We start from the raw sequence: 113,348 nt of genomic DNA on the forward strand, positions 1-113,348 counted from the left end.
CAGTTGCAGCCCGTAGCCGCCGCCGGCGTCGTCGAGGGGGCCCGGTGTGCGCAGCATCGGGATGCCGAGCCGGTCGAGGGCCAGTGCGGCGTCGTCGATCTCACGCGGGGTGGCGACGGCGAGGCTGATGCGCCCGAGGGCGTTGGTCTCCCCCCGTTCGACCGTCAGCACGTGGTGCTCGGGGCCGGTGGCGCGCAACCAGAATCGATCCCCGTCGGCCTCGACGGTCGTCAGCCCCCAGGCCTCGTGGTAGAAGTCCCGCGAGGCGGCCGGATCCGGCACCGACAGGGTGACCGAGCGCAGGGCGCGCAGCCGGCAGACGGGCGAGTCGCTGTAGCGCGGAAGTTGGTGGTGATACATGCGTTCCGGTTCCCTTCTCACAGATCCAGCACGAGTTCGGCAGAGCGGCACCGGGACACGCACGGAAACATCGTCGATCCGGCGGCGTGCTCGGACTCGGTGAGCAGGAAGTCGCGGTGGTCCACGTCGCCTTTGATCACCCCGACTTCGCACGTCCCGCAGATACCTTCGGTGCACGAGTTCGGCACGGGCACACCGGCGGCGGTGAGGGCGTCGAGCACCGACACGGTCGGCGGCACCGGGATGCGCCGGCCGGTGCTCTCGACGATCACGTCGAAGGCGGTGTCCTCCCCCGAGCGCGGCGCCGGTTCCGGGGCCGCGAACCGCTCGGTGCGGACCTGACCGGGGTCCGGGACCGCGGCGGTGACCGCATCGATGAGCGGTGCCGGTCCGCAGCAGTAGACGACGGCGGTCGGGGCGAGACCCGACAGCGTCCCCGCGAGGTCCGGCAGACCACCGGCCTCGTCGTCGGCGTGGACGGTCACCTGCCCGGTGGGTCCGGCGGCGATCTCGTCGACGAACGCCATCGCCGCCCGGGAGCGTCCGGCGTAGAGCAGGCGCCACGGCCGTCCCTCGGCCCGCAGTTGCCGCATCATCGCGACGATCGGGGTGATGCCGATACCGCCGGCCACGAGGACGTGTTCGGTCGCGGCGTCGTCGAGGGCGAAGGCGCTGCGCGGTCCGTCGACGTCGATCTCCGCGCCGATCTGCAACGATTCGTGCACGTAGGCGCTGCCGCCGCGGGAACGCTCGGCGCGCAGCACCGCGACCGACCAGCGCGTGGTGTCCTGCGGATCCGAGCACAGCGAGTACTCGCGCACCACCCCGTTCGGCAGGTGCAGGGCGAGATGCGCACCCGGCTGCCACTGCGGCAACGCGGCGCCGGTCGGATCGACGAACGTCACGCTGGTGACTCCGTCTGCCTCCCAGGTTTTCTGGTGGACGCGGAGGCGACGTCGGACGGACTGCTCCATCGGGGATCTCCCTGTCGGCGGGTCTTCTCGGTGGCGTCAGCGGGTGACGCCGTACATCTCCGAGCTCGGCGGGTAGGTGGGCAGCTGCGGCTTGGCGGCGCCGATGATCACGCAGAACAGCGCGTCGGTGTCGCCGACGTTCGCGAGGCTGCGCGGCACTCCGGCGGGCACGCGGATCATGTCGCGGTAACCGAGCCGGCGGACGGCCTTGCGGGTGCCGTCCTCGACGTCGTGGACCGCGACCTCGAGCTCGCCCTCGAGCACGAAGAACACCTCTTCGACGTCGTGGTGGGTGTGCTCGGGCCCCACCGCGCCGGCGGGCAGCCGCATGTTGGACAGGGTGAAGTGCTCGGCGGGCAGCGTGCGGGCGTCGCCCTCGTGGTTGCCGGTGGCACCGGACCCGATGTAGCGGATCTGGGCGCGCTTGAAGCGGTCTCCGCCCTTGGCGGCCTGGAAGCCGAGGGTGTCCCAGTCCTCGTAGCGGCTGTCACGGCTGGCGATGCAGGAGTCGATGAGGGTTTCGAGATCGGTCTTCTCGGGTGCGGCCATGTCGGTGGTCCTTTCGTGCGGTGGGTGGTTCAGGCGCGGTACGCGACGGCTTCGATCTCGACGGTGGCGCCGTAGGGCAGGGCGGCGACCTCGACGAACGAGCGGGCTGGGCGGGGAGCGGCGAAGATCTTCTCGTAGTGGCGGTTCGCCTGGTCGCGGAGCGTCACGTCGGTCACGAAGTACGTCGTCTTGACGACGTCGGACAGGGTCATGCCGATGGTCGCCAGGCGCTCGCCGAGGCGGGCGATCGCGGCGTCGAGGGCGGCGGTCGTGCCGTCGACGGCGATGCCGTGTTCGTCGACCGACAGGGCGCCGGAGACGAACCCGAAGCCGGCGGCGGCGTAGGCGGGACTGTACGGGTGAGCGGTGCGGTCGTGGGTCGCGGTCGTCGAATCGGTCACCGGGAGGGGTCCTTTCGGGTTTCTGTCGGGTCGGGGGTGGCCCAGGCGATCGGTTCGCCGGACAGGTCGAGGTAGATGCTCTTCTGGTCGCAGTACTGACGGATGCCCTCGCGTCCCTTCTCGGTGCCGAGACCGCTGTCGCCGAGACCGGTGAAGGGAGTCGAGATGCTGAACTGCTTGTAGGTGTTGATCCAGACGGTGCCCGCCTTCACCGCGCCGGCCACGCGCCACGCCCGTCGGTAGTCCGCGGTCCAGATGCCGCAGGCCAGCCCGTACACCGAGTCGTTCGCCTGCGCGATCAGGTCCTCCTCGTCGTCGAAGGGCAGCACGACGGCCACCGGGCCGAAGACCTCCTCGCGGCAGATCGTCGCGGCGTTGTCGACCCCGGTGAGCACCGTGGGCGGGTAGTACGCACCGCAGGTGAGCCGTTCGTCGGTCGGGATCGCGCCCCCGCACAGCACCCGGGCCCCGTCGGCGACGGCGTCGTCGACCATGGCGGCCACCCGGTCCCGGTGGGCGAAGGTGACCAGCGGGGCCACCCGGGTGCGCGGGTCGGTGCCGGGTCCGAGGCGCAGCGCCGCTGCGCGCCGGACGAGTTCGGCGGTGAAGGTCTCGGCGATGCTGCGGTGCACGAAGATCCGCGATCCGGCGATGCAGCTCTGCCCGGTCGAGGAGAAGATGCCGTAGAGCACGCCGGCGACGGCCTGTTCGGGGTCGGCGTCCTCGAACACGATCGTCGGGGACTTGCCGCCGAGTTCGAGCGTGATCGGCATGAGCTTGTCGGCGGCCAGGTGCGCGAGGTGGCGACCGGTGTCGGTGCCGCCGGTGAAACTGACCTTGGCGACATCGGGATGCCGGACCAGCGCCTCACCGACCGTGCGCCCCGAACCCGGCAGGACCGAGAGGACGCCGGCGGGCAGACCGGCCGACTCGCAGATGCGGGCGAGGAGCAGGGTCACCCACGGGGCCCACACCGGCGGCTTGCTCACGACGGCGTTGCCGGCGGCGAGCGCGGGGGCGATCTTCTGTGCGTCGGACGCGATCGGGGAGTTCCACGGCGTGATCGCGGCGACGACACCCATCGGCTGGTACGTCGACATGGTCAGCCACGGCCCCCGGGGCGTGGTCACGGCCGAGTCCATCGTCTCGAGAGCGGCCGCCGTGTAGCGAAAGGTGTTGGCGGCGCTGGCAACCAGAGCCCGGGTCTCGGCCAGGGTCTTGCCCGTGTCGAGGGTCTGCAACCGGGCGACGCGTTCGGCCTCGCCGTCGAGGGCGTTGCCGATGCGGTGCAGCACCCGGGCCCGTTCGTGCGGGAGCAGCGACGACCATCCGCCGTGCGCGGCCCGAAGTCCCTCGGTGACAGCTTGGTCGACGTCGTCGACGGTCGCCGTGTGCAAGCCGGCGAAGACCCGGCCCGTCGCGGGGTCGATGGAGTCGAGGCGCTCCCCGAGGCCGCGCCGCCAGCGGCCGGCGACGAGGATCTCGTCGACCGTGTCGACGGACTCGGCGTGCTCGGCGGTTCCCGCCTGGAGGGGGGACGCGTATGCAATGGGCATGAGGGAGGTCCGTTCGGTGGGGAGGGACGCGGACCACGGTGTTCGCGGTGGGTGGTGCGCGCCGAATCGATATCTTTGCACTAAGAGATTTGTAGCGTCTTAGCGCAAAGAGGTCAAGGCTCGAACGCCCAGATCAGCCGGTTGTTACGCCGCATTCACGGCCGCGAAACGGAGGAGACGCAGGTCACAGCGGCGTGGCGGGCGTCATAGCCCTTCTCGAAATTTTTTGTCGGCCGGACCGTCAGACCCGACGATCGGCACCCGAATCGGCAGCAGCATCGAACTCGGCCGCGCGGGCAGAGCGCTCCAGACGGGCGAGCAGACGCGCCAGCGTCTCGCGCTCGCCCGCGTCGAGGTCGCCGAGCATCGCGCGCAGTTTGGCGAAGTGCGCGTCGGCCACCGAGTCGACGAGCGCGGCGCCGGCAGAGGTGAGCTCGACGTACACGACGCGGGCGTCCTGGCTGTCCTTCGATCGGGTCACCAGGCCCGCCTCCTCGAGCCGGTTCACCCGCAGCGACAGCCCTCCGGTGGTGACCAGCGTCTGCTCGGCGAGCTCCCCCGCGGTGAGCCGATGATGGGGCACTGCGCGGCGCAGGCAGGCGAGGACGTCGAATCCCGAATCGTTGATCCCGTGCTCCTCGAAGGTGGGCGCGATCCGGGCCTTGTAGACGAGGAAACTCCGATGCAGACGCCCGAAGACCTTCAGCCCCGAGACGTCGAGTTCGGGACGGGCCACCGCCCAGTGCGCGACGATGGCGTCCACGGCGTCGCGTTCTCCAGGCTCTCCCACAATGCCGGGAGTCTACCCGCGGCGCGGTCGGTGAACGCGCGCTGCGGAACCGGTCAGCGCCACCGCCCCAGCAGCTCGCCCGTCCGCTCGGCCAAAGTGGCCTGCAGCAACGGCCCGAAGCTGATCCGGCCAACGCCGAGAGCAGCGAACGACGCGAGATCGTTCTTCGCCGGGTGGGCGATCGCATTGACCGGCAACGGCAGTTCCGACGTCAGGCGCCGCTGTATCTCGTCGCTGTGGAAGCCGACCGGATAGAGCACATCGGCGCCTGCGTCGGCGGCCAGCTTCAGACGGTCGATCGCCCGGTCCACCCGGTCCGACTCGGCCCCGACCTTCTTGACGAACAGATCGGTGCGGGCATTGACCACCAGGTGCACCCCCGCGGCGTCGGCGGCGGCACGCAACCCAGCCACGTACTCGGCGTGCTCGGCCGGCTCGCGCAGCCGGCCGCCCTCACTGTGCACGGTGTCCTCGATGTTCAACCCGACAGCACCCGCACCCAGCAGCCCCTCGACGATGCGAGCAGGGACCTCACCGTAGCCGGCCTCCACGTCCACCGAGATCGGGACGTCGACCGCCGCAGTGACCTGCCGGACCCGGGTCAGCAGCTCCTCGAACGTCATCCCCTCGTTGTCCGGCTTGCCGACCGAGTCGGCGACCGGATGACTGCCCATCGTCAACGCGGAAAAACCGGCCTGCACGGCCAGATTCGCCGACCAGGCGTCCCACACGGTCGGCAGCACCACCGGGTCACCCGGGACGTGCAGGGACTTCAGCGCTACGGCCTTCTCGGCGAGAGTCGTCATGCCGCATCCAACCACATCCACCCGCCGCCTTTCCGGCGAACGGACCACTCCCGGGCGCGAGAAGACCGGGCCCCGTGCCGTTCGTGGTGAACGGCACGGGGCCCGGTGTCTCGTCGAGTCGTCCTACCGGACGCTGACCTTCTCGGGTTCCGGCTTCTTCTCGGGAGCGCGGTCCACCCGGGTCGGTACAGCGGAGACGGTCATGTCGTCGGGGACGTCCGCGTCGAGCCTCACCGCTTCCTGCGCGTAGTGGAAGTGGGGGCGACGGTGACCGAGGAAGGATCCGAACCACGACATCACTGCGACGTAGCGGTTGCGGAAGCCCACCATGTAGACCAGGTGCACGGCCAGCCACAGCACCCAGGCGACGAAGCCGCTCAGCTCGATCTTTCCGACGCGGGTGATCGCGCGGAAGCGGTTGATGATGGCCATGCTGCCCTTGTCCCGGTACTTGAACGGGGTGCCCTTGCCCTGCTTGCCGAGGATGGTCCGGGCGACGTGGCGGCCGCCCTGCATCGCGACGGGCGACTGCCCCGGCAGGTTGTTCAGCGACGTCATGTCGCCGATGGCGTACACGTCGGCGTAGCCGCCCACGGTGAGATCCGGGTTGACCAGCAGCCGGCCCGCGCGGTCGGTGGCGCAGCCGGTGCGCTCGGCGAGGACGCCGGCGAAGTCGTTGGCACGCACCCCGGCCGACCAGATGATGGTCTCGGCGGTGATCCGGCGCTCCTCGTCGTTCTTCGCCTTCAGGGTGGCACCGTGCTCGTCGATGTCGGTGACGAACGTGTCGAGCACGACGTCGACGCCCGACTTCTGCAGCGACTGCTTGGTGTACTCGCTGAGCTTGCCACCGAAGGCCGGGAGGGCCTCGCCCGCGCCCTCGACGAGGGTGACGGACACGTCGTCGGCGCTGATGTCGTGGAACGACTGCTCGAAGTAGCGGCCCGCGAGTTCCTTGATCTGGCCGGCGAGCTCGACGCCCGTCGCGCCGGCACCGATGACCACGAAGCTCAGCAGGTTGCGGCGGCGCTCCGGGTCGGTGGTGGTGTGCGCCTCCTCGAAGCACCGCAGGATCTGCCGGCGGAGCCGCTCGGCGTCCTCCACGGTCTTGAGGGCGTAGGTGACCTTCTCGAACTCGTCGCGGCCGAAGTACGCCTGCCGGGCGCCCGTCGCTGCGACGAGCGACCGGTAGCCGACCGTGTGCACGGTGCCACCGGCGACGTAGTCGACCTCGTGCTCGTCGGGCCGTACGTCGACGACGCGGCCGAGCCGCACGTCCGCGTTCGGGTACTTCGCGAGAATGGAGCGGATCGACGGAGCGATCTCCCCGGCCGAGAGGACACCGGTGGCGACCTGGTACAGCAGGGGCTGGAAGAGATGTTCGGTGGTCTCGGAGATCAGGACGAACGGCGTCCCGGCCTTGGCGAGCTTCTTCGCCGTCGCCAGCGCGCCGAAGCCCGAACCGACGACGACGACCTCGGTCCGGTCGGTCACTGCTGTGCTACTCACGATTACCTCTACCTCCACACTGAAGTCGATGTATGACACCCACCGTATGGACGGGGGGCCGTCGAGGCCACCAACCTGCCGAATTCGGGGAGCTCTTATCTCGATCGCTCATAAGTAGGATGGGGGTATGGATTTCCGGCAGCTGCGGTACTTCCTCGCCGTCAGCGAGGAGCTGAGCTTCAGCAAGGCCGCCCAGAAGTGCTTCATCTCCCAGTCCGCGATCAGCCATCAGATCACTCGGCTCGAGAAGGAACTCGGTGCGTCGCTGTTCGAGCGGTCGACGCGGATGGTGCGGCTGACCCCGGCCGGCTCGCGCCTGGTCCCCATCGCCCAGCAGGTGCTGAGCCTCGAAGCGCAGGCGTTCTCGGTGGCGCGCGAGCCGCGCAACCGCATCCGGATCGCCGCGAACATGACCTTCGCGTCCCAGAGCCTCGACGCCATCGCGCATGTCCGGGAGCAGTACCCGGCGGTCGACATCGAGTTCGTCATCAAGAGCTTCGCCGACCGGATCGACGCCGTCGCCGGCGGCGACGCCGACATCGCCCTGATCAGGGGCGGCGTCGACCGCCCCGGACTCGAGACCGTGGACCTGGGCATCGAGGATCTGGTCATCGTCACGTCGAGCCGGCACCCGCTCTCCGCGTTCTCCACCGTCGACCTCGGCGATCTCGCGCCCTACCCGCTGCTCCTGCCGCCCCGGCACAGCCAGGTGCTCATCCACACGGTGATCGAGGACGCCTTCCGGGCGGTGGGACGCCGGGTGCAGCTCGGGCCGTCGATCGCGAGCGACCACACCGCCACCCTCGACGTCATCACCAATCCGCGGGCGTGGACGGTTCTGTACCCGAGCACCGCCGCGGAGACCCCCCGGACCGGCCTGGCCTACATGCGCGAGGCGCGCAACCGGCTCAGCATCCCCGTGTGCGGGGTACTCCGCAACGACGCGCCCCGATCGTCAGCCATGTCGAGCCTGATCCACGCGCTGCACCAGTCGATGACCAGCCGGACACCACCGGGACCGGAGAGCTGAACACCGCCGCGCGGTCGTCGCAATGCGTACCGATCCGGTGCCGTTTCGTGGAAGGATGGCCCGAGCCGGCGGCGGACCCACGCGGTGAGGAGCGATCATGCAGCGAACCGAGACCTCGTTCACCAGTGCCGACGGCACCCGCGTCGTGTACGACGTGTGGTCGCCCGACGGCGACCCCGCAGGCGTGCTGGTGCTCTGCCACGGCTTCGGTGAGCACGCCCGCCGGTACGACCACGTGGTCGAGCGCCTCGGCGAGCTGGGTCTCGTCGTCTACGCCCTCGACCACCGCGGGCACGGCCGCTCGGGCGGCCGACGGGTGTTCGTGCGGGACATGGACCAGTTCACCGGCGACGTGCATCGCCTGGTCGGCATCGCCGCGTTCGATCAGCCCGGCCTGCCGCGGGTCCTGCTGGGCCATTCGATGGGCGGAGCCATCGCCCTGGCCTATGCGCTCGAGCACCCCGACGAGCTCACGGCCCTCGCACTGTCCGGTCCCGCCGTCGACGTCACCTCCGGCACGCCGCGGCCCGTCGTCGCACTCGGCAAGGTGATCGGGCGCGTCCTACCGCAGCTGCCGGTGCAGAAGCTCGACTCGGCGGGCATCTCGCGCGACCCCGACGTCGTCGCCGCGTACGAAGCCGATCCGCTCGTGCACCACGGTCTCGTACCCGCCGGCATCGCCCGCGCACTGGTCACCACGGGAGAGAGCCTGCCGGCCCGGCTCCCCGCGCTGGATCTGCCGATCCTGCTGCAGCACGGCACCGAGGACCGGCTCACCGCGCCGTCCGGCAGCCGGCTCGTCGCCGACCTGGTCGGGTCGCAGGACGTGACGCTCAAGTTGTACGAGGGCCTCTACCACGAGGTGTTCAACGAGCCGGAGAAGAAGCAGGTACTCGACGACCTGGTGGAATGGCTCCGACCGAGGCTCGGCTGAGGTGACAGCCGCTCCGTCCGCGCGCATGCCGGCCGCGTTCGTCGGCCACGGCAGCCCGATGAACGCGCTCGAGTCGAATCGCTACACCAGGGCGTGGCGGGCGTTCGGTTCCGCGGTGCCGACGCCCCGGGCGATACTCGCGATCTCGGCGCACTGGTACATCAACGCCACCGCGGTGACCGCGATGCCGAACCCGCGCACCATCCACGACTTCTACGGATTCCCGCAGGAGCTGTTCGACGTCGACTACCCCGCGGCCGGGCTGCCGGAGCTGGCCGAGGAGATCGCCGACGTCGTCCATCCGACGTGGGTGGGTGCGGACGTCGACTCGTGGGGTGTCGACCACGGTACCTGGTCGGTGCTCACCCACGCCTTCCCCGAGGCGGACGTGCCGGTGGTGCAGTTGAGCCTGAACGCCTACCGCGACTTCGACTACCACCTCGAGCTCGGCGCGAAGCTCGCCCCACTGCGCGACCGCGGCGTGCTGATCGTCGGCAGCGGGAACATCGTGCACAACCTGGCCGGCATGGATCGTCGCCGCCCGGACGAGGGGTTCGACTGGGCGCACCGGTTCGACGCCGCCGCGCGGGTCATGGTCATGGACCGCCCCGAGGGAGTCGCAGCCCTCGACGGGCACGCGGACTTCGACCACGCGGTTCCCACCCCGGACCACTTCCTGCCGCTGCTGTACTTCGCGGGCCTGGCGGGCGTGGGCGAGGACCTCGTCGAACCGCTGATCGACGGCTTCGCGTACGGGTCGCTGTCGATGAGCGCCTACACCCTCGGTCTCACGTGCGCGGCCGGTGACGACGGTCCCCCGTCCGCTGGGTTCCCCACAACCCCGGACCCGGTGAACACCAATGCGTGATTGTGGTTGTGGTTGTGGATGTGGCCGAATGTCACATCGCGTCGATGCAGTCGACCGAATGTGACATTCGGCCACCCAGGGGGTCGGCCACCCAGGGGGTCGGCCACCCAGGGGGTCGGCCACCCAGGGGGTCGGCCACCCAGGATCACGCCGTGTGGCGACGCTCCTCCGCAACGACGGTGCGCCGCGCGAAGTCGATGCTGTGCTGCAGCAGTGTCCGCGCCTCGGGCAGCACCTGCCCGATGACGGGGAAGGCGTGCACCTGACCGGCCCACAGGTGCGTCTCGACCGTCGTGCCCACCTCGTCGAACGCCTCGGTCATGATCTCGACGTCGGGGCGGGTGATCTCGTATTCGGCGACGGAGAAGAACGTGGGCGGGAACAGTGCCGGATCGGCGCGGACCGGGGACTGGGCGCCTTCGATGTGATCGGGGCCGGCGAGCCAGCGGTCGCGCAGCTTCTCCACCTGCCGCATCGGCAGGTACGCGTCGCGCTTCATGAAGTCGGGATCGTGCTCCTCGAGATCGAGGTTGAGCAGCGGCGAGTAGCCGATCACCGCGGCCGGGCGGATCATGCCGCGCAGCGCGGCGATCTCGGCGACCTTCATCGCCAGGTAACCTCCGGCCGAGTCGCCGGCGACGACGATGCGCGTGGGGTCCTCGGCCGTCTCGAGCAGCCCGGTGTACGCGGCCATCGCGTCGATGACGGACGTCCCGATCGAACCGACAGGTAGCTGCCGGTAGGCGACGGAGTACACCGGCACCCCCGATTCGGTGGCGAGCAGCGAACACACCGTGCGGTGCGTGGCGAGCCCGCAGAAGACGAAAGCGCCACCGTGGAAGTAGAGGATCGTCGCACCGGCGAGGGAGTCCGCGGCGGGACGCGGCGGTTCGATGCGTTCACTGGGAACCCCGCCGAGGGTGAGGGGATCGATGTCGACGTTGCGCGGGCGGGGCAGCATCTTGTCCACGCGACGGTCGAGCCGGCTGAGGGCCTCGATCCCGCGGTCGGTGGCCGGCCAGTAGGCGAACAGCGGCTTGACGAAGATCCGCACGAACCAGAAGACGAGGATGGCCCGCAGGCTCACCGTCCAGTGCCAGATCGTCGATCCGTGGGTGCGCATGTACGCCACGATAGGACGGGTCCGGCACCCGGTCGAGGTACTCTCCGTCACACGTATCCGCCGCCTCAGACCTGCAGCAACGGCACCAGGAGCTCCTCGTCGGTCAGCGCACCGTGCTGTCCGGGCAGCTGCGACATGACCAGCTCGCCGTCGGTACGGATCACCGTGGACTCGCCGAGCCCGATCGCGACGACGTCACCGATGCGCCGGCACGCGGCGGGCGAGGGGTCCGGGCCGAACAGTCCGCCGGCGATCACGTCGTCGCGGGTGCCGACCCACAGGTCGTCCCCGAGTTCGTTGCGCCACCGCTCGAGCACCGCGCCGGGTCGCCGGGTGTGCACGTGCCGGCAGCGGGGTTCGCCCGCGATCACGTCGACGTCCTCCGCGAGAGCGGGGAGATGGTCGAAGTCGACGCGCCGGCCCCGGGAGGCGTCGATCATGCCGTGATCGGCGGTGATCAGCAGCCGCGTCCCGGCGGGCAGGGCAGCGACGAGCTGCTCGACGAACCGGTCGACGACGGTCAGCTGCGCGGTCCAGGAGGGGGACTCGGGTCCGTACAGGTGCCCGACCGTGTCGACCTCGCCGAGGTAGCAGTAGACGAGGGTGCGGTCGTCGGCGGTGACGGCGGCGACGACGTGGGCGAGCAGGTCACCGTAGGCGGAGACACCGACGAAGTTGCCGCCGCGCAGCACGGCCCGGGTGAGGCCGCTGCCGTCGAAACTGCGGGGCACGACGGTGGTCACCGTCAGCCCGGCCGCGTCGGCGCGTTCGAACACCGTCGGGTGGGGCTGTATCCATTCGGGGACGAATCGCTCGCGCTGATCGACGGCGGTCCCCGCGAGGGTCCAGCGCAGCCAGTTGAACGGGGCGTCGATCTCCTCGACGTAGGACTGGTAGCCGGTCACGGCGTGGGCGCCGGAGGTCAGGCCGGTGCCGAGCGAGGCGATGCTCACCGCGGTGGTGGTGGGAAATCCGGCGCGGATCGGCCGGCCGTCGAGGCCGGTGAGAAAGGGGGCGGCGGCCGCATTTCGTCGCAGGAGGTTCCACCCCATGCCGTCGACGAGCAGCACGACGGTGCGGGACTGCTCGGGGAGGGCGAGACGGTTGGCCTCACCGGGCACCCCCGCGGACGCGAGGACGGACGGCATCAGATCCGCGAGGGTGGGTTCGGCGTAGACGTCGTGCAGCGGCAGGTCCATTACCCGAGTATGGCCTGCCGGGCGTCACTGGTCCTTGATGTCGGACCCGTGCTTGGTCAGCGGCATGATCTCGATGTTCATGTACGGGAACAGCGGCAGGTTCCACAGGATCTCGTGGAGTTCGTCGGCGGAGTCGACGTCGAAGATGCTGATGTTGCTGTACTTGCCGACGATGCGCCAGATCTCCCGCCACTTGCCCTCGCGCTGCAGTTCCTGGCTGTATGCCTTCTCCCGCGCGACGGTCTCGGCGCGCACCTCGGGGTCGAGGTCGCGGGGGATGTCGACGTCCATGCGAACGTGGAACAGTGCCATGGTCGGTACTCCTTTCGGGCCGTGCGCGGTTCCGGTAGCGGGTGCTACCGGAACCGCGCACGGGGGGTGGTCAGTCGCGGGCGAGGTGCTTGACGACGTCCATGTCGAGTTCGACGCCGAGGCCGGGTCCCTGGGGCAGGTGCACCTGACCCTCGGAGTAGTCCAGCGGGGTCTGCAGGAGTTCGACGGCGAACAGCTGCGGCCCGAACAGTTCGGTGCCGTAGTTGATTCCCGGCTCGGCGCAGGCGAAGTGGACGGATGCCGCGGTGCCGATGGGTCCTTCGATCGAAGTGGCGCCGTGGCAGCGGATTCCGGCAGCCTTCGCGACCGCCACGACCTCCTTGCTGCGCTGCAGACCACCGCACTTGGTGGTCTTGAGGGCGATGACGTCGGCGGCCCCGAGCTTGGCGATCTCGAGGGCGTCGTGCGGGGTCTGCACGGACTCGTCGGCCATCACCGGGGCGGACACGAGCCGGTTGATCTCGGCGAGCACTTCACGCTGCTCGCCGGGGGTGGGCTGCTCGATGAGCTCGACACCGCCGTCGACGAGTTGCGGAACGTATCGCAGCGCGGTGAACCGGTCCCAGCGGGCGTTGACGTCGATGCTCACGCCGGCCTTGCCCTCGAGGGCCTGAGCGATCGTGACGACGCGTTCGGTGTCGACCTTCGGGTCGAGCGCGCCCATCTTGAGCTTGAACGCGAAGTTCAGCCGTGCCGCCATCTTCTCCTCGACCTCCTCGAGGATTTCTTCGACCGGTGCCGCACCGAGCGCCCACCGCACGTCGACGCCGGTGCGGAAGGCGCCACCGAGCAGGGTGTGCACCCCGACGCCGAGGGCGCGGGCCCACGCGTCGTGCAGGGCGACGTCGACGGCCGCCTTGGCGAAACGGGCGCCGGAGACGACGCGTTCGATGTCGACCATGATGCCGCTGATCTCGTCGACGCCGCGGCCGGTGATGTAGGGGGCGATGTAGCGGTCGACGATCGCCTTCATGGTCTCGACGGATTCGCCGCCCCACCACGGACCGCCGGGGACGACGCCCTCTCCGTGGCCGGTGACCCCGCCCGCGGTGGTGATCGCCACGAGCAGGATGGGTTGCTTCTCGGCGGTGGTGGTGGCGAACTTGTGGGGACGCACGAGCGGTACGTCGACGATCGTCGTATCGATCGAGACGATCTTCAGGTCGGGGTCGGACATCGAACAGCTCACAATCGGATTTCGGCGGTGATGCGGGCAACAGCCGGGCCTCCGCGACGACGAATGCCGGTGCCCTTGGCGGACACCGGCATTCGTCACCACTCGTGGACCCGGTTCACAGGAGTGCTCAGGCCTCGGGGTCGAGCGCGAAGTTGTAGGTCACCTCGTCGACGCCGTCGGCGTTCGGCTGCGGGTCCAGGATCAGCTCGGGCTTGGTCGCGGTCGCGACGTCGTCCTCGACCCACTCGCCGCCCTGGAAGTAGAGCTGGGTGGTGATGGCGCGCTTGCCCGGCGCCTTCACCATGAGGTGCAGGTGGGCGGGACGCCACGGGTGGCCGCCGTAGGAGTCGATGAACCAGCCGGTCGGGCCGTCGGCCGGGATCTTGTAGGGCGCGGGCTTGAGCGTGGTGATCTCGAAGTTGCCCTCGTCGTCGCACTCGATGGTGCCGCGCAGGTTCCACTCGGGGATGCCGGGGGCGAACTGCGAGTAGTAGCCCTCCTCGTCGGCGTGCCACAGCTCGACGGTGGCGCCCTGCAGGCCCTTGCCCTCGAGGTCGGTGACCTGGCCCTTGAAGATCAGCGCCTCGGCGGCCTTGTCCTGCTCGCGCATCGGCATGGTGCACTTGGCCGGCAGCTTCGGCGAGTCCGGCACGTAGTAGGGGCCCTCGATGCTGCCCTTGGTGCCGGAGAAGTGCTTGCGGTTGTAGTGCACTTCCTCGATCTCGTGCTCGACGAAGACGTCCAGCCACAGCGGCCACTCGCCGTACTCGCCGACGTCGATCATCCACTGCTTGAGCACCCGGTACTCGTCGTAGGTGACCTGGTGCTTGTGGATGATCTCGGCGAACGCACCGAGCACGTCCTTGTAGATGGCAGCGGCGCGCTCGACCGACGTGTCCGACGAGACCCGCTCGCTCTTGAACTTGTCGGTGGCGGCGTTGCCCGAGGCGTGGGCGGTGGGGTTTTCGGTGGTGGTCATGTGTCCTCCTCGGCGAGGCTCGAACGGTGGTCGCGAAAGCTGTGGGTGGTGATCGCGGGGCTGGCGCTCTCGCCACTCGGGTTGTACGCTGTGCGTACTTCCGTATCGCAGTGCGTACACACACTGTGCGTCCAGTCACAGGTGATTGTCAACACCCGGGCGCCCGGATTGCCCGAAACCGCAGGTAGGAGACCACAATGCCTAGTCAGGACCGGGATTTCGTCCAGAGCATCGAACGGGGCTTCGCGGTGCTGCTCGCGTTCGACGAGCGGCATCCCACCCCGTCCCTCGCCGAACTGGCAGCGAAGACCGACCTGTCCCGCCCTGCGGTGCGCCGCATCCTGCTCACCCTGCAGAAGCTCGGCTACGTGACCAGCACCGGCAGCCGCTGGTCGCTGACCCCGCGCGTGCTCAGCATCGGCCAGCACTACTCCGCCTCCCACGCCCTGGTCGAGGCGGCCATGCCGCGACTGGTGGAGATCGCCGAGTACACCGGCGAATCCGCCTCCCTCGGGGTGCTCGACGGCGCGGAGGTCGTCTACGCCGCCCGCGTCCCCGTGCGCCGCATCATGAGCATCAACGTCTCGGTCGGCACCCGGGTCCCGGCGTACGCCACGTCGATGGGCCGGGCGCTGCTGGCGTGGGCACCCGAGGAACTCGTCGAGCAGGTCGTCGCCGCGACCCGCTTCGAGAAGCTCGCCACCGCCACCGTGCGCAACGCCGACGAATTGCGCGCCGAGCTCGCGCGCGTGCGTGCCCAGGGCTACGCGCTCACCTCCGCCGAGCTCGAGGAGGGGCTGATCTCGGCCGCGGCGCCGGTCCGGGACGCGACCGGCACCGTGGTCGGCGTGCTCGCCTGCTCGACATCGACGGCCCGGCACACACCCGGGGAGTTCCGCGAGCTCGCCGCGGAATGCCTGATGAAGTCCGCGCACGCCCTCGGCGCCGACCTCGGATACCGCGGATAGGGCGCGTCAACCCCGCAGGGTCGCCGACGGCGCCACCCCGTACTTGCGGCGGTAGGCGGCCGCGAATCGGCCGGTGTGGGTCATCCCCCAGCGCAGGGCCACGTCCGTGACCGACGTCGTCGCCGGGTCGCCGGCCGCGAGTTCCTCGTGGATCCGCTCGAGCCGCAGATCGAGCAGGTAGTCGCGGGGACAGACACCGAGGTACTCGCGGAAGCCCTCCTGCAGCCGGCGCACACTCACACCCGCCAGCTCGGCCATGTCCGCGGTGGTCCACGGCTGCGCCGGGTCCTCGTGGATGCGGTCGAGAACGCGCTTGACGATCCGTGGCCGCGCCGCCGTGCCGGCACCCGCGTTCGGCATCACGGCGAGCACGAATGCCGAGGTCAGCGCCCCGGAAAGCTGGTCGGCGACGAGGGGGTTGCGCCACAGCCCCTCGTCCGCCCGCAGCTGCTCGACCACCGACTGCAGCAGGGCCATCCAGCTCCGCCCCGCCTCGCTCGTCAGGTCCACCTGGTCGGGCAGCCCGAGGTCGGGACGACCGAGGATCCGGTGCATCTCGCGGTCGAGGTAGTCACGGTCGAGCTTGACTCCGACGATCTCGCAGTCCTCGGTCCACCGGGTGATCCGCGCCGCCGTGTCGGGCCGGAACACCGAGGCCTGCCCCTGGGCGGAACTCACTTCCTGTCCCGCCGCCACCGACTCGATGTGGCCGGACAGCGGGATGTTGACCGCGTACGCACCCGGATGATCCGAATCCACCGCGACCTCGGCCCCCCAGCCGATACGCGCGAGCCGCAGCGGACCGAGCTGCAGCGACCGCACGTTGACATGGGGTTCCGAACCTCGTGCGAGCGGGGTCAGGGTGTGCGGGAAATACGCGTCGGACACCACATGCTCGGCCTCGTCCCAGTCGACCGGCTCCGGCGTCGACACCACGTGTGCACCTCCCGTGTGCATTCTCGGGACCTTCGGCCCTGCATCCTCGGGGCATTTCAGCCCGTGTCGTCCGAGGGCTTTCAGCCCGTGTCGTCCGAGGGCTTTCAGCCCGTGTCGTCCGAGGGCTTTCAGCCCGTGTCCGCGAACACTACTACCCAGTGTGATGAGCAACACGTCCCCGGGCAAACAGCGTCGTTCGTCATGACGACCGCGTCGAACGGATAGCGACCGCGCTCAGCGGATCGCGAAGGCCGTCCGACCGCTCCTATGGTCTACATCACATCATGACGGAACGACCGGCAAGGAGCGCCGAAATGGATCAGCGTCGGCTCCGAAACATCTTCGGACAGTTCGCAAGTGGCGTCACCGTGATCACCTGCGCCAACCACGAGGGCACCCCGCACGGCGCAACGGTCACCGCGTTCACCGCGGTCTCCCTCGAGCCCCGCCTGTGCCAGGTCACCCTGACCCGGACGTCCAAGGCGTGCGCCTTCCTCTCCGGCGCGCCGTTCGCGGTGAACATCCTCGCCGCCGACCAGGTCGACACCGCCCTGCACTTCGCCGGCCGGCCGCAGACCCCCGGCCCGGTGTTCGAGGACGGCCCCACCGCACCGGTGCTCACCGGAGCAGCGGCAACCCTGTCCTGCGTTCCGTGGCGCGAGTACGACGGCGGCGACCACGTCATCTACATCGGCGAGATCGTCGACGCGCAGTGCCGCGACACCGAGCCGCTGCTGTTCTACCGCAGCACCTTCCACGAACTCGGCGCACCGAGCGCCTCCGCGGCGTGGAACGGGTCGATGGACGACCCGCACAGCGGCTGGTTCGACGCCCGGACCCGGTTCACCCCGCTGCACGTCGACACCGCCGTCCGCTGACCCCGCATCTTCCATCCCAGTCACGTCCCATTCGCAAGGAGACAGCCATGACCACCCTCGAGTCCCGTCCCGACGAGAACGCGATCGACCGTTCCGAGGTCAACGTCGCCGCCGACGCCCCGGCGAACCGGCAGCAGAACTTCGCCACGCGACCGATGACCGGCGACGAGTACATCGAGTCGATCAAGGACGGCCGCGAGATCTGGCTGCACGGCGAGCGCGTCAAGGACTTCACCAACCACCCGGCGTTCCGCAACTCCATCCGCATGACCGCCCGGCTGTACGACGCGCTGCACACCGGTGAGCACGTCGGCACCCTCACCTGCCCCACCGACACCGGCAACGGCGGGGTGACCATGCCGTTCTTCCGCACCCCGAAGACCTCCGACGACCTGCTGAAAGAGCGCGACGCCATCGCCACCTGGGCGCGGATGACCTACGGCTGGATGGGCCGGTCCCCCGACTACAAGGCCTCCTTCCTCGGCACGCTCAACGCCAACAGCGAGCTCTACGCCCCGTTCCAGGACAACGCCGAGCGCTGGTACCGCGAATCGCAGGAGAAGGTCCTGTACTGGAACCACGCCATCATCAACCCCCCGGTGGACCGTCAGCTCCCGCCCGACCAGGTCGGGGACGTGTTCATGAAGGTCGAGAAGGAGACCGACGCGGGCCTGATCGTCTCCGGCGCCAAGGTCGTCGCCACCGGCTCGGCGATCACCAACTACAACTTCATCGCCCACTACGGCCTGCCGATCAAGAAGAAGGAATTCGCCCTGATCTGCACGGTGCCGATGGACGCTCCCGGCATCAAGCTCATCTCGCGGGCCTCCTACAGCCAGAACGCCAATGTCGTCGGCTCGCCGTTCGACTACCCGCTCTCGTCGCGCATGGACGAGAACGACGCCATCTTCATCTTCGACAAGGTGCTGGTGCCGTGGGAGAACGTGTTCATGTACGGCGACGTGGAGAAGATCAACGCGTTCTTCCCGCAGTCCGGCTTCCTGCCCCGGTTCACCTTCCAGGGCTGCACCCGTCTGGCGGTCAAGCTCGACTTCATCGCCGGCCTGCTGATGAAGGCCCTCGACGCGACCGGCGCCGGCGGGTTCCGCGGCGTGCAGACCCGCGTCGGCGAGGTCATCGGCTGGCGCAACCTGTTCTGGTCGCTGACCGAGTCGATGGCCCGCGACCCCGAGCCCTGGATCGGGGACACCGTCATCCCGAAGCTCGAATACGGCCTGACCTATCGGATGTTCATGATCCAGGGCTACCCGCGCATCAAGGAGATCATCGAGCAGGACGTCGCGTCGGGCCTGATCTACCTGCCCTCGTCGGCCGCGGACTTCAAGAGCCCCGAGGTGCGCCCGTACCTGGACAAGTACGTCCGCGGCTCGGACGGCATCACCGCGGTGGACCGGGTCAAGGTGATGAAGGCGCTGTGGGACTCGATCGGCTCCGAATTCGGCGGCCGCCACGAACTCTACGAGCGCAACTACTCCGGCAACCACGAGAACGTCAAGGCCGAGCTGCTGTTCGCCGCCGAGAACCGCGGCATCGTCTCCGGCATGAAGGGCCTGGCCGAGCAGTTCATGAGCGAGTACGACCTCGACGGCTGGACCGTGCCCGACCTGATCGGCAACGACGACGTCAGCGCCTACTACCGCAAGTAACCCCAGCTGCCGCGCGCGGGCGATCCCCTGCCGCCCGCGCGCGGCGTTCCACCCGCGAAGGAGTGCCGCGATGACCACCGCATCGACGTTCGTCGTCCCCGCCCCGGTCCCGGAGTTCGACGCCGTGGTCCTCGGGCACTCCTTCGCCTCCCGGCGGGCGGCCACCCGCCTGCGCGACGAGGTGCGCTTGGCCGTGCTGGAGGCGGACGAGGCCACCGCCGCCCGCTACGACGAGGTCGACCACCGCTGGGAGATCGTCGACGGAGCGACCGTCGTCGCGCGCGCCAAGTTCGTCGTCGACGGGGACGGCACCCTCCCACTGCACGGCCGCGACGGTGCGCGGTGCACGGCAATCACGTTGACGGAGAACGGTTTTCCCAATCTCTTCCGGCCGGCCACCACCGCCCACCCCGATCCCGTGGGATACACCGTCGCGTGCCTCGGTCACATGCGCGACTACGGCCACGACTACGTCGAGCGCCGCGCCCGGGTACCGATCTGCGACGACGACTTCCCGGAGTTGTCGTTCGACCGGCCCACCCCGCAGTTCTGGGTCGGGTAGGCCCACAGCGACACCGGTCCCGGACATCGACAGCCTTCGCGACGGTTGTCGACATCCGGGACTGCTGTGTCACCGGCCGCGCAGCACCTGCGCCGGCGTCGTCCCGTAGCGCCGCTTGAACGCCGTGGCGAACCGTCCGGGGTGACCGAAACCCCACCGGTAGGCCACGTCGGCGACCGTGACCGCCCCGGCGCCGGCAACCAGGTCGTGGTGCGCGCGGCTGAGCCGGATGTCGAGCAGGCACGCCGACGGGCTGGCCCCGACGTAGTCGGCGAACGCCTCCTGCAGGCGCCGGACGCTGGTCCCGGCCAGCTCGGCCATGTCGGCCGCGGTCCACGCCCGGGCGGGATCGTCGTTCAGGGCGTCGAGGACGCGGCGGACCATGCCCGGCCGCGGCGGAGCGGCCGGCCCGTCCTGCGGGGAGACGGCGAGGACGAACGCCGCGGTGACCGCCCCGGCGAGCTGGGCACCGACGATCGGGTTGCTCACCATCTCCAGGCCGCCGTCGAGCTGTTCGGACAGCGCCCGTACCAGCCCGTGCCATTCGCTCGCCGGGCCGGTCAGGTCCAGCTGGTCGGGCAGCACCAGCTTCGTGCGCACCGGCGAACCGAGGATCCGGTCGGCCTCCCGCTCCAGGTGGTCCCGGTCGAACTTGACACCGAGAACGGAACACGTTGCGCCCCATCGGGTGATCATGCTCGGCGTGTCGGCCCGGAACACGGTGGCCTGACCGGGCGCCGACACGACCTCGCCGTGGCTGCCGCGCGACTCGAGCCGGCCGGTGAGCGGGATGTTCACCTCGTACGCGCCGGGATAGTCGCACGCGATCGCGACGTCGGCACCCCAGTGCAGGCGTCCGAGGGTCACCCCACCCAGGTCGACGGTCCGCAACGACAGCGCGGGCCGGTCCGTACCCGACAGATCGGTCAGCTCGTGCGGGAAGTACGCGTCCGCCACCGCCCGGGACGCGGCGTCCCAGTCTCCGATCTCGGCCGTGCTCACACCCCGAGGGTACGGATCGGAGACCCCGATCACACAAAGTCGCGCGATGTGTCCAGCCGCCGCGCACATCGTCTCGGCGCCGGCGTGACCCCCGTCATATGTTCCCGGTCACACGACGACGACCCACCCGGGCGTGCGTCGCGGCCGACGACACATCCAGGAGCAGAACCCATGACGAGCACCCTTTCGTGGATCGACGAGATCACCATGACCCAGCTCGAACGCAACCCGTACCCCGTGTACGAGCGGCTGCGCGCCGAGGCACCCGTCGCCTACGTGCCGGTGCTCGGCGCCTACGTCGCCTCGACCACCGAGGCCTGCCACGCCATTGCGACCAGCGGCGACTTCGAGGCCGTCATCACGCCCGCCGGTGGCCGCACCTTCGGGCATCCCGCGATCATCGGCGTCAACGGCGACATCCACGAGGATCTGCGCTCGATGGTCGAGCCGGCGCTGCAGCCGGCCGAGGTGGACCGGTGGATCGACGACCTGGTCCGGCCGATCGCCCGCCGGTACGTCGAGGCCTTCGAGTCCGACGGCAGGGCCGACCTCATGGCCCAGTTCTGCGAGCCGGTCAGCGTCCGCGCGCTCGGCGACCTGCTCGGCCTGAAGGACGTCTCCTCCGACACGCTGCGCGACTGGTTCCACCGGCTGTCGCTGTCGTTCACCAATGCCGCGGTCGACGAGAACGGCGAGTTCACCAACCAGGAGCGGTTCGCGGACGGCGACCGTGCGAAGGCCGAGATCCAGGCCGTCGTGGACCCGCTGATCGACCATTGGATCGAGCACCCGGACGACAGTGCGATCTCGCACTGGCTGCACGACGGCATGCCGGAAGGACAGACCCGCGGCCGGGACTACATCTACCCGACGCTGTACGTGTTCCTGCTCGGCGCCATGCAGGAGCCGGGCCACGCGATGGGCTCGACCCTCGCCGGCCTGTTCACCCGGCCCGAGCAGTTCGAGGCCGTCGTCGACGACCCGGATCTGATTCCCCGCGCGATCGCCGAGGGCATGCGCTGGACGTCGCCGATCTGGTCCGCGACCGCGCGCATCGCGACCCGCGACACGACGGTGGCCGGAATCGACATCGCCGAGGGCACCGTGGTGATCCTGTCGTACGGCTCGGCCAACCACGACACCGGCAAGTACGACGCCCCCACCGCGTACGACCTGACCCGTCCCCCGCTGCCGCACCTGGCGTTCGGCGCCGGCAAGCACGCGTGCGCAGGCATCTACTTCGCCAACCACGTGTGCCGCATCGGGCTCGAGGAGCTGCTCGAGACCATCCCCAACCTGGAGCGGGACACCGACGCCGACGTCGAGTTCTGGGGCTGGGGTTTCCGCGGCCCCACCGCGCTGCACGTCACGTGGGAAATCTGACCTCGTCGAGCGATCAGGAAACTGCCATGACCCAGCACACCGTCACCGTCGGCACCACCACCGTGCCGTGCGGACCCGATCAGACCGTCCTCGACGCCCTCCTCCGCGGCGGCGTGTGGATGCCCAACTCCTGCAACCAGGGCACGTGCGGCACGTGCAAGATCCGCGTCCGTTCCGGCTCGGTCGAGCACAACGCCTCGCCCGAGGACACCCTGCCGCCGACCGAGCGGGCCGACGGATTCGCCCTGGCCTGCCAGGCGACCGTCGGTGCGGACACCGTCGTCGAACCTCCCGCGGGCGAGCAGACCGCGGCCACGCACGTGCTGCGGGATCTCGTCGCCACGGTGACCGAGGTCCGCGACATCGCACGCGACACCCGGCGCGTCCTGCTCACCCTGGACACACCGCTCGAGTTCTCGGCGGGGCAGTACGTCGAGGTGACGGTGCCCGGCACGGATGTCCGGCGGCAGTACTCCCTCGCGAACCCGCCGAGCGAGCCGAAGCTGCTCGAACTGCACATCCGGCGCCGGCCGGGCGGGGTGGCCAGCGACGGATGGATCTTCGGGACCGTCTCGGTCGGGGACCGGGTCGACGTCACGGGACCGTTCGGCGACTTCACCTTCGACGCCGAGTCGACGGGACCGATGGTTCTGCTCGCGGGCGGGACTGGACTCGCACCGATGAAGAGCATCGTGCGGCACGCACTGGCGCTCGAACCGCACCGGGAGATCACCGTCTACCACGGGGTGCGTACGGCCGAGGACCTGTACGACGTCGCACTGCTGCGGGAATGGGAAGGCCAGTACCCGGGCTTCCGGCTGGTCACGTGCCTGAGTCGCGAGACCGGCGGCGACCGCGAGGGCTACGCGACCGACGCGTTCGTCGAGGATGTGGCGTCGGCGAAGGAGTACACCGGCTACATCTGCGGCTCCGAGGCGTTCGTCGACAGCGCCGTCAAGGCGTTCAAGCGGCGACGGATGTCGCCGCGGCGGATCCACCGGGAGAAGTTCGTCTCGGCGGCGTAGTCGACCGGTGCGTCCTTTGGGCTGCCCCGGCAGCCCAAAGGACGCACCGGGCGATTGAGGACCTCTTACCCTCCTGCCGAGGGTCATAGGTAGGCCTAGGTATTTGCCTGGTGTGACTACGGCCACATGCTGGCAGTCTGAATGGCAACGCGGAGACAGCCCCGCTCGCCATCCGGGGCCGACCGACACCCTTTCTGGAGGATCCCCATGACCGAGACCCTGGACCACGTGCGCGCCGAACTCGACGGCGCCCTCGTCGAAGACGCGGAGACCGGCCGATACCAGGTGCGCCGCAACATCTTCACCGACGAAGAGATCTTCGAGCTGGAGATGAAGCACATCTTCGAAGGCAACTGGGTCTACCTCGCGCACGAGAGCCAGATCCCGAACAACGGGGACTACTTCACCACCTACATCGGCCGCCAGCCCATCGTGATCAGCCGCGACAAGGAGGGCGAGCTGCACTGCCTGATCAACGCGTGCAGCCACCGCGGCGCCATGCTGTGCCGCCGCAAGACCGACAACCGCACGACGTTCACGTGCCCCTTCCACGGCTGGACCTTCCGCAACAACGGCAAGCTGCTCAAGGTCAAGGACCCGCGCGACGCCGGCTACCCGGAACAGTTCAACAAGGACGGCAGCCACGACCTGACCAAGGTCGCCCGCTTCGAAAGCTACCGCGGGTTCCTCTTCGGCAGCCTGAACGCCGACGTCAAGTCGCTCGAGGAACACCTCGGCGACACCACCAAGATCATCGACATGATCGTCGACCAGTCTCCCGAGGGCCTCGAGGTGCTGCGCGGCTCCTCGACCTACACCTACGACGGGAACTGGAAGCTGCAGGCCGAGAACGGCGCCGACGGCTACCACGTGTCGGCCACGCACTGGAACTACGCGGCCACCACCGCGCGCCGCACCGCCGGCGAGTCGGCCAACGAGACCAAGGCGATGGACGCCGGCACCTGGGGCAAGCAGGGCGGCGGCTACCACTCGTTCGACAACGGCCACCTGCTGCTGTGGATGTGGTGGGGCAACCCGCAGGACCGTCCGCTCTACCCGCGCCGGGCGGAACTCGCCGCCGAGTTCGGCGAGAAGAAGGCCGAGTTCATGGTCGGGGCGTCGCGCAACCTGTGCCTGTACCCGAACGTGTACCTGATGGACCAGTTCTCGTCGCAGATCCGGCATTTCCGGCCGATCTCGGTGGACAAGACCGAGGTCACCATCTACTGCATCGCCCCGAAGGGGGAGAGCGCCGAGTCCCGCGCCAACCGCATCCGGCAGTACGAGGACTTCTTCAACGCCACCGGTATGGCCACCCCTGACGATCTCGAGGAGTTCCGGTCCTGCCAGAAGACCTACCTGGCCACCGCCGCACCGTGGAACGACCTGAGCCGCGGCGCGACCCACCAGCTGAACGGACCGGACCAGGTCGCGCTCGACCTCGGCATGAAGAACGTGCTGTCGAGCGGGGTGAAGACCGAGGACGAGGGCCTGTACCCGATCCAGCACGGCTTCTGGCTCGACAGTATGCGCAAGGCCGTCGCGGCCGAGGCCGCCGCCGAGTCCACCGCCGCGAACGAGCGCTGAGGAAGACGAGAACATGACCACCGCAATGGAATTGACCCAGAACGACATCGAGCAGTTCCTCTACCGCGAGGCCCGTCTCCTCGACGACCGCGAGTTCGAGAAGTGGCTCGAGTGCTACCACCCGCAGGCCGAGTACTGGATGCCGGCGTGGGACGACAACGGTGAGCTCACCACGGACCCGCAGCGCGAGATCTCGCTCATCTACTACCCCAACCGGGGCGGCCTCGAGGACCGGGTGTTCCGCATCCGCACCGACCGCTCGTCCGCGACGTCGCTGCCCGAACCGCGCACCGGCCACAACATCACCAACGTCGAGATCCTCGAGCGCCGCGGCACGGAGATCGACCTGCGCCACAACTGGTTCTCGCTGTACTACCGGTACAACACCACCGACACCTATTTCGGCACGACGTTCGTCACGCTCGACGTCTCGGGCGCCCAGCCGGTGATCAAGAAGAAGAAGATCGTGCTCAAGAACGACTACATCCACCACATCGTGGACGTCTACGTCGTCTGATCCACCCCCGATTCACGAAAGGAGGCCCGTGCCGTGAGTTTCCAGGTGGCATTGAGCTTCGAGGACGGGGTGACCCGCTTCGTCAAGTGCGGACCGAACGAGACGGTCGCCGACGCGTCGTACAAGGCGCGCATCAACATTCCTCTCGACTGCCGTGACGGCGCGTGCGGTACCTGCAAGGCGCTGTGCGAGTCCGGCACCTACGACGGCGGCGACTACATCGAGGAGGCGCTGACCGACGACGAGGCCGAGCAGGGTTATTGCCTGCCGTGCCAGATGACGCCCGAGTCGGACCTCGTGCTGCAGATCGCCACGACTTCCGACGTCGCGAAGACCGCGGCGGCGACCTACACGGCGACGATCACCGACATCCGCCGCTTCTCCGACAGCACCGTCGGGTTCACCGTCGAGATCCCGAACCGCGACGAGCTGGTGTTCCTGCCGGGCCAGTACGTCAACATCACGGTGCCCGGCACCGGGCAGACCCGGTCGTACTCGTTCAGCACCGGCCCCAACGATCCGCACCTGTCGTTCCTGGTGAAGATCACCGAGGGTGGCCTGATGTCGGAGTACCTGCGCGACCGCGCCCAGGTCGGCGACACGCTGGAGTTCACCGGTCCGTTCGGCAGCTTCTTCCTGCGCGAGCGCACGCGGCCCGCGCTGCTGCTCGCCGGCGGCACCGGGCTCGCCCCGATCCTGGCCATCCTCGCCAGGATGCAGGAGCAGGACAGCGGCCTGCCGGTGCATCTGATCTACGGCGCCTCGTTCGATCAGGACGTCGTCGAACTCGACAAGCTCGAGGAGTACACGCGGTCGCTGCCGAACTTCACGTTCGAGTACTGCGTCTCCGACCCGGCCACTTCGGCCGCGAACAAGGGTTACGTCACGTCGCTGTTCGAGCCGAAGCACCTGAACGACGGCGATGTCGACGTGTACCTGTGCGGGCCGCCGCCGATGGTCGAGGCGGTGCGCACGCACTTCGACAGCGAGGGTCTCACGCCCGCCAACTTCTTCTTCGAGAAGTTCAACAACTCCGCGACGGGCGCCGCCGGGCAGGCACCCGAGCCCACCGAGGCGGAGCGCATCGCGGCCGAGAAGGCCGCCGCCGAAACCGGACTGCCGGTCTCGCTCGGGCCCGCGAACCCCGTGGCACAGGACAACTACGAGATCGGCGAGGAGCACCCGCCCGTCACCGAGTCCGACGCCCAGTTCGACGCGCGCATGGCGCTCGAGCTCGGCGCGCTGGAGCTGACCATCGGCCGGCTCACCGACGCGCAGCTCGTGGAGTTCCGGATTCTCGCCGAGGCGTCGACCGCGTCGATCGACCACGACCGCTTCACCGATGCGGGCGCGTTCACCGACACCAACGCCGCCTTCCACGAGTTCCTGTTCCGCTGCTGCGGCAACCCGGTGCTGCTCGAGGCGTACAACCGGCTCGAGGTGACGCAGCTGATGCGCAAGGTGCTGCGCACCGCGCAGTGGGTGGACGAGCAGGTTCCGCACGACCACCTGCAGATCGTGCGGGCGTTCGAACGCAAGGACCGCGCGGCGGCCCGCGATCTCATCGTCAGCCATGCCGAGCACGCCAAGGCGACGATGCGCCGCGCCATCGAGGACTCCGCGAAGGCGGAGATCGCGTGAGCGTCCTCCTGCCCGTGGGCACCGTGTATCCGGGCCGCTTCGACGGCCGGGTCGTCACCGTCACCGGCGCCGCGCAGGGCATCGGCCTCGTGGTCGCGACCCGCATCGCGGCCGAAGGGGGATCCGTGATCCTCGTCGACCGCTCCGAGCTGGTGCACGACGTGGCGAAGGAACTGCGCGAGAAGGGTTTCCAGGCGCACTCCGTCACCGCCGACCTCGAGGTGTTCGAGGGAGCGCAGTCCGCGATCGACGAGGCCCGGCAGCAGCACGGCCGCATCGACGTGCTCGTCAACAACGTCGGCGGGACGATCTGGGCGAAGCCGTACGAGCAGTACACGCCGGAGCAGATCCAGGCGGAGGTGCAGCGGTCGCTGTTCCCGACGCTGTGGACGTGCCGCGCGGTGCTGCCGCATCTGATCGAGCAACGGTCGGGCACGATCGTCAACGTGTCCTCCGTCGCGACCCGCGGCGTCAACCGTGTCCCGTACGCCGCGGCCAAGGGCGGGGTCAACGCGATCACCTCCGCGCTCGCCCTCGAGGCCGCCCCGCACGGGATCCGGGTCGTCGCCACCGCCCCCGGCGGCACCGACGCCCCCGCCCGCCGGGTGGCGCGCGGCCCCGCCGCGCAGAGCGAGCAGGAGAAGGTCTGGTACCAGCAGATCGTGGACCAGACCGTCGACTCGTCACTGCTCAAGCGGTACGGCACGCTCGACGAGCAGGCCGCCGCGATCACCTTCCTGGCCTCGGACGAGGCCTCCTACATCACCGGCACGGTCCTTCCCGTCGCCGGCGGCGATCCGGGGTAGCCACCCCAGCTCCGCCACAGGCCTCACCGGCAGGCCAGGGATCCCCTGCTGGTGAGGCCCTCTTTCTGCCCCGTTTTCCTTGTGACCGCACTCACAGACCGGAGCCGACATGGCCGACAACACAACCGCCTGGGCGAGTCCCCGGCACCGCAACAGCGTCATCTGGGTCGTCGCCCTCGCCACGCTGGCGATCATCTTCGACGGCTACGACCTCGTCGTCTACGGGACGATCCTGCCCACACTGATGGCCGACCCCACCCAGATCGGCGCGATCTCCGCGCAGCAGGGCGGCGCGCTCGGCTCGTACGCCCTCATCGGCGTCATGGTCGGCGCCCTGCTCAGCGGCGCGTTCGGCGACCGGATCGGGCGGCGGAAGATGATGCTGATCAACATCGTCTGGTTCTCCGTCGGCATGGGCGCCACCGCGATGGCCACCAGCATCACCTCCTTCGGCATCCTGCGCTTCTTCACCGGCATCGGCGTCGGCGGTCTCGTCGCCACCGCGGGCGCCGTGGTGGCCGAGTTCGCCCCGCCCGGAAAGCGGAACCTGTTCAACGCGATCGTCTACAGCGGCGTCCCCGCCGGTGGCGTCCTCGCCTCCCTGCTCGCCATCGTGCTGCGCGACGCCATCGGCTGGCGGGGCCTGTTCTGGATCGGCGCACTGCCCCTGGTGATCCTGCTGCCCCTGGCCCTGGTCAAGCTCCCCGAATCCCCGATGTGGCTGCAGGCGCGCGGACGGACGGACGAGGCCGCCGCGGTCTGCGACAAGTTCGGCCTCCCGCGGCCCACGGCCGCTCCGGCCCCGGCCGAGAAGGTCGGCTTCGCCGCCCTGGCCACCCGCCGCTACGCGTGGGGCACGACCCTGCTCGGACTGATGAGCTTCGCCGGGCTGCTGCTGACCTACGGGCTGAACACGTGGCTGCCGAAGATCATGGCCGACGCCGGCTACGACGCGAAGGGTTCGCTCGCATTCCTGCTGGTCCTCAACGGCGGCGCGATCATCGGTGGCCTCCTGGCCTCCCGGATCGCCGACGGCCGCGGCCCCCAGCCGGTCATCGCCACCACGTTCGGTCTCGCCGGACTGGCACTGATCCTGCTCACCTTCGGGTTCCCGCTGCCGGTCCTGCTGACCGCGGTGGCGATCGCCGGGGTCGGCACGATCGGCACCCAGGTGCTCATCTACGGGTTCGTCTCCAACTACTACGAGACGGCCGCGCGCGGTGCCGGCGTCGCCTGGTGCGCCGGATTCGGCCGGCTCGGCGGCATCTTCGGTCCCATCATCGGCGGCCTGCTCATCGGCGCCGGGCTGAGCAACGACGTGAGCTTCTACATCTTCGCCGGCATCGCCGTGGCCGGCGCCCTGGTGACGGTGTTCGTCCCCGTCCGGCAGGGTGCGCAGTACGTTGCCAGAACCCCGGAGGCCGCGGCGGCGAGCCCCACTACCGTGGAAGTGTGACTCAACCCACCATGTTGGTCGGACGTACCCGGGAGCTCTCCGAGCTCGACCGTCACCTCGGCGAGGCGCGAGCCGGTTCACCCGTGCTCGCCCTCGTCGAGGGTCCGCCGGGTATCGGCAAGTCCGCTCTGGTGCAACGATTCACCGAGCTGCTCGACGACTGGCAGGTGCGCACGTCCGCGGGTGTCCCGTGGGAGGCGCGGCGCGCGTGGAGCACCGTCGAGCAACTGCTGCAGGCCCCCGCCACCGGACGTGATCCGGTGGAGGTGGCGCACGAGTTGTTGTCCCTGGTGGACGATCCCACCGTCCTCGTCGTCGACGACGCCCACTGGTCCGATTCCGAGTCCCTGCAAGCCCTGTCGTCGGCCGTCCGCCGGGCGCACGGCAGGCAGTTGCTCGTCCTGCTGGTGATCGTGGACCCGCTGCCGGACACGATCCCGGACGGCACCCGGCAGGTGCTCGACCATCACCGTGCCGTCTCCGTGCACGTGGGACCGCTCGGGCCGCAGGACATCGCCCAGCTCGCCCTCACCCGCATCGGGGTGGACCTGTCGCCGTGGACCGCGCGGCGGCTGTTCGAGCACACCCACGGCACCCCCCGTCCGGTTCTGCAGTTGCTCGACGAGATCCCCCGCGACCAGTGGCAGCACTGGCAGGCCCGGTTCCCGGCCCCGCAGGAACGAGCGGGTGCCGTGCGCCGCACGCTGGACCGCTGCCCCGCCGAGACCCGGGCCCTCGTGGAGGCGGCGGCCGTCCTCGGCCCGGAATGCACCCTGACCCAGGCGGCGGCACTGGCCGGGCTGGCGGACCCGACCGCGGCGCTCGACGCCGCACACACCGCCGGAGTGCTGCGCCGGCGCGAACAGCGCGGCACGGTCACCCTCGTCTTCCCGGATCCGATGACCCGCGCCGCCGTCGCCGACGACATCGGCCCCGCCCGCTGGCGCGACCTCAACGCCCGCGCCGCCGAACTGGTCGACGACGAGGGGGCCGCGCTCACCCACCTGGTGTCCGCCACCGCCACCGCCGACGCGGACCTGGCAGACCGCCTCGACCGGTACGGCCGGCGCCGCGCCGCCGTCGGCGCCTGGTCGGATGCCGCCGAGGCGCTGATCGTCGCGAGCGGCATCAGCCCCGACCGCGACCAGCGCGCGCAGCGGCTGATCCGCGGTGTCGACGCGCTCACCGGCGCGGCGGACCTGCCCCAGGCGCTGACGTTCGTTCCGGCCGTCGAGACCGCGCCCGACGGTTCCATGCGCGACGTGGTGCTCGGCTATCTCGCCATTCAGCGTGGGCGGCAGGACGAGGCCGCCCAACTCCTCGGCCGCGCATGGCAACTGCTCCCGGACCCGGCCCGGGACCCGGACCTGGGGGCGATGATCTGCCAGCGCATGGTGCTGCACTCGCTGGCCCGGCTCGACGGGGCAGGCCTCGTCGAATGGGCCGACCGTGCGTCGTCCCTCGTCGCCGCGGACACGCCCGCCGCCGTCGAGTCGGCCGCGATCCGGGGGCTCGGCCTGGCCATGACCGGCCACGTCGACGAGGCCCGCGCCTCGTACGCCGCGCTGCCGGAGAGCGTGCGGCTGGGCGCCCAGGGCCAGCGCATCCGCATGGCGGAGGGCTGGCTGGCGCTCGCGCTCGACGAGCCGGAGCGGGCCCGAGCGGAACTGGAGAGTGCGGAACCGACGGTCTTCCGCGGGGGATCGATCCGGATCTCGCTGTGGGCGCAGGCGTGGCTGGCCCGCACCGAGTTCGCGCTCGGCGCCTGGGACGACGCCGTCCGCACGGTCGACCGCGCCGCCGCACAGCTCGACACCGCGGGCCTGGATCTGCTTCGGCCACTGGTGCATTGGACGGGTGCCCAGGTGCATGCCCTGCGGGGCGACTGGACTCTGGCCCGCGAGCACCTGCGACGTGGCCGCGCGGGCGCCACCGACTACGCCGTCATGGTAGTCCCGGCCTGCCTCGCGGCCGCCCAGTGCGCCGAGGTCGCCGCCGACTACGACGGCGTCCTGCGGCACCTCGCGCCGCTCACCGCGCATCGACGACAGGCGTTGGTGGAGCCGGGTTTCTGGCCGTGGCCGGACCTGTATGCGAATGCCCTCGTGATGACCGGACGCGTCGACGAGGCCGACGAATTCCTCCGTCCGTTCGAGGACCTGGCCGGCTCGCGGGGGCACCTGTCCGCCCGGGCGCGGCTCGGATACGTGCGCGGACGGATCCACGGGGCGCGCGGGGACATCGACGCCGCACGCGAGACCTTCGAAGCGGCGCTCGAGAACCTGGCGACGTTGTCGTTGCCGTACGACCGGGCACGGGTGAACTTCGCGTACGGCCAGACGCTGCGGCGGGCCGGGCGGCGACGGGAGGCGGACGCGGTGATGCGCACCGCCCGGGAACTGTATGCGACGCTCGGCGCGACGTCGTACGTGCAGCGCTGCGACCGCGAGCTCAAGGCCGGTGGGTTGAAGGCGAGCGGCGACGGTACGCGCCGGTCGCACATGGATCTGGCGGCGTTGACGCCGCAGGAGAAGGCGGTCGCCGCGCTGGTGGCCGCGGGCAACACCAACAAAGACGTGGCGGGTGAGCTGTTCCTGTCGGTGAAGACGGTGCAGTACCACCTGACCCGGGTCTACGCGAAGCTCGGCATCCGTTCGCGCAGCGAGCTCGCCGCCCGGTTCCGTGAGGAGGAGTGAGGAAGCGAATGACAGCAGTCGACGAGAAGACCACTGCCCCCGGCGATACCGATCTGCTCGAGCGGCCTGCCCGGCCCCTCACCCGGCCGCGCCGGGTGCTGCGGGATCTCGGCGTCGAGTACGCGGCGAACGGCGTGATCGGCCTGGTGTTCTCGTCGACGGGCCCGGTCGCGGTCGTCCTCGCGGCGGGAGCGGCCGGTGGGCTCGGCGCGGCCGAACTCGCGTCGTGGATCTTCGGGATCTTCGTTCTCAACGGGGTGCTGACGATCGCAATGAGCGTCGCCTACCGGCAGCCTCTCGGCTTCGCCTGGACGATTCCGGGCACGATCCTCGTCGGCGGATCGCTGGGGCACCTGTCCTGGCCGGAGGTGATCGGCGCGTTCCTGGTCACCGGCCTGCTGGTGCTGGTGCTGGGGGCGTCCGGACTGGTGCGACGGGTGATGGAGGCGCTGCCGATGCCGATCGTCATGGCGATGGTGGCGGGCGTCTTCCTGAAGTTCGGCGTGGACCTGGTGGCCGCGCTCGGCGCGGACGTCGCGATCGCGGCGCCCATGGTGCTGACGTTCCTGGCGTTGAGCGCGTTCGGGCGGATCGGCCGGTGGTTGCCACCGATCCTGGGGGCGCTGATCGCCGGGGCGGTGGCGGTGTCCGCGTCGGGGCGCTTCTCGCCCGCCCCGGGCGGATCGGGCATCTTCGCGTCGCCAGTCTTCACCGCACCGGTGTTCACCTGGACGGCGTTGCTGGAGTTGGTGATTCCCCTGGCGATCACCGTGCTGGTGGTGCAGAACGGGCAGGGCATCGCCGTGCTCACGGCGGCCGGGCACCGGCCTCCGATCAACGTCACCACGATCGCGTGCGGGGTGTGGTCGCTGGGCGCGGCCTGCGTGGGTGCGGTGTCGACGTGCCTGACCGGTCCGACGAACGCGCTGCTCACCGCGTCCGGGGAGCGGAGCCGCCAGTACACGGCGGCCGTGTGCTTCGGGCTGTACTCGATCGTGTTCGGGTTGTTCGCGCCGCTGTTCGTGCGGTGGATGACGGCCGCGCCGGCAGCGTTCGTCGCGACCCTCGGGGGTCTGGCGATGCTGCGGGCGTTGCAGGGCGCGTTCGTGACGGCGTTCGCCTCGAAGTACACGATGGGGGCGCTGGTGGCGTTCGTCGTCACGGCCGCGAACGTGACGTTCTGGAACATCGGTGCGGCGTTCTGGGGGCTGGTGGCCGGGGTGCTCGTGTCGCGGCTGCTCGAGCGGGACGACTGGACCCGGTGACACCGGCGGGTGCGCGAACGCACCCGCCGGCCCTCAGCGACCGAACAGCGAGGAGAGGAAGCCGGACTTCGCCTCGGGAGCGGAGTCCTGGTCGCAGGTGCACCGCTCGGTGACCGCTACGGACTTCATCACGCTGTCGACGTGCTGGCCGCAGCCGCCCCAGCCGGTCTTTCCGCACTTGGAGCAGGTGACGGGGTAACACATGGGCGTCCTCCTCGGGGGATGATCGGAATCTGCCGTCAATATACCCCCTGGGGTATGAATCATGCCAGTGTGCGCATGCGCACATGCGGGACGACGGCGACAGAGGACGGGCAAACCGCGAAAATCCGGCGCCGGGACGGGCGAACTGACACCCTGAGGCCGTACCGTCCCTCCGCGCAGACAGGATCCACAACCCATGGCACGTCCGGTTCGCGTCGTCGTCCTCGGTTCCGGTTCGTGGGGTACCACCGTCGCAGGACTGTCGGCTCGCAACACCCCGACCCTGCTCTGGTCCCGCAACCCGGACACCGCCCGGGAGATCGACGAGGAGCACCGCAACACCCGGTACCTCGGCGAGCGAACCCTGCCGGCCAACCTTCGCGCCACCTCGGACCTCCTCGAGGCCGCGCACGAGGCCGACGTGCTGGTGGTCGGGGTGCCGTCCCACGCCGTCCGCACCACCCTCGCCGAGATCTCGAACGAGGTGCGGGCCTGGGTGCCGATCCTCTCGCTGGCGAAGGGACTCGAACCGGGCACCCGCCTGCGACCGACCGAGGTGATCGGCGAATGCCTGCCCGGTCACCCGGTGGGACTGCTGGCCGGGCCGAACATCGCCGGAGAGGTTGCCGACGGGATGGCGGCGGCCGCCGTGGTGGCCACCGCGGACGAACGCGTCGCGGCGGCCCTGCAACCGCTGTTCGCCTCGAAGGTCTTCCGCGTGTACCGCAACACCGACGTCCTCGGCTGCGAACTGGGCGGGGTCCTCAAGAACATCGTCGCGATCGCGGCAGGCATGGCCGAGGGGCTGCGGGTCGGCGACAACACCCGGGCGATGGTGCTCACCCGGGGGCTCGCCGAGATGACCCGGCTCGGCGAGGTGATGGGAGCCAACCCGCGGACGTTCGCAGGCCTGACCGGGATGGGCGACCTGATCGCGACGTGCACGAGCCCCGCGTCGCGCAACCGCCGGATCGGCGAGGCCCTCGCGAGCGGACTCACCCTCGACGAGGCGGTGGCCCGGCTGGGCCAGGTCGCGGAGGGCGTGAAGACCGCCCCGACGGTGATGGAACTCGCGCGCGAGTACGACGTGGAGATGCCCATCGCCGCCGAGGTCGAGGCCGTCGTGGCCGGCCGCCGCTCCCCCGCCGACGCGTACCGGGGACTGCGCCGCGTCACCCCGGGCAACGAGGAGGACGTGGTCTGATCGGGAAATATCCGGCACTCTCGGACACGAGCAAGAAGGCGAAATACTTCCCGATTTGCCTGGTGAACCCGCAACTTGCACACTGTTCAAGTGATCGAAGCCGAAGCACTCGTGGTCGGAGCCGGCTTCGCCGGGCTCGGTGCCGCCGCACACCTGCGGCAACGCGGACGCGACGTCCTCGTCCTCGAACGCGACGGCGCCCTCGGCGGGACTTGGCGCGACAACACCTACCCGGGGTGCGAGTGCGACATCCATCCCGCCCTGTACTCGTACTCGTCCGCACCCCAGGCCGCCTGGGCCCGCGGCCGCGCGACCCAGCCCGAGATCCTCGCGCACCTGCACGCGTTCGCCGCAGAGAACGGACTCGCCGACCGGATCGTGTACCGCACGGCCGCCGTCGGATGCCGGTGGGACGAGACGACGGGCCGCTGGCACGTGCGCACCGACCGCGGCCCGGACTACGCGGCCCGATTCCTCGTCCTGGCCACCGGCGCCCTGAACGTCCCGCAGGTCCCCCGCCTCGACGGCTCCTTCGGCGGCCCCGCCTTCCACACCGCCCGGTGGGACCACGACGCCCACCTCCCCGGGCGGCGCGTGGGCGTGATCGGGACCGGCGCGAGCGCCGCCCAGGTGATTCCGCATCTCGCGGACGTCGCCGACCACCTCACCCTGTTCCAGCGCACGCCCGCCTGGGTGCTGCCGCGCCGCGAACAGCGCCTGCCGCTGCCGCACCGGGCGCGCCGGACGGTCGAGTACTGGCGCGGCGAAGCGCTCGTCCCCGCGCTCACCGGGTCCGGCCGTCGGCTCACCCGCCTCGAGTCCCGGGCGCTGCGGCACCTGCACCGGCAGGTGCCCGACCCGGACCTGCGTCGCGTCCTGACCCCGCGGCACCGGATCGGCTGCAAGCGAATCCTGTTCTCCGACAGCTACTATCCCGCACTCGCCCGGGACTCCAGCACGGTGGTCACCAGCCCGATCGCGGAACTGCGCCCGCACGGCGTGCGCACCGCCGACGGCCGGGACCACGCGGTCGACGTCCTGGTGTACGCGACCGGATTCCGGGTCTCCGCCGCCCTCGCGGGCCTGCCGGTGGTCGGTCGCGACGGCCGCACCCTGCTCGAGCGGTGGGGCCGCGACGGCGCGTCGGCGCACCTGGGCACGACCGTGGCCGGGTTCCCCAACGCGTTCCTGCTCGGCGGTCCCAACACCGGTATCGGCCACACCTCGCTGCTGTTCATGATCGAGAGCCAGCTCCGCTACGTCGCCGCCGCGATGGACGCCGCCGACCGGGAGGGCGCCGCTCTCGAGGTGCGGGCCGCCGCGCAGCGGGAGTTCGCCGACGAGATGCGCCGACGCTCGTCGGGCACCGTGTGGACCAGCGGGTGCCGGAGCTGGTACCTGGACCGCGGCGAGGTCAACCGGTCGCTGTGGCCGGCCTCGTCCTGGGGATACCGGCTCCGGACCCGGCGGTTCGACCGGGAGAACTACCTCACCGCCGGTCCCGCACGACGGGCCTGAACGAGCGCTATACAGGTGCCTGTGCGACCCTGGTCACATGACGATCGACCACGGCGCCTCGCTCTCGGCACTGCTCGACACCCGCTATTCCTGCCGGGCGTTCCTGTCCAAACCGGTACCCCGCGAGGACATCGAGACGATGCTGCGCATGGCGCAGCGCACCCCGTCCTGGTGCAACTCCCAGCCGTGGGAGGTCGTCCTGGTCGGCGGGGACGCCGTCGAGCGGCTACGGAGCGCGGTGTACGAGCAGGCGGCCTCCGGTCGGCTCGACCCGGACATCCCCGGCCCCGCCGAGTACCGCGGGGTGTACGCCGAGCGTCGCCGCGGCGCCGGTTACGCCCTCTACAACAGCCTCGGCATCGCCCGCGACGACTACGCCCGCCGCACCGAGCAGATGCTCGAGAACTACCGCTTCTTCGGAGCCCCGCACGTCGCGATCGTCACGACCGACAAGGCCCTCGGCACCTACGGCGCGGTCGACTGCGGTGGGTACGTCGCCACCCTGCTCCTCGCCGCGCAGGCCCTCGGCATCGCCGCCGTCCCGCAGGCCGCCGTCGCGATGACCGCCGGCGCCGTCCGCCGCGAACTCGGCATTTCCACCGAGCGCGACATCGTGTGCGCGATCTCCTTCGGATACGCCGACGAGAGCCACCCCGCCAACACCTGCCGCACCGACCGGGCGAGCCTGGACGACACCGTGCGGTGGGTGGAGGAGTAACCACCCCAGGGGTCCTGGCCCGGGGCGCCCGGGCGACGGATGGTGGAACTCCCCACCTTCCACCGCCCGAGAGGACACCCCGTGCACCGCATCGAAACCGAGGAACTGCTCCGCCGATGGGTACCGCGCGCCGTCGCCGGTGAACCGCACGCCGTCGGCGTGGTGGTGAGTTCCGTTCGCCCCCATGTGCTGAACTTCTGCGCCGCACGCATGGACGAGGGGACCCGCGCGCACACCCCCGCCGAGGACGTCGCCCAGGAGGTGTGCCTCGCCCTGACCCGGGCGCTCCCGCGCTACCAGGATCGCGGTGCGTCGCTGCTGCGCTTCGCCTTCGGCATCGCCACGCACAAGGTCGCGGACGTCCGGCGCAAGGCCGCGCGCACCGTGACACCGCTGCACGACGTCGCCGGCCCCGGACCGGAGGAGGGCGTCCTCGACGAGGAGCTGCGGTCCGCGGTCCGCCGGCAACTCACACTACTGCCGGAGCAGCAGCGCCGCGTGGTGCAGCTGCGGATCCTGCAGGGCTACAGCGCCGAACGCACCGCCGCGCTGCTCGGCACGTCGGTCGGCGCGGTCCGCATCGCCCAGCACCGGGCCCTGCAGCGAATCCGACTGCAACTCAGTCGTGCTGAGCGCGCAGATACCGTCCGAAGTGCGGCACGGTGAATCCGATGAAGCCCCGCTCGGCGGAATAGATGAGCCCCTTCTTGATGAGTCCGTCGCGCGCGGGCGACAGCGACGCCGGCTTGCGACCGAGTTCGGCTGCGATCTTGGACGTCGCGACGGGACCGTCGTCGCCGGAGAGGTCGGCCATCGCGCGCATGTACTCGCGCTCGGCGGGCGTGGCGCGTTCGTACCGGGAGCCGAAGAACCCGACGGCCAGTTCCTCTTCGGCGGCGGGCGCGCCGACCCGCACGTCGTCGGCGGTGATGGGGCTCGTCGCCGCGACGTCCCACGTCGCCTTGCCGTAGGCCTGGACGAAGTAGGGGTATCCGTCGGCGGTCTCGTAGAGCGCGTCGAGCGCTTCGGCCGTGAAGGTCACGCCCTCGCGCTCGGCCGGCGCGAGGAGCGCGACGTCGGCGGAGCCGCGGTCGAGCCGGTCGATCCGGTGGTAGCTGAACAGCCGCTCCGAGTAGCTCTTCGACGCGGACAGCACCGCCGGGAGGTGGGGCAGGCCGGCGCCGACCACGATGAGGGGCGCGGCGTCCTGGCTCAGTTCGTGACACGCCCCGCAGATCGCGGAGATGTCCCCCGCGCCGAGGTCCTGCATCTCGTCGACGAACAGCGCGATGCCCACCCCCACGTCGCGGGCGAGCCCGGAGGCGTCGATCAGCAGCTCGACGAGATCGATCTCGAGGTCCCCGGTGTCGGCGCGCCCCTTGACGGCGGGGGCGTCGATGCCGGGCTGCCACCGTTCGCGCATGCCCTTGTCCGCGGTCGCCCGCAACGCGAACGACTTCAGCACGCCGAGGAAGTACTCGACCGATTCGGGGTGCGGGTGGGCCGGAGCGATCTCACGCACGGCCATGTGCAGCGCCGACGACAGCGGCCTGCGCAGGTCCTGATCGGGCCGGGCCTCGATCTTGCCGGTGCCCCAGCTCCGCGAGATCGCCGCGGAGCGAAGCTGATTGAGCAGGACCGTCTTGCCGACGCCGCGCAGCCCGGTGAGCACGACGCTGCGTTCGGGTCGGCCGCGGGCGATCCGTTCGAGCACCACGTCGAAGGCGTCGAGCTGCTTCGCCCGGCCGGCGAGCTCGGGCGGACGCTGCCCCGCGCCGGGAGCGTACGGGTTGCGGACCGGGTCCATCGGTCGATGGTAACGGCGTCGCGTACGGACGCCTCCCTCCTGCCGCCGCGTGTCGCGGATGCAGGCATTCGCATAATAGACTTTGACATTCGTTTGCAATAAGGCGTAGATGTTCCGGCATGACGTCCTCCCGAAGCCTCGCGCTCACCGCAGGGCTGGCCACCGTGCTCCTGGCCGGCTGCGCCACCGCGCTCCTGGCCGGCTGCGCCACCTCCACCGCCGACGACACCGCCGCGCCCGCCACCACCTCGGCCGCGCCCGCCGAAGTCGCCGCCGCCGAGCCCCGGCTCGCCCTCACCTACGACGGGGGCGTCCTCGTCCTCGACGCGAACGACCTCGACGTCGTCGCCGATCTGCCGCTCGACGGATTCAACCGACTCAATCCCGCCGGCGACGGCCGGCACGTGTTCGTCTCCACCGCCGGCGGCTTCCGCGTCCTCGACACCGGCAGCTGGTCCGAACCCCACGGCGACCACGCGCACCACTACGCGGGCACTCCGGCACTCACCGACGTCGAGTTCGCCGCCACCAAGCCCGGGCACGTCGTCCGGCACGCGGGCCGGACCGTGCTCTTCGACGACGGCACCGGCCGCATCGACATCCTCGACCCCGCGGGGCTCGCCGACGGCAAGCCCCGGACCGACACGTACACCACTCCGGAAGCGCACCACGGCGTGGCGGTCGCGCTGGCCGACGGCAGCCTGATCGTCACCCTCGGCGACAGCGAGTCCCGCACCGGCATCGCCGTGCTCGACGCCGAACGCCGGGAGGTCACCCGCAACGAGCAGTGCCCCGGCGTGCACGGCGAGGCCGTCGCCGCCGACGAGACCGTCGTGCTGGGCTGCGAGGACGGCCTGCTCGTCTACCGTGACGGCACGATCACCAAGGTCACCTCGCCGGACCCGTACGGCCGGATCGGCAACCAGGCCGGATCCGAGGAATCCCCCGTCGTTCTCGGCGACTACAAGAGCGATCCGGACGCAGAACTCGAACGACCCCAGCGTATTTCGCTCACCGATACCCGCACCGGCGAGCTGCGGCTCGTCGATCTCGGCACCAGCTACACGTTCCGCTCGCTCGGGCGCGGCCCCCACGGTGAGGCACTCGTCCTGGGCACCGACGGCGCGCTGCACGTGATCGACCAGAACAGCGGCGCGGCGGTCCGGCGCATCGACGTCCTCGCCCCGTGGACCGAACCCGACGAGTGGCAGTCGCCGCGCCCGGCCCTGTACGTGCAGGGTCACACCGCCTACGTCACGGACCCGGCGAGCAACGCGCTGCACGCGGTCGATCTCGACTCCGCCCAGGTGCGGACCGCGTCCCTGCCGCAGACCCCCGACGAGATCACCGGCACCTAGCCTCGCGGCTCTGGCCGAATGTCACACCGGTTCGATGACATCGAACCGGTGTGACATTCGGTCCGGGAATCAGGAGGGTTCAGGGTGACCGGGCGCGGCTCGGCGGGTCACCCGGATCCCGCCGTCGCCGGCGGTGACCGACAAGGTCAGTCGGGTGGAACCGTGCGGCCGATGCTCGAGCACCGCCGCTGCTATCGGTTCGGTCACCAGGTTTCGGATGGTGCGCCGAAGTCCTCGTGCTCCGTAGACCGGGTCGAATCCACGGGCGCAGACGAGGGCGACGACGTCGGATCCGATGTCGACCGCGATCGCTCGGCGGGCGAGCCGGCGTGTGACGATCTCGATCTCCCGGCGCGTCAGTTCCTCAGCCGTCCGGTCGTCGAACTCGTTCAGCACCACCGTGTCGTCGAGGCGGTTGAAGAACTCGGGATCGAAGAACCGTTCCACCGCGTTCCGAACGACGACGCGGCTGCCCTCCGACCGTGGCCCCCATCCGGCGCGGCGAGCCAACCGCGCCCACGGGGCGCGTCGTCTTCGTGCCACCTCGCGGGATCCGAGGTTCGACGTGAGGAACACGTAGCTGTTGCGGAACGAGATCGTCTGCTGGCCGTTGGCGAGCCGCAGTTCCCCGTGGTCGAGGATCTGCAGGAGCGCCCTCAGAACGGTGGTATCCGCCTTCTCCACCTCGTCGAAGAGCACGATTCCCGGGGTGTACGGGTCGCCTTCGATCCTGCTCCTGTCGAACAGCGTGAACGACTCCTTGCTGCCTGCGTACCCGGGTGGCGCTCCGGAGAAGGAGGCGGCGTAGTGCTCTTGGGCGAGCGTGTTCATGTCGATCCGGCACATGTCGTCGGGTCCGGACCGCAGCTCCGCCGCGACTCGACGGACGAGTTCGGTCTTGCCGACGCCGGTGGGTCCGACGAGGAGGATGTTGGCGAGGGGACGGGTCGGGTCGTGCGCGCCGACCCGTGCCAGCGACACGGCGCGGACGACCGCGTCGATCGCGGGCCGTTGCCCGACGATGCAGGCGTTGAGCCGGTGCGACAGCATCGTCGGATCCCCCTCGTCCGCTGGGGCGTCGGCCGGTTCCGCGACCTTCACCCGGGTGCGATTCTGGTCGTGGAACATGTCGGTGAGATAGGGCATCTGGGCTCCCGGCATCCGCGGCTACGCCTCGGCGGTCTCTTCGACGGGCAGCGAACCGACTCGGCAGTCGGCCACTCCCACCGTATCTCTCGTGATGGCCTCGACACGTTCCTGCGCCTTCCGAGCATCGGTCACCCACAGCTTGTAGAACTCGAACGGGCAGTCCGCGACCCCCTTGTCTCCGTCGCCGGCCGCGTGGACACCGGAGTAGCCGCGGTGCAGCAGCTTGAAGAGGTGGTTCTGCGACTGGTCGTTCTCGCGAGCGTCGCGGATGGCCGAGACCGACAGCTGGGCATACTGGATGCCGTACTCCTCTTCCCCGGTCTCCCCGAGGGTGCGTCCGTCGAATCCGATGATCGCCGAGTGCCCGAAATAGGAGTAGACACCGTCGAACCCGGCGGCGTTCGCGACGGCGACGTAGCAGTTGTTCGCCCACGCCATCGCCTTCGACATCAGCACCTGCTGGTCTTTCGCGGGGTACATGTAGCCCTGGCAACGCACGATCAGTTCGGCGCCCTTCATCGCGCAGTCACGCCAGATCTCGGGGTAGTTGCCGTCGTCGCAGATGATCAGGGAGATCTTCAGTCCCTTGGGACCGTCGGTGACGTGCGTGGTGTCACCCGGGTACCAGCCCTCGATCGGGCACCAGGGCAGGATCTTGCGGTACTTCTGGACGATGTCGCCCCGATTGTTCACCAGGATCAGGGTGTTGTACGGCGGCTTGGCCGGGTGGTCTTCGTGCTGCTCACCGGTGATCGAGAAGACGCCCCACGTGTCGGCCTCCCGGCACGCCGCCGAGAAGATCGCCGTTTCGTCGCCGGGGATGGTCGCTGCAGTCGCGTACATCTCCTGCTCGTCGTACATGATTCCTTGCGTCGAGTACTCGGGGAACACCACCAGGTCGAGTCCGGGCAGACCCGACTTCATCCCGATCATCATGTCGGCGATGCGTCGTGCGTTGTCGAGCACCCCGGCCTTGTCGTGCAGGCGCGGCATCTTGTAGTTGACCACCGCCACGCCGACGGTGTCGCTGCTGGAGGAGATGTCTCCGTGTCGCATATCGTGCTCCTTCTTCGAGTTCGCCCGGCGCGGTCGCCGGGCTCAGTTGTGGACGGGACCGTATTGGGGGGAAGGCTTTTCGTCGGGACGAGCGGATGCAGGGAAGCCGAGCGCAGCGGCGATCCCCACGAGGACGGCGAGGACCGACGCCCACCCGGCCGCGGTGAACGCGGTGGCGTGGAGGCTGCCGGTCAAGGCGAGGAACGCCGGGACGGTACATGTCGGCTGGCTGAGGAGGATCGCGACCCATCCCGTGAATCGGGTGAGTCCGTCGAACCCGAGAGCGAGGACCAGGAAGAACAACGCCCACAGGAACGCCCACGAGAGCCAGATGACCCCGAAGACGGGGTCGCCGACGACGGTGAACGACAACGCCGAGTAGACGAGGGCGGCGACCGCGACGAAGCCGGAGAACCATCCGATGCCCTGCGGCTCGAGTCCGGCCAGGTTCACGATTCCCACGTACAGATAGGTGAACCCGAACAGGTACAGGCCGGATGCGGCCAGAACGTCCGCCGTGTCCCCCTGGGCCTGGATCAGCAGGGCGGTAGGTATGACGCACTGCAGTGCGCCGACGAACAGGTTCAACACTGCGGCCGACCTGACAGGTACGACGGAGAGGAGCATCAACCCGTTGACGAGGAGGACCGCTCCCACGTACAGCAAACCGACATTGCCCACCGGACACCTCGCCTTACTTCCAAATGAAACTGTTTCGAATGAAAGTAGTGGCCCGCGCCACACATGTCAACGAGTGTTCGTCAGAACGACGTGAGGATCTCGAAGTCGACGCCGTCAGCGATGGACAGGTGAATCCTCTGTCGAGCCACTCCGTTTCGGAACTCGACCGGGCCTCGCGGTCCGTCGAACGCAGTCCCGTCCACCACGTCGTCGAGATCGGCCGTATCCGCCGTTCCGGCGCGGGCCACGAGACTGGCCAAGGTGTTCATGCCTTCGTAGCAGGACTCGGCGGCATTGTTCAGCGCGGGCGCGTGCGGCCCGTGCATCGCTACGTACCCGGTGAGCAGATCCATCGAGTCGGCGCCGACCAGGGAACGGAAGTAGGCGGCGGCGACGTAGAGGTTCTTCGTCGCCGCCGGCCCACTCGCAAGCAGCATGTTCTCTTCCATGAGAGGGCTGAATCGGACGACCCGGTCGGCGAGTCCTCGCCGCGCGAAGGCCCGGTTGAACTCGACGGCATCCTGGCCGACGAGGAGCATCACCACCCCGTCGCACCGGGAAGCCGCGACCGCGTCCACGACATGTCTCATGTCGGCGCGCCCGAGGTCGACGAACGACTCGCCGACGATCTGCAGGTCGAACTCGTGCGCGTACATGCGTATCGCGCCGAGGGAACCGCGGGGCCATACGTAGTCGTCCCCGACGACGAACCAGCGCCGCGTCCCTACGTTCTCCCGCAGCCATTTCAGCGCAGGCGCGATCTGCTGCGCGGGGGTTTCGCCGCAGCAGTAGACGCCGCCTCGGCTCTCACCTCCCTCGTAGAGGGAGGTGTAGGCGTACGGAACGCGGCCGGTCACCACCGGGGCGATGGCATGACGCACGGACGAGATGTGCCAGCCGCTGACCGCATCGATCGCACGAGTGGACACGAGACGACGAATCTCGGTGGCGATCCGCCGGGGGTCGCCGCCTCCGTCCACGATCTGGACACAGACCTCGCGACCGAGGACGCCGCCCGACGAATTCAGGTCGCGCGCCGCCAACTCGCTCACCGCTTCGCAGGACGGGCCGAACAGACCGGCCGGCCCCTGCAGCGGCACGACCATGGCCACGCGCCACTGTGACGCGCGTGCACGATCGAGCACCGCGCTCACGTCGATGCCCTCACGGCACCGCGGGCCACGACCCGCACGTAGGCTATCATTTCACTTGGAAGTATTATTGGCGAGGCGCGAACTATGCAATAGCTCGGGGGCTGTCATGTCGGACAAGGGTGTTGCCACCTCGATGGAAGCATCTGCGACGACCGCGCTCGTCCTCGCCGCACGCCTCGCCGCACAGTCGATCGAGACCGTCCTCTCGTCCGACGAGCTCAACATGGACCACTTCCTCGTACTCGAGGCACTCGCGGTCCGGCCGGGACTGACGATGGCCGAACTGCGCGATCGGACCCGGACCCCGGCGCCGACACTCACTCGGGTCGTCGACCGCCTGGTCTCCGTTGCGGCGGTATACCGCGAGGTCGATGCCCACGATCGCCGGAAGACCCGGGTCTATCTGAGCGTGCGGGGCAAGAAGCTCTTCGACCGCCTCTCCGCGTCCGTTCGCGACGTCGAGCAGGCATGGCCGGGACCGCTCCCCGACGGCCTGCCCGATCACGTGCACCCGGTCCTCGCCGCGTTGGAGGAGGCCGCCGGCCGCTAACCTCGTGGCCGAATGTCACATGGGTTCGATGTCATCGAACCGGTGTGACATTCGGTCCGGGCGCATGTGCGCGTGGTTCAACGGTCGAGTCTCGCCCGCAGCAGGAAGGTGTTGTAGTCCGACCACGTCGAGAGCATGAAGTACAGGTCCTCGTCCGTCGACCACGGATGCATGAACCCGCCGTACAGCTCGGGGTGCTGCTCCACCCCGACCAGCCGCGCGCTCTCCGACCACGCCCCCTGGGGCGACTCCGCCTCCCGCACGACGATCGCGGCCTCGGCGGTGTCGAGGTACGTCATCTGCCAGCGGTCCGCGACGGCGTCGTAGCGCACGGACAACTCCCCGGCGGGGCCGTGCACGACGGGCGTCGCCGCGGTGTATCCGCCGACGGGGGTCCAGTTCCCGTCGCGCCAGTACTGGTAGGCGCGCGGCTCGAGCACCCGGTCCTCGGGCACCCGGGCCAGCGCCACCGCGCCGAGCCGGGTGTTGGGGGTGCCGAACAGGTACACGTAGCCGTGCGCCGGCACCGCCGCGGCCACCTGAAAGTTGGTGACGCCGAAGATGTTGTCCCACTTCGCATGCGGATCCTCGACCCAGGTGGAACCACCGTCGTCCGAGTACGCGATGCCCCCGTGGTTGGTCCACCACGTGCCGGGGATGCTGTTCCACGTCCGGATGGACATGTACGTCAGGTACTGGCGGCCGCCGATCGCGAATCCCGACGTCGGGATCGTGGTGATCTCGACGTTGTCGAGCTTGCGGCTGCCGAGGATCTCCGCGGCGTGGCATCGCGAGTCCTGGATCATCGAGTCGAAGTTCATCCCGTCCGTCAGGTCCCGGTCGGTGGAGAAGGCCAGCACGTTGCTGCGCCAGTCGCCGCCCTGCCCGCCCGGCGGATGGAAGCCCCGGCCGACGGTGTCGCCGAACGCGACGGCGATCCGGCCTGGCTCCGACTCCCACATGAGGCCGAGATCGGTGCCGTACACCTGCCAGCGCTTGTCCGTCCGGTTGACGGACCCGGCACCGGTCTGCTTCGCCACGGTGGCGACCTCGACGACGCGCGGAGCCGGAGGGGCGGGGACCCGCGGGGCGGGCTCGATCGGCGGGGTCTCGGGCGCCGGCGGTGGCGGCGGCGCGGCACCCTCCCCGGGCACCGGAATGCCGAGGTGGAAGGGGCTGGGCTTCAGGGCGATCCGGGGGAAGACCGGATCCGGATGGGCCGGCTCGTCGGTCAGGTCCGGGCACGGATCGGTGCACGGATCGACCGGCAACGGCGGTGGATCGATCCGTACCGGGTCCGGTTCCGGCGCCGGATACGGCACGGTGGTGATCACCGGATACGGCACCGGAATGTCGAGATCCTTCGGGACCAGCGACTCGTGCCGCCACGTGTCGCCGGCACACGGTCCGCTCCCCGGTACCCCGTCCGTCGCGGGCTCGTCGGCGCGGGCCGGCGTCGCCGCCAGCACCGCCACGAGCAGGGCGATCGCCGACGCCTGCCACCTCATGGGTTCCCCTCCCGTGCGTCACGGCGCCGGACGGACCGGCGCCGCACAGGAGGGTACCGCCGGCGCGGCGCGGTGGCGTCGCACGCGGATCTGCGGCTTTATATCCCTGTCTCGGAAAATCCCGAGAGAAGCGAAGAATTCCGAATCAACGGAAGTCGCCGGGCGTGTACTCACGGGGTTCCACCAGCACGAGCCAGTTGCCCGAGTTGTCCCGGAACACCGCCTCGACCCCGTAGGGACGCTCGGACGGCGGCTGGGTGAACTCGACGCCCCTGGCCGTGAGCTCCTCGTACGCTGCGCGGCAGTCCGTGGTGCGGAGCCCGAAGCCGCCCATGGTGCCGTCGGCCAGCGCGCGACGAACGGCCCCGGCCATCTCCGGGTTCAGGGGTGGGCCGGGCACCATCAGCGTCACCTCGAGTTCCGGGTGGTCCGGGTGCGCGACGGTCACCCAGCGGAAGCCCTCACCCATCGCCACGTCGGCGGTTTCCACGAACCCCAGCGTGTCGAGGTAGAACTTCTTCGCCGCGTCCTGATCGGTGACATAGAGGGTCACCAGGGAGATGTTCGTGATCATGGCGTGTCCTCCGGATCGGTGATGTGGCACGTCTCGACCGTAGAGCGACGGGCACGGTGCGAGCTTCTCCGAAATTGCGCAGTTCAGCGGAGGTCGCTAAGCCGTGCATGAACACCCAGCAGCCCGGGATGCGCGGCGCCCCGGACTCGGCGAAGGCGGCCTGATACTCGCTGGGGGTGACCCCGACCAGCCGACGGAACCTGGTGCTGAACGACCCGAGGCTGCTGCACCCGACGAGGTGACAGATCTCCGTCACGGTCGGATTCGTCGCGCGCAGCAGGTCCTGCGCCCGCTCGATGCGGCGTTCGGTGAGGTGGACGCCGGGCGTCCTGCCGTACACGGCGGTGAAGCAGCGCAGGAAGTGGTACTTCGAGACCCCCGCGGCGGCGGCGAGCCCGGTGAGGTCGAGAGGTCGCGCGTACTCCCGGTCCGCGAGATCACGGGCGCGGCGCAGATGCGGCAGGAGCTCCTCGGGCACGCGGCGCGGCATGCGGCCAGTGTCGCAGCGCCCCACGACAGGAATTTCTGTCCGTGTCTAGGCGACGGGGTAGAGACCGCGATTTCGTCACGACGTCGTGATACACGACACACGCCGAAACTGCCCGAACAGGACAAAGCGGCCGGAAACGTGCTGGGAGACCGGGCAACCCGCGTATCCGGCCCCGAAGGCAACGATTGTGTAACGTATCCGGGAGGTTCCTGTCCCGACAAGCGGAGGTGATCGTCCGTGCTGCTGTCCGAAGTTCGAGCCCGGCCCGGGTACTCGCTGCTCGTGGGGGCAGGGCTGCTCGTGTCGGCCGTGGTCGCAGGCATCCACCTCGAGAACGCTGTCACCGGATACCTGATGGACCTGTCGGTCTTCCGCGACGCGGGGTGGGCGTTCCTGCACCACACCCCCCTCTACACCGAGGGCTTCCACACCAGTTCGGGCTTCCGCTTCATCTATCCGCCGTTCGCGGCGTTCCTCTTCGCCCCGCTGCCCCTGCTGAACGCGACATTGATGCAGGTGCTGTGGACCGCAGGCCTGATCGGCCTGGTGTGGTGGGTGCTGAAGGTCTCGCTCGAGCACATGGACGTCCGTCGCGCGAACCTGGTCGCGACCGCCGGACTGGGCGTGGCGCTCTGGCTCGAGCCCATCCGCTCCAACTTCCTGTTCGGGCAGATCAACATCCTCCTCATGGCCCTCGTCGTCGCCGACGTCCTCGGCGTGATCCCGCAGCGGTTCCGCGGCGTCGGGATCGCCCTCGCCGCCGCGATCAAGGTGACCCCGGCCGCGTTCGGTGTGCTGTTCCTGCTCCGGCGGGACATGCCGTCGGCGGCGCGCGCCTTCGGTGCGTTCCTCGCCGTGGCGGGCTTCGCGTACTGGCTCCGCCCGGAGTCCTCCGTGTACTTCTGGACCACCGAGGCCTGGGCCACCGACCGGGCCGGGGACCAGGACTTCTTCCGCAATCAGGCGCTCAGCGGCCTGCTTGCCCGGCTGGGCGTCGAGGGGCACGCCTACACCGCCGCCTGGCTCGCGGGCGTCGCACTCGTCGTCCTCGGGGCGCTGTGGGCCGCCCACCGCTTCACCCGATCGGGCGAGCACGTCGTCGCGCTCGGGGTGATCGCGCTCGCGACCCTGCTCGCGGCGCCCATCGCGGTGACGCATCACTGGGCCTACAGCGTGCTGCTCGTCGCGGTCGCGCTGGCTCCGCGGTACCGCTCGTGGTGGCCCGTGCTGCTGCCGGCCGCGCTGGTCTTCCTCGTCGGGCCCAACTACCTGCTCGAGGACACCTCCACGCACGGCTGGGTCGAGTCGGCCATCCAGCAGACTCTCGGCAACGCCCAGTGCGTCACCGGACTCGTGGTGCTCGTCGCGGCGGCCGTCGCGGCCCGGTCCCGCCGTCCCGGCACGGTTCCGGCACCGGCCGGCGCTCGCGCCGCTCAGCTCCAGAACGCCCCGGCCAGGACGTAGATCGCGGTTCCGGCGACGGTGCTCAGCGCCGCGCTCCGCCGCCACAGGTGCACCGCGACGGTTCCGGCGAGGCCCAGCACCGCCGGTAGCCACGTCGCCGGACCGACGTCGCGCAGCGTGTACATCACCAGGATGACCATCACCCCGGCCGGCATCGCGCCGCCGAGGTAGCCCACCACATCCGACTCCCGCAGCCGGGCGAGCGCGGCGAACGGGACCGCCCGCAGACCCACGGTGACGACGAACATCGCGATCAGGGCACCTACGACGTAGCCGGCGCCCGGTACCGACTCAGGCACGGGCCACCTTGTTGCGGTAGACGAACCGCAGCAGCAGATACGCCACGAACAGGCCCAGCGAGATCACCAGCATGCCGTCCTTCGACACGGTCACCCCGACGAGGCCGCACACCAGCGCGGCGGCCGACGCCGGCAGGTCGCGCCCGAGACGGAATGCGTCGAGCGCGAGCACGGCGAACAACGCCGTGAGGGCGAACTCCAGACCCGACAGTCCGGCGGGCAGCGCCGCACCGAGCAGGGCGCCCGCGGTCCCGGACGCGACCCACAGCAACTGGCACGTCGCCGCGACCGCGAGCATCCGCGCGCCGGTCAGCTCGTCGCGACGCTTGGTGGCGACGATGGCGTAGGTCTCGTCCGTGAGGGCGTAGACGCCGTACGCCCGCCCGAGCCGGCTGCGGATCTTCTCCAGCGGAAAGGACAGTCCGTAGAACACGTGCCGGAAGTTCACCAGCAGGGTCGCCGCCGCGATCGACGCCACCGGGGTCACCGCACCGATCAGGCCGACGGCGAGGAACTCCATCGAGCCCGCGTAGATCACCGTCGAAAAGACGGGCGCCCACCACCAGTCGAAACCTGCCTGCGTGAGCACGACCCCGAACGCGAGGCCGAGCGGGATCAGGCCGAGACCGACTGCCCAGGAGTCGCGGACACCCGTGCGGATCTCGGAGAGACGGCCATCTGCCATGGCTCCAGGCTATGGGGTGACCTGCTCGCCCGGCGCAGCAGGATGCGGCGCTCCTCTTCCGACATCCCGCCCCAGATGCCGTGCCGCTCCCCGGCCTCGAGGGCGTGCCGGAGACACTGGGTCAGCACGGGACAGGACTGGCAGATTCGCTTCGCGGCGCGGACGCGGTCGGTGCGTGCCTCCCCGCGCTCGTTCTCCGGATGGAAGAACGTCGCGGCGTCGGCGTCCCGGCAGGCGGCCTGCAGCTGCCAGTCCCAGGACTCCGTGATCGCCGGGGGCAGGGTCAACAGCTTGGGCGCGGGCATAGGTTCTCCCTTCGTCAGGCGGCTCCGCCGCCGGTGTGCCTTTTGGGCGGTCAGGGCAGCCCAAAAGGCACACCGGCGGCGTCAGCCGCGTCAGGCCAACGCACGCAGGCGCGGCGCCAGATCACGCTCGAACAACTCCAGAAACCGCCGCTGATCGTGCCCCGGCGCATGGAACACCAGATGATTGAGCCCGGCCTTCACATACGCCCCGACCTGCTCGACCGCCTCGTCCGGATCCGACGCCACGATCCACCGCTTGGCCACCTGCTCGATCGGCAACGCATCCGCCGCCGCCTCCATCTCGATCGGATCGTCGATCGAATGCTTCTGCTCCGGCGTGAGCGAGAGCGGCGCCCAGAACCGGCAGTTCTCCAACGCCCGCTCCGGATCGGTGTCGTAGGAAATCTTGATCTCGATCATCTTGTCGATCCCCGCCACGTCCCGGTCGGCCTTCGCGGCGCCCTCCGCCACCGCCGGCAACAGCTTCTCGGTGTAGAGCTCCATGCCCTTGCCCGAGGTGCAGATGAACCCGTCCCCCGCCCGGCCCGCATACCGCGCCACCACCGGACCGCCCGCCGCGATGTACACCGGAACCCCGCCCTCGGGCACGTCGTAGATCGACGCCCCCTTCGCGGCGTAGAACTCGCCCTCGAAATCGACCCGCTCCCCCGTCCACAACGCCCGCATCAGCCGCACCGACTCGCGCAACCGCGCGAAGCGTTCCTTGAACTCCGGCCACTGGCCTTCGTACCCGGTGGCGATCTCGTTGAGCGCCTCCCCCGTGCCCACCCCCAGCATGACCCGCCCCGGATACAGACACCCCATCGTCGCGAACGCCTGCGCGATCACCGCCGGGTTGTACCGGAACGTCGGCGTCAACACACTCGTGCCCAGCTGCAACCGCGACGTGCGCTCGCCCACCGCGGTCATCCACGCCAACGAGAACGGCGCATGCCCCCCGCTGTGCCGCCACGGCTGGAAATGATCCGACACCGTCGCCGAATCCATCCCCCGCTCCTCCGCCAGCACCGCCAGCTCCACCAGCTCCCGCGGCCCGAACTGCTCCGCCGACGCCTTGTACCCCAACTTCAGACCCTGCGACACCACGAACTCCTCGTCGTCGGAACCTCGGAAACGGCGGCAGGACGCGCCGCGGCGTGCAGCCGCGAATGCACGTCCTGCCGTTGTCGTTTCCCGTTACTTGATGGCGAAACCGCGATAGCCGTCGGCTGCGACGTCGTCGCAGATGTCACGGTAGGTGTTGAGCCCACCGACGTAGGACATGATCACCTGCGGCTTGCCCGGCACGTTGGCGCCCGTGTACCACGAGTTGCCTTCGGGGTAGAGCGTGCCCTTCGCCAGTTCGTTGTTCAGGTCGGTCCAGTCGTGCGTGTACGGTTCGAGCGCCTCGAACCGGCGGGCGCCGCGCTGCTCGAGTCGTTCGATGCAGTCGGCGGTCCACTCCACGTGCTGTTCGATCGCGCACACCACGTTGGTGAGCACGTTCGGACTGCCGGGGCCGGTGAGCATGAACATGTTCGGGAACCCGTCGACGGCGATTCCGAGGTACGTGACGGGGCCGTCCTGCCACTTCTCCTGCAGCGTCTGCCCGCCCACGCCGGAGATGTCCATCTTCAGCAGCGGACCGGTGATCGCGTCGAACCCGGTGGCGAGGACCACCGCGTCGAGCTCGTGCTCCACGCCCCCGGCCCGGATTCCCTTGTCCGTGAACTCCTCGAGCGGCGCCTCGCGCAGCGACACGAGCTCGACATTGTCCCTGTTGTAGGTCTGGAAGTAGTTGGTGTCCAGCGTGATCCGCTTGGCGCCGAGTGGATGGGTCCGCGGCGACAAGCGTTCGGCGAGCTCGGGGTCCTGCACCACAGCACGGATCTTGCTGCGGAAGAACTCCGCGATGGTCTCGTTGGCCTCCCGATTGGTGAACAGGTCGGGGTAGGCGGCGATGAGGTCGATCGCCCGGTGCCGGTTCCACCGCTCCTCGTAGGTCGCCCACCGCTCCTCCGGGGAGTGATCGAGCGCGCTGACCTCGAGGGTGTCGGTGTACTGGCCCGACGGTGTGGTCTTCGAGGTCGCCTTGAAGGTCTCGATGTTCTCCTTGAACTCCCGCTTCTCGTCCTCGGTGAGGGGACGGTTGCCACAGTCGAGGCTGAACGCCGGCGTCCGCTGGAACACGGTCAGCTTCTCGGCCTGCTCGGCGACGAGCGGGATCACCTGGACGCCGGACGAACCGGTGCCGATCACCCCGACGCGCTTGCCGGTGAAGTCGACGCCCTCACTGGGCCAGTCGGCCGTGTGGTACGTCGCGCCGCGGAAGTTCGCCAGGCCCGGGAAATCCGGCGTCTGCGACGTGGACAGACAGCCGACCGCGGTGACGAAGTACTTGGCGACGGCGACGTCTCCGCAGTCGGTGGTGATCGTCCACCGGTCGGTGTGGTCGTCGAACCGAGCCGAGTCGACCCGCGTCCGGAACCGGAAGTGCTTCTTCACATCCAGCCGGTCCGCGGCGAAGTTCAGGTAGCGCAGGATCTCCGGCTGCGCGGGATAGCGCTCGGTCCACTCCCACTCGTCGATGAGTTCGGGCGAGAACGTGTAGGCGTATTCCATGCTGATGCAGTCGCATCGAGCCCCGGGGTACCGGTTCCAGAACCAGGTGCCGCCGACGCCCTCGGCCGCCTCGAAGGCGCGGACCGTCAGTCCCATCTCCCGCAGCCGATGCACCATGTAGATGCCGGAGAATCCGGCACCCACCACGATCGCGTCGAATTCCTCTGCCGCCTTCTCGAATCCCATGCCGGCCTCCGTCCTCATCGGGCGATGTCCGCGCCGGCGAGCACGTCCTCGACCGCTTCGACGACGTAGTCCATGCCGTCCTTGGCGCCCGGCAGGACGTTCACGAACTGGAAGAAGCCGTGCATCTGTCCGGTGAACACCTTCTCGCGCACGGGGATCCCCGCCGAGCGGAGCGCCTCGGCGTACTTGCGGCCCTCGTCGTGCAGAACGTCGTGCTCGGCGAGCAGCACCGCGGCCGGCGCGACACCGGTCAGCGATTCGGCGTTGATCGGGGCGACCTCCCAGCGGGTGCGGTCCTCCGCCTCGGGCACGTACAGGTCCCAGAACCACACCATCGCGTCGCGGGTGAGCATGAGCTCGTTCGCGGGATCGAGGTAGCTGGGTGTGTCGAAGTCGCAGTCGATGACGGGGTAGGCGAGGAACTGCAGGGCGAGTTCGGGACCGTTCTCCCGGACGGCGCGCTGCGCGACCACCGCTGCGAGGTTGCCGCCGGCGCTGTCACCGCCCACGATCAGCGGGGCGTCCGCGGCCGCGTAGGTGGCCCGGTTCGCCGCGAGCCACTGCAACGCGGCCCAGGCGTCGTCGGCGGCGGCGGGGAACAGATGCTCGGGGGCCAGGCGGTAGTCGACGAGGGCGACGGCGCAACCGGTGCGTTCGGCGAGCTGCCGTCCCAGCGTGTCGTAGCCGTCGAGGCTGCCGACCACCCAGCCGCCGCCGTGCAGGTAGACGATCACGCCGCGGGCATCGCCGGTCGGGACCAGCACGCGAACCGGCACCTCGTGTCCGTCGGCACCGGGGACGGTGATGTCGTCGACTCGGGCCATCTCCGGTCCGGGGCCGCACAGCTCGATGAAGCCGTCGCTCAGCGTGCGCGCCTCCTGCGGGCTCATCTCGTGCAGCGGAGGGCCGCCTGCCTCGGCCATCTGGGTGAGGAACGCGGTGGTGGCGGAATCGAGGGCCATGGCATCTCCTTCGTGTGCGGCATGGGTTTCGACAGACGTCGACAACTCCCGATCGGATGCGCAGAGTCGGCACCCAGCGAGTGATGCACATCACCATAACCATACGCATGATTATTTGCAATACCGCGCGGCAGAGCCCTTTATCTATGCGCATGATTGGGCTAGCTTGGAAGAGAGTTCCGGGGGGCGTCTCCCCGCATCTGCCGTCTCCCCGCATCTACTACGGAAGGCCACCGACCATGACTGCCGGAAACCAGGACACCGCGCTGCAGAGCCCCATCGACACCGTCGTCTCCGACCGTGCCTTCCTCGAGTGCCCGCGCTGGCACGACGGACGGGTGTGGGTCTCGGATCTCTACCGGCACGAGGTGATCTCGATCGGTTCCGACGGTGCGGTCACCGTCGAGGCCACCCTCCCCGGCGACGAGCCGTCCGGGCTCGGCTGGCTGCCCGACGGGCGCCTGCTCATCACCGCGATGGAGTCCGGGCGGATCATGCGCCGCGAGCACGACGGCGAGATCGTCGTCCACGCCGATCTCTCCTCGGTCGCGACCGGCAAGCTCAACGACATGGTGGTCGCCGAGGACGGCACCGCCTACGTGGGCAGCTTCGGCTTCGAATTCAAACGCGACACCCCGATCGCGCCTGCCAACCTGATCCGCGTCGCGCCGGACGGCTCCTTCACCGTCGAGGCCTCCGACCTCCGCTTCCCCAACGGCATGGTGATCACCCCCGCCGGCACGCTGGTCGTCGCGGAGAGCATGGGCAACAAGCTGACCGCCTTCGACATCGGGGCCGACGGCCGGCTCGATGGGCAGCGCACCTGGGCCGCGTTCGGACCGGACCTGCCCACCGAGTCGGTCAAGGCCGCGATGAGCGCCGCGGCCGTCGCGCCGGACGGCATCTGCCTCGACAGCGACGGTGCGGTGTGGGTCGCCGACGCTCTCCACCGGCGGGTCATCCGCGTCGAGGAAGGTGGCACGATCACCGCCGAGGTGGTGTTCCCGACCGGGGTGTTCGCGTGCATGCTCGGCGGGCCGGAAGGCAACACCCTCTACGCCTGCGCGGCGCCGAACTCCTCGGAGGCCGCCCGTCGTCACACGCGCGACGCGAGCCTGCTCGCCACCCGCGTCGGCGCCACCCACGGCGGTCGCCCGTAGGACGGCCCTCAGGACGTGGGAAAGGGCGGCGATTCGACGAATCGCCGCCCTTTCCCGTTCGATCAGTAGGGCGCGTACGCCGCCGCGGAGGCCGGCTGGTCGAGCACGCGGTCCACCGTGATGTCCTTGCGCTCGATGAGCAGCGCACCGTTGCGCTCGGCGAACGTGTCGGCGTAGCGACCGTACAGCCGCTGCGTGCCCTCGGGGCCGGCCACCGTCGCCTCGAAGTACGCGTCGACCCGCACCCGGCCGTCGCCCTCGCCGGACACGCGGACGTTGGTGATCGCGTGGCGGGAGAACTCCGCGCCGGACTCGGCGAAGGCGCGGTAGACCCCGAGGAACTCCTCCGGCCCCACATCCTCCTTGCCGTTCTGGATGATCGAGACGTCGTCCGTGATCAGGGCGCGCAGGGCGTCGAGGTCACCCTCGTCCACGGCGGATGCATACGCGTACATCAGGTCTTCCGCGCGGCGGGCGAGGTCGGGGGATACCGCAGTCATGTCGGGTCCTTCGCTTTCGTCGGTGCCGGATACCGGGGTGCGCCCTCGTCGCGGACGCACCCCGCACCCGTCGTGGATCAGGGAAGCTGGATCAGCTTGGTCTCGAAGAACGCATCGAACCCTTCGATGCCGCCCTCACGGCCGAGACCGGACTGCTTGTAGCCGCCGAAGGGCTGCACGACGCACATCGCGTAGCCGTTGACGGAGATCTGCCCGGTGCGCACCCGTCGCGCGATGCTCTGGGCCAGCTCCTCGTCCTTCGCGTAGACGGAGCCGGACAGGCCGTAGTCCGAGTCGTTGGCGATGGCGACGGCCTCGTCGATCGAATCGAACGGGATCACCACCAGCACCGGTCCGAAGATCTCCTCCTGCGCGATGCGCATGTCGTTGGAGACGTCCGCGAACAGGGTCGGTTCGACGTACCAGCCGCGGTCGAGGTGGGCCGGCTTGCCGCCGCCGGTCACCAGCCGGGCGCCTTCCTTCTTCCCGACCTCGATGTAGTCGAGCACCCGCGTCTGCTGACGTTCGGCGGCGAGGGGTCCGAGGACCGTGTCCTCGTCCCGCGGGTCACCGACCTTCACGCTCTCCATCACCGCCTTGATCGCCTCGACGACCTCCTCCTGGCGCTCACGCGGGACGATGATGCGGGTGAGGGCGGCGCAGACCTGCCCCGAATGACCGATGCCGCCGAACACCATGCCGGGCAGGAAGGTATCGAGGTCGATGTCGTCGGCGATGATCGCGGCCGACTTGCCGCCGAGTTCGAGGGTGACCCGCTTGATCCGCTCTGCGGCCCGGCTCATGACCACACGACCGGCCGCCGTGCTGCCGGTGAAACTGATCTTGTCGACGTCCGGGTGGCTGACGAGGTAGTCACCCACCTCCCGTCCTGCCGGGACGACGCTGATGACGCCCTCGGGCAGGCCCGCGGCGTCGAGCGCCTCGGCCAGCATCATCATGGTGACGGGCCCCTCCGGGGCCGGCTTGAGCACCACCGTGCAGCCCGCGGCGAGCGCAGGCGAGATCTTCAGCGAGCCGGTCGCGACGGGACCGTTCCACGGGACCACGACCGCGACGACGCCGATGGGCTCCCGCACGATCTTGCCGTGCCCGCCCTTCCAGGTGCGCTCCTCCTCGAACGCGAAACGCTCGTGGAACGTGGCCGCGTCGTCCCACATGTCGACGGCGTTCTGGTGGAACAGCGTGGACACCGCTGCGGGAGCGCCCAATTCGAGGGTGAAGGCCTCGGCCATCTCCGGGATCCGCTTCTTCACCTCGTTCCCGACCCGCACGAGGATCTCCGCGCGCTCGGCGGGCGTCATCCGCGGCCAGGGGCCTTCGTCGAACGCCTTGCGCGCCGCCGCGACGGCGCGGTCCATGTCGGCCTCGCGCGCCTCGGGCACGGTCGCGATGACCTCACCGTTGATCGGGGAGATCACCTCGATCACCGCGTCGCTGGACGGCTCGACCCACGATCCGCCGATGAACAGCTTGTCGTAGCTCTTCAACTGGATGGGAGTGGCTGTGGTCATGCTGTGTTCCTCCACTCGACCGCGGACTCTCGCCACGGCGACTCGCTGGATGGGATGGGAGTACTACTTCACTGCCGGCGCCGGCGCCTGCAGGGGCGCCGACAGATCCCGGATCGCGTCCGGATCCACGACGGCACGACGATCGATCGCCATGCGGGCTTGCACCATGTGCCGGGGGGAATCGACGCTCAGGTGCGCGGTGAGCTGCCCGGCGGAATCGAACCAGGCCGCACCCCACTTGCCGTCCGCACCCTCCCGGAACACCATATCGTCGGATTCGCTTCTGTGTCCGACGAATTGGATCTTGTGCCCGAACTGGTCGCTCCAGAAGTACGGGATCGGGTCGAAGACGGGCGGCGACTGCGGCCGCAGGAGTGCACCGGCGACCGTCGCCGGTCCGGTGCGCGCCTCGTCCCAGTGCTCACCACCGAGTCGTGTCCCGAACCGGGGCGACCAGCGCATCGCGACGTCGCCGACGGCGAACACCGACGGGTCGGAGGTACGCAGCGACTCGTCGACGACGACCCCGCGATCGATCTCGAGACCGGAGCCGGTCAGCCAGCCCACGTCGGGCCGCACTCCGATACCGGTGACGACGACGTCCGCCGGGAGCGCGGTGCCGTCGTCCAGCGTCAGTCCGCCGGGCGTGATCTCGCCGACGCCGGTGCCGCAGCGCAGATCGACCCCGTCCCACCACGCGTGCAGCCGCTCGGCCACCTGCGCGCCCAGCGGTCCCGCGAGCGGCCGGGGCCCGGCTTCCACGCAGGTCACCGAGCAGCCCAGAGCCAGTGCGGTCGTGGCGATCTCGGCGTTGATCCAGCCGGCACCGACGAGGACGACACGGGCTCCCGGGCGTAGCTCGGCGCGAAGACGCTCGGCGTCCGCGGCGGTGCGCAGCACGAGTTGCCGGCCCGCGCCGGGCAGGGTGACCGGGGCCGCGCCGGTCGCGACGACCAGCGCATCGTAGGAGTGCTCGCCGGCATCGGTGCGCACCACCCGGGCGGCGGTGTCGAGCGACCGGGCCCGGACCCCGAGGCGCAGTTCGACACCGAGCGCCGCGTAGTCGACGTCGAACGTGGTGTCCTGCGGCTCGGCGAGTGCGGACTTGCTCAGCGGCGGCCGGTCGTACGGCGGGGTGGGCTCGGCGCAGAGCAGTTCGAGCTCACCGTCGAAGCCTTCGGCGCGCAGCGCCTCACACGTGCGGAGCCCGGCGAGGCCGCCGCCGACGACGACGATTCTTCGGCCGTTGAACACGGCGTTCCCCTGTCCTGTCGATGAATCGGATGATGCGGTGGACGTGCTCGGCACCCCTCAGTACAGGGTGTAGTCCGACAGCACCCGCGGGCCCGGCGTGTAGGTGGCCGGGATCCGCTGCCAGCCCATGTTGGTGCCCTGGTGCGGGTACCGCTCGAGCGCGGAGAAGTCCACCTCGTAGTCGGGCATCCGCTCGAGAATCTGGCTGATGAGCGTCTTGGACATGTAGCGACCGAGATGCGATCCGGCGCAACGATGTACACCGATCCCGAAGGCGGTGTGCCGGTTCGGCCACCGTTCGATGTCGATCTCGTCCGGGTTCTCGAAGAGCTTCTCGTCGCGGTTGGCCGACGACCACGACAGCAGCACCCGGTCGCCCTTCTTCATGGGGCAGCCCTGGAAGTCGGTGTCCTTGGTGACGGTCCGGGCGAGCGCCTGGGTGGGCGAGAAATACCGCAGGAACTCCTCGACGGCGTGGTCCATCAGACTCGGGTCGTCGATCAACCGCTGACGCACGGCCGGGTGCTCCGCGAGCCACACGAGGGCCTGGCTCACCAGGGACGCGGTGGTTCCGACACCGCCGGCGAGCAGCAGATCGACGATCGAGTACATCTCGAAGTCGTTGAGCGGGCGGCCGTCGATCTCCTGCTGCACGAGGTAGCTGATGATGTCGTCGGTGGGGTTCTCGCGTCGTGCCCGGATGGTCTCGCGCATGCGATCACCCAGGTAGGGGAACTCGACCTCCATCGCGTGGCGGTAGTCGTCGCTTCCCGGGATGCCGGCGAGCGCCTGGTGGTGCGCATGGGAGTAGCGCTTCCAGTCGGCCAGGTCGAGGCCGAGCCAGTCCACCGTCACGATGGAGGGAACCGCGATGACCGAGGTGAGGTCGCATTGCCCGTCCTCGATCACGCTGTCGATGAACCCGGCGGTGTGGCGGTCGACGAGTGCCTTCATCCGCTCGACGGCCGCGGGCGCGGTGATCGGGTTGACGATCTTGCGGTACTTGCGGAACTCCGGGGGATCGAGCTCGATGGGGATGTGGAAGTGCATCGGAGTCTTCGGGATGACAACCGAAAGGCCTTCTCCCCCATATTCGTTACGCGCCGACGAGAACGTCTCGTCGTCACGGGCGGCCTCGAAGACCGAGTCGTAGTCGCTGAGCACCCAGTACCCGCCGTGCGCCTCCGTCCAGGCGACTCGCTCGTTCTGGCGAACCTTGCGGTACGAGGCGACCGGATCGGCAGAGTGCTCCTGCGAATTGTGGTCGAAGTTGATGACGGGGCAACGATTGCGGCTGTCCATCGCGTGGACCCTCCTGCGTCGGATCGGGCATCTCCTGCTAATGGTTATAACAGATGATATAGTAGTGTAGATCACACCGCCAGCCCGGCCATCAAATCAAATGTTCAACGAGCTGGCATCCTCGATATCCGGATGACGGAAGGAGCGACCGATGAAGGTTGTTGTCGACGAGAACCACTGCCAGGGCCACGGGCTGTGCTTCATGACCTCCCCCCAGGTCTTCGCGCTGCGCGAGGAGGACGGCCACGCGTACGTCCTGCCCGGGGGCGACGACCCGGCCAACGAGCACGCCGCACGCGAGGCAGCCGCGTCCTGCCCCGAGCGTGCGATCTCCGTCGTCACCGAGTGACGACGCCTTTCGATCGGCCGGCACACGACGCAGGAAGGGGCCCCGGATACGTATCCGGGGCCCCTTCCTGCGCCTGCGGTGGGCCTCAGCCTTGCGTCTGCGGTGGGCGTCAGCCCTGCGTCTGCGGTGCGCGTCAGCCCTGCGCCCGCGGTGGGTCTCAGCCCTGCGCCCGCGGTGGGCCTCAGCCCAGTGCGCGGTCCCACTGGATGACCTGATCGAGCAGGTCGGGGTACTTGCGCTGGGCATACCGCCGGTAGGCGTTGATGTGGTCGCGCATGCGTTCCTCGGAGCCGATCTCGTCCCCCTGGGAGAGCGACTCGTAGATCCGGGTGTGCGCGACGATGATCGCCTCGCGCCGGTGCGGTGGGTAGTCGATGCCGACCGCCGTGCCGTCCATGATGCCGAGCAGGGAATCGACCATGTACCCGAACAGCGGATTGCCCGAGGACCAGGCGATCAGGTCGTGGAAGCTCTTGTTCGCCTCGAGGAACTCGTGCTGGTCACCGAGCGATCCGTGCATCCGGTCGATGGTTTCCTTCAGATCGACGAGCGTCTCGCCGCTGATGCGCTGGGCGGCCAGCCGGCTGATCATCGGCTCGAGGGCGGTGCGCGCCTCGATGATGACGCTGAACGGGGCGTCCTTGAGCTGCATGAGGAGGATGAGCGAACTCGCAAGATGGGACGCGTCGGGGTCCAGCATCACCGGCCCGCCTCTCGGTCCCGGCTTGAGAGCGATGACCCCCTGGAATTCCAGCAATCGCAGGGCTTCCCGCAGTGTGCCACGACCGATCTCGTACTTCTCGAGCATGATCCGCTCCGACGGCAGCAGATCGCCCGCCGCCAGATTCTGCCTGGTCGCGTCCCTGATGATGTGCTGCGCCACCACCATGGCCGCTTTGGGCGCCCGTCCTGTGATCATCGCGCCTTCTCCTCCCCGGAGCGCCCGCCGGCTCGGGAACGCCGTCCGGAGCGGACACTCCCCACTTCCCGCCGAGCCAAAATAATGCTAACGATTATAACGTACAGTTCGTGTGTCGGGCCGGAAAAGATGCGCCGAGCGAGCCGCATCTCCCAGGTACCCAGCCCAGCCGAACCGTGAACCTCGATCGAAGGAGTTCCGATGAGCAGCCCCGCCTCCACCACCACGAGCGTCGTTCTCGACTCGGTCGACTCGAGCCTGTGGATCCGGCTCAACCGGCCCGAGCGCCGCAACGCGTTCGACGCCGAGATGTGCGCGGTCATGGTCGACGCGCTCCACAACGCCACCGAATACCGCTCGGTGGTCATCACCGGATCCGGTGGAAGCTTCTGCGCCGGCGGGTCGCTCGGACAGCTCAGTCAGCCGACCGTCAAGGAACTGCGCGGTCTCTACCGGTCCTCGCTCGAACTGTTCGACGCGATCCGCACCTGCCCCCGGCCGGTCGTCGCGGCCGTCAACGGTGCCGCGGCGGGCGGCGGCAACGAGCTGGTGGTGGCCTGCGACCTCGCCGTCGCCGCCCGCTCGGCGACCTTCGGGCAGACCGGCCCCCGCGTCGGTAGTTCTCCGGTCAGCGGCGCCACGAACGTGATGGGCGTTCAGATCGGCGAGAAGCGCGCCAAGGAACTGTCGCTGCTGTGCCGGCGCTACCCGGCCGAGCGCGCGTACGAGATGGGACTGGTGAACGAGGTGGTCGACGACGAACTCCTCGAGGAATCCGTCCGTTCGCTGTGCCGCGAGTTCGAGGCACTGAGCCCGCGGTACCTCGAGATCACGAAGGTCAGTTCGAACATCTGGTGGAACTCCGCCCGGGACTCCTTCAGCAACGGCCTCGGCATGCTCGTCCAGGCGATCGGCAGCGCCGACATGGTCGAGGGCGCGCAGGCATTCCTGGAGAAGCGCAAGCCGCAGTTCCCGCCCGCCGAATAGACACACGTTCGATAATGGTGCACATCAATGTGCACAATCGCGTGCACAATGAGTACAGTGCACATTTCGGATCGACCGGGGACGTAGCCCAGCCGATCCGCCGACACGGCGAGCACCCGCTCCGCCGTGAGAGCCTCCGCTTCCCGGAAGTCAGGAGGCCGAGAGGCTGAGGAGGCTTTCGTGGCTGCAATGTCGAGAGGCCCGAAGACGTCGCTGGTGGTAGCCCAGCAGATCGTCCGGGATACGGCGCGAAAAGGTCTGCAGCCCGGGGACCTGCTGCCCCCGGAGAAGGCGATGCTCGAGGAGTACCAGATCGGCCGCGGGACCCTGCGCGAGGGACTGCGGCTGCTCGAGTTCCAGGGCATGATCGCCCTCAAGCCGGGACCCAAGGGCGGTCCCGTCCTCCTCGACCCCGACGCGTCCCACCTGGCGAGCACCATCATCCTGCTGATGCAGCTCCAGAACGCCTCCCTCAACACCATCGTGGAGGCCCGCACCGCCCTCGAGCCCGTCATCTGCCGCCTGGCCGCCGAGCGGATCAGCGACGAGAACCTGCAGGAGCTGAAGCAGTCCGTCGACCGGATGCAGCAGTCGTTCGACACCGCGGACATCGACACGTTCCTCGAGACGAACAAGCAGTTCCACGACGTCATCGCCTGGTCCACCGGCAACGCGCTCTTCGGCTACCTGACGGACGCGCTGCTCCGGATCACCGGCGGCACGGTGATGGGCGTCGACCATCCCGCCCCGCTGCGGGAGACGACGCTCAAGGCGCACACGCAGATCTACGAGGCGCTGAATTCGCACGACGCGGACCTGTCCGAGGACCGGATGCGCGACCACATCAACGAGTACGTCCGCTACGCCGAGCGCAAGTTCCCCGAACTCCTGAGCCAGGTCCTGCCCTGGAACCAGGCGCTCGGCGGCTGACCACGACCGTCGGCGACGTCCGGCGACACGGACCCCAGCGGGCCCGCACCGAGCACCGGCTCGGCGCGGGCCCGCCGTCGTTGCGGGCCGTCCCGCCGCCCGCCCGGCCTCCCGCGCCCCCGCTTCCCTCGCGCTATTGCTTATATCCATTCGTATGGTTATGGTGATAGCGATCACATGCACACATCGCGATCACATCCGTCGAGCCCGCGCCGGAGCCCTGCCCCGGCCGCCGCTCGCGCCTTCACCCCGTCACGAGGAGAAGCCATGAAGACCATCGGAGCGCTGCTGTGGGAGCCGGGAACCCGGTCCGGTTGGAGCGTCGAGGAAATCGAGATCGATCCCCCCAAGAGCCGGGAGGTGCGGGTCAAGCTCGCCGCCTCCGGCATCTGCCACAGTGACGACCACGTCGACACCGGCGACATCCCCCTCGACTGGGCGCCGATCATCGGTGGCCACGAAGGCGCCGGCGTGATCGAGGAACTCGGCCCGGACGTCACCGGTTTCGAGGTCGGCGACCACGTCGTCCTGTCCTTCCTGCCGTCCTGCGGCCACTGCAAGATGTGCACCATCGGCCGTTCCAACATGTGCGAGATGGGTGCCGGCGTGCTCGCGGGCTACGCACCCGACGGCACGCACCGCGTCCACGCCCGCGGCCAGGGCGTCGGCCCGTTCTCCTACCTCGGCACCTTCTCGCCGTACGTCGTGGTCAACATCGACTCGTGCGTGAAGATCGGCAAGGACATCCCGCTCGACAAGGCCGCGCTCATCGGCTGCGGCGTGCCCACCGGCTGGGGATCGTCCGTCTACGCGGCCGACATCCAGCTCGGTGACACCGTGGTCGTCATCGGCACCGGCGGTGTGGGCATGAACGCCGTCCAGGGCGCCCGGCACAAGGGCGCCAAGAACATCGTCACGATCGACCCGGTCGAGTTCAAGCGCGACCAGGCGAAGATCTTCGGTGCCACCCACACCACCGAGAACTTCGACCAGTGCCGCGAGGTCGTCGATCAGCTCACCGACGGCCAGGGCGCCGACGTCGTCATCATCACGGTCGACATCGCCTACGGGCACCTGCTGAACCCCGCCCAGGAGATGACCCGTCGCGGCGGCACCCTGGTGCTCACCTCGGCGGCGCCGGTCACCCAGCGCGACGTGCCGTTCGACCTGTTCACCTTCGCGATGTCGGGCAAGCGCCTGCAGGGCACCCTGTACGGCACCACGACGGCGCGCCGCGACATCCCGCTCATCGCCGACATGTACCGCCGCGGCGAGTTCAAGCTGGACGAGCTGGTCACCAAGACCTACAAGCTCGAGGACATCAACACCGCGTTCAAGGATCTCCGCGACGGCAAGAACATCCGCGGCGTCATCATGTACGACGACTAGATCGGCACGCGCGACTGCGCGGGTGATCCGCGCCCGGCACCCGGGCCGGGACGGAATCGACACTCCGTCCCGGCCCGTCCGTGTACCTCCGACAGGAACAGAGCCGATGACTGCCTCGAACCTCGCGGACCTCGATTCCGCCGCCCTGAGCCGCCTCGTCGCCAAGGACGAGATCCGGGATCTCGCAGGGCGTTACGCCCTGGCCGTCGACGACCACGACATCGACGCCGTCCTGTCGATGTTCACCGAAGACGGTGTCTTCGAGGTCGCCGGCACCGAACTGTGCGGCCGTGAGCAGATCCGCCCCTTCTACGTCTCCAGCATGGACCGTTACCACACCATGCTGCACACCCCCGAGATCCACCTCGTCACGATCGAAGACGACTCGCACGCAAGCGGAATCATGACCGGCCACGCCGAACTGGCCGTCCACGACACGCTGATGATGACCGCCTTCCGCTATCGGGACCGGTACGTGCGGCGGGACAGCACATGGCTTTTCGAAAGACGCACCGTATCGTTCATGTACGCGGTACCGTTCGAGTCGATGGGCTCGAGTTTCCGTACCACCAAACGGATTCGGTGGCCCCAGACCCGATACACCGAAGCCGACTATCCGGAGTCGGCTCCCACCTGGAACACCTACCGCTGACGGCGGATCGGGCCCGTCGGCGGCCCCGAAGGAGCAGCTATGACAGGACGGGTAGCAGGTAAGGTCGCGTTCATCACGGGGGCGGCCCGCGGCCAGGGACGCAGTCACGCGATCCGCCTCGCCGAGGAGGGCGCCGACATCGTCGCTCTCGATGTCGCCGAGGAGATCGAGAGCGTCACCCGCTTCTACCCCGGCGCCACCGAGGAGGACCTGGCCGAGACGGTGCGCGCCGTCGAGGCCCTCGACCGCCGGATCATCGCCCGCAAGGCCGACGTCCGCAACTTCGACGCCGTGAAGGCCGTCGTCGACGAGGGCATCGCCGAACTCGGCCGGATCGACATCGTCGCCGCCAACGCGGGGATCTTCCTCTTCGGCGACGAGACGCACCTCGTCACCGAACGCGACTGGGACGACGTCCTCGACATCAACCTCAAGGGCGTGTGGCACACCTGCAAGGCCGTCACCCCGCACCTGATCGAGCAGGGCACCGGTGGCTCGATCGTCATCACCAGCTCCACCGCAGGCCTGAAGGGCACGCCGAACGTGGCGCCCTACACCGCGAGCAAGCACGCCGTGGTCGGCCTGATGCGCACGCTGGCACTGGAATTGGGGCCGCACGGCATCCGCGTCAACACCGTGCATCCCACCGGCGTCGCCACGGACATGATCCTGAACGAATCCTGCTTCCGGCTGTTCCTCCCGGACGTGGAACATCCCACGCAGGAACAGGCCGCACCGGTCTTCGCCACCACCAACGTCCTGCCCGTGCCGTGGATCGAACCGATCGACATCTCCAACGCGGTGCTCTACCTCGCCTCCGACGAGGCCCGGTACGTCACCGGCACCGAACTCAAGGTCGACGCCGGCTACACCCTGCGCTGATCCGGCCGGACGAACGGGAGACCTCATGACCGCAAGACTCGACACCCCGCGTCTCGATCCCGCCCGCCCCGCCGAGGTCGCCGAGCGCTGGCTCGCGGATTTCGCCGATGCACTCCGGTCGGGCGGTACCGGCGACTATCCGGATGCTCTCGCCACCGACGCATGGTGGCGCGACCTGCTCGCCTTCACCGGTGATCTGCGCAGCCTGCACGGCGAATCGGCGATCCGCCCGCTGCTCACCGGCGCGGCGGACCTCGAGGTCCGCGACGAGGCACTCGATTCCTCCGCTCCGCCGGTTCTGCTGCCCACCGGCGACGGTCCGCCGGTGATACAGCTGCTCTTCCGTCTCACCGTCCGCTTCGGACAGGTCCGTGGCGTCGCGCGCCTGACGCCGGACGAGACGGACCGCTGGCGTGCGACCGCCGTGCTGACCGCCCTCGACAGTCTCGTCGGGGCCGAACCGGCTGTGGGAGAGCGCCGTCCGATCGGTGCGCCGGAACCCGGGGAACGCGTCACCACCCACTGGGGGGACCACCGCCGCCTCGCGAACGAGTGCACCGACCGGGATCCGGACGTCCTCGTGATCGGTGCCGGGCATTCCGGGCTCGGACTCGCCGCCTACCTGGGCGCGATGAACGTGCACACGCTCGTCGTCGAACGCAACGAGCGCGTGGGCGACAACTGGCGCAACCGCTACGACTCGCTGGTGCTGCACGACCCCGTGTGGTCGAACCATCTGCCGATGATGCCGTTCCCACCCACGTGGCCGGTGTTCACGCCGAAGGACAAGATGGGTGACTGGCTCGAAATCTATTCCCGGGCCCTGGAACTGAACGTGTGGACCCGCACGGAGCTGGTGAGCGCCTCCTACGATCCGGCGACGGAGCGCTGGGACGTGCTCCTCGACCGCGGCGGCGAACGGCGCGTCCTGCATCCGCGCCACGTGGTCCTGGCCACCGGCCTGAGCGGAACCGAGCCGCTCGTCCCGGACATTCCGGGGAGCGAAGAATTCGCGGGCGAGCTGCTGCATTCCGGCCGGTACACGACGGACCCACGACGGAGCGGCCGGAACGTCGTCGTCATCGGCACCGGCAACAGCGGCCACGACATCGCGCAGGACCTGTACAACACCGGCGCGAACGTGACCCTCGTCCAGCGGGGTCCGACGTACGTCGTCGGCGGCACCACCGTGGTCGACGTCATGCTGAAGCCGGCCTACGGCGAGGACACCGCGCCCACCGAGATCGCCGACCTCGTCGGCGCGTCGTTCGCGCGACGGGACGAGGGCTTCGTCGACGGGCTGCGTACCGCGGTCGCGGCGATGGCCGACATCGATCGCGACCTGCTCGATGCCCTGAGCGCCCGGGGATTCCGCCACAGCCTGGGCGACGGCGGGACCGGAGCGATGAACCTCTTCCTCACCCGCAACGGCGGCTACTACATCGACGTCGGCGCTTCGCGGCTCGTCGCGGACGGGTCGATCGGGCTGGTCGCCGGGAAGACCGTCGAACGGTTCGTCCCCGAGGGAGTCGTGATGTCGGACGGCACCGTCCTGCCCGCCGACACCGTCGTGTTCGCCACCGGATTCCGGGGCATTCTCGACACTGCCCGTCGCGTCCTGGGCGACGCGGTCGCCGACCGGTGCGGACCGGTCTGGGGCCTCGACGACGAGGGCGAGATCCGGTCGGTGTGGCGACGTTCCGGCCACGACGGGTTCTGGTTCAGCGGCGGCAATCTCACGTTCGCCCGGATCTACAACAAGTACCTCGCACTGCAGATCAGAGCCGACCTGGACGGCATCGACCTGCCGTCCGTTCCTTGACCCATTCCCTCGAGTACACGGAGACCGACACATGCGCGCCGACGACATCGACGAGATCATCCGCGTCACCCACCTCTACGCCCGGGGTCTCGACCGGTTCGACCCCAAGGAAGCCCTGTCCGCCTTCGCACCCGACGGGGTGTGGGACGCCAGCGCCGTGGGCCTGACGCGGTACGAGGGCCACGAGCAGATCCTCGACTTCTTCGAGCGGGACGCACAGGCGGTGGACAAGCAGTTCCACATCATCACCAATCACGTGATCGACTTCGAGGACGACGACCATGCCACCGGTACGAATTACGTCTTCTCCGAAGCGGAGATGAAGAACGGCGCCGCCATCAAGGCGATCGCACTCAACGAGGACCGTTACGTCCGTACCGCCGACGGCTGGAAGATCGCCGAGCGGATCATCACGGGTCTCACCACCCCGCAGATGGACGGCTTCGACGCCTGACCGTGCGATGCCGAGACACGCGACCGGGGTGGGGACTGCGCAGTCCCCACCCCGGTCGCGTGTCTCCGGTCGGTGTACCGGGTCAGATGTCCTTGGTGATCTCGTAGAAGTCGAACGAGACGCCGGCCTGCGCGAAGTTCTCGAGGTCGGCTGCGCCCTGCTGTCCTTCCGGCGACGCCATGTCCGCGAGCATGGCTTCCTTGCTGTCCCAGTCGCATACCGCGACCAGGAAGTGCGGCGGGGTGCTGCCGTCGGGAGTGGAGCACACGCCCCATTCGTAGTTCCGGATGCCCTGCTGCTTCAGTGCGAGCTTGGAGTGCACGTTGCGGTAGTGGTCGAGGAACTTCTCGGGATCCTCGGGGTGGTTGTAGGCGGCGACGAGTCGGTACATGTCGACCTCTTTCGATGGTGGATTCGGAAATTCTCCGCAGGCAGCGGGCCCGCACGCGGGGCGGTGGAGTGCTCCCGCACGCAGGGAGGAGACAGGAAGCCCGCCACATATATTCACTCCCCGTCTTTGATTATATCCATTCGCATTGATAGAGTGATACCCGTCACAGACTTTTTCCGCGGCGGCCGATCAGCCGGGCGGATCATGCTCCCGCCGGACCCACCGAATCCGCGAGTCCGGCGGCAACATCGGCACATCCGATCGAATCCCCAGTCAGAGAGGCCATCCGATGACTGCAACTCCCACCCCCACCGCCGCTACCGAGGTCGATGCCGTCGTCGTCGGCGCGGGCTTCGCAGGCCTGTACCTGCTGTGGAAGCTGCGCCGCCACGGTTACACCGCCGTCGCCCTCGACAAGGGCAAGGAGGTCGGCGGCACCTGGCACTGGAACCGCTACCCCGGCGCCCGCTGCGACGTGGACAGCCACGACTACTCCTTCGGGTTCGACGAGGATCTCGAGCAGGAGTGGGAGTGGAGCGAGCGTTACCCGTCGCAGCCCGAACTGCAGGCGTACCTCTCGCACGTCGCCGACCGGTTCGACCTGCGCCGCGACATCCGGCTCGAAACCACGGTCACCGAAGCCCGTTTCGACGAGGGCGAGCAGAAGTGGCACGTCCGCACCGACCGGGGCGACGAGTACGTCGCTCGGTTCTGCCTCATGGCCGTCGGCTGCCTGTCGGTACCGAAGGACGTCGACGTCCCCGGCCTCGACAAGTTCCAGGGACCGATCTACCGCACCAGCGCGTGGCCGGAGGAGGGGGTGGACTTCACCGGTCTGCGGGTCGCCGCGGTCGGTACGGGTTCCTCCGGGGTGCAGGCCATCCCGGAGATCGCCAAGCAGGCCGGCACGCTGACCGTCCTCCAGCGCACCGCCAACTTCGTCATTCCCGCCCGCAACCACAAGCTCGACCCGGAGTTCGTCGCGAACGTCAAGGCGAACTACCGCGCGCGGCGCCAGGCCTGCCGGACCGCCGCCGCCGGCTGCATCCGCGACGACAACCCGAAGGCCGCGTACGACGTCAGCGACGACGAGCGGTGGGCCGAGTACGAGAAGCGCTGGCAGGGCGGCGGCATCGCCTTCCTCGGCGCGTTCGCGGACCTGATGGTCGATCAGCGGGCCAACGACTCGGTGTGCGACTTCGTCCGGGCCAAGGTCGACGAGATCGTCGACGATCCGGACGTCGCGGACAGCCTCAAGCCGTTCGGCTACCCGATGGGCGCGAAGCGGCCCGTCATCGGCACGGACTGGTACGAGACGTTCAACCGCGACAACGTCGAACTGGTCGACCTGCGGAAGAAGCCCCTCGACAGCTTCACCGAGCACGGCATGCATCTCGCCGACGGCACCGAGTACGAGTTCGACGCCGTCGTGCTCGCCACCGGGTTCGACGCCTTCACCGGCGCGTTCACGCAGATCGACATCCGCGGCCGCGGCGGTCTGCCGTTGCGGGAGGCGTGGCAGGAGGGCCCGAAGACACACCTGGGCCTGGGCACCGCGGGCTTCCCCAACATGTTCATCATCGCCAACGTCGGCAGCCCGTCGGTGCTGTCGAACATGGTGACCGCCATCGAGCAGCACGTCGAGTGGACGGTCGAGACCATGGATCACATGCGCGAGCACGGACTGACCACGATCGAGGCCACCGAGGAGGCGCAGAACCAGTGGGTCGAGACCGTGGAGGAGATCGCGAACATGACCCTGTGGCCGCAGGGTGAGTCCGGATCCTGGTACCGCGGGCAGAACATCCCCGGCAAGCCGCAGATCTTCATGCCCTACGCCGGCGGCATCGTGCTCTACGAGCAGACGTGGAACGAGGTCCGCGACGCGGACTTCAAGGGATTCGTCCTGGCCTGATGTCGGGGCCTCGCGCCGGGCGATCGCAACCAGCGATCGCCCGGCGCCTTTCGCTGCGTCGCTCGTATCACGCGGGTGGATCTCGCACCGAGCGGGAGGATCTCGCGCCGAAACGCGAGACGCGACGACGACAACCTCCCGCTCGACGCAGCAACATCCCGCTCATCGCCGACGGACACCGAAACGGGGGTGCAGGCCCGAAGCCCGCACCCCGTTTCGGTGTCCGTCAGATCAGCTTCGCGAGCGCGTACGCCTGACGGGTGGCGAACACCAGCCGCCGCGGCGCGTAGGCGTCACCGAGAATGTGCACCTCCCGCTCGCCCTCGGCCGCCGGGCCGTCCTCGAGACTCTCGTACAAGTCGGCGTCCCCGATGCCACCGCAGGCGAGCACCACCGAGTCGAAGCCGTCCACCTGGTAGGTGCGCCCCGAATAGACGTTGCGGGTGACGACCCCGGTCGGGGTGATCTCGACGACGTCCTCCATGAACCGGTACTGCACGCCCTTCTCGTCGAGGCGCCCGAGGATCGCGCCCACGATGTAGCGGCCGAGCAGCTGCCCCGCGACCTGGGTCGCGTAGACGACGGTGACGTCGTGCCCGCGATCGGTGAGGAAGTCGGCGAGCGACAGCGGCGGCATGTGGTCGTCCTGCGCGACGATCAGGACCCGCTTGCCGACCGCGGCGTCGCCGTTGAGGACGTCGCGGATGTCGGCGACATTGTCGCCGTAGACACCCGGGATGTCCGGGATCCGGCGGGTGGAGCCGGTGGCGACCGCCACCACGTCGAATCCCGCGGACTCGATCTCCGCCTTCGTCGCCGCGTGCCGGTAGGCGACCTTCACGCCCGCCCGCTCGAGCCGGCGCTGCTGCCAGTCCAGGTACTTCTCGAACATGTCGTACGTGGGGGCGTTGATCGCGGTGCGCAGTTGGCCGCCGAGCACGTCGGACGCCTCCCACAGCTCCACGTCGTGGCCCTTCTCCCGGGCCAGGGCCGCGAACTCCATGCCGGCCGGACCACCGCCGACGACGAGCACGCGCCTGGGGTCGGTCACGGTGGGCCACGGCCCGTCGACCTCGTTGCTGGTGACGGGGTTGACCGCGCAGCCGAACGGCAGCCCCTCGACGTAGCGGCGGCTGATGCACTCGTTGCCGCCGACGCAGGGCCGGATCTCGTCGACGCGGCCGGTGCGGACCTTCTCGACGATCGACGGCTCGGCGATGTGCGCACGAGCCATGCCGACGACGTCGGCGTCGCCGGCCGCGAGGATCCGTTCGGCGACATCGGGGTGATTGATCCGGCCCGTGTGCACGACGGGCAGCGACACCGCCCGCTTGAGCTGCCCGGCGAGATCGCTCCACTGACCGGCCTCGTAGAAGTGCGGCTGGATGTAGGACGGGTTGCCCCACGGGCTGCCCACCACGCCGTGGAAGTAGTCGACGAGTCCGGTGCTCTCGAGGTACTGCGCGATCTCGACGGCGCCGTGGATGTCGTATCCGCCCGGCACCTCCTCACGCAGATTCAGGCGGATGCCGATGACCATGGACGATCCGATCACGTCACGGATGGCCCGCAGCACCTCGACCGGGAACCGGCAACGGTTCTCGATCGAGCCCCCGTACTCGTCGTCGCGCTTGTTGGTCAGCGGCGACAGGAAGTACTCCAGCAGATCGTCGTGGTTCATGTGGAGTTCGACGCCGTCGAGACGTGCCTTCTGGGCCTGCTCTGCACAGAACTTGTACTGACCGACGAAGTAGGCGATCTCGTCCCGGTTCAGCTTGTGCGGAACGTTGTTGATCACCGGGGCGCTCAGGACCGACGACGCGCCGTGCGGCATACCGCCCTGGTGCACCATCTGCCCCGTCGCCACCGCACCCTCGGCGTGCAGGGCATCGGAGTACGCCTGCACCCGTTCGACGAAGAATGGCAGGCTGTAGTGGCCTTCGACCGTGGCACCCACACCGGTGGGTTCGAACCCCGGGATCACCCCCGTGTTCGGCACCCACGCGCTGAGGCTGTCGAACCATGCGGCTCCGCCCCGGGCCCGGGACACGTAGTAGGCGAGGTTGCGTTCGGCGTCGGCCTCGGACCCGAAGATGTTGCCGATCGCCGACGCGTGCGGCGGCAGCACCACGCGGTTGCGCAGCTTCATCGGGCCGATCTGGAACGGCGAGAGCAGATGGGCGTAGGCGGAGTCCGGATCCGCGGTCATTTCGTTCACCCCTTGTTCGGTCGGGGCCCGAGCGAGCCGCCGCGTCCGTCGCCCGGCATCCTGGTCGAGTCGTGACTGACCGCGATTCGGACGGGACGGACTTCCAGGACGACTCGGTTCGGGCTGTCCAGCAGGCGCTGGAAGGCTTCGGGATCGTTCGGAGCATGGCGCGCCGCGAACGCCGGGTAGAACCAGCGTCTGGTCTCCGCGTCGGCGTGGACGGTGACACGGCCGCGGACGGCGAGCATCCTCCTGCCGGGCAGTCCGGTACCGGCATTCGAGATCACCAGCGTCACGCGGGGTTCGCGCGTCGCTGCCCGGACGTGGGCGCGGTCCTTCGCGGCGGTGAGCCAGAACCGGTCGCCGTGGTGCAGGTAGCTCATCACCACCCCGGCCGGCCACCCGGCCGCGGTGGTGAAGGCGAAGGTGCATTCGGTCTGCGCCGCTACGAGTTCGGCGATGCCGTCCTCGTCGACCCGTAGCGTGCGCAGGTCCTCGTTGTCGTCGATGCCGACGGCCATCTCACATCACTTCACGTATGCGCCGGCGTCGACCGGGAAGGTGACTCCGGTGACGTACCGCGCCTCGTCGCTGCCGAGGAACAGCACCGCGTTGCTGATGTCGATCGATTCGACCCACGGCACCGGCAGCGTGTTCAGCGACATGAACCCCGGCATCGCCTTCTCCTGCGACGGCTCCGGATCCCCGGGCGAGAACATCCCGTACGTCCCGGGGTTCTGGATCATGATGGTGTCGACGTTCGTCGGGTGGATGGTGTTGACCCGGATGCTGTAGGGGCCCAGTTCGTTCGCCATGGTGCGCATGAGTCCGACGATGCCGTGCTTGGCCGAGACGTAGTGGGCGACCTGCTGGATGCCCTTGAGTCCGCCGATCGAACTGGTGAACATGATCGAACCCCCGCGGCCCTGCTCGATCATCGTGGGGATCGCGACGACGGCGGTGTTGTAGACGCCGGTGAGGTTGACGTCGATCATGTCCCGCCACTGCTCGGCGGTGAGCTCCCACGAGCGGCCGTAGGTGGCGATGCCGGCGTTGGCGACCACGATGTCGACGCCGCCGAGGTGCGCCACCCCGTCGTCGAAGGCCCGCTGCAGCGCCGCGCGGTCCCGGACGTCGGCGCGGTGGGCCACGATCCGGCGGTCGAGGGCCTCGACGAGCCGGACGGTCTCCTTCAGCTCGTCCTCGGTAGCCAGCGGGTAGTACGGGGTCACCGTGTCGATGTTCTCGCAGATGTCGACCGCGATGATGTCGGCGCCCTCCTCGGCGAGCCGCAGCGCGTGGCTGCGGCCCTGGCCGCGGGCGGCCCCGGTGATGAACGCGACCTTGCCTTCTACTCGTCCTGCCATGGTTGACGCTCCTCTCGTGGAAAACGATGTCTAGTGATCGGCGGGGACCAGGACGGTCCCGGTGCCTTCGAGAACGCGCGCGCCGCCCAGGACGTCGAGCGTGAGATCGCAGCGCACCAGGAGGCCGTCGGCGGTGTCCTCGACGTCGGTCACCACCCCTGCGGCCCGCAGCCGGTCCCCCTCGAACACGTTGCCGAGGAATCGGAACCGGTATCCGGTGACCCGGTCCACGCCGCCGGCCCAGGACCCGAGCATGGACACGACGTAGGCGATGTTGCTCGGCCCCTGATTGACCGTGCGCTCCCCGAGGCCCAGCGCAGCCGCGGCGTTCCGATCGAAATGGATCGGGTTCGGGTCGCGCATGAGCGCCGAGAGGGTCTTCATCCGGGCCGGATCCACCGCATCGACGGTACGTTCGGGAATCTGCTGCCCGACAGCCGGTTTCATGAGATTTCTCCTCGGCGGGGGAACACGATCGAGTTGGTGGTGGAGGCGCACAGCGCCCCGTCCTCACCGTGCAGGTCGAGGCGGTAGCCGACGATGTCGAAGACGCCGGTGCGCCGGCCCACCTTGCGCGTCGCGGAGACGATCTCGCCCGAGACGCGGTAGGTGCCGCCGACGCGCAGCGGCCGGTGCACGACCGTCTCGGTCTCGCCGGCCATCGGTCCGTCGGCCTCGGTGGCCCCGAACACGGCGAACAACTCGTCCCAGCTCCAGCCCATCGCGCCGGTGGCGACGAGGAACACCAGCACCGGGTGCGCGCCGCCGTCGGCGGGGTCGGCGAGCATGCTGTCGAGGACGAGGTGCACCCACCACGGCTCGAGCGTGGCCTGCCCGCCCGGGAAGCGGGTGCCGACGAGGTCGGCGAGCTCGGCTTCGGTCGGCACCCGGCGTCCGGTGTCCACGGTCATCGGGCCGCCGTCGTCTCGAGGTACGGGGCCCGCAGGTCCCGCTTCATGATCTTTCCGGTCGGCGCCTTCGGCAGGGCGTCGACGAAGTCCACCGAACGGGGCTTCTGGTAGGAGGCCAGATTCCGCTTGGCGGTGTCGATGATCTCCTGTTCGGTGGCGGTCTGCCCGGGCTTGAGGACCACGACGGCCTTGACGACCTCGCCCCACTCGTCGTCGGGGATGCCGATGACGGCGCATTCGAGGACGGCGGGGTGGGCGCCGATGGCCTCCTCGACCTGGATGCTGTAGATGTTCTCGCCGCCGGAGATGATCATGTCCTTGGCCCGGTCCACGATGTAGACGTAGTGGTCCTCGTCCCAGACCGCGACGTCGCCGGTCCACATCCAGCCGTCCCGCAGGGTCTGTGCGGTCAGTTCCGGCTTGTTCCAGTAGCCGAGCATGTTGGCTTCGGAGCGGACCACGATCTCGCCGGGGGTCTTGCCGTCCTTGGGGACCTCGTTGCCGTCGAAGTCGACGACCCGGATGGTGGTGCCGAAGCCTTCCCGGCCACAGGACTTGAGCCGGTGCTCGTTGATGCCGTTGACCGCGTCGAGGTGGTCCTCCTGGGACAGGAACGACATGGTCGTGCCCTCGGTCTGGCCGTACCCCTGGATGAGGGTGCAGGGGAACGCCTCGAGCGCGCTGCGGACGATCGCGGACGGCATCGGGCCGCCGCCGTACTGGATGTTGCGCAGGCTCGACAGGTCGTAGGAGTCGAAGTTCTCCACGGCCATCATCCAGTTCAGCATCGTGGTGATGCCGAGGAACGCCGAGACCCGCTCCGACTCGATGATCTCGAGCGCCTGCTTGGCCTCGAAATTGACCAGCACGACCGGACATCCGTGCTTCATGTAGTTCATCGAGAGGACCACCGGGATGTGGTACATCTGGCCGGTGAGCATGTAGACGTCGGTCGGCACGACCCGCTCGGCGACGGTCTGGTTGAGCATGCCGGCGGCCGCGCTGGTGTGCGAGTGCAGCGCACCCTTGGATTCTCCCGTGGTGCCGCCGGTGTAGAGGATGAAGAACGGGTCGTCTCCCCCGACGCTCGGCGTCCAGATCGGTTCGGCCGGGCTGGAACTCGCGAGCAGCTCCTCGTACGTCCCGTTACCCCCCGGACCGAACTCGAGCCAGTGGCCGACCGAGGCGGATCGGCTCAGTTCCTCGCCCACGGGACGGAATTCGGACGCGGTGATGAGCACCTTCGGGGTGGCGTCGGCGACGAGCCCGAGCAGGGCGGGGGTCGCGAGCCGCCAGTTCAGCGGCTGCAGGATCAGTCCCGCGCGACCGACGGCGAAGAACAGCTCCTGGAACTCGATGCTGTTCTTGGTCAGGACGGCGACCCGGTCGCCCTTCTCGAGGCCGAGACCGCGCAGTCCGTTCGCCAGGCGCCGGACGCGCTCGTCGAGGGCGGCGAAGGTGATGCGCCGGTCGTTGGGGACGTCGTACAACGCCATGCGGTTCGGGGTGAGGGCGGCCCACTTGGCGGGGATGAGGCCCTGGTTCATCGTCATGGTGGCTCCGGAGGCTCAGTACGGGAGGTCGAGGGCGATGTGCCGCTTGGTGAGCACCCAGTCGCCTCCGCTCCTGGTCCATTCGTCCTCGTACTTGCCGGTGGACAGGGCCCGGAGGGCACCGTTCTCCGCGGAGGTGATGAGCAGGTACGACACGGTGCGGACGTTCTTCTCGTCGATCTCGTCGATCCGCAGATTGGTGGTGATGTGACGCCGCTGGTCGGTCTGGGACTCGTGGGCTCCGCGGAACAGGCCCATGATCTCCTCGCGTCCGTTGAGCGGCCCGATGAGGTCGCCGTCGCCGATCTTCATGGTGAACACGGCGGTTTCACCGAAGACCCGCTCGACACCGTCCATGTCGCCGTCGTCGTAGGCGAGAGCGTAGCGGGCGAGGGCGTTTTCGATTTCGTTCCTGAGCGACATTACGACTACTCCTGCCGAAGGGAGGGGAGGGAGATGTGATGACAGTCACTTTATACTAATCATGCGCATTGTCTAGGGGTACGAAGACCCCGGTTTCCGCGCCGGGAGACGACGCTCAGCGTGATTCGGACACGGTCCAGGTGTCGTGCCCGGTCAGCAAGGACTGCAAGGAGTCTCGTCGACGGGACTCGCCGGTGCGGGCGCTCTCGTTCTGCTCGCGCACGAGGTCGTCGTAGGTCGGGCGGGCGACGCTGCGGAACACGCCGAACACCGTGTGGTCGAGGTTCTGATCGGACAGTCGCGACAACGCGAACGCGTACTCCGGGTCGTCGGCGTGCGCATCGTGCACGACGATCGATCCCGGATCGGCCGACGCCGTGTCCACCACACGCAGACCGAATCCGTCACGGACGACGCACTTCTGCCCCTCCGCACCGAAGACGATCGGCTCACCGTGGCGCAGCGGGATCACCCTCTGCTCCGCGTCCTCCTTGCGCAGCACGTCGAACGACCCGTCGTTGAAGATCGGGCAGTCCTGGTAGATCTCGACGAACGCGGTGCCCCGGTGCTCGGCCGCGCGGCGCAGCACGTCGGTGAGCCCCTTGCGGTCGGAGTCGAGCGCCCGGGCCGCGAAGGTGGCCTCGGCACCGAGTGCGAGGGAGAGCGTGTTGAAGGGGTGGTCCACCGAACCCATCGGGGTGGACTTGGTGACCTTCCCGACCTCGGACGTGGGCGAGTACTGCCCCTTCGTCAGCCCGTAGATCCGGTTGTTGAACAACAGGATCGTGAGGTTCACGTTGCGGCGCAGCGCGTGGATCAGATGGTTCCCCCCGATCGAGAGGGCATCGCCGTCACCGGTGACCACCCACACCGACAGGTCGGGCCGCGTGACGGCCAGGCCGGTCGCGATCGCCGGCGCGCGGCCGTGGATGGAGTGCAGCCCGTAGGTGTCGAGGTAGTACGGGAACCGGCTCGAGCAGCCGATGCCCGAGACGAACATCAGGTTCTCGCGGCGCAGCCCGAGTTCGGGCAGGAAGTTGCGGATCGCGGCCAGGATGACGTAGTCACCGCAACCCGGGCACCAGCGCACCTCCTGGTCGCTCGTGAAGTCCTTGGCCTTCTGCGGGGTGTCGGTCGTCGGGACGAGCGCGGTCGCGCTGAGTCCGAGATCGGTGCCCACCCGGCTGATCAACTCGGTCATGCCGATTCCTCCTCGCGGTCCGGCGCCGGCCGGTACTCGGCCGCAGCCAGCGCCGCGGTGGTCTTGGCGTCTTCGAACTCGCGCAGGGTGCCGGCGAGCGCGGCATCGATCGCGTCGACGATCTCGTCGGCGAGAAAGGCCAGACCCTCGACCTTCGTCACCGGCTGGACGTCGACCAGGTAGCGCGCCCGCAGCACACTCGTCAGCTGCCCCAGATTCATCTCCGGCGCGATGACCGTGCGATACCGGCCGAGCACCTCACCGAGGTTGCGGGGCAACGGGTTCAGGTGCCGCAGGTGCAGGTGGGCGACCGCGGTGCCGCGGCGCCGGGCGCGGCGGCACGCCTCGCCGATCGGGCCGTAGGAACTGCCCCAGCCCACGATCAGCAGTTCGGCCTGCCCCGACGGATCGTCGACCTCGGCGTCCGGGACGGAGATCCCGTCGATCTTCGCCTGCCGCAGGCGCACCATCAGATCGTGGTTGGCGGGATCGTAGGAGATGTTGCCGCTGCCGTTCGCCTTCTCGAGGCCACCGAGCCGGTGCTCGAGGCCGGGAGTCCCGGGTATCGCCACGGCACGGGCGAGGGTCTCGCGGTCCCGCGCGTAGGGCCGCAGGGGTGTGCCGGCGGCGTCCGGGCCGGTCTCGTAGTTCGGATCGATCGGGGCGAGCTCGTCGACCTGCGGGATCTGCCAGGGCTCCGAGCCGTTGGCGATGGCGCCGTCGGACAGCAGCAGGACCGGCGTCCGGTACGTCAGGGCGATGTGGGCCGCCTCGACGGCCGTGGCGAAGCAGTCGGCCGGTGAGCGCGGCGCGAGCACGGCGACGGGCGACTCGCCGTTGCGTCCGTACAGTGCCTGCAGCAGATCGGACTGCTCGGTCTTGGTCGGCAGGCCCGTCGACGGTCCGCCGCGCTGCACGTCGATCACGACGAGCGGGAGTTCGGTCATGACGGCCAGGCCGATGGCCTCGCTCTTGAGGGCCAGACCCGGGCCGGAGGTGCTGGTGACACCGAGTGCGCCACCTAGAGAGGCGCCGACCGCGGCGCCGATCGCGGCGATCTCGTCCTCCGCCTGGAAGGTGGTCACGCCGAGACCGCGGTGCTTGGTCAGCTCGTGCAGGATGTCGGAGGCGGGGGTGATCGGGTACGTCCCGAGGAACACCTCGAGCCCGGACAGCTCACCGGCGGTCACCAGACCGTAGGCCAGTGCGGTGTTGCCGGTGATCTGCCGGTACGTGCCGGCCGGCAGGTCCGCCTTGGCCACCTCGAACGTCGTCGCGAACGTCTCGGTGGTCTCGCCGTAGTTCCACCCGGCCTGGAACGCGAGCAGGTTGCCCTGGGCGACCTGCGGTTTCTTGGCGAACTTGGTGCGCAGGAACTCCTCGATCCGCTCCACCGGCCGGTTGTACATCCACGACAGCAACCCGAGCGCGAACATGTTCTTCGCGCGCTCGCCGTCCTTGCGGCTCAGGCCGGCGGGTTCCACCGCCCCCACCGACAGGCTCGACATCGGAACCTGATGGATCACGAACTCGTCGAGACTGCCGTCGTCGAGCGGGTTGGCGGCGTAGCCGACCTTGGAAAGGTTGCGCTTGGTGAACTCGTCGGTGTTGACGATGACGGTGCCGCCGCGCGGCAGGTCGTCGATGTTCGCCTTCAGTGCCGCCGGGTTCATCGCGACGAGGACGTCCGGTCGATCACCCGCGGTGAGGATGTCGTGGTCCGCGATCTGGATCTGGAACGACGACACGCCCGGCAGGGTGCCCTGGGGCGCCCGGATCTCGGCGGGGAAGTTGGGCTGCGTCGCGAGGTCGTTGCCGAACGCGGCCGCCTCGGAGGTGAAGCGGTCACCGGTCAGCTGCATGCCGTCGCCCGAGTCGCCCGCAAAGCGGATGACGACTCGCTCCAGCTTGGTGGTGTTCGCGTCCGTTGTCATGGGTTCCTGCCTCTGGTCCGCATTCTGCCCCTACGGGGCTTCCTTCACGAGCTGCTTGGCCAGCGAATCGAAGATCACCTCGGTGGAGCCCTCGTAGATCCGCATGGGACGCGCCTCCCGGTAGAGACGTTCGAGCTTGCCGCCGCGTACGAGCCCGAAACGGCCCATGATCTGCACCGACCGGTCGACGACGCGAGCCGCCGCCTCGGTCGCTCCGACCTTCGCCATCGACGACAGGTGCAGGTTGGCGCGGGCGTCGCGGGCCGAGGCGGCGGCCGCGCGGTAGGTCAGCGAGCGCGCCATCTCGATGTCGGTCCAGCAGGAGGCGAGGTGCTCGGGCACCGACCCCAGGCGCGCGAGGCTGACCCCGAAGCCCTCCCGGGACTTGGCATGGGCGACGGCCTCGTCCAGCGCGGCCTGGGCCACGCCGACCGCGGCGCCGGCCACGGACACGCGGAACGTCGCGAGGGTGGCGAGGACGAGCCCGAAGCCCTTGCCCGGCTCCCCGATGCGGTTGCCCACCGGAACCTCGACGTTCTCGAGGATGACGTCGCTGAGCACGTGCGGCGCGATGATCTGGTGCGGGTGCTCGATGCGCAGGCCCGGCGCGTCGGCCGGGACCAGTACGAGGGAGTATCCGTCGCCCTCGCGGGCGAGGATGCTGTAGAAGTCCGCGTCGCCGCCGTTGGTGATGAAGGACTTGTGGCCGTCGACGACGAGCTTGCCGTCGCGCTCGACGACCGTGGTGCTGAGGGCCTTGAGATCGGATCCGACGTGCGGCTCGGTCAGGCCGAGCGCGGCCACCGCCTCGAGCCGGGCCACCTTGGGCAGCCACTCCGCCTTGAGTTCCTCGGACCCGCCGACGCTGATGCAGTAGCTGCCGATGCCCTGCATACCGAACATGGAGTCGAGGTGAGCGGACTCGGCGGCGAGGGCCTCGCGCACAATGGTCACCGCGAGGGAGTCGACCTTCTCGAAGCGGCCACCGTAGGCGGCCGGCACGACGACCTCGGTGAGACGGGACGCGGTCAGCCGCTTGCGGACGTCCGGGTCGAAACTGTCCGCCTCGTCGGCACGCGCGGCGATGTCGGCGCACTCGGCCGCGAGGTCGCGGGCTTCCCGCTGGAGGTCGAGGTATCGCTGCGGCAGGGCGAACAGGTCCTGCTGGTCGTCACTCACCTTGTACTCCGTTCTGGCGATGCGTCCGCTCACCGGGGGCGCCACGGTGCTGTGACTCGGTGCGGTCTCGGCCATTGTCGTGAACTGGATCACTATCCGCTAATCTATGATCACAATAGCAAGGAATTGGGTACCGTCAACCAGGACCAGCGGAGGAATTCGATGACCGATTCAACGACCGGCCGGACCCGCCCGGGATTCGACCCCACGCGCGCGTTCGATCTCACCGACCGCACCGCGATCGTCACCGGCGGCAGCCGGGGCCTCGGCCGCGCCATGGCGTTCGGGCTGGCCCGGGCCGGCTGCGACGTCGTCATCGCCAGCCGTGACCTGGCCTCGTGCCAGGCCACCGCCGACGAGATCACCGAGGAGACGGGCCGCAAGACCCTCGCGCACTCGTTCCACGTCGGCAGGTGGGAGTCGATCGAGGAACTCGTCGACGCGGCCTACGACCACTTCGGGAAGATCGACGTCCTGATCAACAATGCAGGTATGTCCCCGCTGTACGACAGCCTCGACACCGTCAGCGAAACACTGTTCGACAAGGTGGTCGGAGTGAATCTCAAGGGCCCGTTCCGGCTCGCCGCACTCGTGGGAACGCGCATGGCGCAGGGCGACGGCGGATCCATTATCAACATTTCCAGCGCCGGGTCCGTCCACCCGCGGCCCGACATCCTGCCCTACGCCGCCGCCAAGGCCGGACTCAACGCCGTTACCATAGGCATGGCGCACGCGTTCGGACCCACGGTGCGCAGCAACGCGATCATGGCCGGCACCTTCCTCACCGACGTGAGCAACTCCTGGGACATGGAGGCCTTCTCCCGGCGGGCGCAGAGCTTCGCCGCCAAGCGCGGCGGACAGCCCGACGAGATCGTCGGCGCGGCGCTGTACCTCGCGAGCGATGCGTCGAGTTTCACCACCGGTTCCATCGTCACCGTCGACGGCGGCCACCCCTGATCCGCCCGGAAGGACAAGACATGACCACCGCCACCACCGCCGTCACCCAGCAGCGCTTCCAGCTCGCCTACGGCGACTGCGACGCCGTCGGCATCTCGTACTTCGCGATCAACTACCCGTGGATGGAACGGACCTACAGCGTCTGGCTGCACTCGTTCGGTCTCGACAGCCACACGATGCTCGACACCCTCGGCGTCTACACCGTGGGCCTGAAGTCCGAGTGCCAGTACCTCACCAGCTGCGAGGTGTTCGACGAACTGACCTGCACGGTGGTCCTCGACCACCTCGGCACCACGTCGTACGCGCTCGGATTCGACTTCGAGCGCGGCGACGAACTCGTCGCCCACGGCAAGATCACGTTCGCCGTGCGCGGTGCGGACGGGAAGAAGGCGCAGATTCCGGAGCGACTGCTCGCCGCCCTCCGCACGCTGGAGCCGCCGAAATCGGCTTGATCACCGTCGTTTCCGGAAACGGGCGTCCACCCTTCAGGGTGGACGCCCGTTCTCGTCGAGAACCCGTTTCACCGAAATCCATTGACATCATTCAGATCGTATTTATAGTTATCAGCACTTAGTGATCCGGATCACTTACCATCTCCGGCCCCAGACCCTCGGCGGAGCGGCACGACCCCGACCGGTGCCTGCCGGCACCGATCCTGCTCGACCCCTCGATTCGACGATCAGGAGATTCCAGAGTGACCGCAGTCGAACCCCGCCCCACCGTCCCCGACATCCTCTCCCCCGAGTTCCTCACCGATCCCTACCCGTTCCACCGCGTACTGCGCGACCACTACCCCGCCCTGCGCCACGAAGCCACGGAGAGCTACCTCATCAGCCGGTACGCCGACTGCGCCGAGGCCTTCCGCAGCCCGAAGTTCTCCAGCCGCAACTACGAATGGCAGCTCGAGCCCATCCACGGGCGCACCATTCTGCAGATGGAAGGTCGCGAGCACTCCACGCACCGCGCGCTGCTCAACCCGTTCTTCCGCGGCAACGGACTCGAGAAGTTCATGCCGGCCATCACGCACAACGCGGCCGACCTGATCGGCGGCATCGTCGCCCGCAACGCCGGCGAGCTGCTCGGCGAGGTGGCCGGACAGGGCGAGGCCGAACTCGTCTCCCAGTTCACCAGCCGGTTCCCCATCAACGTGATGGTCGACATGCTCGGCCTACCCAAGAGCGATCACGAGCGGTTCCGCACCTGGTACTTCTCGATCATGGCCTACCTCAACAACCTGGCCGGAGACCCCGAGATCAACGCCGCCGCCGAACGCACCCACGTCGAGCTGCGCGAGTACATGCTGCCGATCATCCGCGAACGACGCTCCGGCGACGGCGACGACCTGCTCTCCCGCCTGTGCCGCGCGGAAGTCGACGGTGAGCAGATGTCCGACGAGGAGATCAAGGCCTTCGTCAGCCTGCTCCTCGTCGCCGGTGGTGAGACGACGGACAAGGCCATCGCCAGCATGATCCGCAATCTCATCGACCACCCCGACCAGATGCGGGTCGTCCGCGAGGACCGCAGTCTCGCCGACCGCGTCATCGCCGAGACGCTGCGCTATTCCGGACCCGTCCACATGATCATGCGCCAGACCGAGGACGAGGTGCAGATCGAGGACTCGACCATTCCCGCGGGGGCGACGTGCATCATGATGCTCGCGGCCGCCAACCGCGACGAGCGCCACTTCTCGAATCCGGACGAGTTCGACATCTTCCGCACCGATCTCAACGTCGATCGGGCCTTCAGCGGCGCGGCCAACCACGTGCAGTTCATTCTCGGCCGGCACTTCTGCGTGGGTTCGATGCTCGCGAAGACGGAGATGACCATCGCGCTGAACCTCGTGCTCGACACGATGGACTCGATCGAGTACCAGGACGGCTTCGTCCCGCACGAGGAGGGCCTGTACACGCGCAGCATCCCGGAGCTCCGCGTGAAGTTCGAACCGACCGGGAAGCTCGGCTGACATCCCGCCGGATCGCCGGCCGTCCGCGTATGGGATCCGCATGCGCGGACGGCCGGCACTGCCGCGTCGGCAAAAGTCGGCACTGCCGCGTCGGCAAAAGTCGGCACTGCCGCGTCGGCAAGAGTCGGCACTGCCGCGTCGGCAAGAGTCGGCACTGCCGCGTCGACGAAAGCCGTTACTGCAGCGTGTAGTCCGTCAGAACCCGTCGGCCCGGCGTGAAGGTGGCCGGGATGCGCTGGTAGCCGGTGTTCACGCCCTGCCGTGGGTAGGGCTGCAGCGCGTCGTAGTCGACCTCGTAGTCCGGCATCCGTTCGAGCACCTGGCTGATCAGCGCGTGCGACATGTACCGGCCGAGATGCGAACCGGCACAGCGGTGCACACCGATACCGAAGGCGGTGTGCCGGTTGGGCCAGCGCTCGATGTCGATCTCGTCGGGCTTGTCGAACAGCTCCGTGTCCCGATTGGCGGAAGCCCAGGACAGCAGCACCCGGTCGCCCTTGCGCATGGGGCAGCCGTGGAACTCGACGTCGTGTGTCACGGTGCGGGCAAGGGCCTGAGTCGGCGAGAAGTACCGCAGGAACTCCTCGATGGCATGATCGAGGAGATCGGGATGGTCGGCCAGGCGCTGCCGCACGTCCTTGTGGCGGCTGAGCCAGACCAGCGAGTTGCTCACCAGGGAGGCCGTGGTGCCGACGCCACCGGAGATGAGCAGGTCGACGATCGCGAACACGTCGTGATCGTTCATCGGGCTGCCGTCGACCTCCTGCTGGACGAGGTAGCTGATGATGTCGTCCTTCGGGGCCGCGCGCCGTTCGGCGATGGTCTGCTCGATGCGGCCGGCGAGGTACGGGAAGTCGACCTCGACCGCGCGGGTGTGCTCGGGGGTACCGGGGATCCCGGCGAGCACCTGGAAGTGGGCGTTGGAATAGCGGCGCCACTCCGAGACGTCGAGGCCGAGCCACTCGACCGTGACGATGGAGGGCACCCCGATGACCGACGTCAGGTCGCACTCGCCGCTCTCGATCACGCTGTCGATGAAGCCCGCGACGTGCCGGTCGATCGTGGGCTTCATCTTCTCGACGGCGGCCGGCGCGCTGACCGGGTTGACGATCCTGCGGTACTTGCGGAACTCCGGCGGATCGAGCTCGATCGGAATGTGATCGTGGTGCCGGGTTTTCGGGATCACCACGGACAGTCCCTCGCCGCCGTACTCGCTGCGAGCCGAGGAGAACGTCTCGTCGTCGCGTGCGGCGTCGAAGACCGAGCTGTAGTCGGAGAGCACCCAGTAGCCGCCGTGGGCGGGAGTCCAGCCGATCTTGACGGTTTCCCGGATCTTCCGGTACGACTCGGCCGGGTCGGCCGAGTGTTCGGGCGAGTTGTGGTCGAAGTGGACGACCGGGCAGCGGGCGGGGCTTTCCATCGTGCGTTCCTTCCGAGTCGGGATTCGGCGGCGAGCCGGGGTTCTAGGTCTTGGCGAGCAGTCCGGCGTCGATGGGCAGCACCACACCGGTCACGTAGCGGGCCTCGTCCGAGGCCAGCCAGACCAGCGCGTTGCTGATGTCGACGGGCTCGACCCAGGGGACGTCGAGCTCGTTGCGCCGACGGCAGTGGTCGACGATGTCCGCCTGCGTGGGCGATTCGAGGTCGGGACGGTAGATCCGGTACATGGCGTCGTTCTCGATCATCTCCGTGCGGACGGTGCCCGGATTGAGGGTGTTGACCCGGATACCGTGTTCGCCCAGTTCGTTGGAGAGGCTGCGCATGAGGCTGACCACCCCGCCCTTGCTGGCGGCGTAGTGCCCCAGATTGCGGCTCGCCCGGATCGCCGCGACGGAGCTGGTGAGCACGATCGCGCCGCCGGTGCCCTGTTCGATCATGCGGGGGACGACGGCCCGCACGGTGCGGAAGACCCCGGTGAGGTTGACGTCGATGACGTTCTGCCACTCCTCGTCACTGAGGTGCCAGGTGGGGGTGAAGCTCACGATGCCGGCGTTGGCGCAGACGATGTCGATGTGCCCGAACTCGTCGACGGCGTCGGAGACGAGCAGGTCGAGGGCCGCCTGGTCGCGCACGTCGACGACCCGGGACAGGCAGCGACGGCCCGCAGCCTCGACGAGCCGGTGGGTCTCGGCGAGGTCGTCGGTGGTGGCAAGCGGATACGCGACCGTGTCGATGTCCTTGCAGGAGTCGAGGATCACGACGTCGGCGCCCTCCTCCGCGAGGCGGACGGCATTCGAACGTCCCTGTCCCCGTGCGGCGCCCGTGACCAGCGCGACCTTCCCGGTTACTCGACCCATTTCCGATCTCCTCTTCTGCTCGAACTGTGACGAAGAGCACCTTAATGCTTATCATCATTATTAGCTAGCGCGCCCACAAGGTCCGAAGATCCCCGGTGGTCGGACACCTACGTCCCGCGCCGGAACACGTTCCGGACCCGCGCGCACAACAGTCAGACGCAACAGCAATTGCTGTCGCGTCTGACCGGGAACTGCGCGGGTGTTCGGCGGGGTCCGCCCGCCGAATGTCACACCGTCGTCGGCTCCCTCAGGACACCGCCGGGTTCGGACGGGGATCCGGCCGCCCGCGCCGCGGCCCGGCCCGCTCGGTAGCCGAACACCAGTGCCGGACCGAGCGTTCCGCCGGCTCCGCCGTAGACCATCCCGGTGGGGGCCGCCATGACGTTGCCCGCGGCGAACAGCCCGGGGATGACGCGATCGTCGACGTCGAGGACCGCGCCGTCCGCGTCGGTGCGCGGGCCGCCCTTCGTGCCGAGCGTGCTGCTGTGGATCTGCACCGCGTGGAAGGGCGCCCGCGCGACAGGCCCCAGGGTGGATTCCACGCCCGGGTACTTGGTCTTGTCACCGACGAAGCCGTCGTACACGCTCTCGCCGCGGTGGTATTCGCTGTCGTGACCCCGTCGCACGTCCTCGTTCCAGTGGGCCACCGTCGACTCGAGCGCGGCCGCGGGGACCTCGATCTGCCGCGCGAGATCGGCGAGGGTGTCCGCACGCACCACCCACTCCGGTGCTTCCGTACCCGGCGCAGCCCCGAACGCTCCGTACTTCTCGACATGGTCGGCGTCGAAGATCAGCCAGCAGGGCTGGTTCGGGTAGTCGAAGTCGTGTGCGTCGAGATGATGGAACGCACCGCCGAGGGCGTTGTAGTTGGTTCCCTCGTTGGTGAACCGGCGTCCGTGCCGGTTCACCATGATCGAATGCGGCGCAGTCCGTTCCCGGTGTACGAGCTGGACCGCCTGCGCGCCGTTCGCCCGCTGCCCGGGCAGCACCGCGACCGGCGCCCACCATGCCTCGCGCATGTTGCCGAGCTGCGCGCCGACACGCATCGCCATGCGCAGACCGTCCCCCGTGCTCGTGGGGACCGTGGCCGGGTGCGCCAGCGGCCCCCGCAGGAAGTCGCGCCGCAAACGCTCGTCCCATTCGAAGCCGCCGGTGGCAAGGACGATGCCGTGCTCGGCGAGCACGTCGTGCGGGCCGCCCCGCCCCTCGAACCGCACACCCGTGACGCGGCCGGCCTCGTCCTGGATCAGCCGCACGCCGCGCTCGCCGGTGTGCACCGCCACGCCCTCGTCGAGACAGCCCTGGAGCAGGGCCGCGACCATGCCACGGCCGAGACCCTCCACGTGGTCGCGCTCGCGCTGCTCCTGCACGTCGGCCGGAAGGTGGCCGGTGCCACCGCCGATGGGGGTCTCCGTGACCGTCATACGCCGCGGGACCCCGACGAGCTTGTCCTCCCACCGCCCGAGGTCGATGAAGCTGAACAACTCCGGTTCGAGCGAGCGTCCGCCGTGCGGCATGCCACCCGGCCGCTCGGGGTGGTAGTCGGGGTACCCGGCGACGAGGCGCATCTTCAGCGGGGTGGTGTCGAGCCACTCCAGCAGTTCGGGAACCGTGTCGACGAACGCCTCGGCGAGTTCGGGCAGGATCATCCCGTGCGACAACGACTCGAGGTAGGCGAGGGCCCCCTCACGCGAGTCGGCGATTCCCGCCTCCCGCGCGTACCGGTTGTTCGGCAGCCACGCCACGGCGCTCGACAAGCACGTGGTGCCGCCGAGCAGTTCGCCCTTCTCGAACACGCCCACCCGGGCGCCGCTCCGGGCAGCCGACAGCGCGGCGCACAGTCCGGCGGCTCCGCTGCCGAGCACGACGACGTCGTACTCGGCCGTTTCTTCGTTGTGTTGCATCGCAATCCCTCTCTCGGGTGGTTCAGTCGACGACGGCGGACGGACTCGGTCGACGCTGTCCGTCCTGCGTGGTGGGACGCGAGGGCTCGGGTGCTGTCGCAGCGGTGAGAACCGTCCCGTAGTCGGTGGTCGGTGTCGCGTACCGGACCTCGAGCCGGCGTTCACCGAAGTACCAGCGGCCGTCCTGCCGGACGTAGCGGTCGTGGTACCGGAGGGCGAGGATGCTCTGCACGCCCGCCCGGGCGAACTCGACGTGGCAGGGCACGATGCCGCGTGCCGTGTCCTCGCCGGTGAAATCCACCGTGCCGGGGTGCGGGGTGTGCACGCTGACGCCGTCGTAGCCGTCGAGCGCGGTCCGCACGTAGGCGACGATCGCGTCCCGTCCGCGCAGCGTCTCGGTCAGGCCGCAGAATGCTGCCTCGGGCGTGTACAGGGCGGCCAGCGTCGCCATGTCGTGGTCGTCGACGGCCAGGGCGTACCGTGTGGCCAGTTCGCGGATCTCGAGGACGTCCGCCGTCCGTCGCGGGTGGCGGTCCCGGGTATCGCGCATGTCGAATCCTCCCGTCGCTGAGGGCATGTCGGGGCCCGGCACTACTTCACCAACGCGCCGGCGTCGATCGGCATCGTGATGCCGGTGACGTAGCGGGACTGGGATCCGGCGAGGAACAGGACGGCGTTGCTGACGTCGTCGGGCTGCACGAACGGGACGTCGAGGGCGTGCATGCCGTGCAGCAGGGGTTCGACCTGCTCGCGGGTGGGCTGTGCCTCGTCCGGCAGGAACAGCTTGTAGATCGCGTCGTTGAGCAGCATCCGGGTCTCCACGTTGGTCGGCAGGACCGCGTTGACGCGGATGCCCTCGGACCCGAGTTCGTTGGCGAGGCTGCGCATCACGCCCAACACGCCGTGCTTGGCAGCGGCATTGTGGGCGTTGTTCGGCAGCCCCTTGAGTCCCGCGATGGAACTGATCAGCACGATGCTGCCGCCGCGGCCGCCCGCCCGCAGGTGCGGGACGGAGGCCTTCACCGTGTTCCACACGCCGGTGAGGTTGATGTCGATCATGTCGCGCCAGATGTCGTCGGTGAGATCCTCGACCGGATAGCTGCCGGCGATCCCCGCGTTGGCGACGACGACGTCGAGGCGGCCGAACCGTTCGACGCCCGCCGCCAGGGCCTTTGCGACCGCTGCCGAATCCCGCACGTCCGCTTCGGCGGCGACGATCTGCCTCCCCTCGGCCTGCACCAGCCGGACCGTCTCGTCGAGGTCCGCCCGGGTGGCCATGTCGTACGGGGCACCCTGCACCGGCGCGCACAGGTCGAGTGCGATGATGTCGGCGCCCTCCCGGGCGAGGCGCACCGCGTGGTTGCGTCCCTGCCCTCTCGCCGCACCGGTGACGAATGCAACCATGCCGTCGAATCCCACGGTGTAAGCCTTTCGGTGTTCGGTTCGCGTCCCGGACGGGGTGGTCGTGACGTACCGGCGTCGATCGCCGGTGGCGCACCGCGCCGGGAACTGCGCGAAGACAGCAGCGGAAGAAATCTGTGCATATGATTATGCTCACATCACACCCCGGTGAGTCAACGGCAGAACCCGGGAAGCATGCCGGCCGGAGCGACCGTTCCGGCCGACGGACACGCGCCGTACGGCCGTCGTTCAGTGGGGATTTCGCAGATCGCCCGCAGCACGGGCTCCGCGGCGCCGGCCCGGCGTGAAGCGCGCGGGGATGCGCTTCCACCCCGGATTGACCGCCTGATGCGGGAACGGCACGACCTCGTCGTGCAGGATCTCGTAGTCCGGCATGCGGCTCAGGATCTGACCGAGCAGCTCGAGCGACAGGGCACGGGCGATGTGTGCGCCCGCGCATCGGTGCACACCCATCCCGAACGCCGTGTGCCGATTCGGCCACCGCTCGATGTCCACGGTGTCCGGGTCCTCGAACGCCTTCGGGTCGCGATTCGCCGACGCCCAGCCGAGGAGCACGCGGTCGCCCGTGCGGAAGTCGTGCCCGCGGAACTCCACGTCCCGGGTGACGGTGCGGGCCAGCGCCTGTGTGGGCGAGAAGACCCGCAGGAATTCCTCGATCGCGCGCGGCAGCTTCTCCGGATGCGAGGCCAGGGTGCGGCGCAGGTCGTGATGACGGTCGAGGTACATGAGCGTCTGGCTGACGAGGGAGGCGGTGGTGCCCACGCCGCCGGAGACGAGCAGTTCGGCGATGGCGAAGACCTCGTCGTCCGTGACCGGCCGGCCGTCCACCTCCGAGTCCACGAGACGACTGAGCACGTCCTCCCGCGGAGACGTGCGCCGCTCGGCGATCGCGGCACGCAATTGTTCCTCCATCCAAGGGAACTCGACGGCGATCGCGTGCTCGAACTCCGGCGTTCCGGGTCGGTCGGACAGCGCGGCGTGATGCGCGTGCGCGTACCGTTCCCAGTCCTCGGGAGGCAGACCGAGCCAGTCGATCGTCACCACCGCGGGAACACCGATGACCGTCGCGAAGTCGCACTCGCCGTCCTCGATCACGTCGTCGAGGAACCGCGTCGTGTACTTCTCGATCACCGGCCGCAGGTGCTCGACCGCTGCCGGGGCGGTGAGCGGGTTGATCAGCTTGCGGTACTTCCGATGTTCCGGAGGGTCGAGTTCGACGGGGATGTGGTGGTTCACCGGCGTCTTGGGGATGACGGTGGCCAGGCCCTCGCCACCGTAGGGGCACCGCGCGGACGAGAAGACCTGGTCCTCGCGGGCGGCCTCGAAGACGCCCTCGTAGTCGGTGAGTACCCAGAAGCCCCCGTGCCGGGTGGACCGGATCACCGGTCCCGCTTCCCGCAACCGCCGGTAGGAGCCGACCGTGTCCTCGGCGTGCGACGCCGAATTGTGGTCGAAGTCGACCACGGGACAATGTCGTTCGGCGCTTCGGTCGTCGACCGTCATCGGGGCGCTCCTGTCGGGCCGGGGTACGGGATCTCCGAGTGGTCCACCACGGCGCGGGCGTCGACCGGCACGATCTCCCGCATGCCGGGAACGATGTCCCGGCCGAGATCGTCGAGGTACGCGACGACGTCGTCGGCCGTCATGTCGGGCCACTGGGCCCGGACGATCACCGGGTCGACGGGCACCTGCGCCGCGAGGGTGCGCAACTGGTCGAGGCAGTCGTCGGCGGTACCGATGATCGCCTCCTTCGCGGCGACCTGCCGGAACCTGTCGGTGAGGGCGGTGGCATCGCGCGTGGCCAGTTCGCGCTGGGCGTAGGCCAGGAGGCGGTCCCGTGCCATGAATTCGAAGCGCCGGAACGCGTCTTCGGTGGTGGCGCCGGGAACGATCTCGCGGCGCAGCGGATGCCGCGCGACCGGCGGTCGCCCGTGCCTGCGCCGGGCCGCCGCGTACACGCCGAACATGCGATGCATGTCCTCGGTCGGTGTCTCCGGTGTCACCGGCCACGCGTCCCCCAGCCGTGCGGACCGCCGGACACCCGAATCCCGCAGCGCACCGATCCAGATCGGCGGATGCGGGTCCTGCCAGGGGCGGATGTGGGTCTTCACGCCGTCGAGACGCCAGAACCTGCCGTGGAAGTCGACCTCGTCCTGCGTCCACATCATCCGCACGATCTGCAGCGCCTCGTCCATCATCGCGAACCGCTGATCGAAGTCGACACCGAAGGCGGTGAACTCCTCACGCCGATACCCCGCGCCGGCACCGACGATGAGATTGCCGCGGGTGAGGATGTCGAGGGTGGCGAGTTCCTCGGCGAGTGCGACCGGATGGAACAGCGGCACCTGCACCACCATCGTCCCGATCTTCACGCCGGGGTCCAGTTCGGCCGCGATCCGGGCGAGCGTGGGGATCGGCTGCAGCCAGCGCAGATTGCCGTAGATGTAGTGGTGGCCCATCACGATGTAGCGCACACCGTTGCGTTGCGCCGCCTCGACCTGTCGCAGCAGTCCGTCGAGGTGTTCGCGCGGCGACAGCGTGGTGTGCACGTCGCCGAGGATCACACCCAGGTCCATGTCTTCCTCGCTTCCGCAGGCGGCTCGAGGAGCCAGTGCCGCAGCTTCGCCTTGGCGACCTTGTTCAGGGTGGCGCGCGGGAACTCCGGCACCAGATGGATCTGACGTGGCCGTTTGAAGTCGGACAGCAGTTCGGCACACACCCGGTCGATCTCGGCGGGCAGGTCGCCGGGCGCGGCGCCGTCCGCGATCACGAACGCGACCGGGACGTCGCCGAGCATGCGGTCGGGTTTCGCCACGACGGCGACCTCCCGGACCCCCGGCACGGTGGCGACCACGCGTTCGACCTCGGCGGCGGCGACGTTCTCCCCACCGACCTTGAGCATGTCCTTGGATCGCTCGACGAACCAGTACTGACCGGACCGGTCCTGGCGCACCCGGTCGCCGGTGCGGAACCATCCGTCGGCGGTGAAGGCCGCGCGCGTGGCGTCGTCGTCGTGGAGATAGCCGGCGAACAGGGACACCCCCGGCGTACCCCGCACCCACAGCTCCCCCACCGTGCCCGGCTCCACGGGACGACCGTCGGCGCCGACGACGGCGACGGCGTACTCGGGTGCCGCACGTCCCATCGTCCCGTCGGGGTCGGGATGGGCCAGTTCGCTGACGACGGGGTGCGAGACGGTTTCCGTCATGCCGAACCAGCCCGTCGTGCGGATCCTGCCGCTCACCGGCCGCTGGGCCGCGCTGCCCGACCAGTGCCGGTAGGTGTGGTCGGGCGGGACCGGCGCGCCGGCCAGGGCGCGGAGCATGAACGACACCACCGACGCCCACGTGCACCGGTGCCGGAGCGAGACGTCCCAGAAGCGGGACGCGGAGAACTTCGGCGTCAGCACCGCGGTGGCGCCGACCCACAGCAGTCCCAGGAAGGAGTACCCCAGGGCGTTGGTGTGGAACAGCGGCAGGGTGATCAGCCCGACGTCGGTCCCACGCAGACCGGCGTGCGCGGAATTGACCTGGGCGGCCCACAGGCAGTTGGCGTGCGTCCAGACCACGGCCTTCGGTCGCGCCGTCGTCCCGGAGGTGTACTGGATGCTCGCGGGCGCGAGCGGATCGACGGACACCGGTGCCGGCGCCACGCCGGTTCCGCTCAGCTCGCCCAGAGCGCAGGTCGTTCCGGTCGGCGCCGGGGACGCCACGGGCGGGACGACGAGGCTGTCGGTGCCGCCGGACGCGGCGATCCACTCGAGCCCGGGCATGGCGTCCCGAGCGATCTCCGCCAGACCGGTTCCGGCCAGCGCGGCGCGAGGCGCACAGTGCCGGTCGTAGTAGGCGAGTTCGTCGGCGCTGCTGCGGGTGTTGAGACACACCGCGACCGCGCCGGCCGACACGATCGCTGCCCATCCGACGAGGAAGTCGGGGCAGTTGTCCATCAGCAGCACCACACGGTCGCCGGGTGCGATGCCGCGGGCCTGCAGTCCAGCCGCGAGCCGATCGACTGCGGCGCCGAATTCCGCGTAGGTCCAGCGCTGTGCCCCGGCGCCGGTATGCGGCTCCCAGACGAGGAAGGTCTTGTCCGGCCGGTCGGTGCGCCACCGGTCGAGCAGCCACGGCACCGTGCGGTCGCCGGTGTACGCACCGAGCGCGCGATCCGTCGCCGGGCGGTCGAGGATCGGGTATGCGAGAGCCCGCGGGGGCGTCGGGGCTTCGGACGTCATGCCGGCACCTGCCAGTTCAGGTGCTTGACGCGGAAGAACTCGAGGAATCCGTCCTCACCCATCTCGACGCCGGTACCGCTGCGCTTCGATCCGCCCCACGGCACGTCGGCCCGCATCGGGCCGCCGCCGTTGATCGCGACGGTGCCGGTGTCGAGGCGCTGAGCCACGGCCACCGCCTCCGCGTGATCACCGAAGACGCTCGCGTTGAGCCCGTACGGTGAGTCGTTGGCGATGGCCACGGCCTCCTCGACGTCCCGGTACGGCAGGACCACCGCGACGGGGGCGAACAATTCCTCCCGGGAGATCTCGGCGGAATTGTCCACGCCCGTCACCAGAGTGGGCGGCAGGAACCAGCCCTTGCCCACCGGTCGCTCGCCACTGACCGCGACGCGGCCGCCGGCGGCGACGGTGCGGTCGAGGCAGCCGAGCACGCGGGCGAGATGCTCGGCGGAGATCAGCGGACCCACCTCGGTGCGCTCGTCCCACGGGTCGCCGGTCGGCACGTTCTCCTCGATGAAACCGGCGGCCAGATCCAGGAATTCGTCGATCCGGTCGTGTGGTACGAGGATCCGGGTGGTGGCACCGCAGCCCTGGCCCGCGTTGCGGCAGAACCGCAGGATCGACGGCCCCACGGCGGCGGACAGGTCCGCCGACGGGAGCAGGATGTTGGGGGACTTGCCGCCGAGCTCGAGGACGACCTTCTTGTGCGTGGCCGCGGCCTGTGCCATCACGGTCGCGCCGACGGCGGAGGATCCGGTGAAGCTCACCATGTCGACGCCGGGGTGCCTGGTGAGCACTTCGCCCACGTCCGCCCCGCCCGGCACCAGATTCAGCACACCCGGCGGCAGGCCGGCCTCGGCGGCGAGATGCATGAAGGCCAGCGCGGACAGCGTGCCCCGCGGCGAGGGCAGCAGCACGACGCTGCAGCCGGCGGCGAGCGCGGGTGCCACCTTCCACGAGATCATGTTCAGCGGGTAGTTGTACGGGACGATCGCCGACACCACCCCGATCGGTTCGCGCAGCAGCAGGCTCTCGGACGACACCGCTCCGCGGATGCCGGGCAGCCGCTCCTGGTAACCGCCGCGGGGACCGCGCAGCGCCGCGTCGGCGAACCACCGGAAGTTGATCGCCGGTTGCGCGACCTGCAGGGTGCGGGCCAGACCGACGGGTGATCCGACCTCCCGCACGACCAGGCCGGTGAGCTGATCGGCGTGCTCGTCGATCAGCTCGGCCAGCCGCCGCAGGACCTTGGCGCGCTGGTCCGGGGACGCGGCCCGCCATTCCCCGGCGTCGAAGCTGTGCCGGGCGGCCGTGACCGCGCGTTCGGTCTGTTCCCGGTCGGCGCCGGTCCACCGGGCCAGCGCCTCCTCGGTGGCGGGATCGATCGAGTCGAACGTCTCACCCCGCCCGCTCTCCCATCCGCCACCGACGTGCACGGACGGACCCTGGGCCACCCGCGCGAACAGATCGTCGATCATCACTTCTCCTCGCGTCCGGGTACGTCGATGTCGAGAATCAGGGACTGGTAGGACTTTCCGTGCGGATCCACCCGAAGGGACTTGGAGACGCCGCCCGCGAGCGCGCGGGTGAGGACGAAGTTCAGGCAGCAGTTCACCGGGATCTCGTAGCGGATTACCTCGCCCTGGACGAGATCGCCGAAGGCTTTCGCGACGACGTCCTCGGTGAGCACCGACCGGAGCCACTCGTAGTCGGCGTCGTCGTGCGGGAACACACAGATGTTGCTGGTGTCGCCCTTGTCGCCGGAGCGGCTGTACGCGACGTCACGAAGTTTCATGCGGTAGTCACCTCCACGGAGAGGGGGACATCGCTGCGGGGCAGCAGGGCGGGGGTCACGACGACGGCGGGGACGACCGAGGTGACCACACCACCCCCGCCCGCGGGACCGAAGTACAGGTATTCGACCTCGTACGCGGCGGCCTTGGCGACGTCGGGGTCGAGCGCACGGGCCGCGAGCCGCAGCCGGACCTCGGCCGGCTCGCCGCCGGCGATGCGATCACCGAACAGGGTGTCGACGCCGTGCAGTTCGATCCGCAGTTCGTCGATCTGCGCCCGGATCGGTTCGAGGCGCCGGCGCACGATCTCCTCGGCGCGCCGGGCGCGGTCGACGCAGCCCGGACCGCCGTAGGAGATCTCGGCGACGGCCTTGTAGCCGAGGTCGACGCCGACGAGCACCTTGAGGGTGTCGGGGCGGGCGGAGCCGCGGGCGCCGGACAGGCGCACCCGGTCGGGCCCGGCCTGTTCGATCCGGACGTCGCTGAAGTCGGCGGTCACGTCGGGCGTGAGATAGCGAGCGGGATCGTGGATCTCGTAGTAGAGCTGGGTGCGGGTGGTGCGCAGGTCGACGGCGCCGCCGGTGCCGTCGAGCTTGGTGACGATCAGCTCGTCGTCGTCGATCTCGGCGAGGGGGAAGCTCAGGTTGTGGGGGTCGGGGACGACCCGGTAGGGCGGGTCCTCGAAGTTGCCGCCGGTGCTGTGGACGCCGCACTCGAGCAGGTGCCCGGCGAGGGTCGCGGTGCCGACGCGGTCCCAGTCGTCGAGCGACCATCCCAGCTCGTGGCAGATCGGCCCGACGAACAGGGACGGGTCGGCGATCCGACCGCCGAGCACGATCTGGGCGTCCTGCTGGAGGCAGTCGACGATGGGGTCGGCCCCGATGTAGGCGTTGGCGGAGACGATCCGGTCGGCGACGGCCCGGGTGGTGGTGCCGAGTTCGGGGAGCGCGACGTCGGCTTCCGTGACGGCCGCCCGCACGTCGTCGCCGCGGATGATGCCGATCCGGGTTCCCCCGAGCCCCAGGGCGCGGAGGTTCTCGGCGAATTCGGCTGCGGCGGCGTCGGGATTGGCGGCACCGAAGTTGCCGACGACGCGGCCTCCCGATGCGAGGAATCGGCGCAGGATCGGCACCAGGGCGGAGATGCGCTCGTCCTGGCCGGTCGACGGATCGCGCAGGCGGCGGATCTGGGCCAGCGCCATCGTGCGTTCGGCCAGGCAGTCGAAACCCATGTACTGCACCCGGCCGCTGTCGGCCATGGCGGCCGCCGTCTCGAGGCGGTCGTTGGCGTACGCCGACCCCGAACCGATACTCAGATGCATTGCTACCTCGTCTCGTCGCGTGCGTCGGCGAACCACGGAAATGTGCGCACGACCGGAATCCGCGCACGCCGTGTCGTGGGCGGATTCCGGTTCACCGCATCGATTCTCGGACTGCGGCCCGTGCGACTGTCAGGACTTGCCGATCACGCCCGCCTCGGCGAGCGCCGTAAGCTGGTCCCCGGTGAGCCCCAGCCGGTCCGAGAGCACCTCGGCGGTGTGCTCGCCGATGGTGGGCACCCCGTCGTAGTCGGGGCCGTCGTAGCTGCCGAGGTGCAGCACCGGTCCCGGCATCAGCACGCCCTTCATGATCTCGTTGCCCGTGATCTCGACGAGGGTGCGTTCCTGGAAGTGCGGGTCGGCGACGACGTCCGCGGCATCGTTCACCGGCGCGCTGACGACCTCGAACTTCTCCAGGGTCTCGAGCACGCTCGCCCGCGGCATCGAGCCGACCCATTCCTTCACCATCGCCTGCACCTCGTCGTTGTGCTCGAGACGCGCGGCGTTGGTGGCGTAGCGGGGATCCTCGATGATCTCGGGCCGTCCCATCGCGGCGAACAGCCGCTTGGCGATGCCCTGGTTGGACGCCGCGATGGACAGGAAGCGCCCGTCCTGGGCCTCGTAGATGCCGCGTGGCGACGCCGCACCGGTCGCGTTGCCGATGCGCTGCTGGATCTCCCCGAGCGCGGTGTAGCGCAGGAACATGTCGCCGATGATGAACATCAGCGGCTCGTACAGCGCGACGTCCACGACGTCGCCCTGCCCGGTGCGTTCCCGCTTGTACAGCGACATTGCCACGCCCATCGCGGCGGACAGCCCGGCGATGGAATCGGCGAACCCGAACGGCGGGGAGGTCGGCGGAGAGTCCGGCCAGCCGTTGACGTGGGCGAACCCGCTGGCCGTCTCGGCGACGGTGCCGAAGCCCGGCAGGCTCCGGTTGGGCCCGGTCTGCCCGAACCCGGACACCCGGGCCAGCACCAACCCCGGATTGTCCGCGCTCAGCACGTCGTAGCCCAGGCCCCACTCCTCGAGCCGGCCGGGACGGAACGACTCGACGACGACGTCGACCTCGGCCGCGAGCCGGCGCACCAGGTCGCGGCCTTCCGGCGAACGCAGGTCGATGCCGAGGGACTTCTTGCCGGCGTTGAGCCGGGAGAAGCCCAGCGACAGCCCCTCCTTCTGCGGAACCCACTGGCGTGCGAAGTCGCCGGTCGTCGGATCCTCGACCTTGACCACCTCGGCACCGAAGTCGCGGAGCATGCGCCCCGCGGTGGGGGCGGCATACATGGTGCCGAGTTCGAGCACCTTGACGCCCGCGAGCGGGCCCGCAGCGGATGCGTTCATCGTCGTCTCTCCTAGCCTTGTCGTCCGATTCGGCCCGGCCGAATGCGATACTGCCGAATGCCCTGCCGGCGAATCAGATCCGCCACTGGATGTGCTTGACCTCGAGGTACTCGCGCATCCCCCACTCGCCGAGTTCACGGCCGACGCCCGAGCGTCCGTAGCCGCCGAACGGGGCGTCCGGGCGCATGGCGCCACCGCCGTTGATCCACACCGTTCCGGCCCGGATCTTCTCGGCCACGCGGCGCGCCTCGACCGGGTCGTCGCACCAGACGTTCGCGGCGAGACCGAAGGGGGTGTCGTTGGCGAGGCGGATGGCCTCCTCGGTGTCCTTGAACGGCAGGATCACCGCGACGGGGCCGAAGATCTCCTCCTGCACCGCACGCGCGTTGTGCGGAAGGTTGCCGAGCAGAACCGGATTGACGAACCAGCCCTTCTCCGGCAGCGGCTTGGTCACCTCGAGCAGCTTCTTGCCGCCCTCGGCCGCCGCGCCGTCGATGAAGCCCTGCACGCGGTTCTGGTGGTCGGGCCGGATCATCGGGCCGATGTTCGTCGCACGGTCCCAGGGGTCGCCGACGACCATCTGGTCGAAAGCCGACGCACCGGCCTCGAGGAACTCGTCGTAGACCGAGTCGTGCACCAGCAGCCGGGCGAGGGCCGCGCAGCCCTGCCCGCCGTTGCGGGACCAGCGCAGGTGCATCTCGACGGCGATCTTCTGCACGTCGACACCGGGCAGCACGATGTTCGGCGACTTGCCGCCGAGCTCGAGGGTCACCCCGGCCAGGTTCGCCGCGGCCTGCTCCATGATCTTGGCGCCCACCCCGTCGGAACCGGTGAAGGACACCCGGTCCACGCCGGGATGCGAGGACAGCCGCTGTCCGACGTCCGCGCCGCCGATGACGACGTTCATCACGCCCGGCGGCAGGCCGGCCTCGCGGATGAGATCGCCCAGGAACAGGGTGGTCAGCGGGGTACGCGGGGACGGCAGCAGCACCACGGTGCAGCCGGCGGCGAGCGCTGCGCCGAACTTGAAGATGGCCAGGTTCAGCGGGTAGTTGTAGCCGGTGATCGCGGCGACGACACCCACCGGCTCGTACACGACGTCGCTCATCGTCGGCACCGGCTTGTCGTACTCGCCGAGATGGACGGTGCGGTCGGTCTTCGCCGCCTCGGCCGCCCACCGCAGGTGCTCGTCGACGGCCATCTTGACCTGCAGGTACTCGGCGAGCGAGACCGGCGTGCCGACCTCGTTGACGATCGAGGGCAGCAGCCGGTCGGCGGCCTTCTCGAGCACGTCGGCGAAGCGGTGGATGTGGCGGGAGCGCTCCTCGCCGCTCAGGGCCGACCACGCCGGGAAGGCGGCGCGGGCCGCGGCGACGGCGTCGTCGACCTGGTCGGTGGAGGCGCCGCCGACGGTGGCGATGACCTCCTCGGTGGCCGGGTTGTAGACGTCCCACGTCTCACCGGCGGGCTCGACCTCCCGGTCGCCGATCAGCAGGGTCCGGGTCTCGGGAACCCAGTCCTTCAAGGGGAATTCGGTTTCGGGCGCTGCAGTCATCTCAGGCACCTTCCTCGGTGGTGGGGCGCTTGGCCATCAGGCCGACGCGCTCGAGCAGGCAGACGAGTTCGTCGCGCTGGTTGAAGCCGCGGTGTTCGAACCACACGATGCCGCTGTCGGTGCGGCTCTCGGATTCACGCTTCTTCAGGATGGTGGTCTCGGCGCGCAGGGTGTCGCCGTGGAAGACCGGATTCGGGAACTTGACCTTGTCGTAGCCGAGGTTCCCGAGGGTGGTCCCCATGGTCAGCTCGGGAACGTGGAACGCGCCGATGAGCGCGACGGTGAACAGGCTGTTCACCACCCGCTGCTTGTGGATCGTCGTCTTGCAGAACTCCTCGTCGAGGTGCAGCGGCTGGATGTTCATCGTCAGCGAGGTGAACATCACGTTGTCCATCTCGGTGACGGTGCGGGTCATCGAGTGCTTGTAGTGCTTCCCGACCTCGAACTCCTCGAAGTACAGACCGCGCATCACCGTTCACCTCTCCGTAGGATCGCCTCGGCTCGGTCGAGCCATTGAATTGCCTTGTCGTAGTGGGCCTTGTCGATGTGCAGGCCGCGGTACCGCAGCGCGCCGACGCCCTCCGCCTCCGCCTTCTCGTAGGCCTCGGCGAGTCCGCGGTAGAACTCCAGATCCTGCTCCGACGGGCTGAACACGTCGTTGACGGTGGCCACGTGGGAGGGGTGGATGGCGATCATCCCGCGGAACCCGAGCTGGCGGCCGCGCACCGCGAACTCGCGCAGCCCGTCCAGGTTCTCGAGATCCTCCCACAGGCCGGTCAGGGCGTGGATGCCGGCCTCCCGGCAGGCCAGCAGCACCCGGCTGCGCAGGTAGAGCGTCTCGTGCCCCTCCGGGGTCCACTCGTAGCCGACCTCGCGGGCGATGTCGGCGTGCTCGGCGGACGGACCGATCATCGCCCCGACGCGCGGCGACGCGGTGGCCACCTCGAGGCAGTTGTGGATGGCGCGCACCGTCTCGACCGGGACGATGTACTCGAGCCCGTCGACGCCGTTTCGCAGCTCGAAGTGGTCGAGCAGGGCGTCGTAGCGCAGGACGTCGGTGGCCTGCTCGATCTTGGGGGCGAAGATTCCGGTCAGTCCGGGCACCACGACCGCCTCGAGATCGGCGCCGGTCAGCCGGGTGGCGAGCGGGTTGACCCGCACGAACAACCCGACTTCCCGGTTCGTTTCACGCACGCGGGCGATGGATTCGGCGACGGTCGCGCGGGCCGCCGCCTTCTCCGCGGCGGGCACCGAGTCCTCGAGGTCGAGCACCACGCAGTCGGCGCCGGCGGCGATCGCCTTGTCCACCCACTTCGGGCGGTGCCCCGGGACGAACAGGATCGAACGATACGGCTGCACGTCGCCCTCCTAGTAGCTTCGCGGCAGGCCCAGCACGTGCTCGGCCGTGTAGTTGAGGACCATCTCCTGGCTGATCGGCGCGATCCGCATGAGGCGGGCCTCCCGGAAGTACCGCTCGACGTGGAACTCCTTGCCGTACCCGAAGCCACCGTGGGTCTGCAGGGCCACGTCCGCGGCGTAGAAGCCGGCCTCGGCGCACAGGAACTTCGCCGCGTTCGCCTCGCGGCCGCACGGCAGTCCCTGGTCGACCATCCACGTCGCCTTGTCCAGGACCGCTTCGGCGGCGTCGAGCCGGATGCGCGCCTCGGCGAGCTGGAACGCGATGCCCTGGTTCTGACCGATGGGACGGCCGAAGACCTCGCGCTGCTTGGCGTAGTCGACGCCGCGGCGCAACGCCGCCTCACCGATTCCGAGCGCGGCGTTCGCGGAGATGACCCGCTCGGCGTTGAGGCCGCCGAGGATCGTGCGGAAGCCGTGCCCGACCTCGCCGACGACGTCCTCGTCGGCGACGAACAGCTCGTCGATGAACAGTTCGTTGGTGTCGACGGCGTTGCGGCCCATCTTGGGGATCGGCCGGATCTGCACCTTGCTGCGGTCCATCTCCGCGAACATCAGCGTCATGCCGGCGGTGCGCTTGGCGTTCTCGTCGCGGGGGCTGGTGCGGCACAGCAGGAGCATGCGCTCGGCCTCCTGCGCCTTGGTGATCCACACCTTCTTGCCGGACACCAGCCACCCGCCGTCGACCTTCTTGGCGAAGGTGCGGATGTTGGTGGTGTCCGTGCCGGCGTCCGGCTCGGTGACGGCGAACGAGGTGTGCAGCTCACCGGTGACGACGCGCGGCAGGTACTTGCGCTTCATCTCCTCGGAACCGTGGTGGATGATCGGCTCGAACCCGAAGATGCCGATGTGCACCGCGCTGCACCCGCCCATGCCGGCGCCGGACGCGGCGATCTCCCGCTCGACGATCGCGGCCTCGGTGACGCCGAGGCCGCCGCCGCCGTACTCCTCCGGGACGGTCAGGCCCATCCAGCCGCCCTCGGCCATGGTGTTGTAGAACTCCCACGGGAACTCGTGGGACTCGTCGTGCTCGGCCCAGTACTCGTCGGGGAACCGCTTGCACAGATCGCGGATCCCCCGCCGGATCTCCTCGTGCGTCTCGTTCTTGCTGTAGTCCATCTCGGTTGCCTTTCCCGGCCGTCAGACCGCAGGAACCGCGGTGCGGTCGCTGTCGGAGACCGCGGTGCGGTCGTAGGTGTCGGGGGTGATGCCCTCCTCGCGCAGGACCGCCTTGCGGACCTTCTCCGACGGCGTCTTCGGCAGTTCGCCGACGAATCGAAGGTAGCGCGGGATCGCGAAGGCCGGAATCCGGCCGTCGCACCAGGCCAGGATCTCCTCCGGGCCGACGTCACCGGTGCCTACCACCGTCGCGAGGACCTCGTCCTCACCGCCCTCGACGTCGGCGGGGACACCGATCACCGCGCACTCGACGACGGCCGGGTGGCCGAGGACCGCCTGCTCGATCTCGTAGGAGCTGATGTTCTCGCCGCGACGGCGCAACGCGTCCTTGTAGCGGTCGACGAAGTAGAACCAGCCGTCCTCGTCCTTCTTGAGGGCGTCGCCGGTGTGGAACCACAGGTTGCGCCACGCCTCGAGCGTCTTCTCGGGCATGTTGTAGTACCCCATGCTGCACGTCCACGGCTGCACCGGACGCACGACCAGCTCACCGACCTGGCCGACCTCGACCTCGCGGTCCGTCTCCGGGGCGACCAGGCGGATGTCGAACCACTCCGAGGCGGCGAGTCCCGCCGCGCCGGCCGGCCGGGGCACCCCGTAGGGCGCGACGATCGGTGCGCAGGTCTCTGTGAGCCCGAACGCGTCGACGAACGCCTCGATGCCGTAGCGCTTCTTGAAGTCGTCGACGATCGAGGATGCCGTGGGCGCCGCGTAGACGCAGCGCAGGCGGTTGTCCAGGTCGTTCTCGCGCGGCGGCTGCTTCCACGCGAAGTCCATCATGACCCCGACGAAGTTGGTGACGGTGACGTCGTCGTCGCGCACGTGGTCGATCCAGCGGCTCGCGCTGAACTTCGGTCGCACCACGGCCCGCGCGCCGGCCACCAGTGCGGGATAGACCGCCATGAACTGGGCGTTGCCGTGGAACAGCGGGGTGGTGGTGAGGTAGGTGTCCTCCCGGGTGAGCCGGGTGAAGCACACCACCTCCTGCGCGAAGAAGTACAACTGCGAGTTCGGCATGGCCACGCCCTTGGACGGGCCGGTGGTCCCGGAGGTGAAGAAGATCGCCCCGAGATCCTGGGGCCGGGCCTGCGGAAGCTCCTGCACCTCGCCCGATTCCAGCGTCTCCCACGCTTCGGCGTCCCACCCGTGGGCGCGCAGCAGGTCGACTGCGCGGTCCCGGTTTTCGGTGCCCGAGTCGATCACCCAGAACTTCTCGATGCCGCGCGCATGCTCGGCGATCGTCACGAAGCGTTCGGCGTAGGTGTCGTCGATCACCGCCCACCGCGGCTCGACGGTCACCACCTGGTGACGGAGGAACTCGCCCTCGTAGTTGGTGTTGATCGGCACCTCGACGAGCGCGCCGACGGCCGTGGCGAACCAGGAGCGCACGAGCTCGGACGAGTTCTGCGCCATGATGACGACGCGCTCGCCCTGCTGCGCACCGGTGCGGTACCAGGTGCTCGCGATCCGCTCGGCGGAGGAGAGCATCTCGGCGTAGGTGAAGCGCCGGTTCTCCTCCGGTGTGACGAGGAACTCCGAATCCGGCTGGGACGCAGCGTACGTGCGCAGCACGTGGTTCAGCGTCCAGTCCTCCGGATCGGTGAAGGTCGGTTTCAGGTCGGTGTAGGTCTGCATCAGGACAACTCCCGGTTCGCGGGGATCGCGGTGATCGACGGAACGATTTCCTTGCCGAGCCGGGCGATGGCCGCGATGGTCTCGTCCGCGTCCATCGTCGGCCACTGCGGACGCATCAGCAGCGGGTCGACCGGCATGGTGGTCACCAGGTCGGTCAGCTGCGCGACGACCTGCTCGGGGTCACCGACGACGGCGTGGCTCGACACCGCCTTCGCGAACTCGTTCTCGAGGTCGGTGCCCTTCATGACGTCGAGGCCCTTGTTCGCGTAGGTGAGGTAACGGCCCTGCGCCACCCGGGCGTATTCCTGCATCGCCTGCTCGCGGGTGTCGGCGACGAGCACGTTGCGGCGCAGCGGCTGGGGACCGAATTCCTTGCCGCGTTCGGCGAAGAGATCACGGACGACCCGGAAGCGTTCGAGCACTTCCTCTTTCGGGGTTTCCGGCGGTGTCGCGTAGGCGTCACCGTACTTGCCGGCACGGCGGACACCGCCCATCGCGTGCGCACCGATCCAGATCGGCGGGTGCGGATCCTGCACCGGAAACAGGTGCGGCTTGACGCCCTCGAGCTGGAAGTACTTGCCGTGGAAGGTGACCTCTTCCTCCGTCCACAGCTTCTTCATGATCTGCAGCGACTCGTCGAACCGCCCGGCGCGCTGCTTGAACGGGATGCCGAGGTAGTCGAATTCCTCGGGCCGGTAGCCGAGCCCGGCACCGAAGATCAACCGGCCCTCGGTGACCACGTCGAGCGTGGCGATCTCCTCGGCCAGCATCACCGGGTGGTACAGCGGCGCGATCATGATCTGGGTGACGAGCTTGACGTTCGGCTCGACGTGCGCGGCGAGGCGGGCGAGCAGCGGCACGGGCTGCAGCCACCGCAGTTCCCCGTAGAGGAAGTGCTGACCGATCGCGATGTATGTGAAGCCGTTCTCCTGCGCCGCATCGACGATGCGCAGTACATCCTTGAACTGCTGTGCGGGGCTCACCGACTTCGGAACGTCGCTGAGCAGCAAGCCGACCTGAACCATGGTCCTGTCCTCCCGGTCGAAGTGGTCGTTACTGAGCGGTGAGTCCGCCGTCGACCGGAATGGTCACGCCGGTGATGTAGCTGGCATCGTCACTGTTGAGGAAGGCGATCACCGAGGCGATCTCCTCCGGCTGCGCGCCCCGGCCCAGCGGGATGGTGGCGACGAAGTCCTTGGTCAGAGCCGAGACGTCGGCGCCGGGCTCGCGGCCGAAGAACTGCGAGAGCATCGGGGTGACGACCTGTCCCGGGCAGATGACGTTGACGCGGATGCCGTCCTTCGCGCCGAGCAGGGCGAGGGAGCGGCCGAACGGGACGAGCGAGCCCTTCGTCATCGAGTAGATCGGGCTGAAGGGCGAACCGATGAGCGCCGACGTCGACGACGTGAGCGTCACCGACCCCTTGCCTTCGGCCTTCTTCAGCAGCTCGAACCCGAGCGTCGTGGAGTAGTACGCGCTCTTGACGTTGACCGCGATGTTCTTCTCCCACTGCGCGTCGTCCACGTCGAGGCCGCCGGGGCCGGGCATGCCGACCTGGGCGTGCAGTGCGTGCAGGACGCCGTGGTCGGCGTCGATCTTGCCGAACAGCGAGCGGAGATCGGCGGTGTTCGTCGCGTCCACCCGCATCGGAGTGGCCTGACCACCCTCGGCCCGGATCTCCTCGGCGACGGCGACCGCCCCGTCCTCGGACAGGTCGGCGACGTACACGTGACCGCCCTCCTGGGCGATGCGATGACTGATCGCGCGGCCCATGCCCGAACCGCCGCCGATGATCGCGGCGATACGTCCCTCGTAACGACCCAGCATTTCGTTCACCTCGTTCTCGATAAGTTCTTCGTTGATTGCAGTGTCAGGCGCGCTGATCGAACGTGCGGCCGAGGAGCTCGGAGACGATCCGGGTGCGCTGCATGGTCGGTGTGCCGCCGGCCAGCGCCCACCCGTGCGAATCGCGGTGCAGCCGCTCGATTCCGAACTCCTCGGTGTACCCGTTGCCGCCGTGCAGCTGGATGGCCAGGTCGGTGACGCGCTTGGCCATTTCGTTGGCGGTGCACTTGGCGAGGGAGACCTCGAGCGGGTCGGGCAGGCCGTCGGTGATGTTGGCGACGGCGCGGTCGCGGAGCAGGCGAGCGGCCTCGACCTGCAGGACCATGTCGGCGAGGGTCATCTGGACGGACTGGAACTCCACGAGCGGCTTGCCGAACTGGTGGCGCTCCTGCACGTAGGTGAGGGTGCGGTCGAGCGCCTCCTGTCCGATGGCCAGGCTCATGGTCGTGTTGCCCAGGCGCTCGATGGTGAACGCCCCGAACAACTTCCGGAAGCCACCGGCCTCCGCGACGATGTTCTCCTCCGGGACGACCACGTCGTCGTAGAAGATGTCGGCCGACGGGATGCCCCGGAAGCCCATGAGCTTCTCGCGCGCGCCGTAGCTGATGCCGGGCCGGTCGGCCTCGACGAGGACTGCTCCGATGCCCTTGGCGCCGGGGGCGTCGCCCATGCGGCAGTAGGTGAGGTAGACGTCGGCCTCGCTACCGTTGGAAATCCACCGCTTCATGCCGTTGAGCACGACACCCTCGTCGGTGCGCACGGCCTTGGTCGTCATGTCGGTGGCGGCGGAGCCGGCGTCGGGCTCGGAGATCGCGACCGCCATGGTCTTCTCCCCCGCGACGATCTGCGGCAGGAACGTCTTCTTCTGGTGTTCCGTGCCGAGTCGGGCGATGGCCTGAGCCGGGCCGGTGTTGGATTCGAAGATCTGGAAGGCCGCCGGCCGGCAGACCTTCGCGAACTCCTCGATCACCGCCAGGGCGTGGGACAGCGGGGCGCCGGAGCCTCCGTACTCCTCCGGCAACGAGATGCCGAGGTACCCCAGTTCGCCGAGGAAGCGGCGCTCGTCGTGCGGGAAGGCGGTGCGTTCGAGATCCCACTGCGCAGCCTTCGGTGCGTAGCGCTCCCGGGCTACGGTCGCCGCGGCCGCACGGATGTCCCGGAGCTCGTCGTCGACGTGCGCTTTCGCCATGTCCCCACCTTTCTGTGTTCATCATTAACCTAAAGCGCCCGCCAGGTGTGGTCAAGGTCACTCAGTTCAATGACTCACATACTAACCATGATAATGATTAAGAGGCAACGGGTTGCCCCGCACTTCTCTCGTGTCGTGCGGCACCGCCGGAGCGTCACCCTTCCCCGACTGCACGTCATGATGTGTAATACATCACAATCGTTATCATTATTCAGGGAGGTCACATGACGACCGTCGATCCGCGTCCCGGCACCCTCGAGGAGCTGGCTCGCCGCCTCACCCGACTCGAGGACCGCGCCCGCATCCAGGACCTCGTCGCCGCCTACGCCATCGCGGTGGACGATCACGACATCGAGACGCTGCTGTCGCTGTTCACCGAGGACGGCGAATTCGAACGGGCCGGCTCCGTCGCCCACGGGCACGAGGAGATCCGCGAGTTCTACGTCGCCGCCATGGACAGGTACAGCCTGACCCTGCACTCCCCGCTCAGCGACCAGATCTGCGTCGACGGTGACACTGCTCGCGGATTGCTCACAGGCAGAGCCGAACTCGCACTCGACGGCACGCTCGTGATGGCTGCGTACCGGTACTCCGACGAGTACGTCCGCGACCGTGACCGATGGCTGTTCCGGCGACGGAGCCTGCGGTTCATGTACGCCGTGCCGCTCGAGAAGATGAACGCAGGACTGTGTACAACCGAACGCATCCAGTGGCCCGGCACCCACCCCCAGCGCGCCGACTTCCCCGAAAGCCTGCCCACCTGGTCCACCTACCGGTGACCCTCGGTGTGATGCACGCCATATCGGGCGTAGGGTCGTGGTCTATAGTAACCATCATCATGAATTAGTCCCGCCAGGGAGGAGAGCCCATGACCCGCGCCGTCATCGTCGATGCCGTCCGGTCCCCCGTCGGCCGGGGCAGAGCGCAGGGCGCTCTGGCCGGCGTGCACCCCAGCGATCTGCTCGGCCAGGTCCTGGCCGGACTGGTCGCCCGCAACGACCTCGACCCCGGGCTGATCGACGACGTCGTCATCGGCTGCGTCAACCAGTCCGGCGAACAGTCCGCCACGCCGGGCCGGCAGGCCCTGCTCGCGGCCGGATTTCCCACCCACGTGCCGTCGGTGACCGTCGAACGCAAGTGCGGCTCGGGGCAGCAGGCGATCGACTTCGCGGTCCAGGGCATCGCCGCCGGGGCGTACGACATCGTCGTCGCCGGCGGCGTCGAATCGATGAGCCGGGTCCCCATGGGATCGGCGGCGATGGGCAAGGACCCGCACGGCCCCGCCGTCCGCGGGCGCTTCCCCGATCTCGTCCCGCAGGGCATCGCGGCGGAACTCGTCGCGCAGAAGTGGGCCCTGAGCCGGGCCGAGCTGGACGAGTACTCGGCCCGCTCGCACGAGCGCGCCGCACACGCCCGTGCCGCCGGATGGTTCGACGGCGAGATCGTCCCCGTCACGACCCCCACCGGGGTGGTCACCGCCGACGAGACCATCCGTGAGGGCACCACCGCCGAGCGCCTCGCCGGACTGCCCGCGGCCTTCGGCACCGACACCTGGCGTGAGCGCTTCCCCGACCTGGATTGGAAGGTCACCGCAGGCAACTCCTCGCAGATCTCCGACGGCGCGTCCGCCCTGCTGATCATGTCCGAGGCGAAAGCCGCCGCCCTCGGTCTGCGCCCCCGGGCCGCGATCGTGGCCTCCGCCGTCGTGGGTGACGATCCCACCCTCATGCTCACCGGCCCCATTCCCGCCACCGAGAAGGTCCTCGCGCGGGCCGGCCTGTCGGTCGCAGACATCGCCGCCTTCGAGGTCAACGAGGCGTTCGCGTCCGTCCCCCTCGCCTGGCAGCGCGAGATCGGTGCGTCCGACGACGTCCTGAACCCGGTGGGCGGCGCCGTCGCCCTCGGGCACCCGCTGGGCGCGTCCGGGGCCCGGCTGGCGACCACGCTGATCAGCCACCTCGAACGCACCGGCGGCCGCTACGGCCTGCAGACCATGTGCGAGGCCGGCGGCATGGCCAACGCGACGATCGTGGAACGACTCTGAATTCCTTTTGCAGACAGGAGAAGTCATGGACATGACCAACGGATCGGCGGTCGTCACCGGCGGGGCCTCCGGCCTCGGCCTGGCCACCGTCAAGCGCTTCGTCGGCCTCGGCGTGCCGACGGTGATCCTCGACCTGCCCACCTCGGACGGGGAGGTCGTCGCCAAGGAACTCGGTGAGCTCGCCGTGTTCGCCCCGGCCGACGTCACCGATCCCGACGCGGTGAACCGCGCGCTCGACGCGGCCGAGGAACGCGCTCCCCTCCGCGCCGTCGTGCACTGCGCCGGCCGCGGCGGCACCGTCCGCGTCGTCGAGAAGGACGGCACCCCCGGCTCGCTCGACATGTACGAGAACCTGATCCGGATCAACCTGATCGGCTCGTTCAACGTGCTGCGCCTGTCGGCGGCCCGGATGGTGAACAACGAACCTGTCGACGGCGAACGCGGCGTCGTCGTCCTCACCGCGTCGGTCGCAGCCTGGGAGGGTCAGATCGGCCAGATCCCCTACGCCTCCGCCAAGGCCGGAGTCGTCGGCATGACGCTCGTCGCCGCCCGTGACCTCTCGCGGAAGCTGGTGCGGGTCAACAGCATCGCCCCCGGCACCTTCGACACGCCGATCCTGTCCCGGTTCTCGCAGGAGATCCGCGACGGTCTCGCCGCCCAGACCCCGCACCCCGCCCGGCTCGGGCAGCCCGACGAGTACGCCAAGCTCGCCCTGTCGATCGTGGACAACGCGATGATCAACGGCGAGACGATCCGCATCGACGGCGCGATCCGCATGCAGCCCCGATAGGAGACAGACATGGACACCCCCGTACACGTCGAACAGTCCGACGGCGTGCAGATCATCACGATCAACCGGCCCGAGGTGCGCAATGCGATCAACACCGAGACCGCCGTCGCGATCGCTGCCGCCCTCGAGGAACTCGACGCCCGCGACGATCTCGTCGCCGGCGTCGTCACCGGTGCCGGGAAGACCTTCTGCACCGGCATGGACCTGAAGGCCTTCCTCGCCGGCGAACGCCCTTCGGTCGAAGGTCGCGGCTTCGCAGGCATCACCGAGAAATCCTCCGACAAGCCGATCGTTGCGGCGGTCGAAGGGCACGCCGTCGCAGGCGGTTTCGAGATCGTGCTCGCGTGCGACCTCGTCGTCGCATCGGAGACCGCCGTCTTCGGCCTGCCGGAGGTCAAGCGCGGCCTGCTCGCCGGGGGTGGCGGTCTGCTGCGGTTGCCGCGCAAGGTTCCCCATCAGCTCGCCGTCGAATGGAGCCTCACCGGCGAGTACTTCACGGCGCACACGGCGTACGAGGCGAAGCTGCTCAACCGGCTCGTCCCCGAGGGGCAGGCGCTGGCCGAGGCCGTCGCGCTGGCGAAGGCGATCGCGAAGAACGGCCCGCTCGCGGTGCGCGCCACCAAGCAGATCATCGCGCAGGCCCGGGACTGGTCCAACGACGAGGAGTTCGAGCGCATGCGCGAGATCTACGAACCGGTGCGTTCCTCCGCCGACGCGAAGGAAGGCGCACTGGCGTTCAAGGAGAAGCGCGAACCGGTCTGGCAGGGACGCTGACCGAACGAGACGGGGCCCGGGGATCTCTCCCCGGGCCCCGTCTCGTATTCGTGCCCCGCATTCGGACCGAATGTCACATCGCGTCGATCCGATCGACGCGATGTGACATTCGGCCACAAGAAAAGAGTCAGGCCGACGGCGTCGACACGAGCACCTCACGGCTGCCGTCCCATTCGACGAGCACACCCGGGGTCCGCATGTCGTGGCCCTCGAACGTGATCTCGCCCTGCGCACCGTCGAAGCCCTCCGCGGTGACCTGCTCGAGGCCGCGCTGGATGTCCTCGCGGGACGCGCCGCCGGACGCCTTGATCGCGCGCGCCAGCAGCCATGCGGCGTCGTAGCCCTCGGCCGCGTAGTTCAGCGGGTCCTCGTTGTACTTCGCCCGATACGCCGCGACGAACTCCTGGGACGACGCCGCCGGCTGGTCGAGTGTGAAGTTGGCGGTCCAGAACATGCCCGCCCCGTCAGCCCCCGCCGGGACGAGGTTCTTCGCGCCTGCACCGGTCTGGCCGAGCACCGGTCCCGTGTATCCGGCCTGGCGCAACTGCCGCATGGCCGTGGCGTTCTGGGCGCCGGTGAGCAGCATGGCCACCGCGTCGGGCCGCTCCCCGGCGATCTTCGTCGCCGACGACGCGAAGTCCTGGGTGGTGTTCTGCACGGACGTGGTCGAGACGATCTCGTAACCGTGCTCGGACTGCCCCTCCGGAAGGTTCTTCTCCGCCATCTCCGCCAGCGCCGGGTTGGCGGCGTTGAACAGCACGCTGACCCGCTCGGCCCCGAGGTCCTCGAGGTGAGCCAGGGAGGTGCCGATGTGCGTGGTCTGCGGCGGCGTCGCCCGGAAGGTGTAGTCGCCGCCGAGCACACCGTCGCTGGCGGACTGCGTGTAGACGGTCGGCAGCTTCGCCCGGTCCACGATCGGGGAGATCGCGATGGCCTGAGCGCTGGAGATGCCGCCGAGCAGCGCGCTGACCGACCGGTCCGCCGTCGCCTCCGTCGCCTGGCTCACGGCGGTCTGCGTGTCGCTGGCCGCGTCCCGGCTCTCGAGCACGAGCTTCGACTCACCGAGGAAACCACTGCTGTTGACCTGTTCGACGGCGAGTTCGATGCCCCGGAACTGGGGCAGGCCACCGAAGGCGGTCAGACCGGTCTTGTCGGTCACCGAGACGACCTTGATCTCGGCGGGCATCTCGCCGGACCCGACGGTCCCGCCGCCGCCCGACCCGCACGCGGTGGTCAGGGCGAGACCGGCGACACCGGCGAACGCGGCGACGGCAATACGTGTGTTCTTCATTCTCTTCCGTTCTCGGTTCAGTTGTCGGTTCCGGTCAGCGCGGCTTCACCGAGGAAGGCCAGCACCACCGACGAGTGGTTGCGCGCCTCGTCGACCGGCCCGGAGTACACCGATTCACCGCGGTTGACGACGACGACGTCGTCCGCGATCCGCATGCCGGCCTCGGCGTTCTGCTCGACCATGAGGACGCCGATGCCACGGTCCGCGATGGTGCGCACGCTGGCCATGACGCGGTCGACCACGGCGGGGGCCAACCCCATGGACGGCTCGTCCATGAGGATGTAGTCGGGCTGCGACATGAGGCTGCGGCCGAAGGCGAGCATCTGCTGCTCGCCGCCGCTGAGCAGGCCGGCGGGGCCGGACTGCCGTTCCTCCAGGATGGGGAACATCTCGAACACGGTCCGCATCGACTCCTCGCGGGCCTTCTTCGACGCCACCAGGCCGCCGATCTTGAGGTTCTCGTACACGGTGAGCGAGCCGAACACCTTGCGTCCCTCGGGCACCAGCGAGATGCCGCGCTTGAGGATCCGGTGGGCGGGCCATCCCTTGATCGACTCCCCGTCGACGAGGACGTCGCCGGAGGTGGGCGTGGTCAGGCCTGCGACGGTGCGCAGCGTGGTGGTCTTGCCGGCGCCGTTGGCACCGAGGACGAGCGTCACCCGTCCCGGCCGCGCGGTGACGGACACCCCGCGTACCGCACTGACCTTGCCGTAATCGACGTGCAGATCACGAATCTCGATCATCGTTGTCCTGCTTTCCGAGGTAGGCCTCGCGCACCGCCGGATCGCGCACCACGTCGGCGGGGGCACCGGAGGCGATGAGCTGTCCGGAGTTCATGGCGAACAGGTGATCGCAGACGTCCACCATCATCTGCACGTCGTGTTCGACGATCAGCTGGGTGAGTCCTTCCGCACGCAGGTCGGACATCAACCGGCCGATCTCCTCGCGTTCGAAGCGATTCATGCCGGCGGTGGGTTCGTCGAGCAGCAGCAGCTTCGGCGACATCACGATCGCGCGGGCGATCTCGACCCGGCGCTGCAGGCCGTACGAGAGCTGACCCGGACGCAGCTTCTCCTTGCCGTCGAGTCCGGTGCGTTCGAGCGCGGTGTGCACGGCCGCCTCGGCGGCGTCGCGCTCGGTACTGTCGACCCGTCGCCACCACCGTCGCGGTCCCGCGATCAGGTCGTGCCCGAGCTGGACGTTCTCGTGCACGGTGAGATCGTCGAGGAGGCGGACCGTCTGGAAGGTGCGTCCGATGCCGAGCCGGGCCACCTGCTCGGGCCGGACGCCGGAGAAGTCGCGGTCCTCGAAGTACATCGATCCACGGGTCAGGGGCGTGAGCCGGGTGACGGCGCCGAGCAGGGTGCTCTTGCCCGAACCGTTGGGCCCGAGGATTCCGGAGATCAGACCGCGCTCGAGACCGAGGGTGATGCCGTCGACGGCCTTGATGCCGCCGAAGTGGACCGCGAGGTCCTCGACCCGCAGCACCTGGTCCGGAACCCGCCGGCCGGGAACGCCCTCGTGGGGAACGGCTTCGGTGGTCATCGCGATTCTCCTGTCGGGGCGGAGTGGGCGCCGGTGCCCGCGAGTTCGGCACCGAGTTCGGCGGCGGCCTCGTCGTCGGCGGCGTCGGCGCGACGTTCCGCTTCGGCCTCGTCCTCGAGCGCCGCGCTGTCGCGGCGGGCAGCGCGGCGACGGTACAGGTCGGTGACGACGCC

109 protein-coding genes and 1 pseudogene (2 of these 110 running past the window's edge) are annotated in these 113,348 nt (G+C 69.1%); 40 read left to right on the forward strand and 70 right to left on the reverse strand.

What is annotated here, in order from left to right:
• The 8 genes from QNA09_RS21390 to QNA09_RS21425 form a co-directional block, all read right to left on the reverse strand.
• A protein-coding gene (locus QNA09_RS21390) for a VOC family protein (RefSeq protein WP_010595747.1) crosses the window boundary here: on the reverse strand, positions 1-360 show its 5' end (the start). 642 nt of this gene lie to the left of the window's left edge; 360 of the gene's 1,002 nt are visible here — the first part of the coding sequence; it begins with the start codon at positions 358-360; the stop codon falls past the left edge of the window.
• A gap of 17 nt (positions 361-377) precedes the next feature.
• Entirely contained in the window at positions 378-1,265 is an 888-nt protein-coding gene (locus QNA09_RS21395; protein ID WP_048771697.1) for a PDR/VanB family oxidoreductase, read from the reverse strand.
• 105 nt (positions 1,266-1,370) lie between these two features.
• The gene (locus QNA09_RS21400; protein ID WP_010595749.1) at positions 1,371-1,883 is read right to left on the reverse strand and encodes a cupin domain-containing protein; all 513 of its coding nucleotides are present in this window, start codon (positions 1,881-1,883) and stop codon (positions 1,371-1,373) included.
• 29 nt (positions 1,884-1,912) lie between these two features.
• Positions 1,913-2,284: a RidA family protein gene (locus tag QNA09_RS21405; RefSeq protein WP_010595750.1), complete on the reverse strand. Its 372-nt coding sequence runs from the start codon at positions 2,282-2,284 to the stop codon at positions 1,913-1,915.
• The gene (locus QNA09_RS21410; protein WP_308072071.1) at positions 2,281-3,840 is read right to left on the reverse strand and encodes an aldehyde dehydrogenase; all 1,560 of its coding nucleotides are present in this window, start codon (positions 3,838-3,840) and stop codon (positions 2,281-2,283) included. Before QNA09_RS21410 ends, QNA09_RS21405 begins: the two co-directional genes overlap by 4 nt.
• A gap of 241 nt (positions 3,841-4,081) precedes the next feature.
• Positions 4,082-4,603: a MarR family winged helix-turn-helix transcriptional regulator gene (locus tag QNA09_RS21415; protein ID WP_010595752.1), complete on the reverse strand. Its 522-nt coding sequence runs from the start codon at positions 4,601-4,603 to the stop codon at positions 4,082-4,084.
• Positions 4,604-4,683: 80 nt separating this feature from the next.
• Complete coding sequence (locus QNA09_RS21420; protein ID WP_010595753.1) at positions 4,684-5,436, reverse strand: isocitrate lyase/phosphoenolpyruvate mutase family protein; 753 nt, start codon at positions 5,434-5,436, stop codon at positions 4,684-4,686.
• 123 nt (positions 5,437-5,559) lie between these two features.
• The gene (locus QNA09_RS21425; protein ID WP_010595754.1) at positions 5,560-6,930 is read right to left on the reverse strand and encodes an NAD(P)/FAD-dependent oxidoreductase; all 1,371 of its coding nucleotides are present in this window, start codon (positions 6,928-6,930) and stop codon (positions 5,560-5,562) included.
• Between the two features lie 142 nt (positions 6,931-7,072).
• Here QNA09_RS21425 and QNA09_RS21430 point away from each other — a divergent pair, with 142 nt between their 5' ends.
• The 3 genes from QNA09_RS21430 to ygiD all read left to right on the forward strand — a co-directional run bounded on the left by QNA09_RS21430 (position 7,073) and on the right by ygiD (position 9,777).
• Complete coding sequence (locus QNA09_RS21430) at positions 7,073-7,975, forward strand: LysR family transcriptional regulator (protein ID WP_119700131.1); 903 nt, start codon at positions 7,073-7,075, stop codon at positions 7,973-7,975.
• Between the two features lie 97 nt (positions 7,976-8,072).
• The gene (locus tag QNA09_RS21435; RefSeq protein ID WP_010595756.1) at positions 8,073-8,909 is read left to right on the forward strand and encodes an alpha/beta hydrolase; all 837 of its coding nucleotides are present in this window, start codon (positions 8,073-8,075) and stop codon (positions 8,907-8,909) included.
• Between the two features lie 25 nt (positions 8,910-8,934).
• Positions 8,935-9,777, forward strand: a complete 843-nt coding sequence (ygiD, locus tag QNA09_RS21440; RefSeq protein ID WP_010595757.1) for a 4,5-DOPA dioxygenase extradiol — start codon at positions 8,935-8,937, stop codon at positions 9,775-9,777.
• 145 nt (positions 9,778-9,922) lie between these two features.
• Here ygiD and QNA09_RS21445 read toward each other — a convergent pair whose 3' ends face one another.
• The 5 genes from QNA09_RS21445 to catA all read right to left on the reverse strand — a co-directional run bounded on the left by QNA09_RS21445 (position 9,923) and on the right by catA (position 14,588).
• Positions 9,923-10,900: an alpha/beta hydrolase gene (locus QNA09_RS21445; protein WP_026137545.1), complete on the reverse strand. Its 978-nt coding sequence runs from the start codon at positions 10,898-10,900 to the stop codon at positions 9,923-9,925.
• A gap of 65 nt (positions 10,901-10,965) precedes the next feature.
• Positions 10,966-12,099, reverse strand: coding sequence for an alkaline phosphatase family protein (locus QNA09_RS21450; RefSeq protein ID WP_059175119.1), 1,134 nt, complete (start codon positions 12,097-12,099; stop codon positions 10,966-10,968).
• A gap of 24 nt (positions 12,100-12,123) precedes the next feature.
• Positions 12,124-12,411, reverse strand: coding sequence for a muconolactone Delta-isomerase (gene catC / locus QNA09_RS21455; RefSeq protein ID WP_010595761.1), 288 nt, complete (start codon positions 12,409-12,411; stop codon positions 12,124-12,126).
• A gap of 70 nt (positions 12,412-12,481) precedes the next feature.
• On the reverse strand, positions 12,482-13,609 hold the full coding sequence (locus QNA09_RS21460) for a muconate/chloromuconate family cycloisomerase (protein ID WP_040271007.1): 1,128 nt from the start codon (positions 13,607-13,609) through the stop codon (positions 12,482-12,484).
• Positions 13,610-13,736: 127 nt separating this feature from the next.
• Positions 13,737-14,588 (reverse strand): catechol 1,2-dioxygenase, encoded by an 852-nt coding sequence (catA, locus tag QNA09_RS21465; protein ID WP_010595763.1) that lies wholly within the window; start codon positions 14,586-14,588, stop codon positions 13,737-13,739.
• A gap of 197 nt (positions 14,589-14,785) precedes the next feature.
• Between catA and QNA09_RS21470 the strand changes: the two genes are divergently transcribed.
• Positions 14,786-15,556 (forward strand): IclR family transcriptional regulator C-terminal domain-containing protein, encoded by a 771-nt coding sequence (locus QNA09_RS21470; protein ID WP_010595764.1) that lies wholly within the window; start codon positions 14,786-14,788, stop codon positions 15,554-15,556.
• Positions 15,557-15,562: 6 nt separating this feature from the next.
• Here QNA09_RS21470 and QNA09_RS21475 read toward each other — a convergent pair whose 3' ends face one another.
• The gene (locus QNA09_RS21475) at positions 15,563-16,513 is read right to left on the reverse strand and encodes an AraC family transcriptional regulator (RefSeq protein ID WP_017679768.1); all 951 of its coding nucleotides are present in this window, start codon (positions 16,511-16,513) and stop codon (positions 15,563-15,565) included.
• A gap of 293 nt (positions 16,514-16,806) precedes the next feature.
• On the opposite strand from QNA09_RS21475, the gene QNA09_RS21480 reads away from it, so the two are divergent.
• From QNA09_RS21480 to QNA09_RS21490, 3 genes are all read left to right on the forward strand, one after another.
• Entirely contained in the window at positions 16,807-17,370 is a 564-nt protein-coding gene (locus QNA09_RS21480) for a flavin reductase family protein (protein WP_010595767.1), read from the forward strand.
• Between the two features lie 47 nt (positions 17,371-17,417).
• Complete coding sequence (locus QNA09_RS21485; RefSeq protein ID WP_308072072.1) at positions 17,418-19,037, forward strand: 4-hydroxyphenylacetate 3-hydroxylase N-terminal domain-containing protein; 1,620 nt, start codon at positions 17,418-17,420, stop codon at positions 19,035-19,037.
• A 70-nt stretch (positions 19,038-19,107) separates the two neighbouring features.
• Entirely contained in the window at positions 19,108-19,599 is a 492-nt protein-coding gene (locus tag QNA09_RS21490) for a hypothetical protein (RefSeq protein ID WP_010596897.1), read from the forward strand.
• A gap of 69 nt (positions 19,600-19,668) precedes the next feature.
• On the opposite strand, the gene QNA09_RS21495 is transcribed toward QNA09_RS21490, so the two are convergent.
• Positions 19,669-20,634, reverse strand: a complete 966-nt coding sequence (locus QNA09_RS21495) for an AraC family transcriptional regulator (RefSeq protein ID WP_010596896.1) — start codon at positions 20,632-20,634, stop codon at positions 19,669-19,671.
• Between the two features lie 138 nt (positions 20,635-20,772).
• On the opposite strand from QNA09_RS21495, the gene QNA09_RS21500 reads away from it, so the two are divergent.
• The 9 genes from QNA09_RS21500 to QNA09_RS21540 all read left to right on the forward strand — a co-directional run bounded on the left by QNA09_RS21500 (position 20,773) and on the right by QNA09_RS21540 (position 32,977).
• On the forward strand, positions 20,773-21,984 hold the full coding sequence (locus tag QNA09_RS21500; protein ID WP_010596895.1) for a cytochrome P450: 1,212 nt from the start codon (positions 20,773-20,775) through the stop codon (positions 21,982-21,984).
• Between the two features lie 26 nt (positions 21,985-22,010).
• A complete protein-coding gene (locus QNA09_RS21505; protein WP_010596894.1) occupies positions 22,011-23,009 on the forward strand; it encodes a 2Fe-2S iron-sulfur cluster-binding protein in 999 nt (332 codons plus the stop codon).
• Positions 23,010-23,216: 207 nt separating this feature from the next.
• The gene (gene benA, locus QNA09_RS21510; RefSeq protein WP_010596893.1) at positions 23,217-24,596 is read left to right on the forward strand and encodes a benzoate 1,2-dioxygenase large subunit; all 1,380 of its coding nucleotides are present in this window, start codon (positions 23,217-23,219) and stop codon (positions 24,594-24,596) included.
• Positions 24,597-24,609: 13 nt separating this feature from the next.
• Complete coding sequence (gene benB / locus QNA09_RS21515; RefSeq protein WP_003934529.1) at positions 24,610-25,113, forward strand: benzoate 1,2-dioxygenase small subunit; 504 nt, start codon at positions 24,610-24,612, stop codon at positions 25,111-25,113.
• A 33-nt stretch (positions 25,114-25,146) separates the two neighbouring features.
• Positions 25,147-26,754, forward strand: coding sequence for a benzoate 1,2-dioxygenase electron transfer component BenC (gene benC, locus QNA09_RS21520; protein WP_017679773.1), 1,608 nt, complete (start codon positions 25,147-25,149; stop codon positions 26,752-26,754).
• Positions 26,751-27,560 (forward strand): 1,6-dihydroxycyclohexa-2,4-diene-1-carboxylate dehydrogenase, encoded by an 810-nt coding sequence (locus tag QNA09_RS21525; RefSeq protein WP_040271018.1) that lies wholly within the window; start codon positions 26,751-26,753, stop codon positions 27,558-27,560. Before benC ends, QNA09_RS21525 begins: the two co-directional genes overlap by 4 nt.
• A 109-nt stretch (positions 27,561-27,669) precedes the next feature.
• A complete protein-coding gene (locus QNA09_RS21530) occupies positions 27,670-29,016 on the forward strand; it encodes an aromatic acid/H+ symport family MFS transporter (RefSeq protein ID WP_010596889.1) in 1,347 nt (448 codons plus the stop codon).
• 11 nt (positions 29,017-29,027) lie between these two features.
• The gene (locus QNA09_RS21535; protein WP_308072481.1) at positions 29,028-31,712 is read left to right on the forward strand and encodes an AAA family ATPase; all 2,685 of its coding nucleotides are present in this window, start codon (positions 29,028-29,030) and stop codon (positions 31,710-31,712) included.
• A gap of 8 nt (positions 31,713-31,720) precedes the next feature.
• Positions 31,721-32,977 (forward strand): benzoate/H(+) symporter BenE family transporter, encoded by a 1,257-nt coding sequence (locus QNA09_RS21540; RefSeq protein WP_040271022.1) that lies wholly within the window; start codon positions 31,721-31,723, stop codon positions 32,975-32,977.
• Positions 32,978-33,010: 33 nt separating this feature from the next.
• Here QNA09_RS21540 and QNA09_RS21545 read toward each other — a convergent pair whose 3' ends face one another.
• A complete protein-coding gene (locus tag QNA09_RS21545; RefSeq protein ID WP_017679775.1) occupies positions 33,011-33,181 on the reverse strand; it encodes a hypothetical protein in 171 nt (56 codons plus the stop codon).
• A gap of 196 nt (positions 33,182-33,377) precedes the next feature.
• Between QNA09_RS21545 and QNA09_RS21550 the strand changes: the two genes are divergently transcribed.
• The 4 genes from QNA09_RS21550 to QNA09_RS21565 all read left to right on the forward strand — a co-directional run bounded on the left by QNA09_RS21550 (position 33,378) and on the right by QNA09_RS21565 (position 37,287).
• A complete protein-coding gene (locus QNA09_RS21550; RefSeq protein WP_010596885.1) occupies positions 33,378-34,385 on the forward strand; it encodes an NAD(P)H-dependent glycerol-3-phosphate dehydrogenase in 1,008 nt (335 codons plus the stop codon).
• Between the two features lie 90 nt (positions 34,386-34,475).
• Positions 34,476-35,903 carry an NAD(P)/FAD-dependent oxidoreductase gene (locus tag QNA09_RS21555; RefSeq protein WP_010596884.1) on the forward strand — a complete coding sequence of 476 codons (1,428 nt, stop codon included), beginning with the start codon at positions 34,476-34,478 and terminating at the stop codon, positions 35,901-35,903.
• A gap of 37 nt (positions 35,904-35,940) precedes the next feature.
• Positions 35,941-36,621, forward strand: coding sequence for a nitroreductase (locus QNA09_RS21560; RefSeq protein WP_010596883.1), 681 nt, complete (start codon positions 35,941-35,943; stop codon positions 36,619-36,621).
• A gap of 81 nt (positions 36,622-36,702) precedes the next feature.
• Positions 36,703-37,287, forward strand: coding sequence for a sigma-70 family RNA polymerase sigma factor (locus QNA09_RS21565; protein ID WP_210063105.1), 585 nt, complete (start codon positions 36,703-36,705; stop codon positions 37,285-37,287).
• Here the strand turns inward: QNA09_RS21565 and QNA09_RS21570 are convergent.
• On the reverse strand, positions 37,241-38,428 hold the full coding sequence (locus QNA09_RS21570) for an AAA family ATPase (RefSeq protein WP_119700135.1): 1,188 nt from the start codon (positions 38,426-38,428) through the stop codon (positions 37,241-37,243). The two genes, QNA09_RS21565 and QNA09_RS21570, sit on opposite strands and share 47 nt — an antisense overlap.
• A 119-nt stretch (positions 38,429-38,547) precedes the next feature.
• Here QNA09_RS21570 and aztD point away from each other — a divergent pair, with 119 nt between their 5' ends.
• A complete protein-coding gene (gene aztD / locus QNA09_RS21575) occupies positions 38,548-39,786 on the forward strand; it encodes a zinc metallochaperone AztD (protein ID WP_010596880.1) in 1,239 nt (412 codons plus the stop codon).
• 69 nt (positions 39,787-39,855) lie between these two features.
• Here aztD and QNA09_RS21580 read toward each other — a convergent pair whose 3' ends face one another.
• The 4 genes from QNA09_RS21580 to QNA09_RS21595 all read right to left on the reverse strand — a co-directional run bounded on the left by QNA09_RS21580 (position 39,856) and on the right by QNA09_RS21595 (position 43,778).
• Complete coding sequence (locus tag QNA09_RS21580) at positions 39,856-40,932, reverse strand: AAA family ATPase (protein WP_119700344.1); 1,077 nt, start codon at positions 40,930-40,932, stop codon at positions 39,856-39,858.
• A 21-nt stretch (positions 40,933-40,953) separates the two neighbouring features.
• Positions 40,954-41,991 (reverse strand): aliphatic amidase, encoded by a 1,038-nt coding sequence (locus tag QNA09_RS21585; protein ID WP_017679779.1) that lies wholly within the window; start codon positions 41,989-41,991, stop codon positions 40,954-40,956.
• 42 nt (positions 41,992-42,033) lie between these two features.
• The gene (locus QNA09_RS21590) at positions 42,034-42,672 is read right to left on the reverse strand and encodes an AmiS/UreI family transporter (RefSeq protein WP_010596947.1); all 639 of its coding nucleotides are present in this window, start codon (positions 42,670-42,672) and stop codon (positions 42,034-42,036) included.
• 80 nt (positions 42,673-42,752) lie between these two features.
• Complete coding sequence (locus QNA09_RS21595) at positions 42,753-43,778, reverse strand: substrate-binding domain-containing protein (protein ID WP_048771466.1); 1,026 nt, start codon at positions 43,776-43,778, stop codon at positions 42,753-42,755.
• A gap of 154 nt (positions 43,779-43,932) precedes the next feature.
• Here QNA09_RS21595 and QNA09_RS21600 point away from each other — a divergent pair, with 154 nt between their 5' ends.
• Positions 43,933-44,376, forward strand: coding sequence for a MarR family winged helix-turn-helix transcriptional regulator (locus tag QNA09_RS21600; RefSeq protein WP_017679781.1), 444 nt, complete (start codon positions 43,933-43,935; stop codon positions 44,374-44,376).
• Between the two features lie 77 nt (positions 44,377-44,453).
• Here the strand turns inward: QNA09_RS21600 and QNA09_RS21605 are convergent, their stop codons facing one another.
• The 3 genes and pseudogenes from QNA09_RS21605 to QNA09_RS21615 form a co-directional block, all read right to left on the reverse strand.
• Positions 44,454-45,884 carry a DUF4185 domain-containing protein gene (locus QNA09_RS21605; protein WP_119700136.1) on the reverse strand — a complete coding sequence of 477 codons (1,431 nt, stop codon included), beginning with the start codon at positions 45,882-45,884 and terminating at the stop codon, positions 44,454-44,456.
• 145 nt (positions 45,885-46,029) lie between these two features.
• Positions 46,030-46,458 carry a VOC family protein gene (locus QNA09_RS21610; protein WP_048771462.1) on the reverse strand — a complete coding sequence of 143 codons (429 nt, stop codon included), beginning with the start codon at positions 46,456-46,458 and terminating at the stop codon, positions 46,030-46,032.
• Between the two features lie 94 nt (positions 46,459-46,552).
• Positions 46,553-46,948: pseudogene (locus QNA09_RS21615) on the reverse strand (helix-turn-helix transcriptional regulator); the annotation flags it as partial.
• A 237-nt stretch (positions 46,949-47,185) separates the two neighbouring features.
• Between QNA09_RS21615 and QNA09_RS21620 the strand changes: the two are divergent.
• A complete protein-coding gene (locus QNA09_RS21620; RefSeq protein WP_010596941.1) occupies positions 47,186-48,412 on the forward strand; it encodes a glycosyltransferase 87 family protein in 1,227 nt (408 codons plus the stop codon).
• On the opposite strand, the gene QNA09_RS21625 is transcribed toward QNA09_RS21620, so the two are convergent.
• From QNA09_RS21625 to QNA09_RS21650, 6 genes are all read right to left on the reverse strand, one after another.
• A complete protein-coding gene (locus tag QNA09_RS21625) occupies positions 48,382-48,711 on the reverse strand; it encodes a branched-chain amino acid transporter permease (protein ID WP_003934551.1) in 330 nt (109 codons plus the stop codon). The two genes, QNA09_RS21620 and QNA09_RS21625, sit on opposite strands and share 31 nt — an antisense overlap.
• Positions 48,704-49,396, reverse strand: a complete 693-nt coding sequence (locus QNA09_RS21630; protein WP_040271036.1) for an AzlC family ABC transporter permease — start codon at positions 49,394-49,396, stop codon at positions 48,704-48,706. Before QNA09_RS21630 ends, QNA09_RS21625 begins: the two co-directional genes overlap by 8 nt.
• On the reverse strand, positions 49,327-49,701 hold the full coding sequence (locus tag QNA09_RS21635; RefSeq protein WP_017679785.1) for a WhiB family transcriptional regulator: 375 nt from the start codon (positions 49,699-49,701) through the stop codon (positions 49,327-49,329). The genes QNA09_RS21630 and QNA09_RS21635 overlap by 70 nt, the downstream gene beginning before the upstream one ends.
• 90 nt (positions 49,702-49,791) lie before the next feature.
• Positions 49,792-50,805: a glucose-6-phosphate dehydrogenase (coenzyme-F420) gene (gene fgd, locus QNA09_RS21640; RefSeq protein WP_248957367.1), complete on the reverse strand. Its 1,014-nt coding sequence runs from the start codon at positions 50,803-50,805 to the stop codon at positions 49,792-49,794.
• Positions 50,806-50,898: 93 nt separating this feature from the next.
• Positions 50,899-52,509, reverse strand: a complete 1,611-nt coding sequence (locus tag QNA09_RS21645) for an NAD(P)/FAD-dependent oxidoreductase (RefSeq protein ID WP_248957368.1) — start codon at positions 52,507-52,509, stop codon at positions 50,899-50,901.
• Positions 52,510-52,523: 14 nt separating this feature from the next.
• Positions 52,524-53,471: an alpha/beta hydrolase gene (locus QNA09_RS21650; RefSeq protein WP_010593992.1), complete on the reverse strand. Its 948-nt coding sequence runs from the start codon at positions 53,469-53,471 to the stop codon at positions 52,524-52,526.
• 239 nt (positions 53,472-53,710) lie between these two features.
• Here QNA09_RS21650 and QNA09_RS21655 point away from each other — a divergent pair, with 239 nt between their 5' ends.
• Complete coding sequence (locus tag QNA09_RS21655) at positions 53,711-54,631, forward strand: SMP-30/gluconolactonase/LRE family protein (RefSeq protein WP_010593993.1); 921 nt, start codon at positions 53,711-53,713, stop codon at positions 54,629-54,631.
• A 62-nt stretch (positions 54,632-54,693) separates the two neighbouring features.
• Here QNA09_RS21655 and QNA09_RS21660 read toward each other — a convergent pair whose 3' ends face one another.
• From QNA09_RS21660 to QNA09_RS21675, 4 genes are all read right to left on the reverse strand, one after another.
• A complete protein-coding gene (locus QNA09_RS21660) occupies positions 54,694-55,131 on the reverse strand; it encodes a nuclear transport factor 2 family protein (protein ID WP_248957369.1) in 438 nt (145 codons plus the stop codon).
• A gap of 77 nt (positions 55,132-55,208) precedes the next feature.
• Entirely contained in the window at positions 55,209-56,663 is a 1,455-nt protein-coding gene (locus QNA09_RS21665; protein ID WP_017679788.1) for an aldehyde dehydrogenase, read from the reverse strand.
• Between the two features lie 63 nt (positions 56,664-56,726).
• A complete protein-coding gene (locus QNA09_RS21670) occupies positions 56,727-57,917 on the reverse strand; it encodes an FAD-dependent oxidoreductase (protein WP_308072073.1) in 1,191 nt (396 codons plus the stop codon).
• 57 nt (positions 57,918-57,974) lie between these two features.
• Positions 57,975-59,219 (reverse strand): cytochrome P450, encoded by a 1,245-nt coding sequence (locus QNA09_RS21675; protein WP_017679790.1) that lies wholly within the window; start codon positions 59,217-59,219, stop codon positions 57,975-57,977.
• 151 nt (positions 59,220-59,370) lie between these two features.
• Between QNA09_RS21675 and QNA09_RS21680 the strand changes: the two genes are divergently transcribed.
• Positions 59,371-59,568, forward strand: coding sequence for a ferredoxin (locus tag QNA09_RS21680; protein ID WP_003938422.1), 198 nt, complete (start codon positions 59,371-59,373; stop codon positions 59,566-59,568).
• A gap of 181 nt (positions 59,569-59,749) precedes the next feature.
• On the opposite strand, the gene QNA09_RS21685 is transcribed toward QNA09_RS21680, so the two are convergent.
• The gene (locus QNA09_RS21685; protein WP_010593998.1) at positions 59,750-60,457 is read right to left on the reverse strand and encodes a FadR/GntR family transcriptional regulator; all 708 of its coding nucleotides are present in this window, start codon (positions 60,455-60,457) and stop codon (positions 59,750-59,752) included.
• A gap of 231 nt (positions 60,458-60,688) precedes the next feature.
• On the opposite strand from QNA09_RS21685, the gene QNA09_RS21690 reads away from it, so the two are divergent.
• From QNA09_RS21690 to QNA09_RS21720, 7 genes are all read left to right on the forward strand, one after another.
• Entirely contained in the window at positions 60,689-61,474 is a 786-nt protein-coding gene (locus tag QNA09_RS21690) for an enoyl-CoA hydratase/isomerase family protein (RefSeq protein WP_010593999.1), read from the forward strand.
• A gap of 189 nt (positions 61,475-61,663) precedes the next feature.
• Positions 61,664-62,404: a FadR/GntR family transcriptional regulator gene (locus QNA09_RS21695; RefSeq protein ID WP_010594000.1), complete on the forward strand. Its 741-nt coding sequence runs from the start codon at positions 61,664-61,666 to the stop codon at positions 62,402-62,404.
• Between the two features lie 267 nt (positions 62,405-62,671).
• A complete protein-coding gene (locus QNA09_RS21700; protein WP_010594001.1) occupies positions 62,672-63,793 on the forward strand; it encodes an NDMA-dependent alcohol dehydrogenase in 1,122 nt (373 codons plus the stop codon).
• Between the two features lie 106 nt (positions 63,794-63,899).
• Positions 63,900-64,445 carry an SgcJ/EcaC family oxidoreductase gene (locus tag QNA09_RS21705; protein WP_017679791.1) on the forward strand — a complete coding sequence of 182 codons (546 nt, stop codon included), beginning with the start codon at positions 63,900-63,902 and terminating at the stop codon, positions 64,443-64,445.
• Between the two features lie 39 nt (positions 64,446-64,484).
• Positions 64,485-65,327, forward strand: a complete 843-nt coding sequence (locus QNA09_RS21710) for a mycofactocin-coupled SDR family oxidoreductase (RefSeq protein WP_003938428.1) — start codon at positions 64,485-64,487, stop codon at positions 65,325-65,327.
• 25 nt (positions 65,328-65,352) lie between these two features.
• On the forward strand, positions 65,353-67,149 hold the full coding sequence (locus tag QNA09_RS21715) for an NAD(P)/FAD-dependent oxidoreductase (RefSeq protein WP_308072074.1): 1,797 nt from the start codon (positions 65,353-65,355) through the stop codon (positions 67,147-67,149).
• Between the two features lie 31 nt (positions 67,150-67,180).
• Positions 67,181-67,603, forward strand: a complete 423-nt coding sequence (locus tag QNA09_RS21720; RefSeq protein WP_003938430.1) for a nuclear transport factor 2 family protein — start codon at positions 67,181-67,183, stop codon at positions 67,601-67,603.
• An 82-nt stretch (positions 67,604-67,685) separates the two neighbouring features.
• On the opposite strand, the gene QNA09_RS21725 is transcribed toward QNA09_RS21720, so the two are convergent.
• Entirely contained in the window at positions 67,686-67,994 is a 309-nt protein-coding gene (locus tag QNA09_RS21725) for an EthD family reductase (protein ID WP_003938431.1), read from the reverse strand.
• 289 nt (positions 67,995-68,283) lie between these two features.
• On the opposite strand from QNA09_RS21725, the gene QNA09_RS21730 reads away from it, so the two are divergent.
• Entirely contained in the window at positions 68,284-69,909 is a 1,626-nt protein-coding gene (locus QNA09_RS21730; protein ID WP_048771443.1) for an NAD(P)/FAD-dependent oxidoreductase, read from the forward strand.
• Between the two features lie 226 nt (positions 69,910-70,135).
• Here the strand turns inward: QNA09_RS21730 and QNA09_RS21735 are convergent, their stop codons facing one another.
• From QNA09_RS21735 to QNA09_RS21780, 10 genes are all read right to left on the reverse strand, one after another.
• Positions 70,136-72,118 (reverse strand): FAD-dependent oxidoreductase, encoded by a 1,983-nt coding sequence (locus tag QNA09_RS21735; RefSeq protein WP_026137552.1) that lies wholly within the window; start codon positions 72,116-72,118, stop codon positions 70,136-70,138.
• Between the two features lie 5 nt (positions 72,119-72,123).
• Positions 72,124-72,639, reverse strand: a complete 516-nt coding sequence (locus QNA09_RS21740; protein WP_017679795.1) for a pyridoxamine 5'-phosphate oxidase family protein — start codon at positions 72,637-72,639, stop codon at positions 72,124-72,126.
• 6 nt (positions 72,640-72,645) lie between these two features.
• Positions 72,646-73,485 (reverse strand): mycofactocin-coupled SDR family oxidoreductase, encoded by an 840-nt coding sequence (locus QNA09_RS21745; protein ID WP_017679796.1) that lies wholly within the window; start codon positions 73,483-73,485, stop codon positions 72,646-72,648.
• A 30-nt stretch (positions 73,486-73,515) separates the two neighbouring features.
• Positions 73,516-73,932: a MaoC family dehydratase gene (locus tag QNA09_RS21750; RefSeq protein ID WP_010594009.1), complete on the reverse strand. Its 417-nt coding sequence runs from the start codon at positions 73,930-73,932 to the stop codon at positions 73,516-73,518.
• Positions 73,929-74,396 carry a hypothetical protein gene (locus QNA09_RS21755; RefSeq protein ID WP_010594010.1) on the reverse strand — a complete coding sequence of 156 codons (468 nt, stop codon included), beginning with the start codon at positions 74,394-74,396 and terminating at the stop codon, positions 73,929-73,931. Before QNA09_RS21755 ends, QNA09_RS21750 begins: the two co-directional genes overlap by 4 nt.
• Complete coding sequence (locus QNA09_RS21760; protein WP_102031708.1) at positions 74,393-75,949, reverse strand: AMP-binding protein; 1,557 nt, start codon at positions 75,947-75,949, stop codon at positions 74,393-74,395. The genes QNA09_RS21755 and QNA09_RS21760 overlap by 4 nt, the downstream gene beginning before the upstream one ends.
• 15 nt (positions 75,950-75,964) lie before the next feature.
• Entirely contained in the window at positions 75,965-76,372 is a 408-nt protein-coding gene (locus QNA09_RS21765) for a nuclear transport factor 2 family protein (RefSeq protein ID WP_308072075.1), read from the reverse strand.
• 115 nt (positions 76,373-76,487) lie between these two features.
• Positions 76,488-77,573 (reverse strand): 2-oxoacid:ferredoxin oxidoreductase subunit beta, encoded by a 1,086-nt coding sequence (locus QNA09_RS21770; RefSeq protein ID WP_010594013.1) that lies wholly within the window; start codon positions 77,571-77,573, stop codon positions 76,488-76,490.
• Positions 77,570-79,507, reverse strand: coding sequence for a 2-oxoacid:acceptor oxidoreductase subunit alpha (locus tag QNA09_RS21775; RefSeq protein WP_017679797.1), 1,938 nt, complete (start codon positions 79,505-79,507; stop codon positions 77,570-77,572). The genes QNA09_RS21770 and QNA09_RS21775 overlap by 4 nt, the downstream gene beginning before the upstream one ends.
• 30 nt (positions 79,508-79,537) lie before the next feature.
• Positions 79,538-80,686, reverse strand: a complete 1,149-nt coding sequence (locus QNA09_RS21780) for an acyl-CoA dehydrogenase family protein (RefSeq protein WP_082335501.1) — start codon at positions 80,684-80,686, stop codon at positions 79,538-79,540.
• A 162-nt stretch (positions 80,687-80,848) separates the two neighbouring features.
• Here QNA09_RS21780 and QNA09_RS21785 point away from each other — a divergent pair, with 162 nt between their 5' ends.
• The 3 genes from QNA09_RS21785 to QNA09_RS21795 all read left to right on the forward strand — a co-directional run bounded on the left by QNA09_RS21785 (position 80,849) and on the right by QNA09_RS21795 (position 83,606).
• Positions 80,849-81,643 (forward strand): SDR family NAD(P)-dependent oxidoreductase, encoded by a 795-nt coding sequence (locus QNA09_RS21785; RefSeq protein ID WP_003938443.1) that lies wholly within the window; start codon positions 80,849-80,851, stop codon positions 81,641-81,643.
• Positions 81,644-81,663: 20 nt separating this feature from the next.
• Complete coding sequence (locus QNA09_RS21790; protein WP_017679799.1) at positions 81,664-82,095, forward strand: thioesterase family protein; 432 nt, start codon at positions 81,664-81,666, stop codon at positions 82,093-82,095.
• A gap of 242 nt (positions 82,096-82,337) precedes the next feature.
• Positions 82,338-83,606, forward strand: a complete 1,269-nt coding sequence (locus QNA09_RS21795; protein WP_308072076.1) for a cytochrome P450 — start codon at positions 82,338-82,340, stop codon at positions 83,604-83,606.
• 175 nt (positions 83,607-83,781) lie between these two features.
• Here the strand turns inward: QNA09_RS21795 and QNA09_RS21800 are convergent, their stop codons facing one another.
• The 20 genes from QNA09_RS21800 to QNA09_RS21895 all read right to left on the reverse strand — a co-directional run bounded on the left by QNA09_RS21800 (position 83,782) and on the right by QNA09_RS21895 (position 106,731).
• Entirely contained in the window at positions 83,782-85,026 is a 1,245-nt protein-coding gene (locus QNA09_RS21800; RefSeq protein ID WP_308072077.1) for a cytochrome P450, read from the reverse strand.
• Between the two features lie 43 nt (positions 85,027-85,069).
• A complete protein-coding gene (locus QNA09_RS21805; protein ID WP_308072078.1) occupies positions 85,070-85,903 on the reverse strand; it encodes a mycofactocin-coupled SDR family oxidoreductase in 834 nt (277 codons plus the stop codon).
• Between the two features lie 227 nt (positions 85,904-86,130).
• The gene (locus QNA09_RS21810) at positions 86,131-87,807 is read right to left on the reverse strand and encodes an FAD-dependent oxidoreductase (RefSeq protein WP_308072079.1); all 1,677 of its coding nucleotides are present in this window, start codon (positions 87,805-87,807) and stop codon (positions 86,131-86,133) included.
• A 22-nt stretch (positions 87,808-87,829) separates the two neighbouring features.
• Positions 87,830-88,357 carry a nuclear transport factor 2 family protein gene (locus QNA09_RS21815; RefSeq protein ID WP_048771434.1) on the reverse strand — a complete coding sequence of 176 codons (528 nt, stop codon included), beginning with the start codon at positions 88,355-88,357 and terminating at the stop codon, positions 87,830-87,832.
• Between the two features lie 41 nt (positions 88,358-88,398).
• Positions 88,399-89,226 carry a mycofactocin-coupled SDR family oxidoreductase gene (locus QNA09_RS21820; protein ID WP_308072080.1) on the reverse strand — a complete coding sequence of 276 codons (828 nt, stop codon included), beginning with the start codon at positions 89,224-89,226 and terminating at the stop codon, positions 88,399-88,401.
• A 231-nt stretch (positions 89,227-89,457) separates the two neighbouring features.
• Entirely contained in the window at positions 89,458-90,732 is a 1,275-nt protein-coding gene (locus tag QNA09_RS21825; RefSeq protein WP_237211249.1) for a cytochrome P450, read from the reverse strand.
• A complete protein-coding gene (locus QNA09_RS21830; protein ID WP_010594026.1) occupies positions 90,729-91,805 on the reverse strand; it encodes an LLM class flavin-dependent oxidoreductase in 1,077 nt (358 codons plus the stop codon). The genes QNA09_RS21825 and QNA09_RS21830 overlap by 4 nt, the downstream gene beginning before the upstream one ends.
• Positions 91,790-93,460: an AMP-binding protein gene (locus QNA09_RS21835; protein WP_010594027.1), complete on the reverse strand. Its 1,671-nt coding sequence runs from the start codon at positions 93,458-93,460 to the stop codon at positions 91,790-91,792. Before QNA09_RS21835 ends, QNA09_RS21830 begins: the two co-directional genes overlap by 16 nt.
• Positions 93,457-94,938, reverse strand: a complete 1,482-nt coding sequence (locus QNA09_RS21840; protein WP_308072081.1) for an aldehyde dehydrogenase family protein — start codon at positions 94,936-94,938, stop codon at positions 93,457-93,459. The genes QNA09_RS21835 and QNA09_RS21840 overlap by 4 nt, the downstream gene beginning before the upstream one ends.
• Entirely contained in the window at positions 94,938-95,255 is a 318-nt protein-coding gene (locus QNA09_RS21845; RefSeq protein ID WP_010594029.1) for a hypothetical protein, read from the reverse strand. The genes QNA09_RS21840 and QNA09_RS21845 overlap by 1 nt, the downstream gene beginning before the upstream one ends.
• Entirely contained in the window at positions 95,252-96,574 is a 1,323-nt protein-coding gene (locus tag QNA09_RS21850) for an acyclic terpene utilization AtuA family protein (RefSeq protein ID WP_010594030.1), read from the reverse strand. Before QNA09_RS21850 ends, QNA09_RS21845 begins: the two co-directional genes overlap by 4 nt.
• 129 nt (positions 96,575-96,703) lie before the next feature.
• Positions 96,704-97,915, reverse strand: a complete 1,212-nt coding sequence (locus tag QNA09_RS21855) for a CoA transferase (RefSeq protein WP_308072082.1) — start codon at positions 97,913-97,915, stop codon at positions 96,704-96,706.
• A 73-nt stretch (positions 97,916-97,988) separates the two neighbouring features.
• The gene (locus QNA09_RS21860) at positions 97,989-99,470 is read right to left on the reverse strand and encodes an aldehyde dehydrogenase family protein (RefSeq protein ID WP_054374249.1); all 1,482 of its coding nucleotides are present in this window, start codon (positions 99,468-99,470) and stop codon (positions 97,989-97,991) included.
• Position 99,471: 1 nt separating this feature from the next.
• On the reverse strand, positions 99,472-99,939 hold the full coding sequence (locus QNA09_RS21865) for a MaoC family dehydratase (protein ID WP_003938466.1): 468 nt from the start codon (positions 99,937-99,939) through the stop codon (positions 99,472-99,474).
• Positions 99,939-100,829 (reverse strand): CoA ester lyase, encoded by an 891-nt coding sequence (locus QNA09_RS21870; RefSeq protein ID WP_308072083.1) that lies wholly within the window; start codon positions 100,827-100,829, stop codon positions 99,939-99,941. The genes QNA09_RS21865 and QNA09_RS21870 overlap by 1 nt, the downstream gene beginning before the upstream one ends.
• A gap of 9 nt (positions 100,830-100,838) precedes the next feature.
• Positions 100,839-102,005, reverse strand: a complete 1,167-nt coding sequence (locus tag QNA09_RS21875; RefSeq protein WP_308072084.1) for an acyl-CoA dehydrogenase family protein — start codon at positions 102,003-102,005, stop codon at positions 100,839-100,841.
• A gap of 21 nt (positions 102,006-102,026) precedes the next feature.
• Positions 102,027-103,697 (reverse strand): AMP-binding protein, encoded by a 1,671-nt coding sequence (locus QNA09_RS21880; RefSeq protein WP_308072085.1) that lies wholly within the window; start codon positions 103,695-103,697, stop codon positions 102,027-102,029.
• Complete coding sequence (locus QNA09_RS21885; protein ID WP_003938470.1) at positions 103,697-104,722, reverse strand: LLM class flavin-dependent oxidoreductase; 1,026 nt, start codon at positions 104,720-104,722, stop codon at positions 103,697-103,699. Before QNA09_RS21885 ends, QNA09_RS21880 begins: the two co-directional genes overlap by 1 nt.
• A 28-nt stretch (positions 104,723-104,750) precedes the next feature.
• Entirely contained in the window at positions 104,751-105,524 is a 774-nt protein-coding gene (locus tag QNA09_RS21890) for an SDR family NAD(P)-dependent oxidoreductase (RefSeq protein ID WP_228287231.1), read from the reverse strand.
• Between the two features lie 43 nt (positions 105,525-105,567).
• The gene (locus tag QNA09_RS21895; protein WP_017680062.1) at positions 105,568-106,731 is read right to left on the reverse strand and encodes an acyl-CoA dehydrogenase family protein; all 1,164 of its coding nucleotides are present in this window, start codon (positions 106,729-106,731) and stop codon (positions 105,568-105,570) included.
• 224 nt (positions 106,732-106,955) lie between these two features.
• Here QNA09_RS21895 and QNA09_RS21900 point away from each other — a divergent pair, with 224 nt between their 5' ends.
• The 4 genes from QNA09_RS21900 to QNA09_RS21915 all read left to right on the forward strand — a co-directional run bounded on the left by QNA09_RS21900 (position 106,956) and on the right by QNA09_RS21915 (position 110,339).
• The gene (locus QNA09_RS21900) at positions 106,956-107,510 is read left to right on the forward strand and encodes a nuclear transport factor 2 family protein (protein ID WP_010594037.1); all 555 of its coding nucleotides are present in this window, start codon (positions 106,956-106,958) and stop codon (positions 107,508-107,510) included.
• Between the two features lie 89 nt (positions 107,511-107,599).
• Entirely contained in the window at positions 107,600-108,775 is a 1,176-nt protein-coding gene (locus tag QNA09_RS21905; protein ID WP_040271094.1) for a thiolase family protein, read from the forward strand.
• Positions 108,776-108,800: 25 nt separating this feature from the next.
• Positions 108,801-109,565, forward strand: a complete 765-nt coding sequence (locus QNA09_RS21910; protein ID WP_017680065.1) for an SDR family NAD(P)-dependent oxidoreductase — start codon at positions 108,801-108,803, stop codon at positions 109,563-109,565.
• A gap of 9 nt (positions 109,566-109,574) precedes the next feature.
• Positions 109,575-110,339 (forward strand): crotonase/enoyl-CoA hydratase family protein, encoded by a 765-nt coding sequence (locus QNA09_RS21915; RefSeq protein WP_010594040.1) that lies wholly within the window; start codon positions 109,575-109,577, stop codon positions 110,337-110,339.
• A 127-nt stretch (positions 110,340-110,466) separates the two neighbouring features.
• On the opposite strand, the gene QNA09_RS21920 is transcribed toward QNA09_RS21915, so the two are convergent.
• The 4 genes in view from QNA09_RS21920 to QNA09_RS21935 are tightly spaced (at most 17 nt apart) and all read right to left on the reverse strand, a layout consistent with a single transcriptional unit that may run on beyond the window.
• On the reverse strand, positions 110,467-111,630 hold the full coding sequence (locus QNA09_RS21920) for an ABC transporter substrate-binding protein (RefSeq protein ID WP_010594041.1): 1,164 nt from the start codon (positions 111,628-111,630) through the stop codon (positions 110,467-110,469).
• A 17-nt stretch (positions 111,631-111,647) separates the two neighbouring features.
• Positions 111,648-112,373 (reverse strand): ABC transporter ATP-binding protein, encoded by a 726-nt coding sequence (locus QNA09_RS21925; RefSeq protein ID WP_017680068.1) that lies wholly within the window; start codon positions 112,371-112,373, stop codon positions 111,648-111,650.
• A complete protein-coding gene (locus QNA09_RS21930) occupies positions 112,357-113,175 on the reverse strand; it encodes an ABC transporter ATP-binding protein (protein ID WP_010594043.1) in 819 nt (272 codons plus the stop codon). Before QNA09_RS21930 ends, QNA09_RS21925 begins: the two co-directional genes overlap by 17 nt.
• Positions 113,172-113,348: the final stretch of a branched-chain amino acid ABC transporter permease gene (locus tag QNA09_RS21935; RefSeq protein WP_010594044.1), read on the reverse strand. It continues 810 nt past the right edge of the window; only the last 177 of its 987 coding nucleotides appear in the window; its start codon lies off the right edge, out of view — the gene reads right to left on this strand; it ends in the stop codon at positions 113,172-113,174. Before QNA09_RS21935 ends, QNA09_RS21930 begins: the two co-directional genes overlap by 4 nt.

It is taken from the genome of Rhodococcus sp. AH-ZY2 (assembly GCF_030916465.1).
In the GTDB taxonomy this organism is placed as follows: Bacteria; Actinomycetota; Actinomycetes; order Mycobacteriales; family Mycobacteriaceae; genus Rhodococcus; species Rhodococcus ruber.

Coding starts and splice junctions, on each gene's coding strand:
- QNA09_RS21400 (WP_010595749.1), bottom strand. CDS start 1,883: ATGGCCGCACCCGAGAAGACCGATCTCGAAACCCTCATCGACTCCTGC.
- QNA09_RS21410 (WP_308072071.1), bottom strand. CDS start 3,840: ATGCCCATTGCATACGCGTCCCCCCTCCAGGCGGGAACCGCCGAGCAC.
- QNA09_RS21420 (WP_010595753.1), bottom strand. CDS start 5,436: ATGACGACTCTCGCCGAGAAGGCCGTAGCGCTGAAGTCCCTGCACGTC.
- QNA09_RS21430 (WP_119700131.1), top strand. CDS start 7,073: ATGGATTTCCGGCAGCTGCGGTACTTCCTCGCCGTCAGCGAGGAGCTG.
- QNA09_RS21435 (WP_010595756.1), top strand. CDS start 8,073: ATGCAGCGAACCGAGACCTCGTTCACCAGTGCCGACGGCACCCGCGTC.
- ygiD (WP_010595757.1), top strand. CDS start 8,935: ATGCCGGCCGCGTTCGTCGGCCACGGCAGCCCGATGAACGCGCTCGAG.
- QNA09_RS21445 (WP_026137545.1), bottom strand. CDS start 10,900: ATGCGCACCCACGGATCGACGATCTGGCACTGGACGGTGAGCCTGCGG.
- QNA09_RS21450 (WP_059175119.1), bottom strand. CDS start 12,099: ATGGACCTGCCGCTGCACGACGTCTACGCCGAACCCACCCTCGCGGAT.
- catC (WP_010595761.1), bottom strand. CDS start 12,411: ATGGCACTGTTCCACGTTCGCATGGACGTCGACATCCCCCGCGACCTC.
- QNA09_RS21460 (WP_040271007.1), bottom strand. CDS start 13,609: ATGTCCGACCCCGACCTGAAGATCGTCTCGATCGATACGACGATCGTC.
- catA (WP_010595763.1), bottom strand. CDS start 14,588: ATGACCACCACCGAAAACCCCACCGCCCACGCCTCGGGCAACGCCGCC.
- QNA09_RS21470 (WP_010595764.1), top strand. CDS start 14,786: ATGCCTAGTCAGGACCGGGATTTCGTCCAGAGCATCGAACGGGGCTTC.
- QNA09_RS21475 (WP_017679768.1), bottom strand. CDS start 16,513: ATGCACACGGGAGGTGCACACGTGGTGTCGACGCCGGAGCCGGTCGAC.
- QNA09_RS21480 (WP_010595767.1), top strand. CDS start 16,807: ATGGATCAGCGTCGGCTCCGAAACATCTTCGGACAGTTCGCAAGTGGC.
- QNA09_RS21485 (WP_308072072.1), top strand. CDS start 17,418: ATGACCACCCTCGAGTCCCGTCCCGACGAGAACGCGATCGACCGTTCC.
- QNA09_RS21490 (WP_010596897.1), top strand. CDS start 19,108: ATGACCACCGCATCGACGTTCGTCGTCCCCGCCCCGGTCCCGGAGTTC.
- QNA09_RS21500 (WP_010596895.1), top strand. CDS start 20,773: ATGACGAGCACCCTTTCGTGGATCGACGAGATCACCATGACCCAGCTC.
- QNA09_RS21505 (WP_010596894.1), top strand. CDS start 22,011: ATGACCCAGCACACCGTCACCGTCGGCACCACCACCGTGCCGTGCGGA.
- benA (WP_010596893.1), top strand. CDS start 23,217: ATGACCGAGACCCTGGACCACGTGCGCGCCGAACTCGACGGCGCCCTC.
- benB (WP_003934529.1), top strand. CDS start 24,610: ATGACCACCGCAATGGAATTGACCCAGAACGACATCGAGCAGTTCCTC.
- QNA09_RS21530 (WP_010596889.1), top strand. CDS start 27,670: ATGGCCGACAACACAACCGCCTGGGCGAGTCCCCGGCACCGCAACAGC.
- QNA09_RS21535 (WP_308072481.1), top strand. CDS start 29,028: ATGTTGGTCGGACGTACCCGGGAGCTCTCCGAGCTCGACCGTCACCTC.
- QNA09_RS21540 (WP_040271022.1), top strand. CDS start 31,721: ATGACAGCAGTCGACGAGAAGACCACTGCCCCCGGCGATACCGATCTG.
- QNA09_RS21545 (WP_017679775.1), bottom strand. CDS start 33,181: ATGTGTTACCCCGTCACCTGCTCCAAGTGCGGAAAGACCGGCTGGGGC.
- QNA09_RS21550 (WP_010596885.1), top strand. CDS start 33,378: ATGGCACGTCCGGTTCGCGTCGTCGTCCTCGGTTCCGGTTCGTGGGGT.
- QNA09_RS21560 (WP_010596883.1), top strand. CDS start 35,941: ATGACGATCGACCACGGCGCCTCGCTCTCGGCACTGCTCGACACCCGC.
- QNA09_RS21570 (WP_119700135.1), bottom strand. CDS start 38,428: ATGGACCCGGTCCGCAACCCGTACGCTCCCGGCGCGGGGCAGCGTCCG.
- aztD (WP_010596880.1), top strand. CDS start 38,548: ATGACGTCCTCCCGAAGCCTCGCGCTCACCGCAGGGCTGGCCACCGTG.
- QNA09_RS21580 (WP_119700344.1), bottom strand. CDS start 40,932: ATGCCCTATCTCACCGACATGTTCCACGACCAGAATCGCACCCGGGTG.
- QNA09_RS21585 (WP_017679779.1), bottom strand. CDS start 41,991: ATGCGACACGGAGACATCTCCTCCAGCAGCGACACCGTCGGCGTGGCG.
- QNA09_RS21595 (WP_048771466.1), bottom strand. CDS start 43,778: ATGGTCGTGCCGCTGCAGGGGCCGGCCGGTCTGTTCGGCCCGTCCTGC.
- QNA09_RS21600 (WP_017679781.1), top strand. CDS start 43,933: ATGTCGGACAAGGGTGTTGCCACCTCGATGGAAGCATCTGCGACGACC.
- QNA09_RS21605 (WP_119700136.1), bottom strand. CDS start 45,884: ATGAGGTGGCAGGCGTCGGCGATCGCCCTGCTCGTGGCGGTGCTGGCG.
- QNA09_RS21610 (WP_048771462.1), bottom strand. CDS start 46,458: ATGATCACGAACATCTCCCTGGTGACCCTCTATGTCACCGATCAGGAC.
- QNA09_RS21630 (WP_040271036.1), bottom strand. CDS start 49,396: ATGGCAGATGGCCGTCTCTCCGAGATCCGCACGGGTGTCCGCGACTCC.
- QNA09_RS21635 (WP_017679785.1), bottom strand. CDS start 49,701: ATGCCCGCGCCCAAGCTGTTGACCCTGCCCCCGGCGATCACGGAGTCC.
- QNA09_RS21645 (WP_248957368.1), bottom strand. CDS start 52,509: ATGGGATTCGAGAAGGCGGCAGAGGAATTCGACGCGATCGTGGTGGGT.
- QNA09_RS21650 (WP_010593992.1), bottom strand. CDS start 53,471: ATGGCCCTCGATTCCGCCACCACCGCGTTCCTCACCCAGATGGCCGAG.
- QNA09_RS21655 (WP_010593993.1), top strand. CDS start 53,711: ATGACTGCCGGAAACCAGGACACCGCGCTGCAGAGCCCCATCGACACC.
- QNA09_RS21660 (WP_248957369.1), bottom strand. CDS start 55,131: ATGACTGCGGTATCCCCCGACCTCGCCCGCCGCGCGGAAGACCTGATG.
- QNA09_RS21665 (WP_017679788.1), bottom strand. CDS start 56,663: ATGACCACAGCCACTCCCATCCAGTTGAAGAGCTACGACAAGCTGTTC.
- QNA09_RS21675 (WP_017679790.1), bottom strand. CDS start 59,219: ATGGACAGCCGCAATCGTTGCCCCGTCATCAACTTCGACCACAATTCG.
- QNA09_RS21680 (WP_003938422.1), top strand. CDS start 59,371: ATGAAGGTTGTTGTCGACGAGAACCACTGCCAGGGCCACGGGCTGTGC.
- QNA09_RS21685 (WP_010593998.1), bottom strand. CDS start 60,457: ATGGTGGTGGCGCAGCACATCATCAGGGACGCGACCAGGCAGAATCTG.
- QNA09_RS21690 (WP_010593999.1), top strand. CDS start 60,689: ATGAGCAGCCCCGCCTCCACCACCACGAGCGTCGTTCTCGACTCGGTC.
- QNA09_RS21695 (WP_010594000.1), top strand. CDS start 61,664: ATGTCGAGAGGCCCGAAGACGTCGCTGGTGGTAGCCCAGCAGATCGTC.
- QNA09_RS21700 (WP_010594001.1), top strand. CDS start 62,672: ATGAAGACCATCGGAGCGCTGCTGTGGGAGCCGGGAACCCGGTCCGGT.
- QNA09_RS21705 (WP_017679791.1), top strand. CDS start 63,900: ATGACTGCCTCGAACCTCGCGGACCTCGATTCCGCCGCCCTGAGCCGC.
- QNA09_RS21710 (WP_003938428.1), top strand. CDS start 64,485: ATGACAGGACGGGTAGCAGGTAAGGTCGCGTTCATCACGGGGGCGGCC.
- QNA09_RS21715 (WP_308072074.1), top strand. CDS start 65,353: ATGACCGCAAGACTCGACACCCCGCGTCTCGATCCCGCCCGCCCCGCC.
- QNA09_RS21720 (WP_003938430.1), top strand. CDS start 67,181: ATGCGCGCCGACGACATCGACGAGATCATCCGCGTCACCCACCTCTAC.
- QNA09_RS21725 (WP_003938431.1), bottom strand. CDS start 67,994: ATGTACCGACTCGTCGCCGCCTACAACCACCCCGAGGATCCCGAGAAG.
- QNA09_RS21730 (WP_048771443.1), top strand. CDS start 68,284: ATGACTGCAACTCCCACCCCCACCGCCGCTACCGAGGTCGATGCCGTC.
- QNA09_RS21735 (WP_026137552.1), bottom strand. CDS start 72,118: ATGACCGCGGATCCGGACTCCGCCTACGCCCATCTGCTCTCGCCGTTC.
- QNA09_RS21740 (WP_017679795.1), bottom strand. CDS start 72,639: ATGGCCGTCGGCATCGACGACAACGAGGACCTGCGCACGCTACGGGTC.
- QNA09_RS21745 (WP_017679796.1), bottom strand. CDS start 73,485: ATGGCAGGACGAGTAGAAGGCAAGGTCGCGTTCATCACCGGGGCCGCC.
- QNA09_RS21750 (WP_010594009.1), bottom strand. CDS start 73,932: ATGAAACCGGCTGTCGGGCAGCAGATTCCCGAACGTACCGTCGATGCG.
- QNA09_RS21755 (WP_010594010.1), bottom strand. CDS start 74,396: ATGACCGTGGACACCGGACGCCGGGTGCCGACCGAAGCCGAGCTCGCC.
- QNA09_RS21760 (WP_102031708.1), bottom strand. CDS start 75,949: ATGACGATGAACCAGGGCCTCATCCCCGCCAAGTGGGCCGCCCTCACC.
- QNA09_RS21765 (WP_308072075.1), bottom strand. CDS start 76,372: ATGTCGCTCAGGAACGAAATCGAAAACGCCCTCGCCCGCTACGCTCTC.
- QNA09_RS21770 (WP_010594013.1), bottom strand. CDS start 77,573: ATGACCGAGTTGATCAGCCGGGTGGGCACCGATCTCGGACTCAGCGCG.
- QNA09_RS21775 (WP_017679797.1), bottom strand. CDS start 79,507: ATGACAACGGACGCGAACACCACCAAGCTGGAGCGAGTCGTCATCCGC.
- QNA09_RS21785 (WP_003938443.1), top strand. CDS start 80,849: ATGACCGATTCAACGACCGGCCGGACCCGCCCGGGATTCGACCCCACG.
- QNA09_RS21790 (WP_017679799.1), top strand. CDS start 81,664: ATGACCACCGCCACCACCGCCGTCACCCAGCAGCGCTTCCAGCTCGCC.
- QNA09_RS21800 (WP_308072077.1), bottom strand. CDS start 85,026: ATGGAAAGCCCCGCCCGCTGCCCGGTCGTCCACTTCGACCACAACTCG.
- QNA09_RS21805 (WP_308072078.1), bottom strand. CDS start 85,903: ATGGGTCGAGTAACCGGGAAGGTCGCGCTGGTCACGGGCGCCGCACGG.
- QNA09_RS21810 (WP_308072079.1), bottom strand. CDS start 87,807: ATGCAACACAACGAAGAAACGGCCGAGTACGACGTCGTCGTGCTCGGC.
- QNA09_RS21815 (WP_048771434.1), bottom strand. CDS start 88,357: ATGCGCGATACCCGGGACCGCCACCCGCGACGGACGGCGGACGTCCTC.
- QNA09_RS21825 (WP_237211249.1), bottom strand. CDS start 90,732: ATGACGGTCGACGACCGAAGCGCCGAACGACATTGTCCCGTGGTCGAC.
- QNA09_RS21830 (WP_010594026.1), bottom strand. CDS start 91,805: ATGGACCTGGGTGTGATCCTCGGCGACGTGCACACCACGCTGTCGCCG.
- QNA09_RS21835 (WP_010594027.1), bottom strand. CDS start 93,460: ATGACGTCCGAAGCCCCGACGCCCCCGCGGGCTCTCGCATACCCGATC.
- QNA09_RS21840 (WP_308072081.1), bottom strand. CDS start 94,938: ATGATCGACGATCTGTTCGCGCGGGTGGCCCAGGGTCCGTCCGTGCAC.
- QNA09_RS21845 (WP_010594029.1), bottom strand. CDS start 95,255: ATGAAACTTCGTGACGTCGCGTACAGCCGCTCCGGCGACAAGGGCGAC.
- QNA09_RS21850 (WP_010594030.1), bottom strand. CDS start 96,574: ATGCATCTGAGTATCGGTTCGGGGTCGGCGTACGCCAACGACCGCCTC.
- QNA09_RS21855 (WP_308072082.1), bottom strand. CDS start 97,915: ATGAACGCATCCGCTGCGGGCCCGCTCGCGGGCGTCAAGGTGCTCGAA.
- QNA09_RS21860 (WP_054374249.1), bottom strand. CDS start 99,470: ATGACTGCAGCGCCCGAAACCGAATTCCCCTTGAAGGACTGGGTTCCC.
- QNA09_RS21865 (WP_003938466.1), bottom strand. CDS start 99,939: ATGCGCGGTCTGTACTTCGAGGAGTTCGAGGTCGGGAAGCACTACAAG.
- QNA09_RS21875 (WP_308072084.1), bottom strand. CDS start 102,005: ATGGACTACAGCAAGAACGAGACGCACGAGGAGATCCGGCGGGGGATC.
- QNA09_RS21880 (WP_308072085.1), bottom strand. CDS start 103,697: ATGCAGACCTACACCGACCTGAAACCGACCTTCACCGATCCGGAGGAC.
- QNA09_RS21885 (WP_003938470.1), bottom strand. CDS start 104,722: ATGGTTCAGGTCGGCTTGCTGCTCAGCGACGTTCCGAAGTCGGTGAGC.
- QNA09_RS21890 (WP_228287231.1), bottom strand. CDS start 105,524: ATGCTGGGTCGTTACGAGGGACGTATCGCCGCGATCATCGGCGGCGGT.
- QNA09_RS21895 (WP_017680062.1), bottom strand. CDS start 106,731: ATGGCGAAAGCGCACGTCGACGACGAGCTCCGGGACATCCGTGCGGCC.
- QNA09_RS21900 (WP_010594037.1), top strand. CDS start 106,956: ATGACGACCGTCGATCCGCGTCCCGGCACCCTCGAGGAGCTGGCTCGC.
- QNA09_RS21905 (WP_040271094.1), top strand. CDS start 107,600: ATGACCCGCGCCGTCATCGTCGATGCCGTCCGGTCCCCCGTCGGCCGG.
- QNA09_RS21910 (WP_017680065.1), top strand. CDS start 108,801: ATGGACATGACCAACGGATCGGCGGTCGTCACCGGCGGGGCCTCCGGC.
- QNA09_RS21915 (WP_010594040.1), top strand. CDS start 109,575: ATGGACACCCCCGTACACGTCGAACAGTCCGACGGCGTGCAGATCATC.
- QNA09_RS21920 (WP_010594041.1), bottom strand. CDS start 111,630: ATGAAGAACACACGTATTGCCGTCGCCGCGTTCGCCGGTGTCGCCGGT.
- QNA09_RS21925 (WP_017680068.1), bottom strand. CDS start 112,373: ATGATCGAGATTCGTGATCTGCACGTCGATTACGGCAAGGTCAGTGCG.
- QNA09_RS21930 (WP_010594043.1), bottom strand. CDS start 113,175: ATGACCACCGAAGCCGTTCCCCACGAGGGCGTTCCCGGCCGGCGGGTT.